Here is an 85014-nt window from a genome sequence, read left to right as displayed (position 1 = left end):
GGGCCGTCCACCCCGAAGGAGTACATCAGTTGGCCACACCATATACCCCCACGGTTCAGGGAACCGGCATCCGGGCCACCATCCAGCGTTTCGGCGGCCATCTGGCCGGGATGATCATGCCGAACATCGGCGCGTTCATCGCCTGGGGCCTGATCACCGCCCTGTTCATCCCCACCGGCTGGCTGCCGAACGAGACGCTGGCCGCGCTGGTCGGCCCCATGATCAGCTCTCTGCTGCCCATCCTGATCGGCTACACCGGCGGCCGGATGGTGCACGGCCAGCGCGGCGCCGTGGTCGGCGCGGTCGCCACCATGGGGGTGATCGTCGGCAGCGAAGTCCCGATGTTCCTGGGCGCCATGATCATGGGCCCGCTGGCGGCCTACATCATCAAGAAGGTGGACGAGTTCACCCAGGCGCGCACCCGCGCGGGCTTTGAGATGCTGGTGGACAACTTCTCCGCCGGCATCATCGGCGGCGCGGCGGCGGTGGCCGGAGTGTTCGGCATCGGGCCCGTGGTCGAATGGCTGACCGAGCGGGCCAGCGAGATCGTCGACTTCCTGGTCGGGCAGCAGCTGCTGCCGCTGGCCTCGATCCTGATCGAGCCGGCCAAGGTGCTGTTCCTCAACAACGCGATCAACCACGGCGTGCTCGGCCCGCTCGGCGTGGCGCAGGCGGCCGAGACCGGCAAGTCGATCCTGTTCATGCTGGAGACCAACCCCGGCCCCGGTCTGGGCCTGCTGATCGCCTACATGCTGTTCGGGCCGCGGTCGCTGCGGCCCTCCACCCCGCCGGCGATGATCATCCACTTCCTGGGCGGCATCCACGAGATCTACTTCCCGTATGTGCTGATGAAGCCGCGCCTGATCCTGGCCGTGATCGCCGGCGGCGCCTCGGGGATTCTGACCTTCCTGGTGACCGGGGCCGGGCTGGTGGCCACCCCGTCGCCGGGCAGCATCTTCGCCTATCTGGCGGTGACCCCGAAGGGCGGCTGGTTCGGCGTCATCCTCGGGATCATCGTCGCGACCGGGGTGTCGTTCATCGTGGCGTCGGCGCTGCTGGGCTTCGGCCGGGGCAGCAACGACGAAGAGACACCCAGTACCGAACCCGCAGCACAGGAGGCGTAAAGGCGATGGCCAGCATCGACGGCAAGGACGTCCGCAAGCTCGTCGTGGCCTGCGACGCGGGGATGGGCAGCAGCGTCATGCTGGCCAGCCAGCTCCGCAAGCAGCTGAAGGGCACTCAGGTGGAGGTGGTGCACACCCCGGTCAACTCGATCCCGAAGGACGCCGATGTGATCGTCAGCCATGTCGGGCTGGCGGACCGGGCGAGGGTGAGCGCTCCGGGTGTGGTGCTGGTGTCGTTCCAGATCTTCATCGGCGATCCGGCGGTGACCAGGCTGGTGACGGTACTCAAGAACGGCGGCACCATCGATGGCTGACCTGCCCGGCACGGCCCCGCTCCCTCTCGATCCGCGGGCCGTCCGCCTCGCCGCCGTCGCGGACAGCCGCGATGAGGCGATCCGCCAGTGCGGACAGGCCCTCGTCGACGTGGGCGCCGTGGACGAGAGATACATCAACGCCATGATCGAGCGAGAGCGCTCGATCTCCACGTACGTCGGTGAGGGTGTGGCCATCCCGCACGGCACCCTCGCGGCCAAGGACGCCGTCCGCCATGACGCGATCTGCGTGCTGCGCTTCCCCGACGGCGTCGACTGGAACGGCGAGCAGGTCACCGTCTGCGTCGGCATCGCGGCCCGGGGCGACGGCCATGTGCGGCTCCTGGCCGAGCTCGCCCAGATCCTGCTCGATCCGGACAGCGCCCGCGCCCTGCGGGACGCGACGGAGATCTCCGCGGTCGTTGACCTGCTGCAACCCTCAAGAGAGGAAGCTCCCTAGTGAAGGTCGCCCGTTTCCACGCTCCCGGCGACATCCGCATCGAGGACGTTGCGGAGCCCGTCGAGGGCGCCGGTGAGGTGAAGATCCGTGTCCGCAACTGCTCGACGTGCGGCACGGACGTCAAAATCTACAAGCACGGCCACCATCACATCAGGCCGCCCAGGGTCATGGGCCACGAGATCGCCGGCGAGATCGCCGGCGTCGGCGAGGGCGTGACCGGGTGGGAACCGGGCGACCGGGTGCAGGTGATCGCCGCGATCCCGTGCGGCCGGTGCGAGGAATGCCGCCGCGGCCACATGACGGTTTGCCCGAACCAGGAGTCGATGGGCTACCACTACGAGGGTGGTTTCGCCCAGTACATGATCGTGCCGGCCAAGGTGCTCGCCGTGAACGGTCTCAACCGCATCCCCGACGGGCTCGGCTTCGCCGAGGCCTCGGTGGCCGAGCCGCTGGCCTGCGTGCTGAACGGCCAGGAACTGGCCCGGGTCGGCGAGGGCGACGACGTGGTCGTCATGGGCGCGGGCCCCATCGGCTGCCTGCACGTACGGCTGGCGCGCTCGCGCGGCGCCGGGCGGGTGTTCCTCGTCGATCTCAACGCCGACCGGCTCGCGATGGCGGCCGGTCTGGTCCGGCCGGACGCCACGATCTGCGCCGGTGACACGGACGCCGTGGACGAGGTGCTGAAGCTGACCGGAGGCAGGGGAGCGGACGTCGTCATCACCGCCGCCGCCTCCGGAATCGCCCAGCAGCAGGCGCTGCAGATGGCTGCCCGCCAGGGGCGCATCAGCTTCTTCGGCGGCCTGCCCAAGGACGACCCGATCATCTCGGTCGACTCCAACCTGGTGCACTACCGGGAGCTGACGATCGTCGGCGCCAACGGGTCCAGCCCGGCACACAACGCGCGAGCGCTCCAGCTCATCGCCGAGGGCGCGGTGCCGGTGTCCGACCTGATCACACATCGCCTCCCCCTCGCGGAGGTCCTGGACGCCATCGACATCGTGAGCCGTGGTGCCGCGATCAAGGTGACCATCGAGCCCTGAAAGGAGTCCGCAGATGCCGGAAAGGACAGTGGCCGTCGCCTCGCGGTCCGGTCTGCACGCGCGCCCCGCCAAGATCTTCGTGGAGGCGGTGGCGCGGCAGGGAATGGCCGTGCGCATCCGGGTGGGTGACGGCAAGCCGGTCCCCGCCAACAGCATCCTGGCCGTACTGTCACTCGGCGCCGGGCACGGCACCGAGGTCACCCTTGACGCGGAAGGGCCGGACGCGGACGCGGTGCTGGCGTCCCTCGCCGAGCTGCTCGCCCAGGACCTGGACGCCGAGACGGTGCCCGATGCCTGAGCCGGTGCCGACCACCGAGACGCTGCGCGGCCTGGGCATCAGCCCCGGCCGCGCCGCGGGCCGGGTGTACCGGATGGCGGGCCCGCCGCTGCTGCCGAACCCCGTCCCGGTCACGGACCCGGTCGCGGAGAGCGCCCGGGCGGTGCGGGGGCTGGCGGAAGCCGCGGCGGAGCTGGCCCAACGGGCGGCGAAAGCGGCCGATCCCGCGGCCCGCGACATTCTGGAGGCGCAGGCCGCGATCGCGGCTGACCCCATGCTGCGCGAGTCGGTCGACGAGCAGGTCAGAGCGGGGATGGACGCCGCGCACGCGATCGACACCGCGTGCGCCCACCACCGCCAGATGCTGCTGTCCGCGGGCGGCTACTTCGCGGAACGCGCGAGCGATCTCGACGACATCAGGAACCGCGCCGTCGCGGCCGCCCTCGGCCTGCCGATGCCGGGCGTCCCTTCGCCGGGCCACCCGTTCATCCTGACGGCTGAGGATCTCGCGCCCGCCGACACCGTGAATCTCGATCCCGGCGTGGTGCTCGCCCTGGTCACGGAGAAGGGCGGGCCGACGAGCCACACCGCCATCCTCGCGCGGGCCCTCGGGCTGCCCGCCGTGGTGGCGTGCCATGGCGCCACCGGCATCGCCGACGGGACGTGGGTGTACGTCGACGGCGACACCGGCGAGGTCGGCACCGGCATCGGCGAGGAGGCGGCCGGGGAGATCCAGCGGCGAGCTCTCGCCGAGCGCGACCGGCTGGGCACGGCGAGCGGCCCGGGCCGGACCGCCGACGGGCATCCGGTCAAGTTGCTGCTGAACATCGGATCCGTGGCGGATCTCCAGGCCGGCGTGGCCGCGGAGGGCGTCGGTCTCTTCCGCACCGAGTTCCTCTTCCTCGACCGTCGCACGGCCCCCACGCATGAGGAGCAGACCAGCGCGTACGCGGCGGTCCTGCACGCCTTTCCCGGCGCGCAGGTGGTCCTCAGGACCCTGGACGCCGGCACGGACAAGCCGCTGCCCTTCCTCGGCCTCGCCGACGAGATCAACCCGGCGCTGGGGGTCCGGGGGCTCCGCGTGTCGCGCCGCCAGCCGGACGTGCTCGACGCCCAGCTCGACGCCATCGCCGAGGCCGCCGCCGGGAGTGACGCCTCACCGTGGGTGATGGCGCCCATGGTCACCACGCCAGGGGAGGCGGCCGACTTCGCGCGACGGGCCCGGTCCCGGGGACTCGCCAACGTCGGCGCCATGGTCGAGGTTCCGGCCGCGGCTCTGCACGCCCGCCGGCTGCTCGACGAGGTGGACTTCCTGAGCATCGGCACCAACGATCTCAGCCAGTACACCTTCGCCGCGGACCGTCAGCACGGCGACCTCGCCGACCTGCTCGACTCCTGGCAGCCGGCCCTCCTCTACCTGATCGCGCAGTGCGCCGAGGCGGGGCGTGCCGTGGGAAAGCCGGTGGGAGTCTGCGGAGAGGCCGCCGCCGACCCGCTACTGGCCACCGTCCTGGTCGGGCTCGGCGTCACGAGCCTGTCCATGTCGGCCCGGAGCGTGCCCGCCGTACGGGATGCCCTCGCCCGTCACTCCCTGGCCCAGTGCCGGCACAACGCCGAACTCGCCCTGGCGGCCCGTGACCCCGACGAAGCGCGAAGGGCGGTGCGGGAGGGCTGGTGAGCTCCAGGTTGGTGGGCAGGGAAGCGGAGTTACGCGCGCTGGCGTCCGGGTTGGACAAAGCCGCACAGGGGTCGGCGTGCATGATCCTTATGCGAGGTCCGGCGGGGTCCGGCAAGACCGCTCTGCTGGACGCCTTGGAGCGGCACGCCCGGCGCGCGGGAGCGACGATTCTGCGCGGCGCCTGCTCGCCCGCCGGGGCCAGCCTGCCCTGGCACGCCGCGCAGAGCCTGTTCTGCGGGGCGCCGCCGCACGCCGAGAGCACCGCTGTGCCGCTGTCCCACCGGTTGCTCCGGCGGGTCACCAAGGCGACCGCGGCGGGACCGGTGGCCATCATGCTCGACGACACGCAATGGTGTGACGAGGAGTCGCTGGCCTGGCTGGACTTCCTGATGAACCGCGGGCACCACCTTCCGCTGCTCGTCCTGCTCGCCCAGCACCGCTCCGGCCTGGTGAACTGGCGGCAGGCGGTGCCCGGTGTCGCCGCGCGCGGACACCGCACCATCGACCTCGGGGCACTGCTCGGGGAGGACGCGGCAGAGCTGGCCCGGCAGTGGTGGGACGCCGTACCGGAGAAGCCGTTCGTCCGGGTGTGCCACGGCGTTTGCCGTGGCAATCCAGCACTTCTCGTCCGGCTGTTCGCACGCCTGAGCGAGAAGGGCGTACCAGCTGATGCCCGGGGCGAGCTCAGGGCCCAGGAGCTCGGCGCCGAACTCTTCGCCGGGCATCTGCTGGCCACGCTCGACCGGCAGCCCGAGTACGTGCGCAAGGTCGTGGAGGCTCTCGCGGTGCTGGGGCAGGCCGACGAGGAACTGGCGGGCATGCTGTGCGGGGTCTCGGAGCCGCTGGTAGCCGCCGCGATCGACATCCTGCGCGACGAGGGGATCATCGACGCCGGCCTGGCGGAGCTGACCGACGATCAGGTACGCACCAGCGTGCTGAGCGCCATGCCGGCCGGCACGCTCGACCGGTGGCGGAGCCGGGCCGCCCGGCTGCTCAACGACGGCGGCCGGCCGGTCGAGGAGGTCGGTGCGCAGCTGGCGCTGCTGCCCAGGCTTCCCGAGCCCTGGATGCGGGACGCGCTTCGGGCGGCGGCGCGCAGTGCCGAGCGGGACGGGTCGCTGGGGACGGCGGCGCGCTACCTGGGCCGGATGGTGGTGGCCGATCCCGCCGACATCGACGCGCAGGCCGACTTCGCGCGGCTGATCGGGCACGACGATCCAAGCGACAGCGTGCCGGAACTCGACGGTGTGGTCGCCGACAATCACGAGCTGCGGAAGCTGGTCTGGTCGGCGCTGTCGATGGTCGGAGGCAGGCGCAGGTCCGGCAAGGTGATCTCCGAGCACGTGCTGGCGATGGGGATGCCGGAGGCGCCCGCCGCGGGCGAGCGCGAGTCGCTCGCCATGCGATCGATGATCTGGGCGATGTCCGGTTCCTCGGCCGAGGTCTGCGTCGCGCTGGCCCGCCGGGCACTGAGCGGTGGGGATGGCATCTGGGCATTGGGCCCGGCCGCCTGCGTGCTCTCGCTCGCTGACAAGGTTGAGGAAGCGGTTCAGGCCATGGACCCGATAATCGCGCGTGCCACCGAGCACGGCGACGACTGGGTCTGGATGATGGCCTTGTCCACGCGGTCGCGGATCCTGGGCGATGCGGGCGAGCTCGACAGGGCCCTGGCGGACGCGACCCGTGCCGTCGAGCTGGCGGATGAGCGGTCGTGGTCGAAAGGCGTCTCGGCGTCACGGGCGGCCCTGGCGGCGGTGCTCGTCCAGCGCGGCGACATCGACCAGGCCGCTTCCGTGCTGAGGCGGTTGCCCGCGCTGGACGTGACGGAGTCCTTCCTCGACTACCCGTGGGTGCTGATGACGAGGTCGCACCTGGCGGTGTCGCGAGGCGACCTCGAAGGCGCGCTGTCGGCACTGACCGCCTGTGGCGCGCTGCTGGCCGATGCCGGCGTCAGGAATCCGAAATTCATGCCGTGGTGGCTGGACGCGGCCTGTGTGCTGGCCGACCTGGGCCGCCGGCACGAGGCGGAGGAGTTCGTCGAGCATGGTGAGCGACTCGCCGCGGACTGGGGGGACGCCTCCGGCCGGGGATTCGCGCTGCTGGCGAGGGGGGCGATCACGGAAGGGAGCGAGGGGGTGGACCTGCTCGCCGAGTCGGCGGAGACGCTGGCGGGCACCTCGGCGCGCTGGTATCGGGTCCGGGCCGAAAGCCTGCTCGGCGAGGCGCTGCTGCGAAAGGACGATCGCGAAGGCGCCCGCCGGCATTTCCGGCAGGCCGTGTACCTGTCGGTGCGGTGCGGGTTCAGCGCGCTGGCCGCGCGGGCGCGCGATCGGCTGGTCGCCGCGGGCGGCTGGATGAACCAGGGGGTCGGCGGCGTCAAGGATGTGCTGACCACGGGAGAGCGGCGCGTCGCGGAACTCGCGGCGGCCGGCGCCACCAACCGGGAGATCGCCCACGCCCTGCGCATCGCGGTGCGCACCGTCGAGATCCACCTGACCAGCGTCTTCAGGAAGCTGGACGTGAGCGGCCGCACGGACCTGGGGCGGGCGCTGGACTTGCTCGGGAAGGTGGGCCGGAACACGCCAACAGCCGGGTGACGGATTCTGTGAAGACTGCGCAAATGCCTAGGAATTGATGGAGACAATCAGCAGACTTGGCAGTGGCGAGAGCAGGTGAAATTCCCCCGATGTCCGCCCATAGGAGGAGACGACGGCGAAGCGCCGACGGACCGAAGTTTCACCCATTCGCCTTCGGCGGCTGGGGTGACTACAAGACCTGGGCCGAGCACCAGTTCCTGCCTAAGCCCATCGAAGACGTACCCGACGACGAGGTGCTGCACGGCGAGGTGCTGGACGGCGAGGTGCCGGACCACGAGGTGCTGGACGCCGTGGTGCCGGACGGCGCGCGGGGTGGTGACGCCACCGCGGACCTCGTGCAGCACCAGCGGCCGATCGAACTGCGGCCGTACGTTCTCGCCCTCGCCGGGGGCCCTCCCCACCGTGATGACCTGCTGCGCATCGACTCGCTGATCTCGCTGACGCCCGAGGGCGCCATCACCGCCCACAGCTCCACGCTGTCTGAGCAATATCGCCAGATCTTCGACATGTGCCAGCGGCCCACGCCCGTAGTCGAGATCGCGGCTCGCCTCAGGGTGCCGATCGGGGCGGCCTTCGTCCTGATCGGCGATGCGATCGGCTGGAACCTGCTCAAGGCGCCGCCGCCCCCAGAGGTCGACGGTCAGCCCTCGCTCGAGTTGATCATACGGGTGTACGAAGGGCTGCGCCGGCTGGCCTGACGGGAGGCGTGGGCGCCGGCCAAAACTAGGGTTTTCTCGGCACCGCTCTTGGTTCACTTGCGACTCGGAAAACGGGCGATTCGCAGAGGTGAGCGATGACACTTCCCACACTGGCCGTGGTGGACCGAGACGAGCCGAGCCTTGATCACCGCGTGCCGGCGGTCCGGATGGCACGGCTGGTGGATCCCGGCTCACTTGAGATCATCCACCGCCGTGACGGCGTGGGGGTGGTGGTCGCCTATGGGCGGATCAACGGGGCGAAAGTGGTGGTCTACTGCACCGACGCCACCCTGAAGGGCGGCGCGATCGGGATCGACGAGTGCCCGCTGATCGTCAAGGCCATCGATCTCGCGGTGCACGACCGCTGCCCGGTGATCGGCGTGTGGCACTCCGGCGGCGCGAAGCTCGGTGAAGGCGTCTCGGCGATGCACGGGATCGGGGAGATGTTCGCCGCGATGGTCCGTGCCTCGGGCGAGATTCCGCAACTGTCGGTGGTACTCGGCCCCGCGGCGGGCGGCGCGGCCTACGGCCCGGCGCTGACCGACATTGTGATCATGTCTGATGCCGCCCGCATCTTCGTCACCGGCCCGGACGTCGTACGGGCGGTCACCGGCGAGCAGATCGACATGGAAAGCCTGGGCGGGCCGGACGCGCACGGCCAGAAGTCCGGAGTGGCCCACATCGCCGCGGGTTCGGAGGAGGCCGCCTTCGCCCACGCCCGCCAGCTCGTCACGCTGCTGGCGAAGCCGGGATTCGTGGACGTGGATTCGGTGCGGGAGGAGAAGCCACTGCGCCACCTGCTCCCCGACTCGCCCAGGCGCGCGTACGACGTGCGCCCGCTGGTCAAGGCGATTCTGGACGAGGAGCACGGAGCCTCTGGATTCATCGAGTTACAGCCCAAGTGGGCGCCGAACGTGGTGATCGGGCTCGGCCGACTCGCCGGGCGGACGGTAGGGGTGATCGCCAACAATCCACTGCGCAAGGGCGGTTGCCTCGACTCGCTATCTGCGGAAAAGGCGTCCAGATTCGTCCGGATGTGCGACTCGTTCGGCGTGCCCTTGCTCGTGCTGGTCGACGTTCCCGGTTTCCTGCCCGGCGTCGGCCAGGAATGGGAGGGCGTGGTCCGCAGGGGCGCGAAGCTGTTGCACGCGTTCGCCGAGGCCAGCGTGCCGCGGGTCACGCTGGTCACGCGCAAGTCCTACGGTGGCGCCTACATCGCGATGAACTCCCGCTCGCTCGGCGCCACCGCCGTGCTCGCGTGGCCGGAGGCCGAGGTGGCGATCATGGGGGCGAAGGCGGCGGTGGAGATCCTGCACCGCAAGCAGCTCGCCGCCGCGGCGCAGCACGAGCGCGAGGAGCTGCTGTCCCGCCTGGCCGTCGAGCACGAAAGGAACGCGGGGGGCGTGGCCAGGGCGGTGAGCATGGGCGTCGTCGACGACGTGATCGATCCGGCGTGGACCCGGTCGCGGCTCGGCGAGGTGCTGGCCGCCGCTCCGGCGCGCCGAGGCCGCCACACCAACATCCCGCTGTGAGCAGGCAGGATCACAGGCAAACAAAGGAGACCACATGCAAAACAACGCCCAAATGCTTGCAAACAAAACAGGAGATGATTAAAGTTTGCTCATTAGGCGATTGGGGTGCTTGAGCATCAGGCGCATGCATCGTCGATTTGAGGTGCGGAAATGCCCAGCGGAAGTGGACATGCAGTCGGAATCGGGGTCACAAGTGGGCCGGCGGGGCCGACGGGCACAATGCTTCTGCCAGCCCGCGGGGTTGACGCGGTTGTAACCGAGCTCTCCGAAGCACCGGAGCTCCTGGCCGAGCGGGAAGATCAGATCCATCGGCTGGGCAGGCAGGTGACCGAGCTCCAACTCGGACGGTCTGGCCTGGTGACCGTGCTCGGAGAGCCGGGCACGGGAAGGAGCGCCCTGCTCAGGGCGGCTGTCACACGCGCCAGGGAGGCCGGCTTGCCGGCCGTCCTCGCCCGCTGCTCGCCCGCTGAGGCCGATCTCCGCTTCGGCGTGGTCTCGCAGATCACCGCTGGGCTGGCCGGCGCCGGATATTTGGCCTCGTCGCGGCGATTATGGGCGGAAGAGCAGGCGGTCCCGAGCTTGATCCCGGCGCTCTGCGGGGCGTTCGCGGCGCTCGCCCGCAAGCACCCGCTGCTGATCGCCCTGGACGATGCCCGGTGGGCCGACGGGGAATCGAAGGCGTGGCTGGCGGCCATGGCACACCGGCTGCGCGATGTTCCGATACTCCTGGTTCAGGCCAGCACACTCGCCCAAGGCGTCGCCGCCGGATTGGCCACCGAGCCAGGACCGGTGGCCCACAGCGTTGTGCACGTGCCGCCGCTGTCCGAGCGCGGGGTCCGGCAGGTCATCGCCTCCCGGTACGCCGGGCCTGTCGACGGAGCATTCGTGACCGCCGCCACCGAGGCCACGGCGGGCAGCCCGGCGGTCCTGCTCGCCGTACTCGATCATTTCGCGCTGGCCTCCCTGCCGCCGGTCGCACGGTATGTCCCGGTCCTGCTGGAGCGGGCCGCCGAGGTGACCGGCGATCGGGTGGCGGGCTCCCTCTCCCGCCTGCCCGCGGACGCCCTCGCGCTGCTCCGCGTGATAGCGGTCTGCGCGGGCGGCCTCGGTTTCGACCTGCTCACGTCCCTGGCGGCACCGCGGAAGATGTCTCCCGAGCAGGCGCTCTCCTTCCTCCTGCGACTGGATCTGGTGACCGGCGGAGAGCACCCGCGGCCGGTCAGCCCCCTCATCGCCGACACGGCGCTGGCCGGGATGGACGCCGGAGAGCGGCAGGCGCTGGCGGCGCGCGCTGTCGAACTCGGGTACCGGGCGGTGATTCCGGAGGACCGGCTGGCCCGGTTGCTGCTCAACGCTCCGCCGGTCGGTGCCGGCTGGGTGGTGAACCTGCTGCGCCGGGTGGCCAGGCGGCGTCGTCTCGATGATGATCACGAGGGTGCCGCCGCCCTGCTCGGCCGCGCGCTGCGGGAGCCGGTGGAGGGCGAGCCACGGCAGCGGCTGCTCATCGAGCTCGCGATGACGGAGGCGGGCCGCAGCCCCGCGACGAGCGACCGGCGATTACAGCAGGTGCTGCTGAACAGCGGACCCGAGGTGCCGGTATCGGTGCTCGTCCAGGCGGCCGATCTGCTCAACTCGAGGGGCGACGCGTCCGCCACGTACCGCGCTGTCGCGACGGCTTACGCGCGGCGGGAGGGCGGCGGGGCGGACGTCGGATCGCTGGCGGCCATCGGCTGGCTGGCGGAGAACGAGTGCACGACCGACCCCGTGCTGCCCGGGCGGTCGTTCCCGGACCCGTCCGACCGGTCGGGAGATCCCGTGCCGGCGGGCGTCGCGGCCTGGCTGCTGGCCGCCCGCGGCCGGCAGCTGTCCCGGGCGCGGGACCTGGCCAGGGCGGCCTTCCGGCTCAAGGGCGAGGACCAGCCGTTCGGACCGAGGATGTACGCGGCCAGGGCGCTGTGCCTGGCCGATGAGGTGGCCGAGGCGGTGATCGGCCTGGACGAGGTCCTGGCCGACGCCCGGCGTTGTGGCGCGCGGGCCTCGGCCGCGCTGGCGCTGCTCCAGCGCAGCCGATGCGAGCTGCGGCGGGGTAACCTCGGGCAGGCGGTGGCGGACTTCGAGGCGGCCCGGGCGGAGCTGCCGCTCACCTCGTGGCACCCGCGAGTGGTGCCGTACTTCATCGCGATGGAGGCGGGCCTGCACCTGGCCGGCCAGTCGGTGGAGGAGGCCAAGCAGGCGCTGGCCCAGGAGCTGCCGGCCGGGGCGGACCAGGGCTCGGCCTGGGCGATGCTGCTGTACGCGCGGGCCAGAGTGCACATGGAACTGGCCGATCCGGAGGCCGCGCTGCCCGACATCAACGAGTGCGGGCGGGTCCTGCTGTCCAGAGGGTGGACGAATCCCGCGGCGCTGTCCTGGCGATCGGTGGCCGCCGCGGCGCACAGCGCCTGCGGGAACAGTGCGACCGCCAGACGGCTGGCGATGGAGGCCGTCGAGCGGGCGCGGGAGTGGGGCGCCCCCAGCACGCTGGAGTCGGCGCAGCGGTGCGCGTCGCGCGTGCTGAGCGGCGCCGAGGCCAAGGAAACGCCGCACCCGCTGACCGCTCAGGAGGAACGCGTCGCCGTCCTCGCCGCCGCGGGCCGCTCCAACGCCTCCATCGCGAGCATCCTGTCGGTGAGCGTGCGAACCGTGGAGCTGCGGCTGACCGGGATCTACCGCAAGCTCGCCGTCACCAGCCGTAACGAGCTCGGCTCGCGCCTGGCCTCGATCCCGGCGGCGCGGAACGTGGGTGACTGACTCCATGCTGCTGGAACGTGGAAAGGAGCTGGCGCGCGCGGAACAGGCGCTCCGCCTGGCCGTGGCGGGTGACGGATCCATGATGGTCGTCATCGGTTCGCCCGGTGCCGGCAAGTCGGCCCTGCTGCGCTCCGTCGCCGACGCGGCCGCCCCGCACGCGCGGGTCCTTCGCGCCAGCGGCACGCTGGTCGAACAGGACTTCACCTTCGGCATCGCCCAGCAGCTGTTCGAACCGCTCGTGGCCGGAGCGCCGGAGGCCCTCTGGGCGGCCTGCTTCGGGGGCGGGGCGAGCATGGTGCGGGAGATGTTCTTCGGCGGGTCGTGGTCCATCGGCTCCTACCAGTCGCTCGGGCAAGAGGCGATCCTGCAGGGCCTGAACTCGCTCCTCGTCAATCTGAGCAAGGACCAAGCCCTGCTGATCATGGTTGACGACCTCCAGTGGGCGGACCCGCTGTCCCTGCGCTGGCTGGCGTACCTCGCCAAGCGTCTGGGCGGCGCCCGGGTTCTGGTCGCCGGAGCGTGGTCGGAGGAATGCGCGGCCTCCGACCAGATGCTGCTCAGAGAGATCGCCGCCTCGGCGGCTCGCACGCTGTACCCGATGCCGCTGTCCACCGGGGGAGTGCGCCAGTTGATCGGCGAGGAGTTCGGGGAGCCGTGCGACCCCGACTTCGCCCGGGCCTGTCACCAGGTGTCCGGTGGGAACCCCGCGTCACTGGTCGCGATGCTTCGCGGGCTGCGCACGGCCGGCTTCCACCCGGTCGCGTCGCAGGCCGGTGAGCTGCACGACGCGAGCCAGCCGCTCCTGCGCGACCGGCGCATGTTCTGCCTCAGCATCCAGCCCGCGATCGTCCGGGAGCTCGCGCAGGCGATGGTCGTGTTCGGAGACCTGGCCGAGCCAGAGCTCGTCAGCGAACTCGCCGGCCTGGACAGCATCGACTACAAGTCCGCGACGCAGACCCTGGATCGCCTCGGGCTGCTCGCCCCCGGTGACTCCCCGCTGTTCGTCCACCAGAGCGTGCGGCACGGCATCGAATCGGCGATGAGCGTCAACACGCGAACCTTGCTGCACCGCCGGGCGGCGGCGCTGCTGCACAACGCCGGGCACCCGGCCGAGCATGTCGCCGACCAGCTCCTGCTGGTCACCTCCGGGTACGAGCCGTGGGAGATCGACACGCTGCGGGCGGCCGCCGGTACCGCGCTCGAACGCGGCCGCGCGCGGGAGGCGGTTCGCTATCTCCGGCACGCGCTGCTGCACAGCCCGCCCGACAGCGAGGTCCGGGGCCGGCGCCTGGTCGACCTGGCCGCCGCCGAGCGGGGGTTCGACCTCGCGTCCTCGGTCACGCACATCGCGCAGGCCGTGCCGATGCTCACCTCGGCGACGGAACGCGCGGCGGCGGCACTGTGGATCCCGCCCGCGCTCGCGGCGGGCAACCCGTCGCTGGACGCGCTCGTTCAGGACACGTCGCGCCGGCTGCACGACCTCGGCTCGGCGTACGCCGGGGGCGATCTCGCCCTGCGACTGGAAGCCCGTACCCGCTACCTCCGTCTCCAGGACCCCGCGCAGCTCGGCGTGGCGGCCGACCGGTTGTGGGGGTTCGGCGCGGATGCGCCGGTCTCCACCGGTGCGGGGCGCGAACTGCTGGCCGTGCTCGCGTACGCGGCGGCCGTGGCCGGCGGGGTCACGGCCGGTGAGATCTCCGTCCTGGGCACCCGGATCCTGGAGCGCGAGGCGCCGCGCGCCGGGCACGCCTACACCGCCCTCCCCCTGCTGATCCCGGCCCTTGTGCTCGCCGACGCGGCGGCACCGGTGGCCCAGTGGCTGGACGCGGCGCGGGACCAGGCGCAGTGCCAGGCACCCGAGGGAGTCACCGCGCTGGTCAACGCGGAGCGGAGCGCGGTCCTTCGCGCGTCAGGACAGCTGCCCCAGGCGAAGAGCGCCGCGCTGAGCGTGCTCGACAACGCCGACCCGGCCTGGCCGGAGGCGACGACGCTGGCCATCTGGACGCTCGCCATGGTCGCGCTCGAAACACGGGACGTCGAACTGGGCGAGCGAGTGATCCAGACAAGCCCGGAGAACGGCGACCTCCGCGTGCTCGTCGCGCATCGCATGGTGCGGGGGATGCTGGACACGGTACGGGGTGATCTGCCTGCCGCGCTGGACAGGTTCCTCGACAGTGGCAAGCAGTTGTCGCGCTGCGGATGGACGAACACGGCGCTGTACCCCTGGCGGGTGTGGGCCGCGGCGGTGAGTCACCGGCTCGGGCGCACGCAGCTCGCGGCCGAGCTGGCCGAGGAGGAGCACGTCTTCGCCCGGGCCTGGGGCGCACCCGCGGCCTGCGGCCGCGCGCTGCGGCTGCGTGGCATGATCACCCCGGGTCCGGAGGGTGTCGACCTCCTTCGCCGGGCCGTCGACACGCTTCGCTGCTCTGAGGATCGGATCGAGCTGTCCCGGGCGCTCACGCTCCTCGGCAGAAGGCTTGCCGAAACAGGTTCCGGCAGCGCGGCGGAGTTCAGCTCCGAGGGCAGGCGGATCGCCCAGGAACGGGGCGTTTCTTGGGCCGAGGGCGACGAGGATTCGGAATTGAACGGCCCGGCGCTGCGGCTGGTCGTGTCGGAACGCGGTGATCTGACCAAGGCTGAGGAAACGGTCGTCGCCTTCGTGCTGCAGGGCTGGACAAATCAGCAGATCGCCGATTCTCTCGGGGTGACCCGCCGGGCCGTCGAAAAAAGTCTGACGAGCACTTATCGCAAGCTCGGGGTGAGCGGCCGGGCGGCGCTCATCGAAGAGTTGAGCGCACCGAACACTGGCGAATAGGCCACACAAAGGCCGCGCCTTTATTTTTTCCGGCGGTGCGGGTCGCCGCGGAACCGCCCCGGCGGCGACGGGCTTCGCCGTTCGCCGGCCCTACGCGATCTGCGATACTTTAATTTTAAATGGCCTGCCGGCCGGCTCCGGTGCCGCTTTTCCGCGGCACGGACGCGAACCGTCATGAGCAGCGGGAGTTCGGTACCGAACGCGACCGCACGGCCGCACCGCAAGCTCCGAACCAACCCTCTTGCATACCACAGTCTTTTACCGTTTGTGCCGCATCTGTGTTGACTTGGTTTCGGGCGGGTTAATATCATGCAAATAGATCATTCGATCGTTGCTCCGAAGCTAACAGAGCATCGTCTGTCACCAGAGGAGAGTGGTCATCAGATGAGCATCGATGTCGGAGCCGCCCTCATTGATGAGGAACCGGTATTTCTGCCGGTTGGTCAAGAAGTCAATGACAGTATAGGCCAGTACCGTTCATTCCTCGACCAGCCGGGAATATGCGTGGCGAGTCTCGACCACTCGACCAGAGTAATCGAGGCGAATCTCGAATTCACCCGGCAGTTCGGGCGATCCCTGGCGGACATCCGTGGCCGGGCGTTCTGCGAACTGCTGCATCCGAGCGTCCGCGACAAGATGGGACAGCAGTTCACCCGGCTGACCGACCACCACCGCGCCCGGTTCGAAGAACGCGTCCTCGCCGTACGGCCGGACCACACCGTGCTCGGGGGTGAGCTGACCGGCCTCGCGCTGCACGGAGAGGCCGGCTATGTCGAGAGCATCATGGTGCTGGTGCGGCCCGACCGGGAGCAGCGAGACGACCTGCTGATCGGCCGGAAGAAGTTGCTGAGCACCATGGAAGCACGCGTCATCGAAGGGGTCGCGGCGGGCGTGTCGACCGTGCAGCTCGCGTCGATGCTTTATCTCAGCCGCGGCGGTGTGGAATACCACGTGACGACGCTGCTGCGAAAGATGAAGGCCAGCAACCGCCCGGCCCTGGTGTCCAAGGCATACTCCATGGGCATTTTCCGGCTCGGCTCCTGGCCGCCCCGGGTGCTGCCCGAGTTCGTGAAATAGGTCCAGGTGGCCGACGGGACAGGCCATTGATCCGATGGCTTGATCCGATCACATTCTCTCCATAGGCCTGCCATTGTCAGGGAGGTGTCATCGTGACCAGTACAAGAATAGTGCTCGACGGTGGACCGGAGTTCAAACACGGCCGCGTGCGGCCGGCGGACGACGGTTACGAGAAGGTGAAGATTCTCCTCGGCTCGGGGTATGAGCACTTCGTCCACAACGGTGAGTTCCTGGAGCTCGACGGAGAGAATCTCCCGGTGTTCCAATGGTCCGAACGCACCAAAATCGCCGAGTAAGTCGGTTCCCGAAACGAGCGGGACCCTATGTGTCGTGTCGCCGGTGGTCCGGCGCACGGCCGAACTTCGAGCGGAACCCGGGGTGGTTCTCCTGGCAGGGCTCCTCATTTCGGGGAGCGTGGTTCTGGTGAGGTGTGGTCATGGCAATTGGCAAGGTAATCAGCTTCGACGAATTCCGGGGTTTCGGTTTCATCGCCCCGGACGGAGGCGGCGAAGACGTTTTCATGCATGTCAACGACCTCGACAGCGACAAACGTCTTATCTCGGTCGATGCGCAGGTTGAATTCATGGTCGAGAACGGGGGCAAAGGCCTGAAGGCCTCACATGTCCGCGTGCTCGACCGGCACAGCGCACCGAAGGTCACCCTGGTCTCGCCCCCTCCGCCGAGCCCCGCACCGAAAACCACGCCGACACCTGCGACGATCGCGGCGATGGTGTCACCAGGACCGGCCGTCGCCACCCTCGATCGTCAGGCGAACGACACCGGTTTCTGCGACGTGCTGTCCGTCAAGGAATTCACGCGGGAAATCACGGAAGCCGTGCTCGCGGCCGTGCCGACGATGACTGCGCAGCAGATTCTGGGCGTCCGCGAATGCCTCGTCGGCCTCGCGCAGACACACAGCTGGGTCGACGGGTAGCCGTCACGGCCTCCCGCCGGCTCCGGGCGAAAGGAAAGTGCATGTCCAGACGCGCGCTGATCACCGGTATCACCGGTCAAGACGGCTCCTATCTGGCTGAGCATCTGCTGTCCCTGGGATACCAGGTCTGGGGACTCATCAGAGGGCAGGCCAATCCCCGCAAGTCCCGCATCAGCCGCCTTGTCAGCGACGTGTCGTTCGTCAACGGCGACCTGCTGGACCAGGGGAGCCTGGTCGCGGCGGTGGACCTGGTGCAGCCCGATGAGGTGTACAACCTCGCGGCCATCTCCTTCGTCCCGATGTCGTGGCAGCAGGCCGAGCTGACCACCGACGTCAACGGCATGGGCGTGCTCCGGACGCTGGAGGCGATCCGCCTGGTGTGCGGGCTGGACAAGTCCCGCAGCAGCACCGGTCAGATCCGCTTCTACCAGGCGTCGTCTTCGGAGATGTTCGGCAAGGTCGTGGAGAGTCCGCAGCACGAGATGACGAACTTCCACCCGCGCAGCCCCTATGGGGTGGCGAAGACCTACGGCCATTTCATCACCCGGAACTATCGTGAGTCGTTCAACATGTACGGCGTCTCCGGCATTCTGTTCAACCACGAGTCGCCCCGCCGGGGCGCGGAATTCGTGACGCGGAAGATTTCGCTGGCCGTCGCCCAGATCAAACTCGGCCGGCAGGACAAGCTGTATCTCGGAAACCTCGACGCGGTCCGTGACTGGGGGTTCGCCGGTGACTATGTCCGCGCGATGCATCTCATGCTGCAGCAGGACGAGCCCACCGACTACGTCGTGGGCACCGGTCGCACGCACTCGGTGTACGACGCCGTACGGATGGCCTTCGAGTACGTCGGGCTGAACTGGCGGGACCACGTCGTCATCGACCCGGGGCTCGTCCGTCCCGCCGAGGTGGAGACCCTCTGCGCCGACCCCGGCAAGGTCAGAGACGAGCTGGGCTGGGAGCCGACCGTCAGCTTCGAGCAGCTCATCCACATGATGGTGGAGTCCGATCTCCTGAACGTCTCGCGCGAGCGGGAGCTGGGAGACCTCATCCTCGCATCGAGTTGGTGAGCTCATCATTGGGATCAGGGATGAGTGAAGCGGCAAGTGCCCCGCTGGGAGTGCTGGGCGCGGGCGTGATGGGCACGGGGATCGCGGCCCTGGCGATCGGCCACGGTATCCCCGTGGTGCTCGTCGACGTATCGGAGGACAGGCTCGCCGATGCCCGGCGCCGGGTCGACGCCCAGCTCCGGCATGCGCGGCTGATGGGGTCGGTGCCGGCGCGGGACGCGGCCGGTTTGACGACGGCCGTGGAACTCGCGGCCGTCGCCGGCGCCACCGCGGTCATCGAGGCGGTCACCGAGGACGCTGAGATCAAGGCGAAGGTGCTGGAAGAGGCGTCGAGCCTGTTCGCGGTCGGCACCCCGATCATCTCCAACACCTCGGGCATCCCGATCGGGGAGCTGGGCAGGTTCGTCAGCCGCCCGGACGAACTGCTCGGCATCCATTTCATGAATCCGGCCTACCTGATCACGATGGTGGAGGTGATCAGGAGCGCGCGGACCAGCGACGAGACCATGGCCGCGGTCACCGGGCTGCTGGCGCGGATGGGGCGCCGCGGGATCGTCGTCCGGGACGCCCCCGGGTTCGTCACCAGCAGGCTGCTCCACCCCATGATCAACGAGGCGGCCCGGATAGTCGGGGCCGGCGTGGCCACCGCCGAGTCGGTGGACGACCTCATGCGGGGCTGCCTCGGGCATCCCACCGGGCCCCTGCGCACGGCCGACCTCATCGGGCTTGACAACCTGGTCGACGCGCTGTCGACCCTGTGGGAGCGCACGGGCGAGGAGAGTTTCCGGCCCTGCGAACTGCTGCGGGAGAAGGTCGCCGCAGGACACCTCGGACGCAAGTCCGGCAAGGGTTTCTACGATTACGAGAAGGTGCTGTCGTGACCACGGGATCAGCGGAGTCGGTTCAGCAGCGGATCCGGGAGTTCCTCGAAGAGCGGATCAAAACCAACATCGTCGTCGACAAGGATCTGTTCGCCTCCGGACTCGTCAACTCCATGTTCGCCATGGAGCTGGTCGTCCACCTGGAGCAGGAGTTCGGCGTCGCCATCGTCGGGGAGGACCTGAAGCTCGACAACTTCCGCACCGTCGAGCGGATGACGTCGCTGGTGTGCCGGCTGCGTGACGCGCCGGTGACGGACCATGCCTGACTGGCGCGCCGACGCCGGGGAACGGGTCACGCGGCTGGTCGGCGACCAGGCCGCGGCCTGGGACCTGGCCGGCGTCCTCCCCGTGGAGACGCTCAGAACCCTGGGCAAGGCGGGTCTGCTCTGCGCCGAGGTGCCGGTCGAACACGGCGGCGTCGGCGCGGGAAGCCTGGACAACGGCGAATTCACCGCCCACGTGGGCAGCCTCTGCGGGTCCCTGCGCAGCGTGATGACGTCACAGGGAATGGCGGCGTGGACGATCCAGCGGCTCGGCGATGCCCGCCAGCGGCGGGAGTACCTGCCCAGGCTGACCGGCGGCGAGCTGGCCGCGGTCGCGTTCAGCGAGCCCGATGCCGGCAGCGACGTCACGGCGATGGCGACCGAGATACGCTCCGACGGCGACACGGTGGTGGTCGAGGGACGCAAGTCGTGGACCACGGCGGCCCGATACGCCGACGTGATCGCCGTCTTCGGCCGGTACGGGGACGGCGGTGGCGTCGTTCTCGTGCCCGCCGGCGCGCCGGGGGTCACCATCCGGCCGGTGCCCAACCCGAGCGGCTGCCGGGCCGCCGGGCACGCCGACGTCGTCCTCGACGCCGTACGGCTGCCCGCGACCGCCGTGCTTGGCGGCGGCGGGCAGTCGCTCCAGCTGCTGGTCACCACGGCTCTGGCGTACGGCCGGATCTCGGTCGCCTGGGGTTGCGCCGGGATCCTGCGTGCGTGCCTTTCGGCCGCGGGCGCGCACGCGCGCGGGCGCCGGCAGTTCGGCCGGCCGCTGGCCGAGCACCAGCTCGTGGCCCGGCACCTGGCCGAGCTGGCGGCGGCAGAGCAGGTGGCGACGCGGGTCTGCGAGCACGCGAGCCGGTGCTGGGACGCGAGATCGCCGGAGCTGGTGATCGCCACGGTCCTGGCCAAATACGTCAGCTCGACCGAGGCCGCCCGCGGTGCGGCGGCGGCCGTGCAGGTGCTGGCGTCAGCGGGAGCGCAGGACGGCCACGTCGTGGCGCGGGCCTACCGGGACGCCAAGCTCATGGAGCTCATCGAGGGCAGCACCGAGATCTGCCAGATCATTCTCGCCCAGCACGCGGTCGCCCAGGCGAGCTGAAGGAGACGAGGAGTAACACGTGGCCGACACGACCATGACAGTGAAATGCCTGGTTTGGGATCTGGACAACACGCTGTGGCAGGGCACGTTGCTGGAGGACGGCGAGGTACGCCTTTACCCCGGCGTACGCGAGCTCATCCAGCTCCTGGACGCCCGCGGCATCCTGCAGTCCGTCGCGAGCAAGAACGACCACGACCATGCCTGGGCGAAGCTCGAGGAGCTGGGCGTCGCGGAGTATTTCGTGCTGCCGCACATCGGCTGGTCGCCCAAGTCCGGCTCGATCCGGAGCATCGCCGAGGAACTCCGGTTCGCCTACGGCACGATGGCGTTCGTGGACGACCAGGCCGCCGAGCAGGCCGAGGTGGCATTCCACCTTCCCGACGTACGGTGCTACTCCGCCGATGAGGTCGCCGGGCTGGCCGAGCTGCCGGAGTTCAACCCGAAAACGGTGACCCAGGACGCCCGGCGCCGCAGAGAGATGTACCAGGCCGGTTTCCGGCGGCAGGCCGCGAAGTCCGACTTCACCGGCCCCGACGAGGAGTTCATCCGCTCCCTCGACCTGGAGATGCGCATCGAGCAGGCGACCGTGGAGCACCTCGCCCGGGTCGAGGAGCTGACCCTGCGTACCAGCCAGATGAACGCGACCGGCGTGCACTATTCGCGGGAGGCGCTGGCCGGGCTGCTCCTCGACGATCACGGGCACCAGGTCCTGGTCACCTCGATGAGCGACCGGTTCGGGCCGCACGGCGCCGTCGGGGTCGTGCTGGTGGAGTCGGGAGCCGACGTGTGGCACCTGAAGCTGCTCGCCACCTCCTGCCGGGTCGTGTCCTTCGGCGCGGGCTCGGTGATCCTGCGCTGGCTGACCGATCAGGCCGCGCGGGCCGGCGCGCACCTGGTGGCCGACTTCCGCAGGACCGACCGCAACCGGATGATGGAGATCGCCTACCGGTTCAGCGGGTTCACCGGCGAGACCTGCCCGTGTCTCGCGAGCCTGCCCGCCGGCGACGTCAGCGGCCTGCAACGGCTGCACCTCGTCCCCGTGCCGCAGGCCCCGCCCACCACGATGCGCCTCATCGCGCCCGATCTCACGGCAGTGCCCGAGAACCGGTTCTCCGATGTCCTCCCTTAGAGCTCTTTCTTACGCACCAGGGTGATGCCGTCCGCCATCGGCAGCAGCGACACGTCCACCCGGAGATCCTCCAGCAGCATGGCGTTGAACGCGCGAATCGCCTCGGTGTCCGCGTCCTGCGCCGCCGGGTCGGCGACCTTGCCCAAGTACAGCGTGTTGTCCACCACGATCAGGCCGTTCTCCCTGACCAGCGCGAGAGCGGCCTCGTAGTACTTCGGGTAGCCGGGCTTGTCGGCGTCGATGAACACGAAGTCGACGGAGCCAGGCCCCTCCTCGTACAGCAGGGTGGCGAGGGTGTCCGACGCGTCGCCGATCCGCGAGTCGATCCGGTCGAACACTCCGGCCCTGCGCCAGTACGGCACGCCGACACTGTGCCACCGGTCGGTGATGTCGCAGGTGATGACGCGGCCACCGGGGGCGACCGCGCGGGCCAGGCAGAGCGTGCTGTAGCCGGTGAAGGTGCCCACCTCCAGGACGGTGCGCGCGGAGGTGAGCCGGACCAGCAGCGCCAGGAGTTGCCCCTCCTCGGCCATGACCTGCATCGCCCTTCCCATGGGCAGGGCGGCGGTCGCTTCGCGCAGGGAGCGCAGGATCTCGTCCTCCCGTAACGACACCGTACGGGCGTAGTCGGACAGTACTGAGGTGATGTGGAGCTGACCGGCCATTGCGCGAGCGTATGGTCCGCTCGGCTGGTCTTTTCCCCAGATTCGACGGCCGCGTGATGGCGGGCGGTTCTAGTGATTTTCAGGGAGCCCGGGTTTGAGACTGGGCTCCGCGATCCGGTCGTCGAAAAAGGGTTGAGCTGAAATGGACAATGAGGCGAAACTCCGCGAATACCTCAAGCGGGCGACGGCCGATCTCCGGCGCACCCGGCAACGCGTCCACGACCTCGAAGAACAGAACCTGCAGCCGATCGCGATCGTCGGGATGAGCTGCCGGTACCCCGGCGGCGTGGCCTCGCCGGAGGATCTGTGGCGCCTGCTCGCCGAGGGCGGTGATCCGATATCCGAGCCGCCCGCCGAGCGCGGCTGGGACCTCGACCGGCTTCGGGATCAGTACGGCGAGGCCGTGCCACAGTCGCTGGCCGGGGGTTTCCTCAATGAGGCGGCGGACTTCGACGCCGGCTTCTTCGGCATCTCGCCGCGCGAGGCGCTGGGCATGGATCCGCAGCAGCGGCTGCTGCTGGAAGCGTCATGGGAGGCCGTCGAGCGGGCCGGAATCGACCCGATCGCGCTACGCGGCAGCCTGACCGGGGTGTTCGCCGGGGCGATGTCGTCCGACTACCGCGAGAGCCTGCCGCGCGACATCGACGCCTTCGGGCTCACCGGTACGGCCAACAGCGTGTTGTCCGGCCGGGTTTCGTACACGCTCGGCCTGGTCGGCCCGGCCGTGACGGTGGACACGGCCTGCTCGTCGTCCCTGGTCGCGTTGCACTGGGCCGTTCAGTCGCTGCGTACGGGCGAGTGCACCCTGGCGCTCGCCGGCGGGGTGACCGTCATGACGAACCCCAGCACTTTCATCGAGTTCAACCGCCAGGGTGGCTTGTCGCCCGATGGGCGATGCAAGGCGTTCGCCGACGGCGCCAACGGCACGGGCTGGTCCGAGGGCGTCGGCGTCCTGGTGCTGGAGCGCCTGTCGGACGCGCAGCGCAACGGGCATCAGGTGCTCGCGGTGGTACGCGGGTCGGCCGTGAACCAGGACGGCGCGTCCAACGGTCTGACCGCGCCGAACGGTCCGTCGCAGCAACGGGTGATTCGCGACGCCCTGGCCAACGCGCGGCTGTCGACGGCGGACATCGACGTGGTGGAGGCGCACGGGACGGGCACGGCGCTGGGCGACCCGATCGAAGCCGAGGCGTTGATCTCCACGTTCGGCACGGACCGTGATCGCCCGTTGTCGCTGGGGTCGATCAAGTCGAACATCGGTCACACGCAGGCGGCCGCCGGGGTGGCGGGGATCATCAAGATGGTCCTGGCGATGCGGCATGGGGTGCTCCCCAGGACGTTGCACGCGGACGCGCCGTCGTCGCGGGTGGACTGGGACTCGGGCGTGCTCGAGCTGCTGACCCGGCAACGCGCCTGGCCGGAGACCGGCCGTCCGCGCCGGGCGGGGGTGTCCTCGTTCGGAGTCAGCGGCACCAACGCTCATGTGGTGGTGGAGGAGGCGCCGCCGGCTGAGGTGGCGGTGGCCACGGCGGATATGCGGGTGCTGCCGGTGCTGGTGTCGGGACGGACGGAGGAAGCACTGTCCGCTCAGGCGGCGCGTCTGCTGGCGTACCTGGACGGTGTGCCCGGGACATCTCTGGCCGATGTGGCCTTCTCGCTGGCGACGACACGGTCGGCCTTCGAGCATCGGGCGGCCGTGGTGGCCGCCGATCGTGCCGGGTTGCGTGCGGGTCTGGCGGCGCTGGCGGATGGGGGTGCCGCCGCCGGAGTGATCAAGGGGCATGGCAGGCAGGCCAAGCTCGCGATGTTGTTCACCGGTCAGGGGAGTCAGCGGGCGGGGATGGGCCGGGAACTGTATGACCGGTTCCCGGTGTTCGCCCAGGCGCTGGACGCGGTGGTCGCGGAGTTGGACCCGCTGCTGGACAGGTCGTTGCGTGACGTCTTGTTCGCCGAGGCGGAGCTGCTGGATCAGACGGGGTGGGCGCAGCCGGCGTTGTTCGCGGTCGAGACCGCCCTGTTCCGGCTGGTCGAGTCGTGGGGTGTGCGGCCGGATGTGCTGGCCGGTCATTCGATCGGGGAGATCACGGCGGCGCATGTGGCCGGAGTGCTGTCCCTGAGCGATGCGTGTGCGCTGGTGGCGGCTCGGGCGCGGTTGATGCAGGCGTTGCCGTCCGGTGGGGCGATGGTGGCGGTGCAGGCGTCCGAGGATGCGGTCGCCGGGCTGCTGGCTGGGCGTGAGGGTGAGGTGTCGGTCGCTGCGGTGAACGGCCCGGCCTCCACCGTGATCTCCGGTGTCGAGGAGGCGGTGCTTGAGGTGGCGGCCGCGCTGGAATCTCAGGGGGTCAGGACGCGGCGGTTGCGGGTGTCGCATGCGTTCCATTCGCCGTTGATGGATCCGATGCTGGCGGACTTCCGCGCCTTGGCCGGGACGCTCAGCTACAACCCGCCGCGGATTCCGATCGTCTCCACCCTGACCGGGGAGACGGCCACGGCGGATCAGTTGTGCTCGCCCGACTACTGGGTGGACCAGGTCCGTGGCGCGGTCCGTTTCGGCGACGCGGTGCGCGCTCTGCACGCTCAAGGTGTGCAGGCCTACCTGGAACTCGGTCCCGACGCGGTCCTGAGCGCCATGGCCGCCGACACTCTCGCCCCCGATGCAGTGGCGGTGCCGGTGCTCCGCAGGGACCGCGACGAGGAGTCCGCGGCCGTGTCGGCGCTGGGCGCCCTGCACGTGCGTGGGGTGGCGGTGGACTGGCGCTCGGTGCTCCCCGGTGCCGGCAGGGTTGAGCTGCCCACCTACGCCTTCCAGCGGCAGCGGTACTGGCTGAGTCCCACTTCGTCCGGGGATGCCCGAGGGCTTGGCCTGACAGCGGCCCGGCATCCGCTGCTGGGGGCCTCCGTGGGGCTGGCGGACTCCGATGAGGCGCTGCTGACCGGAAGGCTGTCCCTGGGGTCGCACCCGTGGCTGGCCGATCACGCGGTGGGCGGGCCGGTGGTCTTCCCCGGCACCGGATTCCTGGAGCTGGCCCTGCGGGCGGGTGACCAGGTCGGCTGCGATCTGGTGCGGGAGCTGACCTTGACCGTGCCGCTGGTGCTGGGTGAGCGGGACGCGGTCGCGGTGCAGGTGCGGGTGGGGCCCGCGGACGGCCAGGGCCGGCGTGAGCTGAGCATTCACGCCAGGCAGGACGAGGCCGACGAGCACGACGGCTGGGTACGGCACGCGGTCGGCGTGCTGGCGAGCACCGCGCAAGAGGAGCCCGGCATCGCGGACATGGCGGTGTGGCCGCCCCCAGGGGCGTCGGCGATCGACGTCGAGGGGGCTTACGAGCGGCTGGCTGAGGGCGGGTTCCATTACGGACCGGTATTCCAAGGGCTGCGGGCGGCCTGGCGGGGTGCGAGCGGTGAGGTGTTCGCCGAGGTCGCCCTGGGCGAGCAGGCGGCGTCGAATGCGGGCTTGTTCGGGGTCCATCCGGCTCTGCTGGACGCGGCGTTGCACGCGATGTCGTTCGCCGGGATGGAGGACGCGCAGCCCGGCCGGTTGCCGTTCTCCTGGGGCGACGTGTGCCTGCACGCGGCCGGCGCGTCGGTGCTGCGCGTGCGGCTGGCCAAGGCGGGCGACGATTCGGTTTCGGTGAGCGCGGTGGACGCCGCCGGGGAGCCGGTGCTGTCGGCGCGGTCACTGGTGCTGCGCCCGTTCTCGGCCGATGACCTTCCCGGCGGGAGCGGGCGGGACCCGCTGTTCGCCCTGGAGTGGACGGTGTCGCCGCAGCCTGCCCCGGCGGTGACCGGTGCGGTGGCGGTGCTGGGCGTGGGGGCTCTGGGTACGCTCGCCGCCTGGCGGCCCGGCGGGGATCTCGTGCAGATTCATACAGATCTGGCGTCGCTGGCGGAGGCGGGGCCGGTGCCGGACGCGGTGCTGACCGAGGTGGTCTCGGATCCGGCGGCCGGGGTGGTGGAGTCGGCGCACGAGCTGGCCGCCCATGTGCTGGATCTGATGCAGAGGTGGCTGGCCGAGGAGCGCTGCGGCGGCTCCCGCCTGGTGGTGCTCACCCGGGGCGCGGTGGTGGCGCGGGCGGGGGACTCGCTCACCGACCTGGCGGCCGCGGCGGTGTGGGGTCTGGTCCGTGCCGCGCAGTCGGAGAATCCCGGCCGCTTCGTGCTGGTGGACGTGGACGAGGCGTCGGCGATGTCGGCGTTGCCCGGGGTGCTGGCCGGGACGGTGGCCGGGGTGCTGGCGTCGGCGGAACCGCAGGCGGCGATCCGCCAGGGCGAGGTGCGGGTACCCCGCCTGACGCGCGTGGCGGCTGGCGATGTCCAGGACGGTGTATGGGACCCGGAAGGGACGGTGTTGATCACCGGCGGCACCGGTGGCCTGGGGGCGTTGTTCGCCCGGCATCTGGTGGCCGAGCGCGGGGTACGGCATCTGCTGCTGGCCGGCCGCCGGGGCCCGGACGCGCCCGGTGCGGCGGAGCTGCGGGCCGACCTGATCGCCCAGGGCGCCGACGTCACGATCGCCGCCTGCGACGTGGCCGACCGCGACCAGGTGGCGGCGCTGCTGGCGCGGGTGGCCCCCGAGCACCCGCTGACCGGGATCATCCACACCGCCGGCGTGCTGGACGACGGGACGATCCCGTCGCTGTCTCCGGAGCGGCTGGACGCGGTGTTGCGGCCGAAGGCGGACGCGGCCTGGCACCTGCACGAGCTCACCCGCGACCTGGATCTGGCCGCGTTCGTGCTGTTCTCGTCGGTGGCCGGCACCATGGGAGCTCCCGGCCAGGGCAACTACGCGGCGGCCAACGCGTTCCTCGACGCGCTGGCCGGGCATCGCCGTGCCGAAGGACTGCCCGCGCTGTCGCTCGGGTGGGGGCCCTGGGCCCAGGACACCGGGATGACCGGCGCGCTGGACGACGTCCAGGCCCGGCGGATGACCCGCGCCGGGATGTTCGCGCTCACTCCGGACGAGGGCCTCGCGCTGTTCGGCGCGGCCCTCCGGGCGGGGGAGCCGGTCGTGGCCCCGGTCCGGATCGACCTTGCCGCGGTGCGGACGCACGGCGAGGTGCCGCACCTGCTCCGCGGGCTGGTACGCGCGCCACGCCGGTCGGCGACGTCGATGTCCGGCAGCGCACTGGTCCGCCGCCTGGCGGGACTGGAGCGCGCCGATCGGGTCCGGATCCTGGCGGACCTGGTACGGGCCGAGGTGGCGCTGGTGCTGGGACACCCCTCGCCGGAGCTGGTGGACATCCGGCGGGAGTTCCGCGACCTGGGCTTCGACAGCCTCACCGCGGTCGAACTGCGCAACCGGCTGAGCACGACGACGGGGTTGCGCCTGCCGGCCACGCTGGTGTTCGACCATCCCACGCCTGCCGTACTGGCGGAGTTCCTGCTGGACGAGGTGCTGGGCGAGCAGCACGACGTGGCCGTTCCCGCCGCCGTCACGCCGGTCGCCGACGACCCGATCGTGATCGTCGGGATGAGCTGCCGCTACCCGGGTGGCGTCGCCTCGCCGGAGGACCTGTGGCGGCTGGTGGCCGAGGGCCGTGACGCGATCACGGAATTTCCCGCCAATCGTGGGTGGGACCTGGCCGCGCTCTACCATCCGGACGCCGACCACGTGGGCGGCTCGTACACCAGGCAGGGCGGTTTCCTGCACGACGCGGCGGAATTCGACGCGGACTTCTTCGGGATGAGCCCGCGGGAGGCCATGGCGACGGACCCGCAGCAGCGACTGCTGCTGGAGACCTCGTGGGAAGCGGTCGAGCGGGCCGGAATCGACCCGGTCACGCTCCGGGGCAGCCGGACGGGCGTGTTCGCCGGGGTGATGTACACCGACTACAGCGGCATGCTCGGCGCGGCTGAGTACGAGGGCTACCGGGGCACCGGAACCGCCGCGAGCGTCGTCTCCGGGCGGGTGTCCTACACCCTGGGCCTGGTGGGCCCGGCCGTGACGGTCGACACCGCCTGCTCGTCCTCGCTGGTCGCGGTGCATCTGGCGACGCAGGCGCTGCTCTCGGGTGAATGCACGCTCGCGCTGGCCGGCGGGGTGACCGTGATGGCCACGCCCGGAGCGTTCGTGGAGTTCTCCCGGCAGCGGGGGCTGTCCCCGGACGGGCGGTGCAAATCGTTCGCCGACCGCGCGGACGGGGTGAGCTGGGCCGAAGGCGTCGGGGTGCTGGTGCTCGAACGCCTGTCCGACGCCCGGCGCAACGGTCACCAGGTGCTCGCCGTGGTGCGCGGATCGGCGATCAACCAGGACGGCGCCTCCAACGGGCTGACCGCTCCGAACGGCCCCTCCCAGCGGCGGGTGATCCGCCAGGCCCTGGCCGGAGCGCGGCTCGCCCCGGCCGAGGTGGACGTGGTGGAGGGGCACGGGACCGGGACCACCCTGGGGGATCCGATCGAGGCGCAGGCGCTGCTGGCCACCTACGGCCGGGACCGGCCGGAGGGACCGCTGCTGCTCGGGTCGATCAAGTCGAACATCGGTCACACGCAGGCGGCGGCGGGTGTCGCGGGCGTGATCAAGATGATCATGGCCATGCGGCACGGCATCGTGCCCAAGACCCTGCACGTCGACGCGCCGTCCGCGCACGTGGACTGGTCCTCGGGCGCGGTGGAGCTGCTGACCGAGGCGAGGGAGTGGCCGGAGACGGGCCACCCCCGCCGGGCCGCCGTGTCGTCGTTCGGCTTCAGCGGCACCAACGCCCACCTCATCATCGAGCAGGACACCGGGCAGGACATCGTCGAGCGGACGCCGCCGATGGCAGGCCTGCCACTACCGATCTCGGGCAAGACTGAACAGTCGATGCGGGAGCAGGCCGCGCGGCTGTTGTCCCACCTGGAAGGCCGTCCCGAGGCGGACCTGGCCGACGTGGCGTTCTCGTTGGCGACCACCCGCTCCCCGTTCGAGCACCGGGCCGCGGTGCTGGCCGGGGACCGGGCCGGGGCGCTGGCCGGGTTGCGGGCGCTGGCCACCGGCCAGGCGGCGCCGGGAGTCGTACGCGGCCGGGCCAGGGACGACCAGAAGACGGCGTTCCTGTTCACCGGCCAGGGCGCTCAGCGCGTGGGCATGGGCCTGGAGACCTACGCGCGGTTCCCGGTGTTCGCCGAGGCCCTCGACGGGGTGCTCGCGGCGCTGGACCCCCATCTGGACCGTCCGCTGCGGGAGGCACTGTTCTCCGACGCTGAGCTGCTCGACCGTACGGAATACACGCAGCCGGCGCTGTTCGCCCTGGAAGTCGCGCTGTACCGGCTGGTGGAGTCGTGGGGTGTGCGCCCGGACGCGCTGGCGGGGCACTCGATCGGGGAACTCGTCGCGGCGCACGTCGCAGGGGTGCTGACCCTGGCGGACGCCTGCGCGCTGGTGGCCGCGCGGGGCCGGTTGATGCAGGCGCTGCCTGCGGGCGGGGCGATGGTCGCGATCCAGGCCGGCGAGGAGGAGGTCCTGGAGTCGCTGGCCGGGCGCGAGGGCGAGGTGTCCATCGCGGCGGTCAACGGTCCGTCGTCGGTGGTGATCGCCGGAGCCGAGCCCGCGGTGCTGGAGGTCGCCGCGGGGTGGGCCGCCCGGGAACGCAGGACCAAGCGGCTGCGGGTGTCGCACGCGTTCCATTCACCGCTGATGGAGCCGATGCTCGCGGAGTTCCAGGCGGTCGCCGAGACGATCGCGTACGAACCCCCGCGGATCCCGGTGATCTCCAACGTGACCGGCGAGTTCGCCACGGACGAACTGTGCTCACCGGCCTACTGGGTGCGGCACGTGCGGGAGGCGGTCCGGTTCCGCGACGGCGTGCGGGAGCTGCACCGGGCGGGCACGACCGCGTTCCTGGAGATCGGCCCCGACGGCGTGCTGACCGCGATGGCCCTGGACACCCTTCCCGCCGAGGCGGAGACGCTGGTCCTTCCCGTGCTGCGCGGCGACCGCGACGAGAGCACCGCCCTCATGACCGCGCTGGCCGAACTGCAGGTGAACGGCGTACGCGTCGACTGGCCGGCCCTGCTCCGCGGCGCCCGCCGGGTGGACCTGCCGACGTACCCGTTCCAGCATGAGTCGTTCTGGCCGGAGCTCCCGCCCGCCGCGAACGGCACCGTCGCCGATCCGGCGGACGCGCGGCTGTGGGACGCGGTCGAGCGCGGCGACGCCGGGGATGTGGCCGCGATCCTCGGCTTGGGCAACGAGCACTCCTCCTCGCTGGACAGCCTGCTCCCGGCCTTGTCGTCGTGGCGGCGGAGCCGGGGCGAGGCGTCGACGCTCGACTCCTGGCGCTACCTGGTCGAGTGGAAGCCGCGCCGTACGCCTTCGCTGGCCGTGCTGGAGGGTACCTGGCTGGTGGCGACCGCGGCCGGGATCGTGGACGGCGACGTGGTCGCCGCGCTGGACAGCCACGGAGCACACGTGGAGCGGCTCCTGCTGGATGGGACGGACGGCCGTGCCTCGCTCGCCGCCCGGCTCCGTGAGCTGGGCGAGATCTCCGGCGTGGTGTCGATGCTCGCGTCGGTCGCGGACGGTGGTGCGGTGCCGAGCGGTCTCGCGCTCACGGTCACGCTCCTCCAAGCGCTCGGCGACGCGGAGATCGACGCACCGCTGTGGTGCCTCACCCGCGGCGCCGTGTCGGCCGCTCCCGGGGACCGGGTGACGAGCCCGGTCCAGGCGCAGGTGTGGGGCATGGGCCGGGTGGCCGCCTTGGAGCACCCGAAGCGGTGGGGCGGCCTGGTCGACCTGCCCGAGGTCGTCGCCGGGCGGGCCGCACTGGGCCTGGCGAGCGTGCTGGCGGGCCTGGACGGCGAGGACCAGGTGGCGGTGCGGGCGTCGGGCGTGTTCGGCCGGCGGCTGCGGCGTCATCCGGTCGCTCCCGATCCGGTCGGTCAGGCGCACGCGACCGGTGGGACCGTGCTTGTCACCGGTGGGACGGGTGCGCTCGGCGCGGCCACCGCGCGGTGGCTGGCGCGTGCTGGCGCCGCGCATCTCGTGCTGACCAGCCGGCGCGGCATGGCCGCCCCCGGCGCGGCGGAGCTGCGGGACGAGCTGCTCGCGCTGGGCGCCGAGGTGAGCATCGTCGCCTGCGACGTGGCCGATCGCGAGGCACTGGCGGGCGTGCTGGCCGCGATCCCGGCCGAGCGCCCGCTCACCGGGGTCGTGCACGCGGCCGGTGTGGGCCAGGCCGTCGCGCCCCTCGGGCAGGCGGACGCCGCCGAGCTCGCCGACGTGATGACGGCGAAGGTGGCCGGCGCCGCCAACCTGGACGGCCTGCTCGGCGACCGCGAGCTCGACTTCTTCGTGCTGTTCTCCTCGATAGCCGGGATGTGGGGCAGCGCGGGGCAGGGCGCCTACGCGGCCGCCAACGCCTACCTCGACGCGCTGGCCGAGCACCGGCGGGGGCGAGGTCTCGCCGCCACGTCGGTGGCCTGGGGCGCGTGGGCCGAAGCCGGCCTGGCCGTGGCGGACACCACAGCGGACACCACAGCGGACACCATGGCCGACTACTTGCTCAAACGCGGGCTGGCCTTGCTGCCGCCCGGCCTCGCGATCAAAGAGCTGAGCCGGGCGGTCAGCGGCGGGGACGCGGTGGTGACGGTCGCGGACGTCGACTGGGACCGGTTCTATCCGATCTTCACCTCGGCCCGGCCCAGCCACCTGTTCAGCGAGCTCCCGGAGGTCAGGGCACAGCTCGCGAGCGCGGACAAGGCGGCGACCTCCGACGACCCCGAGTTCGTCGCGCGGCTGCGGCAGCTGACCGAGAAGGAGCAGCGGCGCGGGCTGCTGGATCTGGTGCGCACCGAGGTGGCGGCCGTGCTGCGGCACGCCTCGGCCGAGGCGGTCTCCGAGCGGCGCGCCTTCCGCGAGATGGGGTTCGACTCGCTGACCGCGGTGGAGCTGAGAAAGCGGCTGGTCGGGGCGACCGGCCTGGCGTTGCCGAGCACGCTGGTGTTCGATCACCCGAACCCGGCCGCGCTGGTGGAGTTCCTGCGGTCGCAGGTCGTGGGCTCGGCGGACGCGGACGTCGCCGGGGTCCCGATGGCGGCCCACACCGACGAACCGATCGCGATCATCGGGATGGCCTGCCGTTTCCCCGGCGGCGTCGGCTCTCCAGAACAGCTGTGGGAACTGGTGACCGGCGAGGTCGACGCGATCTCCGGATTCCCCGCCGACCGGGGCTGGGACGCGGCGGGACTCTACGACCCCGACCCCGATCACTCCGGCACGACGTACTCGGTCGAAGGGGGGTTCCTGCACGACGCCGGTGACTTCGACCCCGGATTCTTCGGGATCTCACCGCGCGAGGCGCTGACCATGGACCCGCAGCAGCGGCTGCTGCTGGAGACCGCATGGGAGGCCATCGAACGGGCCGGGATCGCCCCCTCATCGCTGCACGGCAGCACGACCGGCACGTTCATCGGCTCCAGCTACCAGGAGTACGGCTCGGACGCCGCCGACGCCGAGGGACACCAGGTCACCGGCTCCAGCCCGAGCATCCTGTCCGGCCGGTTGTCGTACGTGCTCGGCCTGGAAGGGCCCGCGGTCACGGTCGACACGGCGTGCTCGTCGTCGCTGGTGGCGCTGCACCTGGCCTGCCAGTCGCTGCGCAACGGTGAGAGCTCCCTCGCCCTGGCGGGCGGCGCGACGGTGATGACCACCCCGGCCGCCTTCGTGGCGTTCAGCCGCCAGCGGGCTCTGGCCGCCGACGGCCGGTGCAAGGCGTTCTCCGATTCGGCGGACGGGATGAGCCTGGCGGAGGGTGTCGGCCTGCTGCTGGTGGAGCGGCTGTCCGACGCCGAGCGCAACGGCCACCCGATCCTCGCGGTGGTGAGTGGTTCCGCGGTGAACCAGGATGGCGCGTCCAACGGGCTGACCGCGCCCAACGGTCCCTCCCAGCAGCGGGTGATCCGGCACTCCCTGGCGAGCGCGCGGCTGTCCCCTGCCGAGGTCGACGCGGTCGACGCGCACGGCACGGGTACGGCCCTGGGCGACCCCATCGAGGCCCAGGCCCTCCTCGCCACGTACGGGCAGGGCCGGGAGCGCCCGCTCCTGCTCGGGTCGATCAAGTCGAACATCGGCCACACCCAGTCCGCGGCGGGCGTGGCGAGCGTCATCAAAATGGTCATGGCTCTGCGGCACGGCCTGCTGCCGAAGACGCTCGGGGTGGGCACGCCCTCGTCCCACGTGGATTGGACGGCGGGCGCGGTCGAACTGCTGACCGAGGCCACGCCGTGGCCGGAGACCGGACGGCCGCGCCGGGCCGCCGTGTCCTCCTTCGGGATCAGCGGCACGAACGCCCACACGATCCTCGAACAGGCGCCGACCGGCGACGTCGCGCTCGCCGGCTCCGGCGCCGATGCGGGTCCCGGTGCCGATGCCGCCGCTTCCGGTGCCGGGGCGGTGCCGTGGGTGGTGTCCGGCCGGACGGCGGAGGCGTTGCGCGCGCAGGCGCAGCGGCTGGCCGCGCACGTGGCCGACCACGGTGCGCTGGACCCGGCCGGCGTGGGCTTCTCGCTGGTGACATCGAGGTCGATGTTCGAGCACCGCGCGGTTGCGGTGGGCGGTGACCGCGACGCGCTCCGCGCCGCCGTCCAGGCGGTGGCCGTGGGCGAGCCGGCGCCGGGCGTGGTCCAGGGCATGGCGGACGTCGAGGGCAGAACGGTCTTCGTGTTCCCGGGGCAGGGCGCGCAGTGGGCGGGCATGGGCGCTCGGCTGCTCGAGCAGTCCCCGGTGTTCGCCGAGCGCGTCGCCGAGTGCGGCCTGGCCCTGAGCCGGTACGTCGACTGGTCGCTGCTGGACGTGCTGCGCCAGGCGGAGGGCGCGCCGTCGCTGGACCGGGTGGACGTCGTGCAGCCGGTGTCGTTCGCGGTGATGGTCGCGCTGGCGGCGATGTGGCGTGCTCACGGGGTCGAGCCCGACGCGGTGATCGGGCATTCCCAGGGCGAGATCGCCGCCGCCTGCGTGGCGGGCGCGCTGTCGCTGGACGACGCCGCCCGAGTGGTGGCGGTGCGCAGCCAGGCCATCGCGCGGTCGCTGGCCGGCGCCGGCGGGATGATGTCGATCTCGCTGCCGCTACCGGACGTCGAGGAGCGGCTGCGGCCCTGGGACGGGCAGATCTCGATCGCGGCGGTGAACGGACCGCGTACGGTCGTGGTGGGCGGCGATCCCGGCGCGCTCGACGAGCTGTCGCGGCGGCTGACCGAGGAGGGCGTGCGGACCCGGCGGGTCGCGGTCGACTACGCGTCGCACTCCGCTCACGTCGAGCCGCTCCAGCATGAGCTGCCCCAGTCCCTGTCGGCGATCCGGCCGCGGCGGGCCGAGGTGCCGTTCCTGTCCACGGTGACCGAGGACTGGCTGGACGGGACGGAGCTGGACGCCGGCTACTGGTACCGCAACCTGCGGCGGACCGTCCGGTTCGAACCCGCCGTGCGCCGCCTGCTGGCCGCTGCACACCGGGCGTTCATCGAGGTCAGCCCGCACCCGGTGCTGACCGGCGCGATCCAGGAGACGGCCGAGGACGCCGGTGGGAGCACGGTCGTCGCCGGGACGCTGCGCCGCGACCAGGGCGGCGCGGAGCGCTTCCTGACCTCCCTGGCGGAGGTGTTCGTGCGCGGCGTGCCGGTCGACTGGCGAGCCGCCTTCGACAGCACGGGTGCCCGCCCGGTGGAGCTGCCGACGTACGCCTTCCAGCGCGAGCGGCTCTGGACGAAGCGCGCCGAGGCGCCGGCGCCGGGCGCGGCGAACCCGGCGGACGAGCGGTTCTGGGCGGCGGTGGGGCAGCAGGACCTGGACTCGCTGGCCTCGGAGCTGGACGTGGGCACACCCGCGCTGGCCGAAGTGGTGCCCGCGCTGTCCTCCTGGCGGCGCAGGCAACAGGCACAGTTCACGGCCGACTCCTGGCGCTACCGCGTCGTGTGGCGACCGGTGACCGATCTCGCCGCCACCCCCCTGTCGGGTACGTGGCTGCTCGTCACCACCGACGGCGTCGCGGACGAGGACGTTAAGGAAAAGGACGTCGCCGGCACGCTCACCGCGTACGGCGCACGGGTCCGCAGGCTCGTGCTCGACGAGGCGTGCCTCGACCGCGCCGTGCTGACCGGCATGCTGAGCCAGGAGGAGCACGTCTCCGGCGTGGTGTCCCTGCTGGCGCTGGCCGAACAGCCGGCCGAACGCCACCCGGAGCTGGCCGTCGGCCTGGCGCTGACCGTCGCGCTCGTCCAGGCCCTGGGCGACGCGGACATCGACGCGCCGCTGTGGTGCCTCACCCGTGGCGCGGTCTCCACCGGCCGGTCGGATCCGGTGACCAACCCCGTCCAGGCCCAGGTCCACGGCGTGGGCTGGACGGCCGCACTGGAGCACCCGCGACGGTGGGGCGGCCTGGTCGACCTCACCGGGACGCTCGACCAGCGCGCGGCGCGGCGCCTGGCGAGCGTCCTCGGGGGCGCCGCAGGCGGCGAGGACCAGCTCGCGATTCGGCCCTCCGGAGTGTTCACCCGGCGCGTGGTGCCGGCCCCGTCGCCGGCCGGCCCGGCGCCCGCCTGGACGCCACGCGGGACCACCCTGGTGACCGGGGGCACGGGAACGCTCGCCCCGCACGTGGCCCGCTGGGTCGCGGCCCAGGGAGCCGAGCACCTGGTGCTGGTCAGCCGCCGCGGCATGGCCGCCCCCGGCGCGGCCGAACTGGTGGCGGAGCTGGCCGAGCTGGGCACGACCGCCACGGTGGCGGCCTGCGACGTGTCCGATCGCGACGCGCTCGCCGGCCTGCTCGCGCGGTTGCGGGCGGAGGGCCACACCGTCCGTACGGTGGTGCACGCCGCCGCCTCCATCGAGCTGCACGCACTGGAGGACACCGGTATCGAGGCGTTCGCCGAGGTGGTGCGGGCCAAGGTCATGGGCGCCCGCCACCTGGACGAGCTGCTGGCCGACGAGCTCGACGCCTTCGTGCTGTTCTCCTCGACGGCGGGGATGTGGGGCAGCGGGCGGCACGCGGCGTACGTCGCGGGCAACGCCTTCCTCGGCGCGCTGGCGGAGCACCGGCGCGCCCGCGGGCTGCCGGCCACCTCGATCTCGTGGGGCATCTGGTCGGACGACCGCGAGCTCGGGCGGGTCGATCCCGAGCAGATCCGGCGCAGCGGTCTGGTGTTCATGGAGCCGGATTTGGCGCTCGAAGGGTTCCGGCACGCGCTGGCCGGCGCGGAGCCCGTGCTGGCGATCGCCGACATCGACTGGGAGCTGTACTTCCCGGTCTTCACCTCCGTACGGGCGAGCCGGCTGTTCAGCGAGGTGCCTGCCGTACGGCGGCTGGCCGAGACCGCCGAGCGGCCGGTCGGCGCCGCGGGCGCGGGGGAGTTCGTGACCCGGCTGCGCGGGCTGCCCGCGGCCGAGAGGGACCGCCTGCTGCTTGAGCTGGTGCGCGCCCAGGCGGCGACCGTGCTCGGGCACGCCTCAGCCGACGCCCTCGCCGAGCGGCGCGCGTTCCGCGACCTGGGTTTCGACTCGGTGACCGCGGTCGATTTGCGCAACCGGCTGGCCGCCGCCACGGGCCTATCCCTGCCGAGCACGCTGGTGTTCGACCACCCGAACCTGGCGGCGCTGGCGGAGTTCCTGCGCGCGGAGATCGCCGGGGCCCAGGCCGGACCGGCGGCCGTGGCAGGCCAGGGGCGGGCCGGCTCGGACGAGCCGATCGCGATCATCGGGATGGCCTGCCGCTACCCGGGCGGGGTCCGATCGCCGGAGCAGCTGTGGCGGCTCGTGGTCGACGGGGTCGACGCGATCTCCGAGTTCCCCGGCGACCGCAACTGGGATGCCGAAGGACTCTACGACCCCGACCCGGGCCGGACCGGGAAGACGTACTCCACGCGGGGCGGCTTCCTCTACGACACGGCGGAGTTCGACGCGGACTTCTTCGGGATCTCGCCCCGCGAGGCGCTGGCGATGGATCCGCAGCACCGGCTGGTGCTGGAGACGGCATGGGAAGCCGTCGAGCGGGCCGGGATCGCCCCGTCGTCGCTGCGCGGCAGCGTGACCGGCACCTTCATCGGCTCCAGTTACCAGGACTACGGTCTGGCGATGGCCGGCCAGGGGGAGGGCCTGGAAGGCCACCTGGTCACCGGCACCGTGCCGAGCGTGCTGTCCGGCCGGGTGGCGTACCTGTTCGGGCTTGAGGGCCCGGCCGTCACGCTGGACACGGCGTGCTCGTCGTCGCTGGTGGCGCTGCACCTGGCCTGCCAGTCGCTGCGCGACGGCGAGAGCTCGCTGGCGCTGGCCGGTGGGGTGACCGTGATGTCCACCCCCGACGCCTTCATCGGGTTCAGCCGGCAGCGGGCCATGGCCCCCGACGGCCGCTGCAAGGCGTACTCCGATTCGGCCGACGGGATGAGCCTGGCCGAGGGGGTCGGCCTGCTGCTGGTGGAGCGGCTGTCCGACGCCGAGCGCAACGGGCACCCGATCCTCGCGGTCATCCGCGGGTCGGCGATCAACCAGGACGGCGCGTCCAACGGGCTGACCGCGCCGAGCGGGCTGGCGCAGCAGCGCGTGATCAGGCAGGCGCTGGCCAACGCCGGGGTCGCGCCGGCGGAGGTCGACGCCGTGGAGGGGCACGGGACCGGCACGGCGCTGGGGGACCCGATCGAGGCGCGGGCGCTGCTCGCGACCTACGGCCAGGAGCGGGATCACCCGCTGTGGCTCGGCTCGGTCAAGTCCAACATCGGGCACGCCCAGATGGCCTCCGGCGTCGCCGGAGTGATCAAGATGGTCCTGGCCATGCGGCACGACCTGCTGCCGAGGACGCTGCACGTGGACGCGCCGTCGTCGCACGTGGACTGGTCCACGGGTGCCATCGAGCTGCTCACGGAGCCGAGGGAATGGGTGCGCGCCGGACGCCCGCGCCGGGCCGCGGTGTCGTCGTTCGGGCTCAGCGGCACCAACGCCCACGCGGTGCTGGAGGAGGCGCCGCCCGCGGCCGTACGGGTGGGGCGGGCCGAGCCGGTCGTCGTCCCCGTGCTGGTGTCGGGCAAGGACGCGCAGGCCCTGGGCGCCCAGGCGGAACAGCTGCTGGCCCTGCTCGCGGAGTCCGCCGAGCTCCACCTCACGGACGTCGCGTACTCCCTGGCGACCACGCGGTCGCACCTCGACCAGCGCGCGGCGCTGGTCGGACGGGACCGCGAGGAGATCATCGCCGGGTTGCGGGCGCTGGCCGAAGGCGCCGGCGTTCAGGAAGCCGTCGGCCACGGTTCCCTGGCCTTCATGTTCACCGGCCAGGGCGGCCAGCGCGCGGAGATGGGCCGCGAGCTGTACGGTCGCTTCCCGGCGTTCGCCGACGCGCTCGACGCGGTGCTGTCCCACCTGGACGCGCACCTGGACCGCCCGCTGCGGGACGTGCTGTTCGCCCCGGCGGGTACGGCGGACGCCGCCCTGCTGGACGAGACGGGCTACACGCAGCCGGCGCTGTTCGCCTTCCAGGTGGCCGTGTTCCGCCTGCTGGAGTCCTGGGGCGTCAGGCCCGGCCACCTCATGGGACATTCGGTCGGGGAGATCGCCGCGGCGCATGTCGCGGGCGTGCTGTCCCTGCCGGACGCCTGCGTCCTGGTGGCCGCCCGCGCCCGGCTGATGCAGGCGCTGCCCGCGGGCGGGGCGATGGTCGCCGTCCAGGCCGGCGAGGAGGAGGTGCTGCCGCTGCTGGCCGGGCGCGAGGAGCAGATGTCGATCGCGGCGGTCAACAGCCCGGTGTCGGTGGTCGTGTCCGGCGAGGAGGACGCCGTCCTGGAGATCGCCGCGCACTTCGCGGCCCAGGGGCGCATGACCAAGCGGCTGCAGGTCTCCCATGCCTTCCATTCCCCGCGGATGGACGCCATGCTCGACGACTTCCGCCGGGTCGCGCGCGGCCTGTCGTACGCGCCGCCGGAGATCCCGATCGTGTCCAACGTGACCGGCGAGCCGGCGACCGCGGCGCTGCTCTGCTCGCCGGACTACTGGGTGGAGCACATCCGGCGGCCGGTCCGCTTCGGCGACGGCGTGCGCGGCCTGGCCGAGCAGGGCGTCGTCACGTTCCTCGAACTCGGCCCCGACGCCGTGCTCACGGCCATCGCGGCCGACTGTCTCACCGACCGCCCCGGTGTCCAGGCGGTGCCCGTGGCGCGCCGGGACCGGGCCGAGGAGCAGGCCGTCACGGCGGCGGTGGCCCGGCTGCACGTCCGTGGCGTCGACGTGGACTGGCGAGGGTTCTTCGCCGGCACCGGCGCCGAGGCGGTCGGCCTGCCGACGTACGCCTTCCAGCGCCGGCGGTTCTGGCCGGAACCCAGGGCGGCCGCCGTGCCCGCGTCTTCCGATGCCGTGGACGGCTGGCGGTACCGGTCCGTCTGGAAGCCGTTGCCCTGGCCCGCGGTCACCGCGCCGTCGCCGCGGGCCCGGTTGCTCGTGGTGGTGCCGGCGGGTGCGGAATGGGTGACCTCGCTGGCGGGCGCGCTGGGCGCGGAGGCCGACCGGATCGAGGTCCGCGAACCCGACCGGGCGGCGCTGGCCGCGCGGCTGCGGGAGCTGTGCTCCGCCGGACCCCGGCCCGTCGGGATCGTGTCGCTGCTGGCCTCGGACGAGCGGGATCTGGCAGGGCATCCGGGGGTCCCCAGCGGTCTGGCGTTGACGGTCGCGCTGGCGCAGGCGCTCGGGGACGCTGGGATCGAAGCGCCCTTGTGGTGCGTGACCCGGGGCGCGGTGTCGGTGGGGCGCTCGGAACAGGTGTTCCGGCCGGTGCAGGCCGCCGTGTGGGGTCTGGGCCGGTCCGTGGCGCTGGAGCAGCCGCGGCTGTGGGGTGGTCTCGTCGACCTGCCCGAGGACCTCGACTCCGTCACGATCTCCCGCCTGGTTGACGTGCTGTCTGGCGTGAAGGGAGAGGACCAGCTCGCCGTACGTCCTTCGGGGGTCTTCGGCCGCCGCTTGGTGCACGCTCCGCTCGGCGGAGACATCGCCGAGGGAGACACCGCGCTGTTCGGCGAAGGTACCGTACTGATCACGGGAGGCACCGGTGGTCTCGGGGCGCAGGTCGCCCGCTGGGCGGTCGGCGCCGCGCACGTGCTGCTGGTCAGCCGCCGCGGACCCGACGCGCCGGGCGCGGCCGAACTGCGGGACGAACTGGCCGCCCTTGGTACCCAGGTCAGCGTCGTGGCCTGCGACGTCGCAGATCGTGAGGCTGTGGCCGCAGTGCTCGCCGGGATCCCGGAGGACCTGCCTCTGACCGCGGTATTCCACGCGGCGGGCGTGGTCGACGACGGGGTGCTGGACGGCATGACGCCGGAGCGCCTCTCCTCGGTCCTGCGATCGAAGGCGGTCGGCGCGGTCAACCTGCACGAGCTGACCGAGCACCTGGACCTGGCGGCGTTCGTGCTGTTCTCGTCCACGTCCGCCACCTTCGGCTCACCGGGGCAGGCCAACTACGCGGCCGCGAACGCCATGCTCGACGCGCTGGCGGAGCTCCGGCGTTCCCGAGGGCTCGCGGCGACGTCGATCGCCTGGGGGCCATGGGCCGGGTCCGGCATGGCGGCGGACGACGTCGTGGCGAACCGGCTGCGCCGGGCCGGCCTGCGGATGCTGCCCCCGGGCCTGGCGGTCCGCGCGCTGGCGCGGGCGCTGGCGCACGGCGACACGACGCTGACCGTCGCCGACGTCGACTGGTCCCGATTTGTCGGCGCGTTCGCGGCGGTCCGGAGCAACCCGCTGGTGAGCGACCTGCCGGAGGTCGCCGGGCTCATGGGTGCCGGGGCGGATCCCGCCGGTACGGCGGAGCCGGCGTTCCGGCGGCGGCTGGCCGAGCTGTCCCCCGCCGAGCGGGGCCGGGCCGTCCTGGACCTGCTGCGCGGCATGGTGGCCAAGGTGCTGGGACACGCCGGCGCCGACGGCGTAGCGCCGGACCGCCCGTTCCGGGATCTGGGCTTCGACTCGCTGACCACCGTCGAGCTGCGCAACGCGCTGGCGGCGGCGACGGGGCTGACCCTGCCCGCGACGCTGCTGTTCGACTATCCCGCCCCGAGCGTGCTGGCGGACTTCCTGCTGGGCGAGCTGTCCGGCTCGGGGCCGGCCGCCCAGGTCCCGGTCGTACGGGCCCATGTCGATGACGGCGATCCCATCGTGATCGTCGGCATGAGCTGCCGGTTCCCCGGCGGGGTGAGCTCCCCCGAGGAGCTGTGGCGGCTGCTGGTGGACGGCGGGGACGGCATCTCCTCCTTCCCCGGCGACCGGGGCTGGGACCTGGCGGCGCTCGCCGCGGGGATGTCGTCCACGAGCATGGGCGGGTTCCTCAGGGACGCGACCGAGTTCGACGCCGAGTTCTTCGGGATCTCGCCGCGCGAGGCGCTGGCGATGGACCCGCAGCAGCGGCTGGTGCTCGAGGCGTCCTGGGAGGCGCTGGAACGGGCCGGCATCGATCCCGCGGGTCTGCGCGGCGGCGACGCCGGAGTCTTCGTGGGCACCAACGGCCAGGACTACGTCGCCGTGCTCAAGGGCTCTGACGCGGATGTGCAGGGCCACGTGGCCACCGGCACCACCGCGAGCGTCATCTCCGGGCGGCTGTCGTACACGCTGGGTCTGGAGGGCCCCGCCATCACCGTCGACACCGCGTGCTCGTCCTCCCTGGTCGCCCTGCACTGGGCCACGCAGGCCCTGCGCGGCGGCGAATGCTCGCTGGCGCTCGCGGGCGGCGTGTCGGTGATGTCGAGCCCGGACGCGTTCGTCGAGTTCAGCGTCCAGGGGGGTCTGGCCCCCGACGGGCGGTGCAAGGCGTTCTCCGACACGGCGGACGGCACGGGCTGGTCCGAAGGGGTCGGCATGTTCGTGCTCGAACGCCTGTCGGACGCCAGGAACAACGGCCATCCGATCCTCGCCGTCGTACGCGGGTCGGCGATCAACCAGGACGGCGCGTCCAACGGTCTCACCGCGCCGAACGGCCCGTCGCAGCAGCGGGTGATCCGCCAGGCACTGGCCGCGGCGGGGCTGTCCCCGGCCGAGGTCGACGCGGTCGAGGCGCACGGCACCGGCACGGCGCTCGGCGACCCGATCGAGGCCCAGGCCCTGCTCGCGACCTACGGCCAGGAGCGGGATCACCCGCTGTGGCTGGGGTCGATCAAGTCCAACCTCGGCCACACGCAGGCGGCGGCGGGCGCCGCCGGTGTGATCAAGATGGTGCTCGCCATGCGGCACGGCCTGCTGCCCAAGACGTTGCACCTCGAGGTGCCGTCGTCGCATGTGGACTGGACGTCCGGGGCCGTCGAGCCGCTGACCGAGCCCCGGGAGTGGTCGCGGAACGGCCGGCCGCTGCGGGCCGGCGTCTCCGCCTTCGGGATCAGCGGCACCAACGCCCACGTCATCATCGAGCAGGCGCCCCCGGAAGAACAGTCCGACGAGCGGCGATCCGGGGATCGGAAGGCTCCCGCGGTCGTGCCGTGGGTCGTCTCCGGCCGCACCCCAGAGGCGCTGCGAGCCCAGGTCGAGCAGGTCCTGGCCGCCACGCGCGACCTCGACCCGGTGGATGTGGGCTACTCGCTGACGAGCCGGTCGATGTTCCGGCACCGCGCGGTGCTGCTGGCCGGCGCCGACGGAGTGCCGGAGATCGCGCGTGGCGAGGCCGCCGTCGTCGCGGGCGGGTCGGCGATGCTGTTCACCGGTCAGGGCGCCCAGCGCCCGGGCATGGGCCGGGAGCTGTATGACCGGTTCCCGGTGTTCGCACAGGCGCTGGACGCGGTGCTTGCGCAGCTCGACGTCGAGCTGGACCGCCCGCTGCGGACGATCCTGTTCGCCGAAGCGGGCTCGCCCGAGGCGGAGCTGATCGACCAGACGCAGTGGACGCAGCCCGCGCTGTTCGCGATCGAGGTGGCCCTGTTCCGCCTGGCGGAGTCGTGGGGGCTGCGGCCTGACCTGGTGGCCGGGCACTCGATCGGCGAGATCGCCGCGGCGCACGTCGCCGGTGTGCTGACGCTGGCGGACGCGTGCACCCTGGTCGCCGCCCGGGGCCGCCTGATGCAGGCGCTACCGGCCGGGGGCGCGATGGTCTCCGTCCAGGCCACCGAGGACGAGGTACGCCCGATGCTCGCCGGGCGCGAGCACGAGGTGTCGATCGCCGCGGTCAACGGGCCGTCGGCCGTGGTGGTCGCGGGCGCGGAGGAGGCGGTCACCGAGATCGCCGCCCGGCTCGCGGCCGAGGGTCGCAAGACCACCCGGCTGACCGTCAGCCACGCGTTCCATTCCCCCCTGATGGACCCCATGGTGGAGGATTTCCGCCGGGCCGTCCGCGGGCTGCGGTTCTCGCCGCCGGCCATCCCGCTCGTCTCCAACCTGACGGGCGAGCCGGCCGCCGTCGAGCGGATCTGCTCACCCGACTACTGGGTCGACCACGTCCGGGAGGCGGTCCGCTTCGCCGACTGCGTGCGGACCTTGCGCGGCAAGGGAGTGAGCACGTTCATCGAGCTCGGCCCGGACGGCGTGCTGTCCGCGATGACGCAGCACTGCCTCGCGGGTGACGGCACCGAGGCCGGGACGCTGGTGGTGCCGGTGCTGCGGAAGGACCGTGGCGAGGAGGAGTCGGTCGTGGACGCGCTGGCCCGGCTCCATGTGCACGGGCTGCCGGTGGACTGGGGATCCCTCTTCACCGGGTACGGCGCACGCCGGGTCGACCTGCCCACGTACGCCTTCCAGCGGCGGCGGTTCTGGCCGGAGGCCGTCGCCCCGGCCAGCGGCTTGGCGCAGGACTCGGTGGACGCCGAGTTCTGGGCCGCGGTCGAGCGTGCCGACCTGGCCTCGGTGGCGGCCACGCTGGAGCTGGAGGCGGACTCGCTCTCGACGGTGGTGCCCGCGCTGTCCTCGTGGCGCCGCTCGCGCCGGGAGCGCACGCTCGTGGACTCCTGGCGGTACCGGGTGGTGTGGAAGCCCCTGGCCGCCCTGCCGCCCGGCGGCCCGTCCGGGACGTGGCTGGTGGCCGTTCCGGCGGACGGGCCGTGGGCGGAGGTGCTCGACGCCGTGGGCGCCGCCCTTCCGGGCGCCGATGCGCTGGTACGGTTCGACGTCACGCATGCCGATCGCGCGATGCTGGCCGTACAGCTCGCCGAACTGCTCGGCGGACGGGCGCCGACCGGCGTGATCTCCCTGCTGGCGCTCGCCGGGACGGACCCGGCCGAGCTGTCCGGGGTGGCGTTGACGACCGCGCTCGTGCAGGCGCTGGGCGACGCCGGCGTGCACGCGCCGCTGTGGTGCCTCACCCGGGGCGCGGTGTCCGTGGGCCGCTCCGATTCGCCGCCGGACCCGGGCCAGGCCGCCGTCTGGGGCCTTGGCCGGGTGGCCGCGCTGGAGCATCCGCAGCGCTGGGGCGGCATGATCGATCTGCCTGGGCCGATCGACCGGCGGGCCGTCGACCGGCTGGCCGCGATGCTGGCCGGCGGACCTGACGGCGAGAGCGAGATCGCCCTGCGCGCCTCCGGAGTGTTCGGCCGCCGGCTAGTCCAGGCCCCGGCAGAAGATGCCGGACGGTCGTGGCGGCCACGCGGCACGGTGCTGGTCGCCGGGGACACGGGAATCTCCGGCCAGCGCATCGCCCGATGGCTGGCCGACGCGGGCGCCGAGCGGGTGGTGCTGGCCGGGCGCCCCGGCTCGGCGGAGCCCGCGGATTCTGGCGTGACGATCAGGCACTGCGACCTGGCGGATCGGGAGGCGCTGGCCGCCCTGCTGGTGGAGTACCCGCCGGACGCGGTCGTCTACGCCGACGAACCGCCGGCCGCCGCCTCCCTGGACGGAGCCGAGCCCGCGGACCTGGCCGCGGCCGCCGCGGCGCACGTCGCGGGCGCGGCGAACCTGAACTCCTTGCTGGCGGACTGGGAACTGGACGCGTTCGTCGTGTTCTGCTCGCTGTCCGGCGTCTGGGGCGTCGCCGGCCGTGCGGTCGCGGCCGCCGCGGAGGAGGTCAGGAACGCGCTGGTCGAGGCGCGCCGCGCGCGAGGCGCGGCGGGGACGGCCGTGTCCTGGTCGGCCTGGGCGGACAGCGGCGTGACCACCGATAAGGGAATGGACCTGCACCTGCGGCTGAACGGGCTGCCCGCCCTGGCGCCGGAGCTCGCGCTCAGCGCCCTGGGCCGGGCCGTCGCGAGCGGAGAGAGCGCGGTGACGGTCGCCGACGTGGCCTGGGACCTGTTCACCCCGGCCTTCCTCGCGCTGCGCCCGACCCCGCTGCTGGACGAGCTGCCGCAGGCCAAGCAGGCGATGGCGGCGGACGGCGGCACCCGCGACGGCGAGCCCGCGCTCCGGGAACGTCTGCTCGGGCTGCCCGCCGCTGAGCGCACCGGGCTCGTCCTCGACCTGGTGACGACCAAGGCGGCCGCGGTGCTCGGGCACGCGGACGGCGGCGCGATCGAGGCCGGCCGGGCCTTCCGGGACTTCGGGTTCGACTCGCTCACCGCGGTCGACCTGCGCAACCAGCTCAAGGCCGCGACCGGGCTCACCCTGCCGGCCACGCTCGTCTTCGACCATCCGACCCCGGAGGAACTCGCCGGGCACCTGGTGGGACAGCTGCTCGGCGAGGAGGGCCCGCGCGAGGAGAGCGGGGCGGTGCCGGCCGTGCGCTCCGACGACCCGATCGTCATCGTCGGCATGAGCTGCCGGTATCCGGGCGGCGTACGCTCGCCGGAGGACCTGTGGCGGCTGGTCGGCGACGGGGTGGACGCGATCGGCCCGTTCCCCGTGGACCGGCACTGGGATCTCGCCGTCCTGTCCGGCGGCGGCCCTGACGGGCGCGGCCGCAGCGCGGCAGCCGGGGGCGGGTTCCTCTACGACGTCGCCGACTTCGACCCGGGCTTCTTCGGCATCTCGCCCCGCGAGGCGATGGTGATGGACCCGCAGCAGCGGCTGGTCCTCGAGGCGGCCTGGGAGGCGTTCGAACGCGCCGGTGTCGACCCGGCCGGCCTGCGGGGCGGCGACGTAGGCGTCTACGTCGGCGCCACCAGCGGCGACTACCAGCCGCCCCGGGACCATCCGGGCCACGCCCAGACGGCGCAGGCGGCCAGCGTGATCTCCGGCCGGCTGTCCTACGCCCTCGGCCTGGTGGGGCCGGCGGTGACCGTGGACACCGCCTGCTCCTCGTCGCTGGTGGCGTTGCATCTGGCGGCCCAGGCGCTGCGGTCCGGTGAGTGCTCGCTGGCCCTCGCGGGCGGGGTCACCGTGATGTCCACCCCGGTGGGGTTCGTCGAGTTCGGTGAGCTGGGGGCACTGTCCCAGGACGGCCGGTGCAAGGCGTTCTCCGACGCCGCCGACGGCACGGGCTGGGCGGAGGGCGTCGGCATGCTCGTGGTCGAACGGCTGTCGGACGCCCGGCGCAACGGCCATCGCGTGCTCGCGATCCTGCGCGGTTCCGCCGTCAACCAGGACGGCGCGTCCAACGGGTTCACCGCGCCGAGCGGCCCCTCGCAGCGCCGGGTGATCCACCGTGCCCTCGCCGCCGCCGGTCTCGCCCCCGCGGACGTGGACGTGGTTGAGGCGCACGGCACGGGTACGAAGCTGGGCGACCCGATCGAGGCCCAGGCCTTGCTGGAGACGTACGGCCAGAACCGCGAGCGGCCGGTGCTGCTCGGGTCGGTCAAGTCCAACATCGGTCACACGCAGGCGGCGGCGGGAGTCGCCGGAGTGATCAAGATGGTCATGGCGATCCGGCATGGTGTCGCGCCGAAGACGCTGCACGCGCAGGAACCGTCGTCGCATGTGGACTGGTCGGCCGGCGCGGTGGAGCTGCTGACCGAGGCCAGGCCGTGGCCGGACGCCGGACGTCCGCGCCGGGCCGGGATCTCGTCCTTCGGAGCCACCGGCACGAACTCCCATGTGATCATCGAGGAGGCCCATCCCGCCGAGTCGGCCGCCGTACCGGTGGCATCGGGTCCGGGCCTCCTGCCAATCCCGCTGTCGGCCAATAACCCGGGCGCGGTGCGGGCGCAGGCGCGACGCCTGCTCGACCATCTCGCCGAGCACCCCGATGTCGGCCTGGCCGATCTCGCGTTCTCCCTGGCCACCACCCGGTCGAGCTTCCGGCAGCGGCTCGCCGTACTGGCCGGGAGCCGCGCGGAGCTGGTGGACGGCCTGACCGCGGCGGCGGACGGCAGCCCGGCGCCCCACGTGATCGAGGGCCGGGCGGGACGACCGGGCAAGACGGCGTTCCTGTTCACCGGCCAGGGCGCCCAGCGGGTCGGGATGGGCCGCGAGCTCTACGACCGGTTCCCGGTCTTCGCCGACGCGCTCGACGCCGTGCTGGCCCATCTGGACGTGCGGCTGGACCGGCCGCTGCGGGAGATCGTGTTCGCCTCGGCGGACGCGCCCGAGGCCGGGCTGCTCGACCAGACCGGCTGGACCCAGCCGGCGCTGTTCGCGGTCGAGGTGGCGCTGTTCCGCCTGCTCGAGTCCTGGCATCTCACCCCTGACGTGCTGATCGGGCACTCGGTCGGCGAGCTGGCCGCGGCGCACGTCGCGGGTGTGCTGTCACTCGAAGACGCCTGTGCGCTGGTGGCGGCCCGGGGCGCGCTCATGCAACGGCTCCCCGCCGGTGGCGCGATGGTCGCCGTCCAGGCCGCCGAGGAGGAGGTGGCGGGACTCCTGGCCGGTCGCGAGCACGAGGTCTCCCTCGCCGCGGTCAACGGCCCGGAGTCGGTGGTGATCGCGGGAGTTGAGCCTGCGGTGCTCGACGTGGCGGCCGTGCTGGAGGAGCGCGGACGCAAGACGAGGCGGTTGCGGGTCTCGCACGCGTTCCATTCACCGCTCATGGAGCCGATGCTGGGGGACTTCCGGGCGGTCGCAGAACGGCTCGCCTACGCGCCGCCGCGCATCCCCGTGATCTCGAACGTGACCGGCGTACCCGCCACGGATGAGCTGTGCTCGCCGGACTACTGGGTGGAGCACGTCCGCAGGACCGTCCGGTTCGCCGACGGGATCCGCTCGGCGCACGAGGCCGGGGTGACCCGCTACGTCGAGATCGGCCCCGACGGCACGTTGACCGCGATGGCCGGCGACATCCTCCCCCCGGAGGCCGAGGTCGAGCTGGTCCCCCTGCTGCGCAGGCACCGCGACGAGCACGAGGCGGTCGTCACCGCACTCGCCGGGCTGCACGTGCACGGGATGAGCCCGGACTGGACCGCCGTCTTCGCCGGCACCGGCGCCAGGCCCGTGGACCTGCCGACATACGCGTTCCAGCACGAGCGGTTCTGGCCGGCGCCGGCGCTGTCGTCGTGGCACGGCGAGGGGGCACCAAGGTCCGCCATCGACGGCTGGCGGTACCGGATCGCCTGGCAGCCCCTCGCTGGCGACGGCGAGGGAACGCCCGGCCGGACCGCGGCGACCGGCCCCTGGCTGGTCGTGCTTCCCGAGGAACAGGCGGCGGACGCCTGGACGGATGACGCGATCGCCGCCCTGGGCGCGGACGCTGTACGCCTGGAGCTGCCCGGCCTCACCGGAATGCCCGAAGACCGGGCCGCTCTGGCCGAGCGACTGCGTGCACACGCCGCAGCCGGGCCGTTCAGCGGAGTGGTGTCGCTGCTGGCTCTGCGGGAATCCGCTGCTGACGCGGGAGTGCCGACCGGGCTCGTCCTGACGACGCTTCTCATCCAGGCGCTGGGCGACGCCGGTGTCGACGCGCCGCTGTGGTGCCTCACCCGAGGCGCGGTCGCGGCCGGTCCCGGCGATGTTCTGGGCAGCCCCGCGCAGGCCGCCGTCTGGGGCCTCGGCCGGGTCGCCGCGCTGGAGCAGCCGCAGCGGTGGGGCGGCCTGATCGATCTGCCAGACAGCGTCGATCGTGGCGCGGTGCGACGGCTGGCGAGCGTGCTGTCCGGGGTGTCAGGTGAGGATCAGGTCGCCATCCGGCCTTCCGGCGCCTACGTCCGGCGGCTCGTGCAGGGTCTTCCCGGCCGGACCGGCGCGTGGGAGCCGCGGGGGACCGTACTGATCACCGGTGGCACCGGTGCGCTTGGCGGGCACCTGGCCCGCTGGCTGGCCGGGAACGGCGCCGAGCACCTGCTGCTGGTCAGCCGGCGGGGGATGGACGCCGACGGCGCCGCCGAGTTGCGGGACGAGCTGGCCGGGCTGGGAGCCCAGGTGACCGTGGCCGCATGTGACGCGGCCGACCGGGGCGCGCTGGCCGCCGTGCTGGCCGGCATTCCGGCGGAGTTCCCGCTCACCGCGGTGGTGCACGCCGCGGGCGTGCTCGATGACGGCGTGGTGGACGGTCTGACCCAGGAGCGGTTCGAGACGGTGTTCCGCGCCAAGGTGAGTTCGGCGGTGGTGCTGGACGAGCTGACCCAGGATCTGGATCTGCCGGTGTTCGTGCTGTTCTCGTCCGCCGCCGGCACGCTCGGCAGTCTGGGCCAGGGCAACTACGCCGCCGCCAACGCGGTGCTTGACGCGCTGGCCGAGCGGCGGCGCGAGCGCGGGCTCGCGGCCACCTCGGTGGCGTGGGGCGCCTGGGCCGGCGGCGGCATGGCGGACGTGGCCGCGGCGCAGGAGGCGTCCCGGCGCATGGGCGTGCGGCCGATGGACCCCGCGCTGGCCGTCTCCGCCCTGAGCGGCCTCGTCGCGGGCGGCGAACCGGTCGGGGTGGTCGCCGACATCGATCACGAGAGGTTCGTCCGGTCGTACACCGCCGGGCGGCCCAGCCGGCTGCTGCGTGAGCTGCCGCACTACCGGGAGCTGACCGGCTCGGTGGACGAGCAGCCGGTGTCCGCACTACGGGACAGACTGGCCGGTCTGCCCGGCACCGAACGGCCTGGCGCGGTGCTCGACGTGCTGCGCGACCAGATCGCGATGGTCCTCGGGCATGCCTCCGGGCGGGCGATCGGCGCCGACCAGGCGTTCCGGGACCTCGGGTTCGACTCGCTCAGCGCGATCGAGCTGCGCAACCGGCTCACGGCGGCGACGGCGCTGAAGCTGCCGCCCACGCTCGTCTTCGACTACCCGACTCCAGAGGCCCTCGCCGGTCACCTGATCACCCAGCTTGTGCCGGAGACGGCCGGGATTTCGGGCGTCGATGAGGAGGAGGCGCGGGTCCGGGCGCTGTTCGCGTCGCTGTCCATGGCCCGGCTGCGGGAGATCGGCGTGCTGGACGCGCTGCTGCACCTGACCGACGGCCCTGCGACGGCGACCAGCGAGGAGGACGCGCTCGACTCGATGGGGCTCGACGAGTTGGTGCGGGCGGCCCTCAACGGCGGAGCCCAATAAGCTCGACCCGGCCGGGTGGACACACCCGGCCGGGTCGGATTCGTACGGTCAGACCGTGGTTTTCAGCCTTCGGTCAGCGAGATGGACTTGGAAGGGCAGGCACGGACGGCCTCCCGCACGACCCCCTGGGCCGAGCCGTCCACGGTATCGGCCAAAACCGTGACGGTTCCCTCATCGGTCTGGTCGAAGACCTCCGGTGCGATGAGCACGCACTGGCCGGCGCCGATGCAGCGCTGGGCGTTCACATTGATACGTGTCACATTCATCACCAACGGACCGGTAGCGCGTGCAGCCCGAACAGCACGCCGTCGTACTTGAACGGCAGGTCCTCGACCGCCTGATCGAGCTCAAGGGTGGGAATCCGCCGGAACAGGGTCCCGAAGACGGTGTCCATCTCGATCCTGACGAGGTTCTGCCCGAGACACTGGTGCACGCCGTACCCGAACGCGACGTGGTGGCGGGCCGAGCGGCTCGGGTCGAACTGCTCGGCGTGCCCGAACGTGCCCTCGTCGTGGTTGGCGGAGGCGCCGAGCGGCACGATGCCCTCGCCGGCCCTGATGAGCTGCCCGCCGATCTCGACGTCCTCCACCGCCACGCGCAGCGCCACCCGGTCGGCCACGGACAGGTAGCGCAGCACCTCCTCGACCACTCCGGGTGCGTTGATCCATTGCCGGTTCAGCAGCAGCATGACCACGCCGAGCGCGATGTTGTTCGCCGTCGTCTCGTGCCCGGCGATCAGCAGCAGCAGGGCGACGCCGGAGATCTCCTTGGGGGTCAGCACCCCGGCACGCAGCAATCGGCTGGTCAGATCCCTGCCGGGGAAGCGCTGCTTCATGGCGATCAGCTTGTTGATGTAGAGCAGCAGGTCCTGGGCCGCGGCATCGCGTTCGTCGTCGGTCGACGTGAAGGTCACCAGAACCTGCGTCCTGGATTCGAAAAGTTCGCGGTCCGTGCGCGGCACGCCGAGCAGTTCGCAGATGATCAGCGACGGCACCGGCAGCGCGAACGCGGCCACCAGGTCGGCGGTGGTGCCACCGGCGAGCATGGCGTCGATGCGGCCGTCGACGATCCGCTGGACCGCCGGGCGCAGCTCGCCCACCCGCCGTACGGTGAACTCCGGGATCAGCGCCTTGCGGAACCGGGTGTGGTCCGGCGGGTCGTAGGCGACGAACCAACCGGGGATCTGGTCGGGGTGCGGCACCGTCCCGTTGCGCCCGATGGTCGGAAACCCCGGGTGCGTGGGGCTGGCGCTGATTCGCGGGTCGGTGAGCACGGTGCGCACATCCTCGTGGCGCGTGACCAGCCACACGGTGCTGCCGTTGGGCAGCGCCGACTTGACCAGGCCCGGGCGCGCCCGCAGTTCGGCGTACTCGTCCGGGGGAGAGAGTTGCCCGCGCCGTCGCGTCGGGAACTCGATGGAGATCGGATCGCTAGTTGGCATGCTGTCGCCACGTCCTTCGGCAGGTCCTGTCAGATCATTTCAGCGCCGGACTGCCCAGGATCAGATCGGCGGCGGCGTGGACGCCCCCCGCCTCTCGCATCGCCTTGGCGAAATGCTCGGCGCGTTCACGGAATGTGGGGTTGTCGAGGACTCGGGTGATCTTGTTGAGCCAGTCTTCGACATCGATGGTCTGCGGGTCGTCCACCGTGAGGCTGACCCCGCTGTCCACGCCGCGTATCGCCTGGTCGTAGCAGTCGACCCAGAGCGGCCGGATGACCTGCGGCTTGCCGAAATACAGTCCCTCGTGGAACGCGTTCCCGCCGGCATGGTTGACGAAGAGCTTGACGTTGGGATGGGCCAGCACATCGAGCTGTGAGGGGACCCAGCTCTCGATCCTGAGGTTCTGCGGCAACTCCTCGCTCGGCGGCAGCAGGTGTTGCTGCTCCTTCGGGAGCTTCCACAGCACGGAGTGCCGGCCGTCCAACCGGCGGGCGATCTCCGTCACCGCGTGGACTTCGGGGCCGGTCAGCCGGGTGATCGTGCCGAATGCCATGAAGACGACGGAGGGGTTGGCGTCCAGCCACTTCGAAAGGTCGTGGTCGCCCGGCACCTCCGGCAATGGCGGGATGACCGCGCCGACCAGGTGGACGTGCTCGGGAAGGGGGATCGGGTAGTCCAGTCCTGGCACGGTGCAGCACACGATGCGCTCGGCGAAATCGGTTTTTGCCGTGGGGCGGAGGAGCTCCTTCGGGAGGTCCAGTTCCTTCGCGGTGGCCAGGACGTGCCGAACGATTCTCAGCATCCTCGGGTGCAGGAACATCAGCAGGGCCCGGGTCTTGAAGTAGGTGTTGTAGACCCGCTGCTGGAACGTCATGTTCAGGGGTAGCCCGGAGTGCAGCATCGGGTAGCCGCGTGGCGTCTCCGTCGCGAGCAGGTTGCTCGGGAAGAAAGGCGAGACGAGGATGAACGGAATCTTCCGCTTGACGGCCACCGTCATCGCGATCGGGTTGACGGTGTCGAAGACCATGAGGGCGGGGTTGATCTCGTCGACCAGGGAGTCGACCATCGGGTAATTCTTCTGCGTCGGCACCACGCTGAATATCTGCCGTATCACCGCGTGGTGCGCCTTCCATCGGGAGCGCTGGGTGACCTTGCGGTACACCTCGTCGTCCCAGCAGTTGGGGGTGATTTCCGGGAGGGGGTCACCGAGGGAGACGAAGTTCAGGCCGTTTCCCTCTTTGATGTTCTCGATGTCCGCCTGGTACTCCTGCTCCGCCGCGAACCACAGGTCTTCCGTGCCACGCCGGGCCAGTTCGGCGGCGATGACGCGCAACGGATTGAAAATTCCGTGCCCCGTGGAGCTGAGGAACAGCACCCGCTTGCGGCTCTCGCTCATCGTGCACACCTCCATGGCGGGAGCCGGACCGCCAGAAAGTCAGTGACACGCCGGCGTCTGCTCCGGTGGCGGATCCGTCATCGCCGCGAACGTCGTTACGTGGCCGGACGTCGGCGTGCCCGCAAGGTACCGCGATGAAATTAGGGGGATCACTAGTTTCCCGGGGACCCGGCCTGGTGGGCGCCGCCGGCTGAGCTGGCCGTGCAAAGACTAGGCGTTTGCCGGGTCGCCACCGGTTTCACTTCTCCAACGGATGGCATGCTCGGCGACTTCTTCCTGCGAGGTCCGGCCGGGGTCCCCCCTCCCCTTGGCCGCCTCGCTCGATGCACGGAGGTTGTGATGGATACGCCCAGTGAGCAGGTGGTTCAGGCGCTCCGGACGTCCATGAAGGAGGCGGAACGACTGCGGCGCCAGTACCAGAAGCTGGTCGCGGTCACCACCGAGCCGATCGCCATCGTGGCGATGAGCTGCCGGTTCCCCGGCGGTCTTGCCTCGCCTGAGGATCTGTGGCGGCTCGTCGCCGAAGGCGGGGACGCCATTTCGGGCTTTCCCACTGATCGTGACTGGGATCTCGACCAGCTGTCCGAGCGTGATTCCGATGGCCGGGCGCGAACCGACACGCGCGAGGGCGGTTTCATTCACGACGTCGCGGGCTTCGACCCCGGGTTCTTCGGTATCTCGCCGCGTGAGGCGCTGGGGATGGATCCGCAGCAGCGGCTGCTGCTTGAGGTGTCGTGGGAGGCCGTCGAGCGGGCCGGGATCGACGCCGCCCGGCTGCGCGGCAGCCGTACCGGGGTCTTCGTCGGGATGAGCGGGCAGGACTACTCCTACCTGATGGTGAACTCGCTGGCCGACCTCGAGGGCAACGTCGGGACCGGCCTGGGCGCGGGCGCGGCCTCCGGCCGGCTTTCGTACACCCTGGGGTTGGAGGGCCCGGCGGTGACGGTGGACACGGCGTGTTCGTCGTCGCTGGTGGCGATGCACCTGGCGGTGCAGGCGCTGCGAGCTGGGGAGTGCTCGCTGGCGCTGGCGGGCGGGGCGACCGTGATGGCCACCCCAGGCGCGTTCGTGGAGTTCTCCCGCCAGGGTGGGCTGGCCCCGGACGGCCGGTGCAAGGCCTTCGCCGACGCGGCGGACGGCACGGGCTGGTCCGAGGGTGTGGGCATGCTGGTGCTGGAGCGGTTGTCGGACGCTCAGCGCAACGGCCGTCAGGTCCTGGCGGTCCTGCGCGGGTCGGCGGTGAACCAGGACGGCGCCTCCAACGGCTTCACCGCGCCGAACGGTCCTTCGCAGCAGCGGGTGATCCGGCAGGCGCTGGGCAGCGCCGGGCTGACTCCCGCCGACGTGGACGTGGTGGAGGGTCACGGTACGGGTACCACGCTGGGTGATCCGATCGAGGCGCAGGCGCTGCTGGCCACCTATGGTCAGGATCGGGATCGGCCGCTGCTGCTGGGGTCGATCAAGTCGAACATCGGTCACACCCAGGCCGCCGCCGGCATGGCGGGTGTGATCAAGATGGTCATGGCGCTCCGGCATGGGGTGCTGCCCAAGACGTTGCACGTGGACGGGCCGTCCTCGCACGTGGACTGGTCGGCGGGCGCGGTGGAACTGCTGGCCGAAGCCAGGCCCTGGCCTCAGGTGGAGCGGCCGTGGCGGGCCGGGGTGTCCTCATTCGGGCTTACCGGCACCAACGCCCACGTGATCATCGAGCAGGCGCCGGCGGGAGCGGAGGACCCAGGTCCAGCGGCTGCGACCGCGGGTGTGACGCCCGTGCTGGTGTCGGGCCGTACGGAGGAGGCGCTGCGGGCGCAGGCCGAGCGGCTGGCGTCGTTCGCCGACGGCGAGCCTGAGCTGGCGCTGGCCGACATGGCTCTTTCGCTCGTCACGACGCGATCGGTCTTCGAGCACCGGGCGGCCGTGCTGGCCAGTGATCGCGAGGATGCCGTGGCTGGGCTACGGGCCCTGGCCGAGGGGCGGCCGGGCGCGGGCGTCGTGGTGGGGCAGAGCGGGCAGCGGGGCAAGCTCGCATTCCTGTTCACCGGTCAGGGGAGTCAGCGGGCGGGGATGGGCCGGGAGTTGTATGACCGTTTCCCGGTGTTCGCGCAGGCGTTGGATGAGGTGATCGGCGAGTTCGACCCGTTGCTGGATGGGTCGTTGCGTGACGTCTTGTTCGCTGAGGCGGGGTTGCTGGATCAGACGGGGTGGGCGCAGCCGGCGTTGTTCGCGGTGGAGACTGCCCTGTTCCGGCTGGTGGAGTCGTGGGGTGTGCGGCCGGATGTGCTGGCCGGTCATTCGATCGGGGAGATCACTGCGGCGCATGTGGCTGGGGTGCTCTCACTGAGCGATGCGTGTGCGCTGGTGGCAGCCCGGGCGCAGTTGATGCAGGCGCTCCCTTCCGGTGGGGCGATGGTCGCGGTGCAGGCGTCCGAGGATCAGGTTGCCGGCCTGCTGGCCGGGCGTGAGGGTGAGGTGTCGGTCGCGGCGGTGAACGGTCCGGCTTCGCTGGTGGTCTCCGGTGTCGAGGAGGCGGTGCTTGAGGTGGCCGCCGCGCTGGAGTCCCAGGGGGTCAGGACACGCCGGTTGCGGGTCTCGCATGCGTTCCATTCGCCGCTGATGGACCCGATGCTGGCGGATTTCCGCGCCCTGGCCGGGACGCTCAGCTACAACCCGCCGCAGATTCCGGTGGTGTCCACCCTGACCGGGGAGACGGCCACGGCCGAGCAGTTGTGCTCGCCGGGTTACTGGATGGAGCAGGTCCGTGGCGCGGTCCGTTTCGGCGACGCGGTGCGCGCCCTGCACGCTCAAGGTGTGCAGGCCTACCTGGAACTCGGCCCCGATGGGGTGCTGACCGCCATGACTCAGGACGTCCTCGCCGCTTACCCGGATCAGTCCGTCGCGGACTTGGATGCGGTGGCGGTACCGGTGCTGCGCAGGGACCGCGACGAGGAGTCCGCGGTCATGGCGGCGCTGGCTCACCTGCATGTGCATGGCGTGGTGGTGGATTGGCGGGCGGTGCTGCCGGGCGGGCACCGGGTGGAGTTGCCGACATACGCCTTCCAGCGTCAACGGCTCTGGCCTGATGGGGCAGGTTCACGGCTGGGGAATGTCGCTGCGGCGGGCCTTGCCGCCGCAGGGCATCCGCTACTGGGTGCGGCGGTGGGGCTGGCCGGTGCGGATGGGGTGTTGCTGACCGGCAGGTTGTCGCTCCGGTCGCATCCGTGGCTGGCGGATTACGCGGTGATGGGTGCGGCGGTGGTGCCGGGCTCGGCGTTCGTGGAGCTGGCTGTGCGGGCGGGCGATCAGGTCGGCTGCGATGTGGTGGAAGAGCTGACGCTCGTCGCGCCGCTGGTGCTGGGTGAGCGGGACGCGGTCGCGGTTCAGGTGTGGGTGGGGACGCCCGATGAATCCGGTCGGCGTGAGCTGGGCGTCTATGCCCGGCCGGCCGAGGCTGCCGATGAGGAGTCGTGGATTCGGCACGCCACCGGTGTGCTGACGGATGGCGGTCGGGTGGCCGAGGCGTTCGACGCGACGGTGTGGCCGCCGGAGGGCGCGTCCGCGATCGAGCTGGATGGGCTGTATGAGCGGCTGGACGCGAGCGGGTTGAGTTACGGTCCTGTGTTCCAGGGCCTGAAGGCGGCTTGGCGTGGTGCCGGTGGCGAGGTGTTCGCCGAGGTCGTGTTACCGGGGCAGGTGGAGTCGAGCGCGGGTTCGTTCGGGGTGCATCCGGCGTTGCTCGACGCGGCGCTGCACGCGCTGCCGTTCGCCGGTCTGGGTGATTTCGAGGGCGGTTGGGCGCCGTTCTCCTGGGGTGGTGTGTGCCTGCACGCCGGTGGTGCGTCGCTGTTGCGGGTGCGGCTGGCCAGGACGGGCGGGGATTCGGTGTCGGTGCTCGCGGTGGACGCCGCCGGGGAACCGGTGCTGTCGGTGCGGTCGCTGGTGCTACGCGCGATCTCGTCCACCTGGTTCGCCGCTGCCGGTGGCAGCCGTGGGGTGGAGCGGAATGCGCTGTTCGAGGTGGAGTGGACACCGCTGAAGGAGCTCCCGGCGGCCGAGCCCGTGCCGGTGGTGGCGCTGGGCCTGAACTTTCTGGGTGTGGCCGGGGTTGCACCGCCTGTGGTGGTGATGGAGGTGATCTCGGATCCGGCGGCTGGGGTGGTGGAGTCGGCGCATGAGCTGACCGCCCGGGTCCTGGAGGTCGTGCAGGAGTGGCTGGCGGATGAGCGGTTCGCCGATTCGCGGCTGGTGTTCCTCACTCGGGGTGCGGTTGCCGCGGATGAGGTCGCGGATCTGCCGGCTTCCGCGGTGTGGGGCCTTGTCCGCAGTGCCCAGTCGGAGAATCCGGGCCGGTTCGTGCTGGTCGATGTGGACGAGCAGGAGATCTCCGCGTCGGTGCTGGCCGGGGTGCTGGCGTCGGGTGAGCCGCAGGTGGCGGTGCGTGGGGATGAGGTGCGGGTGGCCCGGCTGGCGCGGGTGGTGCCCGGCCCCGAGGTCGAACGGCCGTGGGATCCGGACGGGACGGTGTTGATCACCGGCGGTACGGGTGGTCTGGGCGCGCTGTTCGCCCGGTATGTGGTGGCCGAACGGGGTGTGCGGCATCTGCTGCTGGTCAGCCGCCGGGGTTTGGAGGCTCCGGGTGCGGTGGAGTTGCAGGCCGAGCTGGTCGCGTACGGCGTCGAGGTGACGGTCGCGGCCTGCGATGTGGCCGATCGGGATCAGGCGGCGGCGTTGCTGGCTCTGGTGCCGGCTGAGCATCCGCTGACCGCGGTGATTCACGCCGCCGGTGTGCTGGCCGATGGGACCATTCCGTCGCTGTCGGCGGAGCGGCTGGAGAGCGTGTTGCGGCCGAAGGTGGACGCGGCCTGGCATTTGCACGAGCTCACCCGTGACGGCGGCTTGGCCGCGTTCATCATGTTCTCGTCGGTGGCGGGGACGTTCGGTGGTGCGGGCCAGGCCAATTACGCGGCGGCGAACGCGTTCCTGGACGCGCTGGCCGAGTATCGGCGGGCCGAGGGACGGGCAGGGTTGTCGCTGGCGTGGGGCCCGTGGGCGCAGGACAGCGGGATGACCGGCGCGCTGGGCGAGGCCGATATGCGGCGGATCGCGCGAGCCGGGATGTTGTCGTTGCTGGCGGCGCAGGGATTGGCGCTGTTCGACGCGGCGGGTGCGGTGGGTCGTGCGGTGGTCGTGGCGGCGCGGTTCGACGTGTCGGCGGTGCGAGCGCAGGGGTGGGTGCCGCATCTGCTGCAGGGGCTGGTGCGAGGCGTGCGCCGGTCGGCGGCGTCGGCAATCGCCGACGGGGCGCTCCTCCGGCGATTGGCCGGCCTGGGCCAGGCCGATCGGACGCGGCTGCTGGTCGAGCTGGTACGCACCGAGGTGGCCATGGTCTTGGGCCATGTTTCGCCCGCCACCCTGGAGATGAGACGGGAGTTCCGCGAGCTGGGGTTCGACTCGCTGACCGCGGTGGAGTTGCGTAACCGGCTGAACAGTGCGACGGGGTTGCGGTTGCCGTCCACGCTGGTGTTCGACTATCCGACGCCGGTCGTGCTGGCGGACTTCCTGCTGGACGAACTGCTCGGCCGGCACGCCGACGTGATCAGTCCGACCCCCCTCGCGTCGGTCGAGGACGACCCGATCGCCATCGTGTCGATGGCGTGCCGCTATCCGGGCGGAGTGAGCTCTCCAGAAGACATGTGGCGGCTGGTCGCCGAGGGCGGGGACGGGATCAGCGGGTTCCCGACCTCTCGTGGCTGGGATCTGGGGGAGTTGTACAGCCCCGATCGGTCGCGCCGGGGGACCAGTTATGTGCGTGAGGGCGGGTTCCTGCACGAGGCGGGGGAGTTCGATCCGGGGTTCTTCGGTATTTCGCCGCGTGAGGCTTTGGCGATGGATCCGCAGCAGCGGTTGCTGCTGGAGGTGTCGTGGGAGGCTTTCGAGCGGGCCGGGATCGACCCGGTCTCGCTGCGCGGCAGCCGTACCGGCGTGTTCGCCGGCGTCACGTATCACGACTACGCGTCCAGCGCGGAATTCCCGCTGGATGTGATGAGCTTCTTCGGCACCGGCAACGCCGGAAGCGTCCTGTCGGGCCGGATCTCCTACACGCTGGGCCTGGAGGGTCCGGCGATGACGGTGGACACCGCCTGTTCGTCGTCTCTGGTCACCATGCATCTGGCGGCGCAGGCGCTGCGCTTGGGTGAGTGCGGTCTGGCGCTGGCCGGTGGTGTGACCGTGATGGCCACGCCGGGTGCGTTCATCGACTTCAGTGAGCAGGGCGGGCTGGCTCCTGACGGGCGGTGCAAGTCCTTCGCCGACGCGGCCGACGGCACGAGCTGGGCCGAGGGCGTGGGTGTGGTGGTGCTGGAGCGCTTGTCGGACGCGCGGCGAAACGGCCACCGGGTCCTGGCCGTGCTGCGCGGGTCGGCGGTGAACCAGGACGGCGCGTCCAACGGGCTGACGGCGCCGAACGGTCCTTCGCAGCAGCGGGTGATCCGTCAGGCGCTGGCCGACGCCGGTTTGTCGCCGTCCGAGGTGGACGCGGTCGAGGCGCACGGCACCGGTACGACGCTGGGTGACCCGATCGAGGCGCAGGCGCTGCTGGCCACCTATGGTCAGGATCGGGACCGGCCGCTGTTGCTGGGGTCGATCAAGTCGAACATCGGTCACACGCAGGCCGCCGCCGGCGTGGCGGGTGTGATCAAGATGGTCATGGCCATGCGGCATGAGGTGCTGCCCAAGACGTTGTATGTGGATGCGCCGTCCTCGCATGTGGACTGGTCGGCGGGCGCGGTGGAACTGCTGACCGAGCAGCGGGCCTGGCCGCAGGTGGAGCGGCCGTGGCGGGCCGGAGTGTCGTCGTTCGGGATCAGCGGCACCAACGCCCACGTGATCATCGAGCAGGGCGACCCCCAGGAGGCTCCGCGGATCGCGGCGGAGCCGGGTGTGCTGCCGGTGCTGGTGTCGGGCCGTACCGCAGGGGCGCTGCGGGCGCAGGCCGGGCAACTGGCCTCGCATGTGGAGGCCCATCCCGAGGTGGCGCTGGCCGATACGGCGTTCGCGCTGGCCACGACGCGGTCGGCGTTCGAGCATCGCGCGGTGGTGCTGGCGAGCGACCGCGAGAGTGCGCTGGCCGGTTTGGGCGCGCTGGCCGAGGACCTGCCGGGTGCGGGCGTGGTGCGCGCGGAGGCCGCGACGGAGCCGCAACTGGCGGTGCTGTTCACCGGTCAGGGCAGCCAGCGCGCGGGCATGGGCCGGGAGCTGTACGACCGGTTCCCGGTATTCGCCAAGGCTTTGGACGCGGTGATCGCGGAGCTGGACCCGCTGCTCGACAGGCCGCTGCGCGACGTCATGTTCGCCGAGACGGAGCTGTTGGATCAGACGGGGTGGGCGCAGCCGGCGCTGTTCGCGCTGGAGACGGCCCTGTTCCGGCTGGTGGAGTCGTGGGGCGTGGTGCCGGATGTGCTGGCCGGTCATTCGATCGGGGAGATCACGGCGGCTCACGTGGCCGGGGTGCTCTCGCTGGCGGATGCGTGTGCGTTGGTGGCGGCCCGGGCGCGGTTGATGCAGGCGCTGGCTGCGGGTGGGGCGATGGTCGCGGTCCAGACCTCGGAGGAGGAGGTCGCCGAGCTGCTGGCCGGGCGTTCGGGTGAGGTGTCGATCGCGGCGGTCAACGGTCCTGCCTCGCTGGTGGTTTCCGGGGTCGAGGAGGCGGTGCTTGAGGTGGCCGCTGCGCTGGAGTCCCTGGGGGTCAGGACGCGGCGGTTGCGGGTGTCGCACGCGTTCCATTCGCCGTTGATGGATCCGATGCTGGCGGACTTCCGTGCGGTCGCCGAGAAGCTGACCTACCGTGCCCCAAAGATCCCGATCGTGTCGACGCTGACCGGACGACCGGCGGACGAGGAGCTGTGCTCGCCGGGTTACTGGGTGGACCAGGTTCGCGGTGCGGTCAGGTTCGCCGACGCCATCCACGCCCTGCACGCCCGGGGCGTACGGGCCTATCTGGAACTGGGCCCCGACGGGGTGCTGACCGCGATGGCCGACGACACCCTCGTCGCGCTGGCCGACTCTGCGGCCGAATCGGACCCGGTGCTGGTGCCGGTGCTGAGGCGGGACCGCGACGAGCAGTCGGCGGCCATGACCGCGCTGGCGGAACTGCACGTGCACGGCGTACCGCTCGACTGGCGGGCGGTCTTCCCCGGCGCCTGCCAGGTCGAGCTGCCCACCTATGCCTTCCAGCGGGAGCAGTACTGGCCGAACGGCAAGAAGATCGGGGATGCCCGCGGTCTGGGCCTGGCCGCGGCGGAGCATCCGCTCCTGGGCGCCGCCGTTCGCCTGGCCGACTCCGACGGCGTGCTGCTGACCGGGCGTCTGTCCGTACAGTCGCACCCCTGGCTGGCTGATCACGTGGTGGGCGGGATGGTGTTCTTTCCGGGCACCGGGTTCCTTGAGCTGGCGATCCGGGCTGGTGACCAGGTCGGCTGCGATCTGGTCGAGGAGCTGACGCTGGCCGCCCCGCTGGTGCTGGGCGCGGATGACGCGGTCGCGGTGCAGGTGTCGGTGGGCGCCACGGATGACTCCGGTCGTCGTGCCGTGAACATCTACGCCCGGCCGGCGGAGGCCGAGGATCACCTGCCGTGGGTGCGGCACGCGGTCGGCTTCCTCGCCCCCGGGGATCGGCGCGCCGAGCGGCTCGACACCGAAGCCTGGCCGCCGCAGGGCGCGACCGCGATCGAGCTCGACGGGCTGTACGAGCGGCTGGCCGAGGACGGGCTCGCCTACGGGCCGGTGTTCCAGGGCCTGCGGGCGGCCTGGAAGGGCGCGGGCGGCGAGGTGTTCGCCGAGGTCGCCCTGCCGGAGCAGGTCGCCGACGCCGGTCTGTTCGCCCTGCATCCGGCGCTGCTCGACTCGGCCCTGCACTCGGTGCCGTTCGTCGGGATGGAGGCGGCCGGCGGCAGGCTGCCGTTCTCGTGGAGTGAGGTGAGCCTCCGGGCCGTGGGCGCGTCGGCGTTGCGCGTACGGCTGGCCCAGGCCGGTGACGATTCCGTGTCGCTGATCGCGGTGGACGCCGCCGGGGAGCCGGTGCTGTCGGCGCGATCGCTGGTACTGCGGCCGGTTTCGGCCGATCAGCTGGCTGCCCACGATCATGGCGTGGAACGCGACTCGCTGTTCCGGCTGGACTGGGTTGCCGTACCGATGACGGTCTCCCCGGTGGACGCCGTGATCGGGTTGGAGGTGGCCGAACTCACCGGCGACCTCGACTCCCTGGACCTGCCGGCCGGCAGGGTGCCCGATCTGGTGACCGTCGAGATCGACGCCGACTCCGCGAATATGGCGGAATCGGCGCACGAACTGACCACACGTGTGCTGGGCCTGCTGCAGCAGTGGCTCGCCGATGAGCGATTCGTCGACTCGCGCCTGGTGTTCGTCACCCGGGGCGCGGTCGCGACCGGCGCGGGCGAGACCGTGTCGAACCCGGCCGCGGCCACCGTGTGGGGGCTGGTCCGTAGCGCGGAGGCGGAGAATCCGGGCCGCTTCCTGCTGGCCGATGCGGAGGAGCAGGAGACCGCCCTGTCGGCGCTGCCCGTCCTGCTGGCCTGCGGTGAACAACAGGCGGCGGTGCGCGACTTCGAGGCGCGGGTTCCCCGCCTCGCCCGGCTGTCACCGGACGAACACGACGTCCGGGCCTGGAACCCCGAAGGCACGGTGTTGATCACCGGTGGGACCGGCGGCCTGGGCGCGCGACTGGCCCGGCACCTGGTGGCCGAACACGAGGTACGGCACCTGCTGCTGGTGAGCCGCCGGGGCCTGGACGCCCCGGGAGCGGAGGAGCTACGGGCGGACCTGGTCGCCGACGGCGCCCAGGTGAGCGTGGTGGCGTGCGACGTCTCGGACCGGGGCGCGGTGGCGGAGCTGCTGGCGAATGCCGACCGGCCGCTGACCGCGGTGATCCACACGGCCGGTGTCCTGGACGACGGGACGATTCCCCTGCTGACGCCTGAGCGCATCGCCAAGGTGTTGCGTCCCAAAGTGGACGCCGCCTGGCACCTGCACGAGCTCACGCGGGACATGGACCTGGCCGCCTTCATCGTGTTCTCGTCGGTGTCCGGCACGTTCGGTGGGTCCGGGCAGGGCAACTACGCGGCGGGCAACGCGTTCCTGGACGCGCTGGTCCAGCACCGGAGAGCCGCGGGCCTGCCGGCGCTGTCGCTGGCCTGGGGGCCGTGGTCGACGGAGGCCGGGATGACCAGCCGGTTGTCGCAGGTGGACGTCAACCGGTTGACGATGAGCGCGCTGCGGCTGATCTCACTCTCGCAGGGCATGGCGTTGTTCGACGCGGCCGTCGCCTCCGGCGAATCGGCGGTGGCCCCGGTACGGCTGAACATACCGGCTTTGCGTGCGTACGAGGAGCTACCGCCGATGCTGAGCGGGTTGGTCCCCGCCGTACGCCGCACGAAGGCGGTCGCACCACAAGGCCAGAGCAAACTCCTGCGGCAACTCGCTCCCTTGGGTGCCGCGGAACGCATCGAGGTCCTGCTGGACGTCGTGCGGACCGAGGTGGCGCTCGTGCTGGGCCACGCCACGCGCGACACGGTGGAGGTGCGGCGGGAGTTCCGTGAGCTGGGTTTCGACTCGCTGACCGCGGTCGAGCTGCGCAACCGGCTGAACGCCGCGACGGGTCTGCGTCTATCGGCCACGCTGGTGTTCGACTACCCGACCCCGACCGTGCTGGCCAGACATCTGCTCGACGAGCTGATGGGTACGCAGGCGGAAGTCCTGGACGCGGCGCCGCGGGTGTTGCCGCCGGTGGCCGACGACCCGATCGTGATCGTGGGCATGGCGTGCCGGTATCCGGGCGGGGTCGACTCGCCTGAGGACCTGTGGCGTCTGGTGGCCGAGGGTGGGGACGGGATCAGCGGGTTCCCGACGACCCGCGGTTGGGATCTGGCCGGGCTGTTCAACGCGGATCGGGAGAGTCGCGGGACCAGTTATGTGCGTGAGGGCGGGTTCCTGCACGAGGCGGGGGAGTTCGATCCGGGGTTCTTCGGGATTTCGCCGCGTGAGGCGCTGGCGATGGATCCGCAGCAGCGGTTGCTTCTGGAGGCGTCCTGGGAGGCGGTCGAGCGGGCGGGGATCGAGCCGGGTTCGCTGCGCGGCAGCCGTACCGGCGTGTTCGCCGGAGTGATGTATCACGACTACAACCCGGGCCGTCTGGAGTTCCCTCTGGAAGTGATGAGCTTCGTGGGGACCGGGACCGCCGGAAGTGTGCTGTCCGGCCGTCTCTCGTACACGCTGGGGTTGGAGGGTCCGGCGGTGACGGTGGACACCGCGTGTTCGTCGTCGCTGGTGGCGATGCATCTGGCGGCGCAGGCGCTGCGCTCGGGTGACTGCTCGCTGGCGCTGGCCGGTGGCGTGACCGTGATGGCCACCCCGACGCCGTTCATCGGCTTCAGCGCCCAGGGCGGGCTGGCCGGCGACGGCCGGTGCAAGTCCTACTCCGACGCGGCTGACGGGGTGAGCTGGTCCGAAGGTGTCGGCATGCTGGTGCTGGAGCGGCTGTCGGACGCTCAGCGCAACGGGCACCAGGTGCTGGCGATCGTCCGTGGCTCGGCGGTCAACCAGGACGGTGCGTCCAACGGGTTGACGGCGCCGAACGGTCCGTCGCAGCAGCGGGTGATCCGGCAGGCGCTGGCCGGTGCCGGTTTGTCGCCGTCCGAGGTGGACGCGATGGAAGGGCACGGCACCGGTACGACGCTGGGTGATCCGATCGAGGCGCAGGCGCTTTTGGCGACCTATGGCCAGGATCGGGAGGAGGGTCGGCCGCTGCTGCTGGGGTCGATCAAGTCGAACATCGGTCACACGCAGGCCGCCGCTGGGGTCGCTGGTGTGATCAAGATGGTCATGGCCATGCGCCACGGGGTGCTGCCCAAGACGCTGCACGTGACGGAACCGTCCTCGCATGTGGACTGGGCCTCCGGTGCGGTGGAGCTGCTGACCGAGCCGGTGGAGTGGAAGCAGAACGGTCACCCGCGTCGGGCGGGTGTGTCGTCGTTCGGGATCAGCGGCACCAACGCGCACATCATCCTCGAACAAGGACCGGAAACACCGGAAGGGGAGGAGACTCCGCAGGACCGGGCGCCGGGTGTGGTGCCGTGGGTGGTGTCGGCGAAGACCGAGGAGTCGTTGCGTGGTCAGGCGCGTCGTCTGGCGGCGCAGGTGGAGGCCGATGACCTGGACCCGGTCGATACGGCGTTCTCGCTGGTGGTGTCGCGGTCGGTGTTCGAGCACCGTGCGGTGGTGGTCGGCGGGGACCGCGGCGAGCTGGTGGCGGGCCTGGGTGTGCTTGCCTCGGCTGAGCCCGCGGCCGGTGGCGTCGTCTCGGGTGTGGCCGATGTCGTCGGGAAGTCGGTGTGGGTGTTCCCGGGTCAGGGAGCGCAGTGGATAGGTATGGGTGCTGCCCTGCTTGAGGAGTCGCCGGTCTTCGCGGGTCGGATGGCGGAGTGTGCGGCGGCGTTGGAGCCGTTGGTGGACTGGTCGCTGCTGGACGTGATCCGGCAGACCGAAGACGCCCCGTCGCTGGATCGGGTGGATGTGGTCCAGCCGGTGTCGTTCGCGGTGATGGTTTCCCTGGCGGCGGTCTGGGAGTCGCTGGGGGTCCGTCCCGACGCGGTGGTCGGCCACTCTCAGGGCGAGATCGCGGCCGCGGTGGTCGCGGGTGGTCTGTCGTTGCAGGACGGCGCGCGGGTGGTGGCCCTGCGCAGCCGCCTGATCGGGGAGCAGTTGGCTGGGCTCGGGGCGATGGCGTCGGTGGCGTTGCCGGTCGAGCAGGTGCGTGAGCGGCTGGCCGTCTGGGACGGCCGGGTGTCGGTGGCGGCGGTCAACGGCCCTCGCTCCGTGGTGGTGGCCGGTGAGGTGCAGGCCGTCGATGAGCTGGTGGAGCAGCTAACCGCGGATGAGGTGCGGGTTCGCCGGATCGCGGTGGACTATGCCTCGCATTCGGCTCAGGTCGATCTGATTGGTGCGGAACTGGCCCAGGTCCTGACAGGGGTAGTGGCGCAGCCCGTGCGGGTGCCGATGCTGTCGACCGTGACCGGCCAGTGGCTGGAGGGACCGGAACTCGACGGCGGGTATTGGTGTGACAACCTGCGCAACACGGTCGACTTCGCCCCAGCCATCGGGCAGTTGCTGGAGCAGTGGTATCGGGCGTTCGTGGAGGTGAGCCCGCATCCGGTGCTGACGGTCGGCATCGGCGAGTGCGTGGACGAGGCCGGGGTGGACGCGGTGATCGCCGGGACGCTGCGCCGCGATGAGGGCGGGCTGGACCGGGTGCTGGTCTCGGCTGCTGAGCTGTTCGTGCGCGGTGTGGCGGTGGACTGGCGGGCCGTGCTGCCGGGCGGTCGTCAGGTCGAGCTGCCGACCTACGCCTTCCAGCACCAGCGGTACTGGCCGAACGCCAGGCAGGGCGGTGATGCCCGTGTGCTGGGCCTGTCCGCGACCAGGCACCCTCTGCTGGGGGCGGCCGTGGGCCTGGCCGATTCCGACGGGGTGGTGCTGACCGGACGCCTGTCGCTCGCTTCGCATCCGTGGCTGGCCGACCACACCGTGGCCGGGATGGTGTTCTTCCCCGGCACCGGGTTCCTTGAGCTGGCGATCCAGGCGGGTGACCAGGTCGGCTGCGAGGTGGTGGAGGAGCTGACGCTGGCCACGCCGCTGGTGCTGGGCGAGGGCGAGGCGGTCGCGGTCCAGATCGCGGTGGGTGCGCCGGAGGAGTCGGGCCACCGGAGCGTGAACATCTATGCCCGCTCGGCGGAGGCCGGCGGCGATGTGCCGTGGGTGCGGCATGCCACCGGGACGCTCGCCACGGGTGGCCGGGCCGCGGTGCCGTTCGACGCGGCGGTGTGGCCTCCGGCCGGTGCCACCGCGATCGAGCTGGACGGGCTGTATGACGCGCTGGCCTCCGGAGGGCTGGGCTACGGTCCGTTGTTCCAGGGGCTGCGGGCGGCCTGGCATGGATCTGACGGTGAGATTTTCGCCGAGGTCGCGTTGCCCGAGCAGGCGCATTCGGAGGCGGGTGCGTTCGGGTTGCACCCGGCGTTGCTGGATGCGGCCTTGCACGCGGTGACTTTTGTTGGGCTGGAGCAGGTGGAGGGCGGCCGGTTGCCGTTCTCGTGGGGTGAGGTGTGCCTGCGCGCCGTTGGTGCGTCGATGTTGCGGGTGCGGCTGGCTCGGACGGGTCCGGATTCGGTGTCGCTGGCGGCGGTGGATACCGCTGGGGAGCCGGTGCTGTCGGCGCGGTCGCTGGTGCTGCGGCCGATCTCGTCCGATCAGCTCGCGGGCGGTGGCGGTCGCGGGACGGAAGGGGAGGGGCTGTTCCGGCTGGAGTGGTCGGAGCTTTCTGGAGTCTCTCCGGCCGATCCGGTGCCGATGGCGGTGGTCGGTCTGGACCCGCTGGGTCTTGCCGGGGAGCAGGTCGAGGTTCATCCGGATCTGTCGGCGTTGGCCGAGGCGGGGCCGGTGCCAGATGTGGTGCTGGTCGAGGTCGTCACCGAGCCGATGGCGGATGCGGTGGGTACGGCGCATGGGGTGACCGCTGGGGTGCTGGGTCTGCTGCAGGGGTGGCTGGCCGATGAGCGGTTCGGCGATTCGCGTTTGGTGTTCGTGACGTGGGGTGCGGTGTCCGCGGGTGAGGGCGAGGTGGTCACTGATCTGGCTGCGGCTGCCGCGTGCGGGCTGGTGCGGTCGGCGCAGTCGGAGAATCCGGGGCGGTTCGTCCTGGTAGATGTTGATGAGGAGTTGTCCGGGCCGGTGCTGGCCGGGGTGCTGGCCAGCGATGAGCCGCAGGTAGCGGTGCGCGCCGGTGGGGTGCGGGTGCCGAGGTTGGCGCCGCTGGTGTCGGGGTCGGGCTTGGTGCCTCCGGCCGGCGGGGTGCCGTGGCGGCTGGGCAGCCAGGCCAAGGGCAGCCTGGACGCGCTGGAGCTGCTCCCGATTCCGCAGGCGGCCGGGCCGTTGGAGGCCGGGCAGGTGCGCCTGGAGGTGCACGCGGCGGGGGTGAACTTCCGTGACCTGCTGGACGGGTTGAACGCGCTGGGCTGGTTCCAGGACATGGTCGGTCTGATGGGTGGTGAGGCGGCTGGGGTAGTGCTGGAGGTCGGCCCCGAGGTGGACGACCTGCGCCCGGGGGACCGGGTGATGGGTCTGGCCTCCGGTTCGTTCGGCCCGGTGGCGTTGGCCCGCGCCCACTACCTGACCAAGATCCCCGATGGGATCACCTTTGAGCAGGCGGCGACGATTCCGGTGACGTTCCTGACGTCCTATTACGGGCTGATGGATCTGGCCGGGTTGCAGCCGGGCGAGTCGCTGCTGGTGCACGCCGGTACGGGCGGTGTGGGCATGGCGACGATTCAGCTGGCCCAGCGGCTGGGGGTGGAGGTGTTCGCCACGGCGAGCCCGGCCAAATGGGACGTGCTGCGTTCGCTGGGCATCCCGGATGATCACATCGCCTCCTCGCGGAGTTTGGAGTTCGAGGAGCGCTTCCGGGAGGTGTGCGGCGATCGGGGGATCGATGTGGTCCTCAACTCGCTGACCGGGGAGTTCATCGACGCTACCGCGCGGTTGCTGCGTCCGGGTGGCCGGTTCATCGAGATGGGCAAGCTGGACATCCGCGACCAGGATCAGTTCCCGGGGCTGGTGTATCACTGGTTCGATGTGATGGACGCCGGGCCGGAGCGGTTGCACGAGATCCTGGCCGAGCTGGCGGGTTTGCTCGCGGCTGGTGAGTTGCGGCCGTTGCCGGTGACGGCGTGGGATGTGCGGCGGGGTCGTGAGGCGTTCCGGTTCATGAGCCAGGCCCGCCACACCGGCAAGATCGTCCTGACGATGCCCCGGCGGTGGAACCCGGAAGGCACCGTGTTGATCACCGGTGGTACCGGTGGTCTGGGTGCGGAGGTGGCCCGGCATCTGGTGGCCGAGCATGACGTACGGCACTTGCTGCTGGTCAGCCGAAGGGGCCTGGAAGCGGCCGGCGCACGCGAGCTGGAGCAGGAACTGGGCGCGCACGTGACCATCGCCGCCTGCGATGTGGCCGACCGGGATCAGGTGGCCGGTTTGCTGGCGGGGATCGGCGCCGAGCATCCGCTGACCGCGGTGATTCACACCGCGGGTGTGCTGGACGACGGGACCATCGCGTCGCTGACGCCGGAGCGGCTGGAGTCGGTGCTGCGGCCGAAGGTGGACGCCGCCTGGCAGCTGCACGAGCTGACTCAGGACATGGATCTGGCCGGCTTCGTGGTGTTCTCCTCGCTGTCCGGGCTGATGGGTGCCCGTGGTCAGGGCAATTACGCGGCGGCCAACGCCTGGCTGGACGCGTTGATGGCTGCCCGCCGGGCTCAGGGACTGCCGGGCTTGTCCCTGGCGTGGGGGTTGTGGGCGCAGGCCACCGGAATGACCGGGGGCATGTCGCAGGCCGACGTAGAGCGGATGACCGCTGCCGGGCTGCCGCCCATCACCACCGAGCAGGGGTTGGCCCTGTTCGACACGGCCATCGGCTCGGATTCCCCGTTCGTCGTCCCGGTCCTGCTGAACATGCCGGCGATGCCCGCTCAGCTGGTCCCGCCGCTGTTCCGCGGGCTGGTACGCGGCACCCGCCGCACGGCCGCGTCGGCGGCGGCGGGCGGTGGCGCGAGCGAGGCACTGTCCCGGCAGCTGGCGGGTCTGGACAATCCCAAGCGGGTCCGCCTGCTGGCCGACCTGGTACGCGCTCAGGCCGCCGCCGTCCTCGGACACTCCGACCCCGCTGCGGTGGAAGTCCGGCGGGAGTTCCGCGAGCTGGGCTTCGACTCGCTGACCGCGATCGAGCTGCGCAACCGGCTCAACGCCGCCACCGGGCTGCGCCTACCCGCCACCCTCATCTTCGACTACCCCACGCCCGTTGTCCTCGCCGAATATCTGCTCAACGAGCTGATGGGCACGCAGGCGGAAGTCCTGGACGCGGCGCCGCGGGTGTTGCCGCCGGTGGCCGACGACCCGATCGTGATCGTGGGCATGGCGTGCCGGTATCCGGGCGGGGTCGACTCGCCTGAGGACCTGTGGCGGCTGGTGGCCGAGGGCGGGGACGGGATCAGCGGGTTCCCGACCACTCGCGGCTGGAATCTGGACGGGCTGTACAACCCGGATCGGGAGAATCGCGGGACCAGCTATGTGCGTGAAGGCGGGTTCCTGCACCAGGCCGGGGAGTTCGATCCGGGATTCTTCGGGATCTCGCCGCGTGAGGCGCTGGCGATGGATCCGCAGCAGCGGGTGCTGCTGGAGACGTCCTGGGAGGCGATCGAGCGGGCCGGGATCGAGCCGGGTTCGCTGCGCGGCAGCCGTACCGGCGTGTTCGCCGGAGTGATCAACCATGACTACACCTCGGGCCATCTGGAGTTCCCTCTGGATGTCATGGCCTTCCTGGGGACCGGGACCGCCGGAAGTGTGCTGTCCGGCCGGATCTCGTACACGCTGGGTCTGGAGGGCCCGGCGGTGACGGTGGACACCGCTTGCTCGGCCTCCTTGGTGGCGTTGCATCTGGCGGCGCAGTCACTGCGTGGTGGTGACTGCTCGCTGGCGCTGGCCGGTGGCGTGACCGTGTTGGCCACCCCGGGAGCCTTCATCGACTTCAGCGCGCAGGGCGGCCTGGCTCCTGATGGGCGGTGCAAGTCCTTCGCTGACGCGGCTGACGGGGTGAGCTGGTCTGAGGGTGTGGGCATGGTGGTGCTGGAGCGGTTGTCGGACGCTCAGCGCAACGGGCATCAGGTGCTGGCGATCGTCCGCGGTTCGGCGGTCAATCAGGACGGCGCGTCGAATGGGCTGACCGCGCCGAATGGTCCGTCGCAGCAGCGGGTGATCCGTCAGGCGCTGGCCGGTGCCGGTTTGTCGGCGTCCGAGGTGGACGCGATGGAGGCGCACGGCACCGGTACGACGCTGGGTGACCCGATCGAGGCGCAGGCGCTTTTGGCGACCTATGGGCAGGATCGGCCGGAGGACCGGCCGCTGCTTCTTGGGTCGATCAAGTCGAACATCGGTCACGCGCAGGCCGCCGCCGGTGTGGCGGGTGTGATCAAGATGGTGCTGGCCATGCGGCACGGCCTGCTGCCCAAGACGCTGCATGTGGACGCGCCGTCGTCGCACGTGGACTGGGACTCGGGGGCGGTCAAACTGCTCACCGAGCCGGTGGAATGGCCGCGGAACGGTCATCCGCGCCGGGCCGGTGTCTCCTCGTTCGGGCTCAGCGGCACCAACGCGCATGTGATCTTGGAGGAGGGGCCGGAGGTTCCGCAGGCCGAGCCGGATGCGGAGGAGCAGGTGCCGGCCGCTGGTGTCGTGCCGGTGCTGGTTTCGGCCAAGACGGGTCAGGCGTTGCGGGCGCAGGCCGGACGTCTGGCGTCGTATCTGGACGGCGAGTCTGACCTGCGGCTCAGCGATGTGGCGTTCGCGCTGGCCACGACGCGGTCGGCGTTCGAGCATCGTGCGGTGGTGCTGGCCGGGGACCGTGATGGTCTGCTGGCCGGGCTGGGCGCGCTGGCCGAGGACCGTCCGGGTGCGGGTGTGGTGCGCGCGGTGGCCGGGGCGGAGCCGCAGCTGGCGGTGCTGTTCACCGGCCAGGGCAGCCAGCGGGCGGGCATGGGCCGCGAGCTGTATGAGCGGTTCCCGGTGTTCGCGCAGGCTTTGGACGAGGTGATCGCCGAGCTGGAACCCTCGCTCGGGCTGGGTCGTTCGTTGCGCGAGGTCCTGTTCGCCGAGCCGGGTATGCCCGAAGCGGAGGCGCTGGATCAGACGGGGTGGGCGCAGCCGGCGCTGTTCGCGGTGGAGACCGCGCTGTTCCGGCTGGTGGAGTCGTGGGGTGTGCGGGCGGATGTGCTGGCCGGTCATTCGATCGGGGAGATCACGGCGGCGCATGTGGCTGGGGTGCTCTCGCTGGCCGATGCGTGTGCGCTGGTGGCGGCTCGGGCGCGGTTGATGCAGGCGCTCCCTGTGGGCGGGGCGATGGTAGCGGTCCAAGCGTCCGAGGAGCAGGTCGCCGATCTGCTGGCCGGGCGCGAAGACCATGTGTCGATCGCGGCGGTCAACGGTCCTGCCTCGCTGGTGCTCTCCGGGGTCGGGGAGGCGGTGCTTGAGGTGGCCGCCGCGCTGGAATCCCAGAAGGTCAAGACGCGGCGGCTGCGAGTGTCGCATGCGTTCCATTCGCCGTTGATGGACCCGATGCTGGAGGACTTCCGCACGCTGGCGAGCAGGCTCACCTACAACCCGCCGCGTATCCCGATCGTCTCCACCCTGACCGGGGAGACGGCCACGGCTGAGCAGCTGTGCTCGCCGGGCTACTGGGTGGACCAGGTCCGTGGCTCGGTCCGCTTCGCCGACGGTGTCCGCACGCTGCACGCTCAGGGCGTACGGGCCTATCTGGAGTTGGGCCCCGACGGCGTTCTGACCGCCATGGCGCAGGACACTCTCGATGATGGCTCTGCCGTGGATGCGTTCGGCGCGGATGTGGTGCTGGTGCCGGTGCTGCGTAGGGACAGGGACGAGCATACGGCGGTGATGACGGCGCTGGCCGAGTTGCACGTGCATGGGGTGCCGGTCGACTGGCGGGCGGTGCTGCCGGGCGGTCGCCGGGTCGATCTGCCGACGTACGCTTTCCAGCGTCAGTGGTTCTGGCCCAAGGGGCTGGCGTCTCGGGTGGGTAATGTGGCGGCGGCTGGGCTGGCGGTGGCCGGTCATCCTTTGCTGGGTGCGGCGGTGGGTCTGGCCGATTCCGATGGTGTGCTGCTGACCGGGCGCCTGTCGGTGAGGTCGCATCCGTGGCTGGCCGATCACGTGGTGGCCGGCACGGTGATCTTCCCGGGTACCGGGTTCCTTGAGCTGGCGATCCGGGCGGGTGATCAGGTCGGCTGCGACCAGATCGAGGAGCTGTCCTTGACCGCGCCGCTGGTGCTGGGCGAGGGCGAGGCGGTCGTGGTCCAGATCGCGGTGGGTGCGCCGGAGGAGTCGGGCCGCCGGAGCGTGAACGTTTATGCCCGATTGGCGGAGGCCGGTGAGGATGTGCCGTGGGTGCGGCACGCGACCGGGACGCTCGCGAGTGGTGCTTCGGATGCCGGGTCGTTCGATGCCGAGGTCTGGCCGCCGCGGGGTGCGACCGTGATCGAGCTGGACGGGTTGTACGAGGACCTGGCTGCGGGCGGGTTCGGCTACGGTCCGGTGTTCCAGGGGTTGCGGGGGGCCTGGCGTGGATCTGACGGTGAGATTTTCGCCGAGGTGGCGTTGCCCGAGCAGGCGGAGTCGGAGGCGGGTGCGTTCGGGTTGCATCCGGCGTTGCTGGATGCGGCCTTGCACGCGGTGACTTTTGTTGGGCTGGAGCCGGTGCAGGGCGGCCGGTTGCCGTTCTCGTGGGATGGCGTGAGCCTGCGCGCGGTAGGTGCGTCGGTGCTGCGGGTGCGGCTGGCCCTGACGGGTCCGGATTCCGTGTCCCTGGTGGCGATGGATGCCGCTGGGGAGCTGGTGGTGTCGGCGCGGTCGCTGGTGTTGCGGCCATTCTCGCCGGATCAGCTCGCGGGCGGTCGCGGGGCGGAAGGGGAAGGGCTGTTCCGGCTGGAATGGACCGCGCTTTCCGACGTTCCGGTGGCCGATCCGGTGCCGATGGCGGTGGTCGGTCTGGACACGCTGGGTCTTGCCAGGGATCAGGTCGAGGTTCATCCGGATCTGTCGGCGTTGGCCGAGGCAGGGCCGGTTCCGGGTGTGGTGCTGGCCGGGATCGTCACCGAGCCGATGGCGGATGCGGTGGGCGCGGCGCATGGGGTGACCGCTTCGGTGCTGGGTCTGCTGCAGGGGTGGCTTGCCGACGAGCGGTTGGAGGACTCGCGGCTGGTGTTCGTGACGCGCGGCGCGGTCTCGGCCGGCGAAGGTGAGGAGATCACCGATCTGGCTGCGGCGGCGGTGTGGGGTCTGGTCCGTAGTGCGCAGTCGGAGAATCCGGGCCGGTTCGTCCTGGTGGATGTCGATGGCGAGCTGTCCGGGCCGGTTCTGGCCGGGGTGCTGGCCAGCGATGAGCCGCAGGTAGCAGTGCGCGCCGGTGGGGTGCACGTGCCGCGGTTGGCGCCGCTGGTGTCGGGGGCGGGCTTGGTGCCTCCGGCCGGCGGGGTGCCGTGGCGGCTGGGCAGCCAGGCCAAGGGCAGCCTGGACGCGCTGGAACTGCTTCCCTTCCCGAGGGCGGCGGAACCACTGGGTGCCAGACAGGTACGAGTCGCGGTACACGCCGCGGGAGTCAACTTCCGGGACCTGCTGGACGGACTCAACGCGCTGGGCTGGCTCCAGGACAAGGTCGGCCTGATGGGCGGCGAGGCCGCCGGCGTGGTGCTGGAGGTCGGCCCCGAGGTGGACGACCTGCGCCCGGGTGACCGGGTGATGGGTCTGGCCGAGGGCGCGTTCGGTCCGGTGGTCGTCATGGAGGCCAGGGCCTTGGTGAAGGTCCCCGACAAGATCTCCTTCGAGCAGGCGGCGACGATCCCGGTGGTGTTCCAGACCGCCTATTACGGGCTGATGGATCTGGCCGGGTTGAAGCCGGGTGAGTCGCTGCTGGTGCACGCCGGGACGGGCGGCGTGGGCATGGCGGCGATCCAGCTGGCCCAGCGGCTGGGGGTCGAGGTGTTCGCCACGGCCAGCCCGGCCAAGTGGGACGTCCTCCGCTCGCTGGGTATCCCCGATGATCACATCGCCTCTTCGCGCACCCTGGAGTTTGAGGAACGGTTCCGTGACCGGGGGATCGATGTGGTCCTGAACTCGCTGACCGGGGAGTTCATCGACGCTTCGGTTCGTCTGTTGCGCCCGGGTGGCCGGTTCATCGAGATGGGCAAGCTCGACATCCGCGACCAGGAGCAGTTCCCCGGGCTGACGTATCACTGGTTCGATGTGATGGACGCCGGACCTGAGCGGTTGCGGGAGATCCTGACCGAGCTGGCAGGGCTGTTCGCAACCGGCGAGCTGCGACCGCTACCCGTCACGGCGTGGGATGTGCGCCGGGGCCGTGAGGCGTTCCGGTTCATGAGCCAGGCCCGCCACACCGGCAAGATCGTCCTGACCATGCCGCGCCGCTGGAACCCGGACGGCACCGTGTTGATCACCGGTGGCACCGGCGGTCTGGGCGCGGAGGTGGCCCGGCATCTGGTGGCCGAGCACGGCGTACGACACCTGCTGCTGGTCAGCCGAAGAGGTCTGGAAGCGACCGGCGCACGCGAGCTGGAGCAGGAACTGGGCGCGCAGGTGACCATCGCCGCCTGCGATGTGGCCGACCGGGACCAGGTGGCGGCGCTGCTGGCGGGGATCGGCGCCGAGCATCCGCTGACCGCGGTGATCCACACCGCTGGTGTGCTGGATGACGGCACGATTCCCGCGCTGACGCCGGAGCGGCTGGAGTCGGTGCTGCGGCCGAAGGTGGACGCCGCCTGGCACCTGCACGAGCTGACTCAGGACCTGGACCTGGCCGGGTTCGTGGTGTTCTCCTCCCTCGCCGGGGTGATGGGCAACGCCGGTCAGGGCAACTACGCCGCGGCCAATGTGTGGCTGGACGCGCTGATGGCCCACCGCCGGGCCCAGGGACTGCCAGGCTTGTCCCTGGCGTGGGGGTTGTGGGCGCAGGCCACCGGAATGACCGGGGGGCTGTCGCAGGCCGACGTGAAGCGGATGACCGCTGCCGCGCTGCCGCCCATCACCACCGACCAGGGGCTGGCCCTGTTCGACACGGCCATCGGCTCGGATTCACCATTCGTCGTCCCGGTACGGGTGAACCCGTCCGCACTGCCGCAAGGGCAGGTGCCGCCGCTGTTCCGCGGGCTGGTACGCGGCACCCGCCGCACGGCCGCGTCGGCGGCGGCGGGCGGTGGCGCGAGCGAGGCACTGTACCGGCAGCTGGCCGGTCTCAGCAACCCCAAGCAGGTCCGCCTACTGGCCGACCTGGTACGCGCTCAGGCCGCCGCCGTCCTCGGACACTCCGACCCCGCGGCGGTGGAAGTCCGTCGGGAGTTCCGCGAGCTGGGCTTCGACTCGCTGACCGCGATCGAACTGCGCAACCGGCTCAACGCCGCCACCGGGCTGCGTCTACCCGCCACCCTCATCTTCGACTACCCCACGCCCGCTGTCCTCGCCGAACATCTCCTCGCGGAAATCGCTCCCGGGGAAACCGCGGCCGAGAAGCCGTCGTTGCTGGCCGACCTCGACCGATTCGAGGACATGCTTTCCGAGGTCGGGCTCGACGAAATCACGCGGAACGGTATCGAGACACGGCTGCGGCAGCTGTTGGCGAAGGTGACCGCGAGCGGTTCAGAGACTAGTGAAATCGCGGTTGCCGACATGCTCGAATCGGCGAGTACCGAGGACATCCTCGGCATCATCGAGAGCGAACTGGGCCAACTCAGAGACCTGTGATTCTGGGCTGGCCTCGGAACACTTCGGAGGTCAGCCCCGATGTCGGAAGACCGGAAGCTCGTTGACTACCTTAAGTCGGTCGCCGCCGATCTGCGCGAGACCCGTCGACGGCTCCAGGAGGTCGAGTCGGGCAGGCACGATCCGATCGCGATTGTGTCGATGGCGTGCCGCTTCCCGGGTGACGTCAACTCTCCGGAGGATTTGTGGCGGCTGGTGGCCGAGGGTGGGGACGGGATCGGGGAATTCCCGACGTCCCGCGGCTGGGATCTGGCCGGGCTGTTCAACGCGGATCGGGAGCGCCGGGGGACCAGTAGTTATGTGCGTGAGGGCGGGTTCCTGCACGGGGCAGGGGAGTTCGATCCGGGGTTCTTCGGTATTTCGCCGCGTGAGGCGTTGGCGATGGATCCGCAGCAGCGGTTGCTGCTGGAGGTGTCGTGGGAGGCTTTCGAGCGGGCGGGGATCGAGCCGGGTTCGCTGAAGGGCAGCCGTACCGGTGTGTTCGCCGGTGTGATGTATCACGACTACGGCCCGAGTGTTGAATTCCCGCCGGAAGTGCGGAGCTTCGCCAGCACCGGCACCGCGGGGAGCGTCGCGACTGGCCGGATTTCGTACACGCTGGGGCTGGAAGGCCCGGCGGTGACGGTGGACACCGCGTGTTCCTCCTCCCTGGTGGCGTTGCATCTGGCGGCGCAGGCGCTGCGCTCGGGCGAGTGCGGCCTGGCGCTGGCCGGTGGTGTGACCGTGATGGCCACGCCAGGCATGTTCATCGACTTCAGCGCCCAGGGCGGGCTCGCGGCCGACGGGCGGTGCAAGCCGTTCGCCGACGCGGCGGACGGCACGGGGTGGGCTGAGGGCATCGGCATGCTGGTGCTGGAGCGGCTGTCGGACGCGCGCCGCAACGGGCATCAGGTGCTGGCGGTCGTCCGTGGTTCCGCGGTGAACCAGGATGGCGCGTCGAACGGGTTGACCGCGCCGAACGGTCCTTCTCAGCAGCGGGTGATCCGGCAGGCACTGGCCGGCGCCGGGCTCACGCCCGCCAACGTGGATGTGGTCGAGGGGCACGGTACGGGTACGACGCTGGGCGACCCGATCGAGGCGCAGGCGCTGCTGGCGACGTACGGGCAGGACCGGCCGGAGGGCCGCCCGCTGCTGCTGGGGTCGATCAAGTCGAACATCGGTCACACGCAGGCCGCCGCCGGCGTGGCGGGTGTGATCAAGATGGTCATGGCCATGCGGCATGAGGTGCTGCCCAAGACGTTGCATGTGGATGCGCCGTCTTCGCATGTGGACTGGTCGGCGGGCGCGGTGGAGCTGCTGACCGAGCCGGTGGAGTGGCCGCGGACCGGTCGTCCGCGCCGGGCCGCCGTGTCGTCGTTCGGGATCAGCGGCACCAACGCCCACGTGATCCTGGAGGAAGGGCCGGAGGTTCCGGCCGAACCGGGTGCGGAGGATCCGGCTCCGGCCGCTGGTGTGGTGCTGGTGTCGGGCCGTACGGCAGAGGCGCTGCGGGCGCAGGCCGGGCAACTGGCCTCGCATGTGCAGGCCCATCCCGAGGTGGCGCTGGCCGATACGGCGTTCGCGCTGGCCACGACGCGGTCGGCGTTCGAGCATCGCGCGGTGGTGCTGGCGAGCGACCGCGAGAGTGCGCTGGCCGGTTTGGGCGCGCTGGCCGAGGACCTGCCGGGTGCGGGCGTGGTGCGCGCGGAGGCCGCGACGGAGCCGCAACTGGCGGTGCTGTTCACCGGTCAGGGCAGCCAGCGCGCGGGCATGGGCCGGGAGCTGTACGACCGGTTCCCGGTATTCGCCAAGGCTTTGGACGCGGTGATCGCGGAGCTGGACCCGCTGCTCGACAGGCCGCTGCGCGACGTCATGTTCGCCGAGACGGAGCTGCTGGATCAGACGGGGTGGGCGCAGCCGGCGCTGTTCGCGCTGGAGACGGCCCTGTTCCGGCTGGTCGAGTCCTGGGGCGTGGTGCCGGATGTGCTGGCCGGCCATTCGATCGGGGAGATCACCGCCGCGCACGTGGCCGGGGTGCTCTCACTGAGCGACGCGTGCGCGCTGGTGGCGGGCCGGGCGCGGTTGATGCAGGCGCTGCCCGCGGGTGGGGCGATGGTCGCGGTCCAGGCGTCCGAGGATCAGGTTGCCGATCTGCTGGCCGGACGCGAAGACCAGGTGTCGATCGCGGCGGTGAACGGCCCGAACGCCGTGGTGATCTCCGGGGTTGAGGGCCCGGTCCTCAGCGTCGCGGCCGTCCTGGAAGAGCGTGGGGTGCGAACCAAGCGGTTGCGGGTGTCGCATGCGTTCCATTCGCCGTTGATGGACCCGATGCTGGCGGACTTCCGCGCCCTGGCCCGGACGCTGACTTACAGTCCGCCGGAAATTCCCGTGGTCTCGAACGTGACCGGCGAACTGGCCACGGACGAGCAGTTGTGCTCGCCGGATTACTGGGTGGACCAGGTCCGCGGCTCGGTCCGCTTCGCCGACGGCGTCCGCACGCTGCACGCCCAGGGCGTACGGGCGTATCTGGAGCTGGGCCCTGACGGCGTCCTGACCGCCATGGCCGGCGACACGCTCGACGCGGATGCCGTGCTCGTCCCGGTATTGCGCAAGGACCGCGACGAGTCGGCGGCGTCCATGATGGCGCTGGCAGAACTGCACGTGCACGGGGTGCCGGTCGACTGGCAGGCGGTGCTCCCGCACGGTCGCCACGTCGACCTGCCCACCTACCCGTTCCAGCACGAGTTGTACTGGCCCCGCACCCAGCGCATGGGCGACGCTCGAAACCTGGGGCTGACCGCGGCAGGGCATCCTTTGCTGGGCGCCGCTGTGGCGCTGGCCGCTTCGGACGGCGTGCTGCTGACCGGCCAGCTGTCGTTGCGGTCGCAGGCCTGGCTCGCCGATCACGTCGTGGGCGGGCGGGTGCTGTTCCCCGGCACCGCGTTCCTGGAGCTGGCGATCCGGGCCGGTGACCAGGTCGGCTGCGACCTGGTCGAGGAGCTCACCCTGGCGGCGCCGCTCGTCCTGGGCGAAACCGACGTCGTGGCAGTGCAGGTGTGGGTGGGCGCGGAGGAGTCCGGCAGACGTGACCTGAGTATCTACACCCGGTCGGCGGAGGCCGCCGACGACGAGCCGTGGGTACGGCACGCGGTGGGCGTCCTCGCCGCCGGCGGCCAGACCGCGGAGCGACTCGATACCGAAGTCTGGCCGCCGCAGGGCGCGTCCGCGATCGAGCTGGACGGGCTGTACGAGCAACTCGCCGAGAGCGGGCTGAGTTACGGGCCGCTGTTCCAGGGCCTGCGGGCGGCCTGGCGGCGTGCTGACGAGATCTTCGCCGAGGTGAGCCTGCCGAGCCGGCTGGAGTCGGACGCCGGCTCCTTCGGCGTACATCCGGCTCTGCTGGACGCGGCGTTGCACGTGGTGACCTTCGCCGGTCTTGACGATGCCGAGGGCGTCCGGTTGCCGTTCTCCTGGGGCGAGGTGTGCCTGCACGCCGGTGGCGCGTCGGCTCTGCGGGTACGGCTGGCCAGGACAGAGGGCGATGCCGTCTCGCTGGCGGTGGCCGATGCGGCGGGTGAGCCGGTACTTACGGCGCGGTCGCTCATCCTGCGCCCGATCACGGGCGACACCGGTGCGGATGACCGCAGGAGCGAGCGAGACCCCCTGTTCAGGGTGGAGTGGACGGCGTTGCCGACGGCGCGGGTGGCGCCGTCCACCGAACCCGTCCCGCCGACGGTGGACATCCACACGTTCGACCTCGCGTCGGTGTTCGGGGACGCGGACCAGGCACCGGGTGTCGTGGTGACCGAAATGATCTGCGACGGCGCGGTGGTGCAGTCGGCGCACGAGCTGACCGCGCGCGTTCTGACCGTGGTACAGGGATGGCTGGCTGACGAGCGGTATCGCGATTCGCGGCTGGTGTTCGTGACGCGGGGTGCGGTGGCCGCGGGTGAGGGTGAGGCGGTCACCGATCTGGCGGCGGCTGCCGCATGCGGATTGGTGCGGTCGGCGCAGTCGGAGAATCCGGGGCGGTTTGTCCTGGTGGATGTCGATGGGGAGCTGTCCGAGTCGGTGCTGGCCGGGGTGCTCGCCTCCGGCGAGCCGCAGGTGGCGGTGCGCGGTGGTGAGGTGCGGGTGGCCCGGCTGGCACGGGTGGTGCCCGGCCCCGAGGTCGAACGGCCGTGGGATCCGGACGGCACAGTGTTGATCACCGGCGGGACCGGTGGCCTGGGTGTGCTGTTCGCCCGGCATGTGGTGGTCGAACGCGGTGTTCGGCACCTGCTGCTGGTCAGCCGGAGGGGCCTGGACGCTCCGGGCGCGGTGGAGCTGCAGGCCGAGCTGATCGCCCACGGTGTCGAGGTCACAGTCGTGGCGTGTGACGTGACCGACCGGGACCAGGTGGCGGCCTTGCTGTCCGAGGTGGACGCCGATCATCCGCTGACCGCGGTGATCCACACCGCGGGTGTGCTGGACGACGGGACCATCGCCTCGCTGACGCCGGAACGGCTGGAGCCGGTACTGCGGCCGAAGGTGGACGCCGCCTGGCACCTGCACGAGCTCACCGCGGATCTTGATCTGGCCGAGTTCGTCGTGTTCTCGTCGGCGGCGGGCCTGATCGGAGCTCCCGGCCAGGGCAACTATGCCGCGGCCAACTCCTTCCTCGACGCGCTGACCCAGCACCGCCAGGCTGCCGGATTGCCCGGGCTGTCACTCGCCTGGGGTGCGTGGGCTCAGGACAGCGGGATGACCGGCACCTTGAGCGATGGCGAGATGGCGCGGCTGGCCCGTGCCGGCACTCCGCCTCTCGCACCGGAACAGGGCGTCGCTTTGTTCGAGTCGGCGCTCCGTTCCGGCGAACCGGTCGTGGCACCCGTCCGGCTGGATCTGGCGGTGCTGCGCACGCTGGGCGAAGTACCGCCACTGTTGCGGAAGCTGGTGCGGGGAAGGCGCCGGTCCGCCATCGGAAAGTCGGCGACGGCCAGCACGCTGCTGCAGCGGCTGGCGCGGCTGGGGGCGGCCGAGCGCGCCGAGGTCCTGGTGGATCTGGTACGGACCGAGGTGGCCATGGTGCTGGGGCACCTCTCGCCGGAGACGGTGGAGGTGCGTCGTGAGTTCCGCGAGCTGGGCTTCGACTCGCTGACCTCGGTGGACCTTCGCAACCGGCTGAACGGTACGACCGGGCTGCGGTTGCCGGCCACGCTGGTGTTCGACTACCCCACGCCGATGCTGCTGGCGGAGTTCCTGCTGGCCGAGCTGCTCGGCGAGCACGCCGACATGGTGGTTCCCGCCGAGGCCCGGCCGGTGGCCGACGACCCGATCGTGATCGTGGGCATGGCCTGCCGCTATCCGGGCGGGGTCGCCTCTCCGGAGGATCTGTGGCGGTTGGTGACTGAGGGCGGGGACGGGATCTCGCCCTTCCCGACCACGCGCGGCTGGGATCTGGGAGCCTTCTACAGCTCGGATCGGGACCGCCGGGGCACGAGCTATGTGCGCGAAGCCGGCTTCCTGCACGAGGCGGGGGAGTTCGACCCCGGGTTCTTCGGGATCTCGCCCCATGAGGCGCTGGCGATGGATCCGCAGCAGCGGCTGCTGCTGGAGACGTCCTGGGAGGCGATCGAGCGGGCGGGGATCGACCCGGTCTCGTTGCGCGGCAGCCGTACCGGGGTGTTCGCCGGACTGATGTATCACGACTACGCGAACAGCGTGTCGTTCCCGCCAGAAGTGATGGGGTTCGTCGGTACCGGTAGCACGGGCAGCGTCGCGACCGGCCGGGTTTCGTACACGCTGGGTCTGGAGGGCCCGGCGGTGACGGTGGACACCGCCTGCTCGTCGTCGCTGGTGGCGATGCACCTGGCAGCGCAGGCGCTGCGCGGCGGCGACTGCTCGCTCGCGCTGGCCGGTGGCGTGACCGTGATGGCCAACCCCGGGCCGTTCATCGATTTCAGCGCCCAGGGCGGGCTGGCCGGCGACGGCAGGTGCAAGTCCTACTCCGACGCGGCCGACGGGGTGAGCTGGTCCGAGGGTGTGGGCATCCTGGTGCTGGAGCGGCTGTCGGACGCTCAGCGCAACGGGCACCAGGTGCTGGCGATCGTCCGTGGCTCGGCGGTCAACCAGGATGGCGCGTCCAACGGGTTGACCGCTCCGAACGGTCCTTCGCAGCAGCGGGTGATCCGGCAGGCGCTGGCCGGTGCCGGGCTCTCGCCGTCCGAGGTGGACGCGGTCGAAGGCCACGGTACGGGGACGACGCTGGGCGACCCGATCGAGGCGCAGGCGCTGCTGGCCATCTACGGTCAGGATCGGGACGAGGACCGTCCGTTGCTGCTGGGTTCGATCAAGTCGAACATCGGTCACACCCAGGCCGCCGCGGGCGTCGCCGGTGTGATCAAGATGGTGCTGGCCATGCGGCATGGGGTGCTGCCCAAGACGTTGCATGTCGATGCGCCGTCCTCGCACGTGGACTGGGCCTCTGGCGCGGTGGAGCTGCTGACCGAGCCGGTGGAGTGGCAGAAGAACGGCCATCCGCGCCGGGCGGCGGTGTCGTCGTTCGGGATCAGCGGCACCAACGCCCACGTGATCTTGGAGCAAGGACCGGAAGGTGTCACGCGGCCGGAGGTGGAAGAGCCTGCCGGTGGTGTGGTGCCGTGGGTGGTGTCGGCGAAGACCGAGGAGTCGTTGCGTGGTCAGGCGCGTCGTCTGGCGGCGCAGGTGGAGGCCGATGACCTGGACCCGGTCGATACGGCGTTTTCGCTGGTGGTGTCGCGGTCGGTGTTCGAGCACCGTGCGGTGGTGGTCGGCGGGGACCGCGGCGAGCTGGTGGCGGGCCTGGGTGTGCTTGCCTCGGATGAGCCCGCGGCCGGTGGCGTCGTCTCGGGTGTGGCCGATGTCGTCGGGAAGTCGGTGTGGGTGTTCCCTGGTCAGGGAGCCCAGTGGGCGGGGATGGGCGCTGCCCTGCTTGAGGAGTCGCCGGTCTTCGCGGGCCGGATGGCGGAGTGCGCGGCGGCGTTGGAGCCGTTCGTGGAGTGGTCGCTGCTGGATGTGATCCGCCAGGCCGAAGACGCCCCGTCGCTGGATCGGGTGGATGTCGTCCAGCCGGTGTCGTTCGCGGTGATGGTCTCCTTGGCCGCCGTCTGGGAGTCGCTGGGGGTCCGTCCCGACGCGGTGGTCGGGCATTCGCAGGGCGAGATCGCGGCCGCGGTGGTCGCGGGTGGCCTGTCGCTGCAGGACGGCGCACGAGTCGTGGCCCTGCGCAGCCGTCTGATCGCCGACCAGTTGGCCGGGCTCGGGGCGATGGCGTCGGTGTCGTTGCCGGTCGAGCAGGTGCGTGAGCGGCTGTCGTCCTGGGACGGCCGGGTGTCGGTCGCGGCGATCAACGGCCCTCGCTCGGTGGTGGTGGCCGGTGAGGTGCAGGCCGTCGATGAGCTGGTGGAGCGTCTGACCGAGGACGGGGTGCGGGTTCGCCGTATCGCGGTGGACTATGCCTCACATTCGGCTCAGGTCGATCTGATCGGTGCGGAACTGGCCCAGGTCCTGGCGGAGGTGGCTGGGCGTGCGGTGCGGGTGCCGATGCTGTCGACGGTGACCGGGCAGTGGCTGGAGGGGACGGAACTCGACGCGGCGTATTGGTGTGACAACCTGCGCAACACGGTCAACTTCGCCCCGGCGATCGGGGAACTGCTGGAGCAGCGGTATCGGGCGTTCGTCGAGGTGAGCCCGCATCCGGTGCTGACGATCGGCATCGGCGAATGCGTGGACGAGGCCGCAGTAGATGCGGTGATCGCCGGCACGCTGCGCCGGGACGGCGGCGGGCTGGACCGGGTTCTGGTCTCGGCGGCCGAGCTGTTCGTGCGCGGCGTGGCGGTGGACTGGCGGGCGGTACTACCCGGTGGACGCCGGGTGGACCTGCCGACCTACGCCTTCAAGCACCAGTGGTACTGGCCCGTCGGGGCAGGCTCCCAGATAGGGAACGTGGCCGCGGCGGGGTTGGCGACAGCGGGTCATCCGCTGCTGGGCGCGGCGGTGGGCCTGGCCGATTCCGACGGGGTGTTGCTGACGGGCCGGTTGTCGCTGTCGTCGCATCCGTGGCTGGCCGATCATGCGGTGGCCGGCACGGTG

The 85014-nt window shown here is 71.5% G+C and carries 26 protein-coding genes (1 of these 26 running past the window's edge); 22 read left to right on the top strand and 4 right to left on the bottom strand.

Features of this window, described 5'->3' with window-relative positions; translation table 11 throughout:
* Positions 1-29 precede the first annotated feature (29 nt).
* From mtlA to Amac_RS18990, 19 genes are all read left to right on the top strand, one after another.
* On the top strand, positions 30-1124 hold the full coding sequence (gene mtlA, locus Amac_RS19080; protein WP_155355719.1) for a mannitol-specific PTS transporter subunit IIC: 1095 nt from the start codon (positions 30-32) through the stop codon (positions 1122-1124).
* A 5-nt stretch (positions 1125-1129) separates the two neighbouring features.
* Positions 1130-1438: a PTS sugar transporter subunit IIBC family protein gene (locus tag Amac_RS19075; protein ID WP_155355718.1), complete on the top strand. Its 309-nt coding sequence runs from the start codon at positions 1130-1132 to the stop codon at positions 1436-1438.
* A complete protein-coding gene (locus Amac_RS19070; protein WP_155355717.1) occupies positions 1431-1895 on the top strand; it encodes a PTS mannitol transporter subunit IIA in 465 nt (154 codons plus the stop codon). Before Amac_RS19075 ends, Amac_RS19070 begins: the two co-directional genes overlap by 8 nt.
* Entirely contained in the window at positions 1895-2935 is a 1041-nt protein-coding gene (locus tag Amac_RS19065; protein WP_155355716.1) for a zinc-dependent dehydrogenase, read from the top strand. The genes Amac_RS19070 and Amac_RS19065 overlap by 1 nt, the downstream gene beginning before the upstream one ends.
* Positions 2936-2948: 13 nt before the next feature.
* A complete protein-coding gene (locus Amac_RS19060) occupies positions 2949-3233 on the top strand; it encodes an HPr family phosphocarrier protein (RefSeq protein ID WP_155355715.1) in 285 nt (94 codons plus the stop codon).
* Positions 3226-4890: a phosphoenolpyruvate--protein phosphotransferase gene (ptsP, locus tag Amac_RS19055; protein WP_155355714.1), complete on the top strand. Its 1665-nt coding sequence runs from the start codon at positions 3226-3228 to the stop codon at positions 4888-4890. The genes Amac_RS19060 and ptsP overlap by 8 nt, the downstream gene beginning before the upstream one ends.
* Positions 4887-7487, top strand: a complete 2601-nt coding sequence (locus Amac_RS19050) for an AAA family ATPase (RefSeq protein ID WP_155355713.1) — start codon at positions 4887-4889, stop codon at positions 7485-7487. Before ptsP ends, Amac_RS19050 begins: the two co-directional genes overlap by 4 nt.
* 89 nt (positions 7488-7576) lie before the next feature.
* Positions 7577-8185 (top strand): DUF742 domain-containing protein, encoded by a 609-nt coding sequence (locus tag Amac_RS19045; protein WP_155355712.1) that lies wholly within the window; start codon positions 7577-7579, stop codon positions 8183-8185.
* 95 nt (positions 8186-8280) lie between these two features.
* Entirely contained in the window at positions 8281-9717 is a 1437-nt protein-coding gene (locus Amac_RS19040; protein ID WP_155355711.1) for an acyl-CoA carboxylase subunit beta, read from the top strand.
* A gap of 219 nt (positions 9718-9936) precedes the next feature.
* On the top strand, positions 9937-12507 hold the full coding sequence (locus Amac_RS19035; protein ID WP_170322556.1) for an AAA family ATPase: 2571 nt from the start codon (positions 9937-9939) through the stop codon (positions 12505-12507).
* Positions 12500-15322: an ATP-binding protein gene (locus Amac_RS19030; RefSeq protein ID WP_155355709.1), complete on the top strand. Its 2823-nt coding sequence runs from the start codon at positions 12500-12502 to the stop codon at positions 15320-15322. The genes Amac_RS19035 and Amac_RS19030 overlap by 8 nt, the downstream gene beginning before the upstream one ends.
* Positions 15323-15631: 309 nt before the next feature.
* Positions 15632-16399 (top strand): LuxR C-terminal-related transcriptional regulator, encoded by a 768-nt coding sequence (locus Amac_RS19025; RefSeq protein WP_307729737.1) that lies wholly within the window; start codon positions 15632-15634, stop codon positions 16397-16399.
* A gap of 92 nt (positions 16400-16491) precedes the next feature.
* The gene (locus Amac_RS19020) at positions 16492-16695 is read left to right on the top strand and encodes a DUF5988 family protein (protein WP_218041160.1); all 204 of its coding nucleotides are present in this window, start codon (positions 16492-16494) and stop codon (positions 16693-16695) included.
* A 140-nt stretch (positions 16696-16835) separates the two neighbouring features.
* Entirely contained in the window at positions 16836-17333 is a 498-nt protein-coding gene (locus tag Amac_RS19015; protein ID WP_155355707.1) for a cold-shock protein, read from the top strand.
* A gap of 41 nt (positions 17334-17374) precedes the next feature.
* A complete protein-coding gene (locus Amac_RS19010) occupies positions 17375-18403 on the top strand; it encodes a GDP-mannose 4,6-dehydratase (RefSeq protein WP_155355706.1) in 1029 nt (342 codons plus the stop codon).
* A gap of 20 nt (positions 18404-18423) precedes the next feature.
* Positions 18424-19284, top strand: a complete 861-nt coding sequence (locus Amac_RS19005; RefSeq protein ID WP_155355705.1) for a 3-hydroxyacyl-CoA dehydrogenase family protein — start codon at positions 18424-18426, stop codon at positions 19282-19284.
* On the top strand, positions 19281-19550 hold the full coding sequence (locus Amac_RS19000; RefSeq protein ID WP_155355704.1) for an acyl carrier protein: 270 nt from the start codon (positions 19281-19283) through the stop codon (positions 19548-19550). The genes Amac_RS19005 and Amac_RS19000 overlap by 4 nt, the downstream gene beginning before the upstream one ends.
* Positions 19543-20652: an acyl-CoA dehydrogenase family protein gene (locus Amac_RS18995; RefSeq protein ID WP_155355703.1), complete on the top strand. Its 1110-nt coding sequence runs from the start codon at positions 19543-19545 to the stop codon at positions 20650-20652. The genes Amac_RS19000 and Amac_RS18995 overlap by 8 nt, the downstream gene beginning before the upstream one ends.
* A gap of 19 nt (positions 20653-20671) precedes the next feature.
* Entirely contained in the window at positions 20672-21781 is a 1110-nt protein-coding gene (locus Amac_RS18990; RefSeq protein ID WP_155355702.1) for an HAD-IIIC family phosphatase, read from the top strand.
* Here Amac_RS18990 and Amac_RS18985 read toward each other — a convergent pair.
* Positions 21778-22446 (bottom strand): O-methyltransferase, encoded by a 669-nt coding sequence (locus Amac_RS18985; RefSeq protein ID WP_155355701.1) that lies wholly within the window; start codon positions 22444-22446, stop codon positions 21778-21780. The genes Amac_RS18990 and Amac_RS18985 overlap by 4 nt on opposite strands.
* Positions 22447-22588: 142 nt before the next feature.
* On the opposite strand from Amac_RS18985, the gene Amac_RS18980 reads away from it, so the two are divergent.
* Positions 22589-50629: a type I polyketide synthase gene (locus Amac_RS18980; RefSeq protein WP_155355700.1), complete on the top strand. Its 28041-nt coding sequence runs from the start codon at positions 22589-22591 to the stop codon at positions 50627-50629.
* A 62-nt stretch (positions 50630-50691) separates the two neighbouring features.
* On the opposite strand, the gene Amac_RS18975 is transcribed toward Amac_RS18980, so the two are convergent.
* From Amac_RS18975 to Amac_RS18965, 3 genes are read right to left on the bottom strand one after another with little or no spacing between them, the layout of a single operon-like run.
* Positions 50692-50889 (bottom strand): ferredoxin, encoded by a 198-nt coding sequence (locus Amac_RS18975; RefSeq protein WP_246268468.1) that lies wholly within the window; start codon positions 50887-50889, stop codon positions 50692-50694.
* A gap of 5 nt (positions 50890-50894) precedes the next feature.
* Positions 50895-52070 (bottom strand): cytochrome P450, encoded by a 1176-nt coding sequence (locus Amac_RS18970; protein WP_155355698.1) that lies wholly within the window; start codon positions 52068-52070, stop codon positions 50895-50897.
* Between the two features lie 34 nt (positions 52071-52104).
* Positions 52105-53466, bottom strand: coding sequence for a glycosyltransferase (locus Amac_RS18965; protein WP_155355697.1), 1362 nt, complete (start codon positions 53464-53466; stop codon positions 52105-52107).
* Positions 53467-53805: 339 nt separating this feature from the next.
* On the opposite strand from Amac_RS18965, the gene Amac_RS56260 reads away from it, so the two are divergent.
* Both Amac_RS56260 and Amac_RS56245 read left to right on the top strand, forming a co-directional pair.
* Positions 53806-76905, top strand: a complete 23100-nt coding sequence (locus Amac_RS56260) for a type I polyketide synthase (protein WP_155355696.1) — start codon at positions 53806-53808, stop codon at positions 76903-76905.
* A 39-nt stretch (positions 76906-76944) separates the two neighbouring features.
* Positions 76945-85014, top strand: the beginning of a protein-coding gene (locus Amac_RS56245) for a type I polyketide synthase (protein WP_281356312.1). 41112 nt of this gene lie beyond the right edge of the window; only the first 8070 of its 49182 coding nucleotides appear in the window; the start codon lies at positions 76945-76947; the stop codon falls past the right edge of the window.

It is taken from the genome of Acrocarpospora macrocephala (assembly GCF_009687865.1).
In the GTDB taxonomy this organism is placed as follows: domain Bacteria; phylum Actinomycetota; class Actinomycetes; order Streptosporangiales; family Streptosporangiaceae; genus Acrocarpospora; species Acrocarpospora macrocephala.
The sequence above is the reverse complement of the archived record's forward strand: the minus strand, read 5'-3'. Positions and strand labels throughout refer to the sequence as shown.

Coding starts and splice junctions, on each gene's coding strand:
- Amac_RS19075 (WP_155355718.1), top strand. CDS start 1,130: ATGGCCAGCATCGACGGCAAGGACGTCCGCAAGCTCGTCGTGGCCTGC.
- Amac_RS19070 (WP_155355717.1), top strand. CDS start 1,431: ATGGCTGACCTGCCCGGCACGGCCCCGCTCCCTCTCGATCCGCGGGCC.
- Amac_RS19060 (WP_155355715.1), top strand. CDS start 2,949: ATGCCGGAAAGGACAGTGGCCGTCGCCTCGCGGTCCGGTCTGCACGCG.
- ptsP (WP_155355714.1), top strand. CDS start 3,226: ATGCCTGAGCCGGTGCCGACCACCGAGACGCTGCGCGGCCTGGGCATC.
- Amac_RS19045 (WP_155355712.1), top strand. CDS start 7,577: ATGTCCGCCCATAGGAGGAGACGACGGCGAAGCGCCGACGGACCGAAG.
- Amac_RS19040 (WP_155355711.1), top strand. CDS start 8,281: ATGACACTTCCCACACTGGCCGTGGTGGACCGAGACGAGCCGAGCCTT.
- Amac_RS19035 (WP_170322556.1), top strand. CDS start 9,937: ATGCTTCTGCCAGCCCGCGGGGTTGACGCGGTTGTAACCGAGCTCTCC.
- Amac_RS19025 (WP_307729737.1), top strand. CDS start 15,632: ATGCAAATAGATCATTCGATCGTTGCTCCGAAGCTAACAGAGCATCGT.
- Amac_RS19015 (WP_155355707.1), top strand. CDS start 16,836: ATGGCAATTGGCAAGGTAATCAGCTTCGACGAATTCCGGGGTTTCGGT.
- Amac_RS19010 (WP_155355706.1), top strand. CDS start 17,375: ATGTCCAGACGCGCGCTGATCACCGGTATCACCGGTCAAGACGGCTCC.
- Amac_RS19005 (WP_155355705.1), top strand. CDS start 18,424: ATGAGTGAAGCGGCAAGTGCCCCGCTGGGAGTGCTGGGCGCGGGCGTG.
- Amac_RS18995 (WP_155355703.1), top strand. CDS start 19,543: ATGCCTGACTGGCGCGCCGACGCCGGGGAACGGGTCACGCGGCTGGTC.
- Amac_RS18985 (WP_155355701.1), bottom strand. CDS start 22,446: ATGGCCGGTCAGCTCCACATCACCTCAGTACTGTCCGACTACGCCCGT.
- Amac_RS18980 (WP_155355700.1), top strand. CDS start 22,589: ATGGACAATGAGGCGAAACTCCGCGAATACCTCAAGCGGGCGACGGCC.
- Amac_RS18970 (WP_155355698.1), bottom strand. CDS start 52,070: ATGCCAACTAGCGATCCGATCTCCATCGAGTTCCCGACGCGACGGCGC.
- Amac_RS18965 (WP_155355697.1), bottom strand. CDS start 53,466: ATGAGCGAGAGCCGCAAGCGGGTGCTGTTCCTCAGCTCCACGGGGCAC.
- Amac_RS56260 (WP_155355696.1), top strand. CDS start 53,806: ATGGATACGCCCAGTGAGCAGGTGGTTCAGGCGCTCCGGACGTCCATG.